This is a genomic window from Paenibacillus sp. FSL R5-0473, from assembly GCF_038004565.1.
GTDB classification, from domain to species: domain Bacteria; phylum Bacillota; class Bacilli; order Paenibacillales; family Paenibacillaceae; genus Paenibacillus; species Paenibacillus amylolyticus.
Window position 1 is genome coordinate 115,343 of sequence record NZ_JBBORL010000001.1, and the last position, 115,343, is coordinate 230,685.

Genomic DNA, 115,343 nt, shown 5'->3' on the forward strand with positions numbered 1-115,343 from the left:
AATCATGATGAAACTACTGCTTGTGATGTTTAGCGTAATTTCTCCCTTTTCCGTTCAACCGGCAGCGGTACCCGCTGCTCACGATATGCAATGGACGGCAATGGAAGAGAAGGCGTCAGAGGTAACTCTGGCTGTTGATCGATCCGAGACTTTCCAGCATTTTCGGACTCTGAATGGCATTTCTCTGGATGACACCATGGATGATTTGTTGGCCAATAAGGGCCAGCCGGGGCATAAGCAGGAAGATCCTTATCTGGGATGTCCTGAATATCACTTTCATGATGTGAAGGTTGGCTTGTGTGAAGATACGGATGTCATTCAATATGTGCATATCGATGCATCTGAGAATCACATCATGTTAAACGGAAAGAGAATTGAGATGAATATTGAAGCGATCCATCATGCTCTAGGGAAACCTTATTATGTGGCAGAGGACGGAGAAGTGTTTCTCCGTGGAGACCAGGCTCTGAAGGTATATATGAAGTCAGGATCTCATCAGATTGAAGGCATTGATCTTTTTGATGACACAGTTTCCTAGGATTGGTTATTACCAAATCGTTTCAAACCCATATAGTATGGTTATATACTAAGTAGCTCGATACAGAAGATTAAATCAGAGGAGAGTGGAAACGATGAATTCAACCAATGAGCAAGCTTATGCAAAAGTGGTAGAAAACGGAGTCCAGGCGGTAGAAGCGGTGAAAGAATTGCAGATTACCGGATACCTTGCTGATCAAATCTTTGTTCTCGCCCATGAGAAGGATCGTACAGATCGAATTGCCGATACAGCAGATGCCAAAGAAATTGGTATAAAGGAAGAAGGCGTATTTGATTCCTTGGCGAATCTGTTCCGCTCACGTGGTGATGAACTCCGGGCCAAAATTGTTTCGATGGGCTTTACCGAAGCCGAAGCGGACTTCTACGAGAGTGAGCTCGACAAAGGTAAAGTACTCGTTATTGCTAAAAAGAAAGATTAACCCGATAAGTTGAAGTTTGCTGAACATGGACAAGCTTCTGAATCATTTATGTAAAATGCTTAATCAAAAACATAGATAAGGAATGGGGAAAACCCCATTCCTTATCTATGTTTTTGCAAGTTTGGAAGCGGGATCAGGACGCTGCAAAAACAGGGTGAGTCGCGGGGATATTCCCCTACGATGGTGCCATTTACTGATAGAATTTTTTTGTTTTTACGATTATAGTTATACTAGGAATTATTATGTCTACTGCCGTTTTGTATGCAAAATTTGTATAATCAACGTTTGTTTTAACCTAATAAGAATCGACAAACCCGGACGCCACAGATAAGGAGATATCAATGAGAATACTTATTGTTGACGACAATCCGACGAATGTCATTATCATTCGAGAAATTCTGAAAAAAGAAAACTATCGTGACATTGTAACGGCGAGTTCCGCCATGGAAATGTTTGAAGTGTTAGGAATTGGGGAGGAAAGCAACGAACTTCGTCCAAGACCGTCGGATATTGACCTGATTTTGCTAGATATGATGATGCCTGAGATGGACGGTATCGAAGCCTGCAGTATTGTGCAGAAATTTGAGAATCTGAAGGATATACCGATTATTATGGTGACTGCCATCGGAGACTCCAAGAAACTTGCCGAAGCATTGGATGCTGGTGCATCTGATTATGTGACCAAGCCGATTAATAAAGTCGAACTGATGGCCAGAATTCGACTTGCACTTCGTTTGAAACAGGAGAAGGATTGGCATAAAGAGCGTGATCAACGTATTCAGGATGAACTCAAGTTGGCAGCGATGGTCCAAAATGCTGTATTAAGTCCGGCAATTAGGGACCCGTTGTTCCAAGTGCATGCCATCTATAAACCATCCTTTGAGCTTGCGGGTGATCTGTATTCTTGGTACCCCCTTGGGGAAGGCCGTTACGGAGTACTGCTGCTCGACATGATGGGACACGGGATATCTTCATCCCTGTTTACCATGTTTATCGCTTCTGTGTTGAAAGATACGGTTACCACTTATGTGGATCCAGAGAAGGTCATTCAAGAGTTGAACCGTCGTTTTAACCAGCTCCATTTGGAGAAACAATTGGTGCAGTATTATTTCACGGCCATTTATCTGGTCGTTGATACACGGATGAAGCGCATTGATTATGTTAATGCAGGGCATCCTCCTGCTTTATTTTTCCGAAACGACGGCAGTGTCACCACATTTGACAGCGTCTGCTGTCCTGTTGGTTTATTTGACAAGATGGATATTGAACCACAAACGATCCATTATGAGGGTGACGGGCATATTGCGCTTTATACGGATGGATTATTGGAAGCTGTTCAGGGCGGGCAGGAGGAGCAACATGAATTCCTGATCGAAAAACTGACCGGCTCACATCAGTGGAATGAAGCTGCTATGCAGGCCATGTTTTTTGACGACGAAATTCCCCAGGAGCGGGATGATGATAAATGTCTGGTCTGGATTACTTTGGATAAAGGAGCGGGGGATGAATGAAGATCAGGAATAAACTGCTGATTGGTTTTACCGCTCTGATGGCTATTTTGATCGTGCTCACGTTTGTGAGTTATGAACGGTTAAACAGCAGTAATAAACAGATTGATCAGATGTATCAGGATCGTTATCTCAAAGTAAGGTTCACTTCTGCTGCACGTGGAGAGGTCAATGATATAGCCAAAGTGCTGGCTAACTTGTTATTGAATCCGAACAATTCGATTAATGCTGCTGAGGGTGACCTGAAGGAGATGAAGGATCGGGGGGATGGTTACCTCGCAGAAGTGAGAAACCGGGCAGACAGTGCACCTGAACATCAACTGGTGGATCGTGTGAATACGGCGTGGACCGCTTATACATCTTATGCAACGAGACAGATCAACCTGATGTCCCAAAACCGGGTAGAAGATGCGAATAACTACCGCAATTCAACAGGACTCGCGGTGCAAAAAGAAACTGTGGATAGTTTGAATGCTCTTTCACGTTATCAGGACCAAGAGATTGATGCTGAGATCAAGAACGCTAACGAAGCGTATACGAGAGCAGTACAGATCACGATAAGTATCATGATTGCGGGGTTGTTGCTTGCATTGGGTGTCATTCTGTGGGTGCTGCCGAGTATTACACGGGGTCTGAACACTGTATCTATGATGATTACCAGCTTTGGTAAAGGGCGTTACCGCACAATTAGACGCATACAGGTCAAGTCCACGGACGAGATTGGTCAGATTGCCAGTGTGTTCAAGGATGTATCCAGTGATCTGGAAGAAAAACTGGAGATCGAGAGGGCTTATGTGCAGGCTCAGCAGGATCAAAACTGGATGAGTTCGAACATCGCAAGAGTCCCGGAACTGCTTCGGGGGATTGGATCCATTCGCCAAATTTCACAGATGTTTATCAGTGAGTTTACACCTGTGCTTGGCGCTCAGTTGGGTGTCGTCTATCTGATCGATGAGGAGAAACATCCCGACGAACTGAGACGTTACGGTGCATACGCATTTGAAGAGAACGAAGATGTTGGTAAGGAAATGTATCGCATCGGAGAAGGCCTGATTGGTCAAGCCGCGCTGGATATGACACCGATTATTCTGGAAAATACGCCTGATGATTACGTGCATATTGGTTCAGCTTCAGGCTCAACACGTGCTGCGGGTATCATGATCTATCCTGTCGTGTTTGAAGATGAACTGATTGGTGTAGTTGAAGTGGCTTCCTTTGAAGGTTTCAATGAACTGCACAAGCAGTTGTTCACACAACTGATTATGAACCTGGGCGTAATTTTGAATAACGTTCGACGTCGTTTGCGTGTGGAGGAGCTGCTGCGTGAATCCCAGGCACTGACTGAGGAACTGCAGGTTCAATCGGAAGAATTGCAGACACAGCAAGAAGAACTTCGTCGTTCCAATGAGAATCTGGAGGAGCAGACAGAAGCGCTTAAACGTTCCGAGGAATTGCTGCAGCGTCAGCAGGAAGAACTGGAACATTTTAATACGGAACTCATTGCCAAGACGCGGGCGCTTGAAGAGCAGGTGCGTGAAGTTGAAGAGAAAAATGACGAAATTGAGAAAACGAAGACACAGTTGGAACAGCAAGCTACACAGCTGTCGATGACAAGTAAGTACAAGTCCGAATTTTTAGCGAATATGTCACATGAACTCCGTACACCATTGAACAGTCTGCTCATTTTGTCCCAGTTATTGTCGGAGAACAAGGGTGGAAATCTGACTGACAAACAGCAGGAATATGCGCAAACGATCTACATGTCGGGCGCGGATCTGCTGAAGATGATTGATGAGATTCTGGATCTGTCCAAGGTGGACGCAGGTAAGATGGATATCAATTATGAGACAGTTCGAATGGAAGAGCTGACCAGCTTTGTTCAGCAGAACTTTGGACCGATGGCGAATAAAAAGGAACTGAACTTGAATATCGAGTTTGACAGCGATCTACCGGAATGGGTATACACCGACAGTCATCGCGTCAAACAGATTTTACGGAATTTGTTGTCGAACGCATTTAAGTTCACCAATCGAGGTTCGGTTAGTCTGATTGGGCGACGGATGAAACCGGAAGAGCTGCCGGGTTATATGAACACCAATCAGGAATATCTCGGATTCAGTGTAAAAGACACCGGCATTGGTATTCCATCGGACAAGACGGATCTGATCTTTGAAGCGTTCCAGCAAGTAGACGGGACCACAAGTCGGAAATACGGTGGAACTGGTCTGGGATTGTCCATTAGCAGGGAACTGGCACGTTTGCTTGGTGGTGCAATACAGGTGGAATCATCCGAGGGAGAAGGTAGCTGCTTTACCTTATACCTGCCGGATAATCATGAAGAGGAAGCCTTGGCGGAGGAAGGTGCTTCAAGAGAAACGGCTGTTTCCTCAGAGGATCTTTATGAAAAGTCCATCGAAGCACGGACCATGCTTTCAAGTCATCAGTCCATTCTCTCTCCTGATCCGGAGCGTAGCGTGGGTACAGATCTTTCTCCTTCCCATACTCCAGATGTCACGCAGATCGAAGATGATCGGGAGAATCTGATGGAAGGTGACAAAATCCTCCTCATCATTGAGGATGACGTGAACTTTGCACATATTTTGATGGATATGGCGAGAGGAAGAGGATTCAAAGCACTTGTTGCCCTTCAAGGTGATAAAGGACTTGAAATGGCACGTCAATATCTGCCGGATGCCATTATCCTGGATATTCAATTGCCGGTGATGGATGGTTGGACCATTCTGGGCGAGCTGAAGAGCAGTTCGGCAACACGCCACATTCCGGTTCATGTGATTTCAGTCATTGATGATATGAAGCAAGGTCTGATGATGGGTGCCATTGCGTATCTGAAAAAACCTTCGAGCAAGGATTCACTGGATAAAGCATTCTCGCATATCAAATCATATACTGAGAATCAATTGAAACGACTGTTGATCGTCGAAGATGACGAAATTCAGCGTAAAGCCATTATTGAATTGATTGGTCATGATGATGTTGCAATCACCGCTGTATCGACAGGTAGTGAGGCATTGAATGAATTACACAGCCAGCGTTATGACTGCATGGTACTCGATCTGATGTTAACCGATATGACCGGGTTTGAGTTGCTCGACCAGATTCGTGATGATGAATATCTGAACGATCTGCCGATTATAATTTATACAGGCAAAGAACTGGATTCCAAGGAAGAAATGAAGCTGCGCAAATATGCGGAATCCATCATTATCAAAGATGTGAAGTCACCGGAACGTCTGCTGGATGAGACCACTTTGTTCCTGCATCGGGTAGAAGCCAATTTGCCGGAAGACAAGCGTCGAATCTTACAGAAACTACACAACAAAGAAACGTTGTTTGAAGGCAAGAAAATATTGCTTGTAGATGACGATATTCGTAACGTATTTGCCCTTTCAAGTGTTCTTGAAGGCTATCGGATGGATGTGACGTTTGCTGAGAACGGCCGAGAGGCTTTGGAGATTTTGGACAAAAATCCGGAATTTGATCTGGTACTGATGGATATGATGATGCCAGAGATGGACGGTTATGAAGCGATGACACGAATCAGACAGATCCCGCAGTTTGAAAAGTTGCCGATTATTGCGCTTACGGCCAAAGCCATGAAAGAGGATCGCGGCAAATGTATTGAGGCCGGAGCATCTGATTATGTGAAAAAACCGATCCAGACAGATCAATTGTTATCCTTAATGCGCGTATGGCTGTATTCGTAAGTTCATTATTCGGATGTTCATTGTTTGGGTAATGAAAGACAATACGACGAATACGCAAGTAACAAATGAAGAAGTGGAGAGAACTTATGACACCGTGGGAACCTACCGAGACGGGGGCAGATTTGGTCCGTATGCCGCAAGATGAAGAACGCGAGCTGATCGAGATTGAGTTGCTGTTGGAAGGCATGCACCGTTTATATGGATATGATTTTAGAAACTATGCACTGCCATCCCTGAAACGAAGAATCTGGCATCATGCACATGCTGAAGGTGTTAAAAGCATCTCCGGCTTGCAGGAGCGTGTTCTTCATGACCGTTCCGCGTTTGAACGTTTTGTACAGAACTTATCCATCCCTGTAACGGAAATGTTTCGAGATCCTTCGCTTTTCCGAATGTTTCGGGAACAGATTATTCCGATCCTGAGAACCTACCCGTATATCCGAATATGGCATGCGGGATGTTCTACGGGAGAGGAAGTTTATTCCATGGCCATCATGTTGCATGAGGAAGGACTGTATGACAAGGCAAGAATCTACGCAACGGATATGAATGATCGCTCTTTGCAACAGGCCAAAGAAGGCGTATATGGTATTGAGAAAATGAAACTATTTACTACAAATTATTTGGAGGCAGGGGGTACCAGAGCCTTCTCCGAGTACTATACAGCGAAATACAATTCGGTGATATTTCATCCTTTTCTAAGGAAGAACATCATTTTCGCCGAGCACAACCTGGCAACAGATCGGTCATTTAACGAGTTTAATGTTATCTTTTGCCGCAATGTCATGATTTATTTTAATGATGAACTGCGGAACCATGTGCATGGGCTGTTTCATGAGAGCTTGAGCCACTTTGGTATTCTGGTTCTGGGGTCGAAAGAATCGATACATTTTACAGAGTTCAGTGATACCTATGAGCCGTTAGACCGGACCGAAAAAATATACCGGAAGATCAAATAGGGGGTTAGGGTTAGCCATGGGGCTCAATGAACCAATCCACATATTATTGGTAGATGACCGCCCTGAGAACTTGCTTGCTCTTGAAGCAGTTCTGGAATCGGAACAATATAAACTCGTTAAGGCAACTTCTGGAGAAGAGGCACTCCGCTGTCTGCTAAAAGACGAATTTGCGGTTATCGTTCTCGATGTGCAGATGCCTGGAATGGACGGAATTGAGACAGCAAAGTTAATTAAGGCACGGGACAAGTCCAAGGATGTGCCGATTATATTCATCTCTGCCAATAGCAGAGAAGCGGAGCACTTGTTTGCCGGGTATTCAGCCGGGGCCATTGATTACATGGTTAAGCCATTTATTCCTCAGATTTTGAAATCCAAAATCGAGGGTTTTGTGGAGATGTTTATCACCAATAAACGTTTGAAGACACAGACCATGCTTCTTCACCAGAAGACACAGGAACTGGAGAAAATGAACCAACAACTCATTCAGGCCAAAGAAGAAGCAGAAATTGCAGCGAATGCAAAGACCGAGTTCCTGGCAATGATGAGTCATGAGATTCGTACACCGATGAACGGAGTTATCGGTATGGTTGATCTGCTGATGGAGACGGAACTGAGGGAAGATCAGAAGGAATATGCAGACATCGTTCGTCGCAGTGCAGATGCACTCGTCACGGTTATCAACGACATTCTTGATTTTACCAAGATGGAATCCGGCAAAATGGAACTTGAAGAGCATCCTTTTGAACTTGTCTCCTGTATTCGGGAAGTGCTGGGATTGTTTGCTGCAGAAGCAGGCAAAAAGAATCTGGAACTGGATTATTTCCTGGAAGATTCTGTCCCTGAATTAATCTATGGGGATATGGCAAGGCTACGTCAGGTTCTCTTGAATCTTATTGCCAATGCAATCAAATTTACAGACCAGGGTGGCGTATATTTGATTGTGTCAGTGAATGAAGAAAAAGACGGACAAATGGCATTGGAGTTTGCTGTTAAAGACACCGGGATAGGTATCGCTTCAGACAAAGTGGATCGCCTGTTCCAGCCTTTTTCCCAGTTGGATACATCCATGACACGTAAATACGGTGGAACTGGCTTAGGACTGGCAATATGCAAGACTCTGGTTGAAATGATGGGTGGACAGATCTATCTGGATACAACAGAGCAACGGGGAGCGACGTTTGTATTTACAATTCAGGCGAAACGTTATGTAGAAACTGAACTGGTCCAGAGGAACGGGGAAGAGAAACCAACGGATGTGAAAAATGAGAATAAATATCCTACGGTATTAATTGTGGATGATCATCCGATCAACCAGAAGTTGATGGCGATTATGCTCGGTAAGCTGGGGTTGCTCTCAGACATTGCTGAAGATGGGCAGAGCGCACTCGATATGGTAAACAGTAGCCGTTATCCCTATGACTATGTGTTTATGGATCTGCAGATGCCTGTGATGGACGGTTTGGAATGTACACGGCGGATTCGAGAGAGTCTGACCCAGTCTAATCAGCCAATCATTATAGCCATGACTGCTAACGTGATGGAAGGTATTCAGCAACGTTGTATTGCTGCCGGCATGGATGATTATATTAGTAAACCGGTGAAAATGGGCAATGTAAAACAGAAAATAGCCCAGTTTCAGAAACAACGACAAATGTTAGACCCAGGCCCTTCAGCCATGAATCAGGCCAATTGAAACATTTTCCAAACTTCTTTCTGATTCACTCGTGCTGAAGTTGGGTTATTAGGTAAGGAAACCATTGATCAGGAGAGAGATGTCTAATGAATACAAATAAAAATGAAAAATTCAATGCAAGAACTGAAACTCAGGACGGCGTGTGCACGGTGTATCTGACTGGCGAACTGGATTTGTCGGTTGCTCCTGACTTCCGCTTGGTGATGGAGCCGCTCGTGGATAACAAGGAACAGGATCTTGTGATTAACATGAAAGAATTGAAGTATATCGATAGTACAGGGATTGGTATCCTGTTATCTGTTCTGAAGGCCAGACATGGAATGGAAGCTCGCTTTGAAGTACAGGAAGTTCCTGCGCAGATTCAGAAACTTTTTGACATGACGGGCATCGCCAAATTCTTTGTCACACAGAAGAATTCCCAATAGGAAAGGATCGAAAAAGGAATGAATGCAGAAGTTCAAAGAGTCACCCTTAATTTACCTGCGACAGCTGATTACGTTGATATTGTAAGACTCAATCTCTATGGAGTAGCATCCAAAATGGGATTTTCCTACGAAGACATTGAGGATATGAAAGTTGCTGTATCCGAGGCCTGTAACAACTCTGTATTGTATGCCTACTCACACGAAGGCGGCATGGTTGAAGTTGTATTCGAAGTGGATGGCGAAACATTGTCCATTATTGTCAAGGACGAAGGTGCCAGCTTCGAGAACATGAACCCTGCTGTGTCACGTGCCGGTCTACACGACAAAGAACTGACGGAAGCACAGATTGGCGGACTTGGGTTCTACCTGATGCAAGCCTTGATGGATGATGTCAGTGTGGAAAGTGAGACGGGCAAAGGTACGAAAGTAGTACTCGTAAAACGTCTTGCAAGAAGTGAGGAGAAAGTATGAATGAAAAAGTGACTCCCCCAGAGTCCATGTCTGAAGCTATAGGTTTGATCTGGGAATACCAGCAGACCCTAGATAATGAAATTGCAACAGTTCTCATCCGTAAATATGAACCAATGGTCAAGATGGCAGCAGGCAAAATCGCTCGAAATCGCCCCGATCTATACGAAGACTTGTATCAGACCGGGCAGATGGCTTTGATTCGTTTGCTTAAGCAATACGATATCAACCTAGGTATTCCGTTTGAACCTTATGCCATGAAGAGCATGATCGGTCATATGAAGAACTACTTGCGTGATAAATCCTGGTATATTCAGGTGCCCCGGAGAATTAAGGAAAAGGGAGCCCTTGTGCAACATGCCATCGATGAGTTAACCGTTAAGCTGGAGCGCTCACCCGGTGTGAACGAAATTGCTGAATACCTTGATCTGACTGCAGAAGAGACAATTGAAGTTCTGGCTGGTCGGGAATGTTACCACTATGTATCACTGGATTCTCCTTTATCTCAGGATGACAGTGCAGCAACATTGGGAGAACTGATCAGTGCAGATGTGAATGACTATGATTCGGTCGAAAAACGGATGGACTTGCAACAGGCATTGGGACAATTGAAGGAACAAGAACAGCAGGTACTTATTCTAGCATTCCAGGATGGCCAATCTCAGCGGGCAATTGCCCAGAAGCTTGGTGTTTCACAGATGAGTGTATCTCGGATTCAGAAGCGAGCTACAGAGAAATTGAAACAGATCATGTCTAATGCTTCAATGTTATGAAAAATGGAACCCTAATGTTGTTGAGTACGGCATAAAGAAGGACACGTCAATGCGCTGAAATGCATACGTGTCCTTTTTGGGATCAAAAAGATGGGTATGCAATGAAGAACATGAGTGCAGGAGTGGATAAAGTGATTGTGAACCAAATCAAGTTGGAAGCTCGCCGTGACAAGTTATCTTGCTCGGACCATTGGCAATGGTGGGATTGGGTTGCACCTGACACCGATAGCATGAACGATGCGTTGGGGGAGCTGACAGAGGCGTTTCCGGATATGCGGTATTGGCTTCATAAGATTCCGGAAGTGGAATCGAATTATTTGTCCGTCCGTTTTGTGAATGGTACAGAACCAGTCATATTTGGTTCATTATTGTATGCGGTCAAAAATGAGAGAGATGACAAACGTCAAGATAATCAGATGTTTTTCTATGTCGATCGCAATAACCTGGTTACCTTGAATATGGATGACAATACACGAGGTATTATGAAGACGGATGAACGTGCCCATATGTTACAGCAATGTAGTGAAGCCAGGGACGGGATGTTTGTACTTTTTCGAGCTATACTGCATTACTACCATGTGGGGATGGATCATTTTGAGATGAACCTGCGTGATCTGGAACGGAAGATGGAATCCCGCAATGCCCGAACTTTAATGGACCAGATTTTGGCCGCCCGATTTGAACTGTTATACTGGAGCAATCTGTTTATCCCCTATTCGGAACTGATGGCTGCTGCCCATGAGGCTTATCTCAGTGAAATCAACGAAAATCGATATTTCCAGCAGCTCCAACATCGAGTAGAGCGAATGGAACGTTTGTTTAGTCACTACGAGAAAGAGATCGATACGTTAATCTCCATTGATAATGCGATCTCCGGTGTACGTGGCAATGAGATCATGAAGACGCTGACCATTGTTACTGCTGTGTTCATACCTGCCACGGCAGCTGGCGCGATATGGGGGATGAACTTTGAGAACCTGCCCTTTATCGACAAATCATGGGGAGTTGTACTGGTCCTTGTTGTCATTATCTTAAGCATGATCAGCATGTATGTATGGCTGATGATGAAAGGCTGGACAGGAGATCTGCTCAAAGTGAAATCCTCACAGCCTTCAGCTGAAGAGACAGAGAAAAAAGGAGCAACGGAAAAACGTAAGGGATAGCCTACTGTTGGTTAGTCCTCTTAGTTTTTGTAATCTTCAATATAACCAAGCAAGTCAGCGATATATTGGCCCACAATCGGCATATTCACGAATTGGCTGAGAATGAATGCCAGCAAACCGAGAACAACAAAGGTACCCACAGTCAGACCGAGACCTCGTGCCATGCCCGCTGTAAAATTGGTAATAATCCGCTTTTTGGGACTGCTGTAATTCTCAATAATATCCTTGATCTGTGCTCTCTCCAGACTGTCCGCAATCTGGTCCAGACGGGTGTTCAATCGCTTTACCTCATGACGCAATTCAAAAGGATGCTCGCTTGTATCATACTGCTGTGCCGGTGTTCCTCCCGTAATTGGAGTATTACCGTTGATTGTAACTTTACTCATATTATTTGTCCTCCTCAACTCTCATTGGATAAAAAATAGCCAGCTGGAGTGCAGCTGGCTATTAGTCACTCGATCTGTATCGCCTTACAGGCTAGTCGAGTTAAGTTCTTTACGTGCATCTTCCTTCGCTTCAACGGAAGCGGCAGCCACTTCATCAGATGCACGGGATGCTTCGTTAGCCACATCAGCGGACGCTTTTCTCACAGAGTCCATTACATCATTGCGGCCTTGATTTACCGTTTTTGCAATGTCGGAAGTTTTGGAAGAGACCGTTTTAGCCAGTTCAGAGGCTTTGTCACCTACAACAGTTGCCACTTCTTTGGTGCGGTCAGTAACGATGCCCACTTTCTCGGAAAGGTCACCACGCAATTCACGTCCCGGTTTAGGCGCAAAGAGTAGTGCTGCTGCAGCTCCCAGCAAACCCCCGATGAAAATACCTTTTGCGAAAGTCGAACCCGTCTGTACAGGATATTGCTCTTCTGCTTTATTCATGTCTAATCACTCCTTCTTCAATTTAAGAAACAAATACGAAACAACGAACACCTTGTTGCCCGAATCAGGCAGCCTGTCTTAGCAGTCTGGACACAAGCCCCAGCAAGAAAACAAAGAGCGCTGTACCAATGATGGCAGGGATAATGGCAAAGTTACCGATAACTGGTCCCCAGTTACCAAGCAGAAGTGCTCCCAGCCAGGCTCCGGCAAATCCGGCAATCATTGCACCGATTATGCCTCCAGGCATGTTGTGACCGGCAAGTGCATCTCCGATCAAACCGATGATGACAGCCATCACAATGCTGATAATGATGCCCCACATAACAACCGCCTCCTTTAAACTTGATGTAGGATGTTGTCTGTTCGCGTTTGCTTACTTCGTATATAAACCCCGTGCAACCCTGTGAAACAATAAAGATGAGGAGGAATGAACTGGAAATTAGAGGAATTCATTCTTTAGCGGCTTTGTTTAATACCTTTAACCATGCAGAAGATCCATGCCAATCCAGCAGTAAATCCAGTAAATACATCCGTAGGATAATGAACGCCCAACATGATTCGGCTGAGGCCAATCAAGAAAATAAAACTAATACCACCTAGAACAGGAAGCCACACACCGGAAGAGTTATGTCGCTGTCTTTCAATGGCCCAGATTACAAAGAGCATGCCGTAGAAGCCCATGGAGATCATGGCATGTCCGCTGGGAAAGCTGTACCCGTGAACGACCAGTAAATGATCCAGTTCAGGTCTGCTTCGTCTGAAAAATTCCTTCAATAAGGTGTTCAGAATCCACATCATGGAAAAACTTCCCGTGAGCGCATATCCATATACAACAAACCTTGGACTGCGTTGAATGAAGAAAAGAAGAGCAAAACCTCCTGCAGCCACCGCAGAGATTTTGAATGAGCCCAGTGCGGTTATGAATGCAGTGTAAGGGAATAGATGAAGACGTGAATCTGAATTCAGATAAAATAATTGCTGAATTTGATCATCCAGACGAATAATAACATCAGCACCCAACCAGGCACCCAGACCTGCCAGGATAAATACGACCGATGCGCTAAGTGCCAGACCAGCCAAGCCCCAGTTGAAGAGTGGACGTAATAACGTACCGGAATTTGAACTGAATGAGGCTGGTGAATACGTTTTGCGCGGCATAATGAGTTTCTCCTTCAGTTATTGTAGTAGATGAACATAGATGATAAAGCTATACCCGAAACGCCTGTCGAAAAAACTGTAAAAACGTCGCTTTTGTACTATACTATTTAAGATATCCCATGCGGCGTCGTGACGCAAAGCAGAGATGAAATCGGGAGCACAAAGGAGAGAACTCGCATGGAGAGTGCCTTGTTAATTAAAGAATACCGTGCAGGCGTTATGGAATGCGCCCATTACGGACACATAAGTATTACGGATGAGTATGGACGAATCGTATACTCGGCTGGTGACCCTCATTTTAGAGCGTTCACTCGTTCATCTGCCAAACCTTTTCAAGCCATTCCAGGTATTCGGGCAGGAATTGCCAGTCACTATGACCTATCAGCACAGGAGATTGCCATCATGTCCTCTTCGCATCGTTCGGAACCGGAACACATTCGGGTGCTGGAGCAGTTATCCGGTAAAATTGGATTGGGAGAAGAATGCCTGATCTGTGCACCAAGTTATCCGCTTAATGAAGAAAGCCGTAATCAATGGTTACGTGCACAAGGAGAGAAACGGCGCATCTTGCACAACTGCTCCGGAAAACATCTGGGAATTCTGGGGTACAGTCAGATGAAGCAGGTTGATCTGGGCAGTTACGCTGAACCGGAACATCCGGTACAACGAGAAATTCTTGAAACCTTTGCCGACCTGGCAGGTATTGAGGAAAAAGAGATTAAGCTTGGGACGGATGGCTGCGGCTTTCCGGTATTTTCTTTGCCGTTGTCGGCATTGTCGAACGCTTATCTGAAGCTCGCTTGTCCGGATCTTATCGCTGATCCTTCCACAAGAACAGCTGTAGAGACCATAACATCAGCTATGAATGAACATCCGTTGATGGTAGGTGGCACGGAGCGTGTAGATTCAGTGCTGCTGGAAGACAATAACATTGTAGCGAAGGGTGGATTCAAGGGGGTATTCGGTTTTGGCCTGAAAAAAGAAAGACTGGGAATCACCTTCAAGGTGCTTGATGGTTCCGAGGAAGAGTGGGCTTTCATCACTCAATCCATCCTAAGACAGATTGGTTATTCCAATGAGAGAACCATTGCACGATTGGCTGAAGTGTTCCCTTCGGACATCCGAAATGATGCGGGTACCCTTGTAGGTCATGCAGATAGTGAGTTCATTCTTCACTCACTTGAAGATAGCGTATAACCTTAAGAAGGGGCGTGATTAGAGTTGCCGGACCCCGGGTAAAGATGACATACCAACTGGTATTCATCTATACAATTCATATACACGCATGGACTGCCGCGGTAATGTGGCAGCTCTAAACCCTTGGAGGTGGATGAACATGATTAAAGTGGTGACATCGGAAGAAAGGCACACGTCGGATCGAGGTTGGATACACAGTGAATTCAGCTTTTCCTTTGCGGATTATGATGATCCAAGCAATGCCCATTTTGGCTGTCTGTTGGCTCATAATGAAAACACGCTGATGCCGCAAGAAGGCTTTAAGAAACATCCACATCATGATCTTGAACTCGTCAGTTATGTCATATCAGGTACACTCAAACATACGGATAGTATGGGAACAGAACAATTGCTTGAACCGGGAACGGTCCAGGTGATGAGTGCGGGTACGGGAGTGGAACACTCCGAGACCAATCCGTCAGCGGATGAACCGGTACGTTTCCTCCAGATGTGGTTTTTGCCATCGGAGCGTATGCTGAAACCTTCCTATACGAATCGGAGAATAGAGCCGCAGGAGCATTTGAATCGTCTATGTCCGATTGTATCCGGGCAAGGGGGCGAGGGAAGCGAAGGCGCATTGCCTATTTCCCAGGATGTAACCTGTTATCTGTCCCATTTGGAGTCCGGGAAAAAGTTGATGTACCCGCAACACGAAGATCGACGGACACATCTTTTCCTGATCAGTGGACATGTGGAGATTCATTGTTCGGATGGTAACTTCAACCTCAAGCCGGGGGATGCCGCACGAATTCGCAAAAGCTGTGATCTGCAAATCACGAGTACAGACAGTGAACCTGCCGAATTTGTTTTGGTTGACCTGCCTTAAGGATAAACATGCGAAAAAGGACCTGTTCCCACGGTGATGTGGAAAACAGGTCCTTTTTTGGCTTAAGATTTACGAAGATTACCCAGTTCCGAAGCGACAGCTTCCACTTCAGAGATACTGAGATGTTCCTTGCTCAAAATCATTTCATACAGGTCAAACAGATCTTCATATTTCTCAAGTGGGAATGAAGAAGCTTGCATGGCGGCACCGCTTGCCATACGAAGTTTGGTTTTGATCGCTTCAATCATATATTCCATATTGGCTGCTGTTGCTTGTGATAAATCCATCGTTAAGTTCATCCCTTCCGTATCGGAAACTCTTGTTATTGTATCATGATTGGAAGCGCTCAGGCTAATGCTTTTGCGAGGAAACCAAGCATCGGTTACAATGATGGATACAACAACAGGATTTAACGGAAACCTGAGTGCACTGGAGGGAATACAGCTTGGCAGCGTATAAGCGAGAAATGGTTCGCCATCAAGGAAGGGAAGTCCGCAAAGGCGTGCCTGCAGAGAATCTGGTCTTATTTTTCAAAAACATCGTTCAACTTCATTCTCCAGCTGAAATCACGTTTGTCTGCATCGGTACTGATCGTTCCACCGGGGATGCTCTGGGTCCAATGACAGGAAGTTTACTGCAAGAGAGCGGAATGGAGAACGTGATTGGCACGCTGTCTTCCCCTTGTGATGCAGATACGCTGGAAAAGAAATTGGCACTTATTCCTGCACACCATGCCATCATAGCGATTGATGCATGTCTGGGTCCAAAAAATGCGGTAGGTACATACTATCTCTCGAATAACCCACTCATTCCGGCCCAATCGGTCGGAGGCAAGCTACCTCCTGTTGGACAATACAGTGTAGCAGCTGTGGTTAATGCGAATGGACCAAGGCCCTATTCCATTTTGCAGATGACCTCGCTTCACTTGGTTATGGGGATGTCCCGAACGATTGCAGATGCCGCAATTGAAGCATGGAAATGGAGACAAACGTTTCATTCATGATATGTAGGCTTAATAATATACAACCTGAATTATTTAATTCGCGCAGAGAGAGGGATTCATATGGAAAAAGTGATGTGTGATGGAACGACGATTTGTTATGCCCAACAAGGTAAGGGAGAAGCACTCATTTTGCTCCACGGATACTGTGGCAGTTCATCGTATTGGGATGAGGTCGTACCTGAACTGGCACGCAGCTATCGCTGTATCGTACCTGATCTGCGTGGACACGGAAAAACAGATGCACCTGTAGGAAGTTATACCATCGAACAGATGGGCAACGATGTATTACAGTTGATGGATGAGTTGAATGTGGAAAAAGCGGTCCTTCTGGGACACTCGATGGGGGGATACATTGCCCTCTCGATTGCACAACGTCACCCGGAGCGTTTGAATGCATTTGGTCTGATTCATTCGACAGCCTATCCGGACAGTGAAGAAGCCAAGGAAAAACGCCTTCGTGCTGTATCCACCATTCAGACCGAAGGTATCGTGAATTTTGTAGATGGACTGGTTCCCGGACTGTTTGCACCGGAACATGTGGAATCGTTATCTAAGTATGTAACACGTGTGAAGGAAATTGGATACCAGACTGCTCCTCAAGGTGCTGTTGGTGCTGCACTTGCTATGCGAGAACGCCCGGATCGCCGCGATGTGTTATCGGCTACACCTTTACCTGTATTGCTGGTTGCAGGAGAGAAGGATGCTGTTATCCCGCCAGAACGTACATTTACAAGTGACAAGCCACATATCGTGCAAGCCGTGATTGCGGGTGCAGGTCATATGAGCATGTATGAAGCTCCTGAAGAGTTAATTCAGGTCATTAAACAATTTATGGCTGGATTATCGAAGTAATTGATGAAGTGATTAATGTTGATATCTTTAGAATATAGTTTGGTTTCTGGATGATTCAACCTCTTGTGGAGGAGGAGTACCAGTTCCATTTCAACCGAGCCCCTGCCACGTCCCTTTGGGATAGGCAGGGGTTTAGTGTGTTCATGTCCAGAGCAAAGACACGTGTGTCTTGTTTTTGGCTTTTTGTCATGGCATGAATTAAAATAAATATAAAGGAACGATATGAGAACGATTGAATGTATAGGGTCGAATGATGAGGGGGCATACAGCATGTTCAGAAAAGATTATCTGCTCCGCATGATGGAGGAAATGACTGAAGCAATAGGCAAAGTGTTCACGCTCAAACAGCAGCGTAAGCACACCGAGGCATTGTCTGAACTGGATGAGTTGATGCGCAGGCAGTTTGGGTTGAACTTATCTCTACTGAACTCATTGCCAGCAGAGGATGTTATTGAAATGTTCCGTTTTCGCGGAATAATTGAGGTAGATAATCTGCAGCAAGCCGCGAGGCTGATTGAAGAAGAGGCTTACATCTATCAAGAGAAGGCCAGAGTGGAAGGCATCGATGATCAGGAGAGAATGGACGCAGAGGATGACGCCCTCATTCGATTGATGAGATCACTTCATTTTTACCTGTATGCATTGAATCATGGCGCTAATCCCAAGTTGTTGGACGCACCGGAACGGGTGGAGGGTGTGTTGGGGCTTACGAAAGAATATGAACTCCCTGCTCGAACCGAAAGACAGCTTGCCCTTTATCGTGAACAACAAGGGCGTTATGACCAGGCAGAGAACAGTTGGTACAGGCTGCTACAGCTTGGTGCTGAATTCCCGGTGAGCTACCGAGATGATGTACAGGCGTTCTATGAAAGGTTGAGCCCACTCACGGATGAACAACTGGAGCAGGGCGGTCTGCCACGGAACGAAGTTGAAGAGGGACTAGCTGAACTAAGTCGTCAAGAGATGAACTCATAAAATATGGATTGGATCAAGGCCTGTTACATGCCTTTACTTGGAGAGGGAACGGAATTGTGGTATGGTAACGGTTGACCAAACCAAATCGAAAGTGAGATGTACCCCGTGGATTCATTGCGAAAGCTTATACAAGACATCTTTGAACAGAATTCGCTGATTACAGCGACCTGGAGCCAGCTGCGCAGACGGGACAATGTCTCGTATACCAAAGTGCAAGTCAAGCCGGTGACACTGAAGAATCAGCTGCATTATCAATTTGCATTTCATTATAACAACAAAGTGCTGCACGAGAATTTGACTCCGGCTGAAGCGGCTGAGCGCATGACTTTGTTATGCGAAGAGACGTTTCGTCAAGGGCTGCTCTGTACGACCGAGGCAGACTATCAAATTTTGATCAGCAAAAAATATAAAGTATCCATTCTGACCAAATCTGCTTCCAAAACTGCGGTGGATCTGTCGCATAATCGCAAGAAGCAATATGTATTAGAAGAAGGCGTACCCGTATCGTTCCTCGTTGAACTTGGTATTATGAACGAAGAAGGTCGTGTGCTGGCCCGCAAGTATGACAAGTTCAGACAGATCAACCGTTTCCTCGAAATGGTGCAGGATGTCATACCACATCTGCCGGAAGGACGTCCACTGACCATCGTTGACTTTGGTTGTGGCAAGTCTTATCTGACATTTGCGTTATATCATTATCTGTCTGTACAACAACGGCGTTCACTCAAGATTATTGGGTTGGACTTGAAGGCAGATGTAATTGAACACTGTAATGATCTGGCTAATCGATTGCATTATGGCGATCTGAAGTTTCTGGTTGGAGACATCGCGGATTACGATGAATTAAATGAAGTGGATATGGTTGTCACACTGCATGCCTGTGATACAGCTACCGATGCTGCTTTGGAGAAGGCAGTTCGTTGGGGGGCTTCTGTTATTCTGTCTGTTCCTTGCTGTCAGCATGAACTGTTTGACCAAGTAGAGGCTTCCGTGATGAATCCGTTGTTGTCCCATGGCATCCTCAAGGAACGTTTTTCCGCACTGGCTACGGATGGGATTCGTGCCAAGTTGCTTGATCTGATGGGATACAAGACACAATTGCTTGAATTCATCGATATGGAGAATACGCCTAAAAACATATTGATTCGTGCTGTTCGCGGTCAGGCCGGCGAAGTGACGGAGATGTGGAATGAATACACAGCTTTCCGTGATTTCATTCATGCCGATCCATATTTGGAGCGGGCTTGTGCCGATTTGCTTCCTGGCGATGGCAAGCAGGCCAACGGGAAATCAAATTCGAGCAAAGAAACCGTTCAGGATTCCGCAAATTGCGACCTTTGCTGAGTGTGCCAATGACAATCCAGGGACATACTGCAACTAGGGTCCCTGAATGTAAAATGATATTCAATGCACATACTTCGTAGCAAGTAACATCATAACTGTCAGATGTATATCAGGCAGAAGGACCCGTTATCGGGATCTTCTGTCTTTTTGTTATGCATATGGAGCGGTGGTAGGAAAGAGGGGGTATAAGGATGAAGAATAGGACAATGCATAAGGGAGTTGTAAGGTATAGACGAGGGTATGCGGCGAATGAGGAAATGATGGAACAGGCGTTTGAAGGGTCTCACCATGCAAATGGTACAGAATCTGTAGATAACAAGGACTTATGTAATGGGGACAATAAGGGCAGTAAAGACAGTACATATAATAGGGAACATACATACAACAAAGATGGTACGTATAAAAAAGAGGATAAAAATAATCCAAATGGAGCTATTCAGACCGATGCGTCAGGGAGTTTTTCTCAAAGTTTGAGATGTAAACGTTATTCAGGATCTGGGTGGACTGTTGGGTTGGGCATACTCTCCATTGTCTTGTTGCTTGCAGGATGTCTGAGTCGGGGACTGTACTATTCGGCTGATCTGTATCCTGTCCTTTTGATCGCAGGAGGAAGCATATTGATTATGTTTTTGCTTTTCCTTGTAGGTATTCGTTCACAGAAGGCGAGTGAACGAATACCCATGTCATTGGGACAGGGTCGGGGGAGACTCGAACGAATCGTTGAGAAAATTTTTCGATTTCCAGGAATGTGGCGGGTATTATGGCCGCTGGGGATGATGACATGTTTTGGGCTACATGCATGGGTAGGCTCGGTGAGTAAACAGGGCAGCATGGATGAAATGCTGCGGTGGAGCCTACTTGCGATGTTTACGCTGCTCACTGCAATACTGGCTACGCGCACGGATGGTGCGCGTTGGTTAGCTTGCGGTTGGCAGATGGCAGGAGGCTTGCTTGTGCTAAGCGGCATCCTTGCCGTATGCGGGATATTGCCGCTGCCCTTCGGGGTGATGCGGACTGCTGACCCCGAGATCAGTTCCGCCGGAGCAAGGCTCGGCGGATTATTGCAGTACCCGAATGCGTACGGTGCCGTTGTTGGCATGTACGCATTGGAGCGGCTAACAGCCACCGCGCGAGTCATAGCCCGGCCTGTGCCGGCCGGGCGACTCATCGCGGCAGTGCTGCCGCTCATGCCTGCGCAAGCCGCGCTCCTGCTGAGCGAGTCGCGCGGCGCTTGGCTGGCGACCGGCTGCGCCGCGGTCGCCGCCTTTGCTTTGCAGCGGCGCGGTGCCCGCCTGCCGCTGCTGCTGGCCATGGCCGCGCCACTGGCGTGCGCGGCCTGGCTGTACCGCCAGCTGGCTGCTGCCCAGCTGGCGCCTGCACCCGTGCCCGGCCTGCTGGCACTGGCCGGGGCATGGGCAGCTGCGCTGCTCGGCACGCTGCTGCTGTGCCGTCTATGGCACAGCGGCGCCGCCAAGGCTCCACGCACCGCTGCCCTGACGGCCATTGTGCTGGCGGGAGCCGCCGCCGAACTGATGGCCGTGGCCTCCACCGCCGATCGCCTCGCGGCGGGTGTCGGCACTGGGGTGTCCCGCCTACAGATGTGGCGGGACGCCCTCCAGCTGTGGACCGAGGCCGCATGGCTCGGCCACGGTGGGGATACATGGCGCAACATATTCCGCGCCATTCAATCCTCGCCTTATGTTGGAGGCGAGGTTCACAACGGCCTGCTCGATCTCGCCCTGGACACGGGCATGATCGGCATCCTGCTTGTCACAGGGTGGTTTCTACTCACCCTGCGAAGCATCTTTCATTTTGCACCGCAGCTCATGCCTTCCGTGCTTATTTTTGGCCTGCATGGGGCGATGGACTTTGACTGGAGCTTTACATTATTTTGGATGCTCTTCATCTGGCTCGGTGCTTGGGCAGTCGCATTGAAGACGGAAACAGAGGAGGTCCAGCGATCCGGCGTAACTGTGAAATACACTCCTGTCAGATCCAAATCGGGATCTAAATTGAGATCTAAATCCAGATCTCTTTTCTTGCGATATTTATCAACCCAATCCCACCCATCAGCTGTCGCGATGCGTTCCTTCTTTCATATTTTTCAGCGAGTAACTGCTCGGCTAATAAGGGGATCCACAGTGATGATCATCCTTTTCTGGATTGGTGGAACAGTCTGGCTGACCTCTCGATATGCCGTAGCAGAAGTGCAGTACCGTCAGGCGATGTCTGAACCGGATGGCACTCCAGCACAGAAGGTGCATCTTGTGGCTGCCCTTCAGTCTAACCCGAATCGACCGGATATCGTGATATCCCTTGCACGATCTCTTCCGGGACGAGAAGCAGAATCACTCCTTTTAAACAGCTTGTCCCATTCCCCGATGCACCCTCAGATTTACATCGAACTGGGACGATTGGTAGCCCAATTCGGCGAAGGACAGCAGGCTGGAGAATATTTTGAACAAGCGATCGCATTGAATCGGTATGATGGCATTGGCCAATCCTCGGCTTTGTATTGGATGGAGCAGGTAGCGAGGCGGGAATGGAAGGCAGGATTCACGGATCGAGCCCAACAGACTGCCGCCGCTGGTGTTCAGATGTATGAACGGTATCAACTGCTGGCTGAGGAAGTGGAAGCAGGAAACGTTCGCAATGATCGTCGTTTTGTACTGGAAGAACATGCTCCAGGCTATGGAGAGAACCTGCGCAGGCTTGCTTCAGCTTTTTCTCATCCGTTTACTCCAGAGTTGACCAAGCGGAGCCCTTGAATCACTGCTGGATCTTGACGTTTACCCAAGCTATATGATGATGGATGTCAACGTCTAAAAATTCTGGGAGTCCAAGCCGGTTGCTCCTCGCGGATGGGTATGCGATTTTCTAAGGAACACAGGACGTCTTATTTGGCCTTTAGCTCCTCCTTTTAAATTGTAAGGAACATCAGACACGTTATTTCCGGAAATTCCCTAACAAAACCCTATAAAAGGCCAAAAATTCCGATATAACGTGTCTCAGATTCCTTAGATTTCTAAGAGTGCTTCAAATCCTTGAATAAGACGCCTCAGATTCGTTACCGCTCATGAGTATGAGTATGAGTATGAGTATGAGTATGAGTATGAGTATGAGTTATGAGTTATGAGCATGAGCATGAAAATATACTCTCAGCTTATGTTCATACTCCCCATGGTGGTCGGCTTCATGCTCTGCTCGATCCGCAAGCCAGAGGACGCCCTGCATTCCACCTGGAGCGAAGCTTTACATCATAAATGAGCAATTCCCATTTATGTTGTCTCATTCGCTTGCTCGTACGTGAAGAAGGCATTAACATCACACGTTAAGGACACAGTGCCCGTGCCCTTACCCATTCCTAACATGTTCCTAACATGTTCAGATTCGCTTCAACCATTGCTCCGTTTTTCAGTAGGTTTGAAGACACAGCTATCTGCCTCATTCCTCCATAATCTACAGACGATAACCGCCAAATGCGTGCTGAAACGCATCTTTTAATGGTTCAACGTCTACTTCCCACATCGCGGCGATCTCTGCACTGACATCCTTGTTCCACCACTCACATAATTTCTTGCGGTTGTCGCGATTCTCCCCAATCCAGAGCAGATTTGTGATCACTTTACCGTAATAATATTCTTCCGCCTGTTTCATCCGTTCGGGAGAGACATATACTTTTAGCCTTTTGGCTGTCCGGTACAATTCCTTGCTGCATGCCCGGCGAATTCCTCTGGCGGAAGGAAGGTTTTGACTAGATTGCGTATGTTTGACCGGCGGAGAACCGGGTATTGACTTGTGTGACATCTTCTCACGCTCCTCTCCCCATACCATATGCGGACTGCTGCGAACGGGACACTATCCCAACCTCGTGAAGTAGCAACGTCCACAGCCCTGTGATAAAATAGGGACGAACATCCATGGTGCGGAGGGGCACCGCCAATCAGGATGGAGAAAGAGGGTTGAGATGGACTTTATTCATAACCTTGTTGGCCAATTGTTCGATTGGATTCAAAGTCTTGGGTACTTTGGAATCATGCTTGGATTAATGTTGGAAGTTATCCCAAGCGAAATTGTGCTGGCGTATGGAGGTTTTCTCGTTTCACAAGGTAATATCAACTTCTTCGGTGCTATGATTTTTGGTACGGTGGGCGGTGTGATTGCCCAGTTATTTATTTACTGGATTGGCCGTTATGGCGGCAGACCTGTACTTGAACGCTACGGTAAATACATACTCATCCAGAAAAAACACATCGACCATTCCGAGGAGTGGTTCCGCAAGTATGGTACAGGTGTCATTTTCACGGCTCGTTTTGTTCCGGTGGTAAGACATGCAATCTCCATCCCGGCTGGCATCACGAAAATGCACACAGGCAAATTCATCTTGCTTACTACACTCGCTGTTATACCTTGGACTGCATTGTTTATATATTTAGGGATGATTCTTGGAGATCAATGGAAGCATATTGATGAGAAAGCGGCACCATATGTTATGCCTATTTTGCTTGTCGCTCTCGCCCTTATGATCGTTTATGTACTTATTAAATGGATGAATGTTCGTAAAAAGAAAGGAAGTGTCTAGTCATGGGTAAACCCAACTTGTCTCACAAATTCGGTAAAGGTCTTCCACCGAAAGATTTTATCGAGAGTATGACCAAGAACCAAAGTGAATTCCAGACCAACTATGATAGCTTTACTTGGTCGAACGAAGAGGATCGTGAGTTCTTTGAGAGCCTGAACCATCGCGATGATCTGCGTGTGTTAATTCTGGCTGCTGACTGGTGCGGGGATGTTGTCCGTAATATTCCGGTTGTGTTCCAGGCGCTTGAAATCTCAGGAATTCCAACAGAAGTTCTGATTATGGAGAACCATCCGGAAGTGATGGATGAATTCCTGACCATGGGTGGCCGCTCCGTGCCAGTCGTTATTTTTGCAGATACAGGTGGTCATGTGTTAGGTCAGTGGGGACCTCGTCCGCAGCATGTACAGGAAGTCATGATTGAATTCAAACGCCTTAATCCGGATCGTGAAGCAGCAGATTATCAAGAAAATTTGGCTGTAGCGCGTCAAGAGATTGGTAAACGTTATGGGGAAGGAACGGAATCACATGCGGCCATTATCCGTGAGCTGCGTGAACTGATTTCGGGTTACTAAGCCGATATGCTTAACATTCGTACGTTTACACTAGGCCCGCTTCAGACCAACGCGTATCTTCTACAAGGAGATGATCCGGGCAAAGCCGTCATTATCGATCCAGGCATGAATCCAGGGCCGCTGCTTAAGGCGATCCAAGACTTGGAGATCGAAGCCATTCTCCTCACTCATGCTCACTTTGATCATATGGGCGGGGTAGATGAGATCCGTAAATTGAAGGGATGTCCCGTTTATCTTCATGACTTGGAGAGTGACTGGCTCACCACCCCGAAATTAAATGGATCTTTGAATTGGCCACAGGCGACACCACCGCTTTCGACAGATCCTGCTGAATATGCCATGGACGAAGGGCAGAAGCTGAATCTGATTGGGCATACGTTTAAAGTGTTCCATACACCTGGACATTCCCCAGGCAGTGTAAGTTTGCTTTGTGATAACGACCTGTTTGCCGGTGATGTGCTGTTCCGCATGGGTGTGGGCAGAACGGACCTGACAGGAGGGCGTGAACGGGATCTGATTGATTCAATCCAGAACAAGCTTTACACCTTTGCTGATGAAGTGAAAGTATATCCAGGTCATGGTCCCAAAACGACCATTGGTTATGAGAAACAGAACAATCCTTACGTGTCCGCAAGATAATCCGACATGATATGTGAAGAAAGTCTGGACAAGTGACAACTTTTTCATTAGAATAGCAATTAGTTGTTACAAGCGTTAAGGCATCATCTAACTGAAGCATTACCAAGAAACACCCAACCTCGCGAAGCACGCAGACTGTGGTCTATACCCGGTTTGCGTTCTTTTTTTGTTTTCAACCCCTTTTTATCACAGAATTACCCTTTTTTACGCTACATAGAGATGCAAGATGTGCCTCATCACAAGCCAGTTTGATACCAATAGCAAGTTAGCAGCAAGTACAGATTGTTTAAAGCGATGAATTTAAGAAATAGTAGATCATGAGAGTGGGGAATATCAAAGTGGAGAAAACAAGAGTTATTCCGTTGAATCAGCGTGTCGAGTATCCGATCATTGAAGAAAACCGTCGCATATTGGAAAGTGGGAAAAGAGAAACAGGTACTGAGCGAGCTTTAATACATAACCCTAGCGTGACCAATGAAGTGGTGAAGTCTCAGCAGAATATATGGGCAAGCCGTGTTTTAAGAAACGGAGCCCGCAACCAACCGTGGTTCGACAAGCTGCAAGATTACCGGAATCAAGTCTGATTGCCCGGGAAATTGTCGGGTTTAATTTTTTTTTTGATTTCATTGAACGTTTTTGCAGAGCCTGTCGTATTAACTCCAGATTGAACGGGAAGCAGGTGATTTCATGATAAAGGTAGCTGAGCTTGAAGAGGTACGCAGAGCAGTATCGGGAGACGATAGTGCACTCGCAGCGTTGTTGCAACGTCACTACACGTTTGTGTATAAGTATCTTGTCAAAGTGACGATGGACGCTAACCTCGCAGAAGAGACGGTGCAGGATACGATGATTCGTTGTATGGAAAATATCCATCGATATGATGGCACGTCTGCCTTTTCATCATGGATGATCACCATTGCGACTCGCATCTATATCGATAAGACAAGACGTAAGAAGAGAGAACAGAACTGGCTTACTCTCATCCGGGATCAGGCTGTACGTCGATTAAGCTGGCAGCTTGAGACTCGAAATGAAGAATGGACAGATGTTATGGATGCGATGACAAGACTGACACCCGAACATCGTGTTGCAGTGCTACTGAAGCATTATTATGGATACGGATATGACGAGATCGGGGAAATGCTGGGTATTCCTGCGGGAACGGTGAAGTCACGCACAGCTTATGGTCTCCGTCAGTTAAGAAAGGAGCTGGAATAAGGATGAGCAGATCAGATGATGCACAAGAACAAGAAGTTGTAGAACGATTGCAGCAACACATGAAAGTGCTGGATGATGCATTTGAGCCGACAAGTATTCCTTCTTTGGGTGCACTTGAAGCCCAAGTCAGGGAACGGAGACAGATTAGACGTCGAGCCAATTGGATCGAGATGATATGTTTTTGGTTGGTTGGATTGCTTGCGATTACCTTTAGTGCATTATTTTTCGTATCTGCTCCAGCTCTATATCTGGGAATTCAGGCTCTTGGTACAGCTGTTGCGGTGATTTTGGTTGTAATCTGGGCCGGACGGCGCCGGAAGGAGGTTCATCATGAATAAAATGCATTATTCATTGGATGAGATTTCTCCACTGTGGCTTACATTGCTTGGCATTTTTCTTCTGGTTCAGGGCACATGGATTTTTCAGGACGCACGCAGACGTGGACGTTTCCCTTGGTTATGGGGATTATGGGGCATCACAGGATTTCCCACGCCGCTCATCATATATTGGTTTGTCGTGATTCGATCACAGCGCAAGCCAGGTGTACGGAATCAGAAATAACATCATTTTAAAAATGGAAAAAAGATTTTGCACAAATATGTTGTTTAATTCTAGTATTCCTAGACATCGTTATTCTTTTCTAGTAGACTATACAAATAAATATTAATGATAGACTACCAGGAGGTTAGACGATGCTGCGATTAGGAGAGAAGGTTGTCATCGTCGCGGATGCGTTTGAGCAGAATCTTCCTGTGGGGGAATATGGTTTCATCATCGCTTATGACCGGAATCCGGACAATGCGTTCGATTACGTGCTTCGAGTGCCGCAGGTGAACCGGAACTTTTTTGTTCCATCCGGCGACGTCGATCTGGAAGAGGTTCTGCTGAAGCAGGAAGCTGAGCGGGTCGAGCGAGAAGCGTTGATAGATTACGCCCTTGCGACACACAATGAGAAGCTGTTTCATCATCTGATGAACGGAGATTTTCAAGCTGTGGAAGAGGAAGAGGAAACCGCGAACGATGTTATGTCACAGGCGGATTTTATAAAGCAGGTTAATCTGCGTGCATGGATTTAGAAATTTTAAGAGTCGGCTGATGCCGGCTCTTTTTTATTTTATAAGTTTGATTTTAGCTTCCGGGAAGCCTGTCAGGTCATTTGCATTGAATTGTCGAACTATCTCACCTATAATGAAAAAAGTTATCTTGAGACTTTAGCCCGTTAAACGAGCGATTCGTTTCAGGTCGTTTCGGGAATCAGAACGAATGAAGGAGGCATCCGCTAATGAGTATTTCGAATAATGACGTTCAGCATGTGGCCAAGCTGGCCCGGCTCAACTTGACTGCTGAAGAAGAACAGACCCTGACAGGTCAGCTGAACGCGATTTTAAAATATGCAGAAAAGCTGAATGAGCTGGATACAGAAGACATCGAGCCCACCACTCACGTTCTGCACGTAAGCAATGTTATGCGTGAAGATGAGACCAAAGAAAGCCTGTCGATTGAACAGGTGATGCGCAATGCACCGGAAGAAGAAGACGGGCAGTTTAAAGTGCCTGCAGTAATGGAATAACGGATAACCGGAAGGAGGACAAAAACTGTGAGTTTATTTGAACAATCGTTGCCTGATTTACATAACAAGCTGCATGCCAAAGAGCTGTCGGTCAGCGATTTGGTGGATCAGGCGTATCAGAACATTGGCGCGCATGATGATAAAGTTAAGGCATATTTGGCACTGGATGAAGAACAAGCACGCGCTCGTGCACGTCAACTGGATGACCGTCTGGTTAGCGGCGAGGAGAAAGGTTTGCTTTTTGGTCTGCCTGTAGGTATTAAGGATAACATCGTTACGAACGGACTGCGCACGACGTGTGGTAGCCAATTCCTTCGTAATTTCGACCCGGTGTATGACGCGACAGTTGTCGAGAAATTGAAAGCTGCGGACACCGTAACTATTGGTAAACTCAATATGGACGAATTCGCCATGGGCGGCTCCAATGAGAATTCAAGTTTCTCCCCTGTACGTAATCCATGGGCACTTGATCGTGTTCCAGGAGGTTCCAGCGGTGGTTCGGCAGCAGCTGTAGCTGCGGGAGAAGCATACTTCACGCTTGGATCAGATACAGGTGGCTCCATCAGACAGCCTGCTTCGTATTGCGGTGTTGTTGGATTGAAGCCGACGTACGGACTTGTTTCCCGCTTTGGATTGGTTGCATTTGCATCATCCCTGGATCAGATTGGTCCTTTGACGAAAAATGTTGAAGATTCTGCTTATGTATTGCAGGCCATTGCTGGTTATGACGCCAAAGATTCGACATCTGCAAAAGTAGAGATCCCGGATTATTTGAGTGGACTGACAGGTGATGTTAAAGGGCTTCGCATTGCCGTTCCGAAAGAATACATCGGTGAAGGCGTAGATCCACAAGTGAAAGAGACAGTTTTGTCTGCATTGAAAGTTCTTGAAGGGCTCGGGGCAACATGGGAAGAAGTATCCCTTCCGCATACCGAATATGCGGTGGCTACGTATTACCTGCTGGCATCTTCAGAGGCTTCTTCAAACCTGGCTCGATTTGATGGCGTACGTTATGGCGTACGTGCTGACAATCCGGATAACTTGCTGGATCTGTATCATCAGTCCCGCAGTCAAGGCTTTGGTCCCGAAGTGAAACGACGTATCATGCTCGGAACGTATGCACTCAGCTCGGGGTACTATGATGCCTATTATCTGAAAGCACAGAAGGTACGTACATTGATCAAACAGGATTTCGACAATGTATTTGCCAAATATGATGTGATTATCGGACCAACTGCGCCAACTACGGCGTTCAAACTGGGTTCACAGGTGGATGATCCACTTACGATGTATCTGAACGATATTTTGACTATTCCGGTTAACCTTGCTGGTGTACCCGCTGTTAGCATTCCATGTGGATTCTCGGATGGATTGCCTGTTGGCCTGCAGATTATCGGTAAAGCCTTTGATGAAACAACCGTATTGCGTGTAGCGCATGCGTTTGAACAAAATACAGAATTCCACAAGCAGCGTCCGCAGCTGTAGACTGCCCGGAACGGAGGAATATAGAAATGTCCGCATCTAAATATGAAACGGTCGTTGGACTTGAAGTCCACGTGGAGTTGCATACCAACTCCAAAATTTTCTGTGGCTGCTCCACAGCTTTTGGAGCTCCGCCGAATACGCATACCTGCCCGGTCTGTCTCGGACATCCGGGTGTACTGCCTGTATTGAATCGTCAGGCGGTAGACTACGCCATGAAGGCAGCGATGGCCCTGAATTGTACGATTGCTGATGTCAGCAAGTTTGACCGTAAAAACTACTTTTACCCCGATTCACCAAAGGCCTACCAGATCTCGCAATTCGATCAACCGATTGGTGAGAACGGCTGGATTGATATTGAAGTAAATGGTGAAACGAAACGAATCGGCATCACGCGTCTTCACTTGGAGGAAGATGCAGGGAAGCTTACACATATTGATGGCGGATACGCTTCTTTGGTGGACTTTAACCGTGTCGGTACTCCACTCGTTGAGATTGTATCCGAACCTGAGATTTCTTCTCCGGAAGAGGCGCGTGCGTATCTTGAAAAAATGCGTGCGATCATGCAGTACTGTGATGTGTCGGACGTGAAGATGGAGGAAGGATCACTTCGTTGTGACGCCAACATCAGTTTGCGTCCACATGGACAGGAGAAGCTGGGAACGAGAGCCGAGCTGAAAAACATGAACTCCTTCCGTGGTGTTCAGCGTGGTCTGGAATATGAACAATATCGTCAGGCTGAGATTCTGGATGATGGCGGTGAAGTGGTTCAGGAGACGCGTCGCTGGGACGAAGCTCAAGGGAAAACACTGTCGATGCGTGGCAAGGAACAAGCGCATGACTACCGTTATTTCCCAGACCCTGATCTCGTGAAGCTGCATATCGACGAAGCCTGGAAAGAGCGGATCAGAGCTACCATACCTGAGCTTCCAGACGAGCGCAAGGCGCGTTACACGGCTGATTATGGATTGCCTAGTTATGATGCAGAGGTTATTACCTCCTCCAAAGCTGTGGCAGATCTTTTTGAAGATAGTCTGAAATACACTCAGGATGCGAAGTCCGTATCCAACTGGATCATGGGCGACTTACTGGGTTACCTGAATACGAGCAACCTTGAAGTGACTCAAGTTCCACTGACAGGTCAAGGTTTGGGTGAGATGATTGGCCTGCTTGAGAAGGGCACAATCAACAGCAAAATCGCCAAAACGGTATTCAAGGAAATGCTGGAGAGCGGCAAGCTTCCACAGCAGATCGTTGAAGAGAAGGGTCTTGTGCAGATTAGTGATGAAGGCGCCATTCTTGCCATCGTTGAGCAAGTTGTAGCGAATAATCCTCAATCTGTGGAAGACTATAAAGCTGGTAAACAAAAAGCCATTGGCTTCCTTGTTGGTCAGGTTATGAAAGAAAGTAAAGGCAAGGCGAATCCCGCTCTAGCCAACCAACTGCTTGCAGATGTACTGAACCGCTAATCCTTCCGGTGAGGCCGGACAGAAAGAGGCTCGTCCCTGTGACAGCCTCTTTTTGGTATTGATAGATACAAATGTATTTCGGACGGGGGAACGGATATGAACATTCAACCATTGTCACTGAGTGATCTGGAGACGTTGGGACAGTTATGGAGACTACAACATGTGGCCTATCGATTGGAAGCCGAAATCATCGGATTTCAGGAGATTCCTCCTTTGATGGATACGATGGAGACACTTCGGGATTGTGGAGAGAGTTTTTATGGTTGTATCCATGATGACGGAGAGCTTATCGGGGCTGTCGCTATAGCGGAGGAAGAGGAGAATACACTGACCATTACACGAATGATGGTGCACCCGGATCACTTTCGCAAGGGGATTGCGGCATCTTTGATGACATATGTGTTGGAACAGCATGCGGATCTTCCGCGTTATATCGTCTCCACAGGAACGCTGAATCAACCCGCAGTGAATCTGTACACCAAATTTGGTTTTACGCCTGTGGAAGTCACACAGATTGCACCTGGAGTGGAATTAACGACTTTTCACAAGAATAAACTTTAATAATATTAACAACTTGAGGAGGAATACCGACTTTGGGCGATCCCTGGTTCATTGATGAGTGGCACATTTTATTACGATTATTGCTGGCTATGCTGCTTGGAGGGCTCGTAGGCCTGGAGCGGGAACGGTCCAATCATGCTGCCGGTTTGCGTACCCATATCCTGGTATGTCTTGGTTCTGCACTGATTATGATGTTGTCTGTTTATGGCTTTAAAGATTTTGCTAATGAATTAAATGTAAGGATTGATCCAGCACGTCTGGCTACTGCTGTAATTACTGGTGTCGGATTCCTGGGAGCAGGGACAATTCTCTTCACGGGAAAATCCATTACCGGGCTGACTACAGCAGCTTCAATCTGGGTTGTTGCAGCCATTGGGCTCGCAGCAGGTGCGGGATTCTTTTTTGCCTCTATTGTATCCACCGTTCTGGTATTGCTTAATCTCTGGGTCTTTAACAAATTAGAGCTGAGGTATTTACGAGGGAACAAACTGCATGTTGTTACACTTCATACCTTGTCAGAACCCGGTTTTCTCGAACAACTGTCTTCATGTATGGAGCAGGAGAAGATCAAAATTCGTAAAATTACCGTGAATGAACAAGACTTGGCTTATGCAGAGATGGTGTCGGTAGAACGTAAAATTGAGATTGTATTACATGTTCAGGTACCGCATGATTTCCAAACGGTTGGCTTGGTATCCAAGTTAAGACAATGGGAACACGTTACCAAGGTGTCGATCGAATAAATGAATTACAACCCTCCCCAGGCCAGTAGTGCCGGAGGGTTTTTGGTCATATCCATATTTCTTCCAGTTACTCTCCTTGCTCTTTAGGGTACTATCTAACCAAATGCATGAAGAGCGGAAGGTCAGATCAGAAGAGAGGAGTATGTTATGAAACGGAGACGTCAATTGAACAAAAAGACCCGTTCAGTCCAGGCCAAACCGGTCAGGAATCGGACTCACAAGTTTATTGCTGGATTACTGAGTGCCATTATTCCTGGTCTGGGTCATATTTATCTGAGATTGTACATGAGAGGTTTGACCTTTATGCTGCTTGTTTTGCTTGATCTGTCAGCAGTGTTGTACTTCTCATCCATTGGTATACAGATCAATGTGCCATTGCTCATCTTGCTGGCTTTGTGTATTCCGGTTATTTACTTTTACAATGTATATGATGTGTTGCAATCTGCAGATTGGGTCATGATGCGCAGACGTAGAGCCGTAACCCAGGCAACTTCGGACAAGCCGATAACCAATGAACGTTCTACACGAGATGCAATGATGGTCTGGGAGAGAGGCATATCGTTTGGATTACTTCTCATTGTGGGAGGGTCTTTGATGGTACTGTTTTTCCGCAAACCACGTTGGTTTCAAGAGCTTCTCGCCATGTACGGCGGATATTCATTTGCGGTTCTCATGATCGTAGGCGGTTTGCTTCTGTTTGGTCGTGAGTTCTGGGTGATGTTGAACAAGAAAAAAATGTAGTGGAAACGACACAAGGAGGGAACGTGATGAACCGTAAAGTCCGGGTTGGCCGCTATACGGCTGCCGCCTTAATCATAGCGGTCGGTGTGCTGTTGATTTTGGATAAACGGTGGGGAACTGACTACGTATATGAGATGGTGGACTGGTGGCCATTTTTGCTCGTTGTTTTAGGTGTTGAATATATTGTGCTGTTCCTGTGGACACGCAGAAGAAACAAGGTGCAATCGGATAACCCGAGCAATCCTGACGAGCAAATCAAAGTACGTTTCAGACCCGATGCCAAAGGCATTCTAACCTCACTGATTTTGGCAGCTTCCGTATTTATCGTCACCGAGCAGGATCACTACATGCACTTATGGAATAGAGTGAGTCTAAATCTCGGAGCGGCATCCATGGACTATAGTCAAGCGGCAGGATATATGGAGGATAAGGGCACGATTCGTGTACCTGTTCGCATGGATACGTCAGATCTGGTGGTCGAAGGTGTTAACGGAGATATCTCGGTACAACGCGGAGATACGGATGAGATTGAAGTACGGACGGTGATCTGGGTAGATCAGACGACGGAAGTACAGGCAAAGGCCGTTGCAGCAGCCTCTTTTGTAGAGGCCGATGGTACAAAAGTGATTTATATCAAAGCTACAGGCAAGACGTATGGAGACAATGAAAAAACGCAGCCACGGATGAATCTTACCATTACGATCCCGGATGATCGTCGTTTTAATCTGGATATTCGAACTTCCAATGGAGCCATATTATTAAACCGTCCGGAAGCCATTAGTACCATACTGGCTGAAACGGGTAACGGACGTATCCGGATTACCAATGCTGTTGGAGATATCTCCGGGAAAACGTTGAACGGGGATGTCATTGTAGCCAACGCCATTGGTAATGTCGATCTGGACAGTAACCGTGGAGATATGAAGGCTCGCGGTATTTCCGGCGATGTAGATCTTGCTACACAAGTGGGAAGTATCAGTATTGCGGACTCCGTTGGTGAATTCATCGCAGAGACACGCAACGGCAATATTACGCTGGATGGAGCCAATCTGGGAATCAAAGCCCAATCACTTAATGGCAGTATTAACATCGTATCTACCAAAGTCGGAGGGGACTGGGATGTGTACAGTGCGGTGGGAGCCATTAACGTATTACTTCCTGATCGTGGAGACTACAGTCTTGCGGGTTCCAGCAGTTATGGAGATCTAAGTACGGATCTGCCGTTCAAAGTACAGAATAAAACCATAGAAGGCCAGCTCGGTGAGGGCGAGTACAGGGTGAAAATTGAAGGCAACAGTGATCTCACTATTCAGAGCAACCCGGCTGTGTCTACGCCTGAAACAGTTACACCTGATTCTGAAGATACGGCTGAGAATCTGGAACAGACTACCGAGGACGGACCAAATTCCCAGTAGGATTCTACAGAGGTTCCTTGACTGCCGCGTTGACAATAAACTTGTAATCGCCGTACAATAAATGTACACTGGCAAGATTACACGGCATGAAAGATGGATTGTCGTTCTTAATGGCCGGGAATCAACTCTGAGCGAGGAGACAGTAACTTACTCTTCACCAGAGAATGAAAGGTAAGGCGGTGGGTTTTATGGCAACACGTGTCCAACATGCGTTGGAGCATCTGAAAACGACCGGTGTCCGTATTACACCCCAGCGTCATGCCATATTGAACTATCTGATGGAATCCATGGGGCATCCGACAGCCGATGAAATTTACCGAGCCCTTGAACCCCAATTTCCCAGTATGAGCGTGGCAACGGTATATAATAATTTGAAGATGTTTCTGGAAGCTGGCATGGTCCGGGAATTGACATACGGAGATAATTCAAGTCGCTTCGATGCCAATGTGACGGATCATTATCATGTTATCTGTGATCAATGCGGCAAGATTGAAGACTTCAGCTATCCTTCACTCAAAAGTGTAGAGCTTCAGGCGGAGTCTAGTACAGGATTCGAAGTACACGGTCACCGATTGGAAGTATATGGTGTTTGCAAAAGTTGCAGGGATTAAGAGAGTTGAATTACAATATTAACGTGCAGAATTCAGTATGGATTCTACACGTTTTTTTTTAGCATTTATGCAAAATGCTCATTTTTATAACAACTTATGCGCACATCCTTATGATCAGCATAATTAACGGAGGTAGACGTTTGGGTAGAAAAAGCAGATATACACGTCAGAAGCGACGTTCATTTTGGCCTGGTTTTCTCGGGGCTTGTCTGATCGCCGGGGGGGCTTACTGGCTTATAACAAATGTATGGTTGAACCAGACCCATGAAGACCCCGACTGGGTAGGAAGAAGCCAGCCTATTTTTGTAGATGGCCAACTGATGGATGGAGACGCTCTGGGTACAGGAGATCAACTCAAGTTGCCTGTAGATGTGCTGCAAGAAGCGATTGATGCAGGCATACGTTATGAATCAGAATCGGGAGATATCATTATTGCGTCTCCTCAGCGAGTCCTTCATATGAAAGATGGAAGCACACAAGCAGAACTTAATCACAAAGATTATCCTATGACAGTTAAGCCTGAGGTTAAGGACGGAGAAGCCTATATTCCGCTCAAACCTTTGAAAGAAGTATATGGCATAACCGTACAGGAAGATTCAGTAACAGGTGCTGTGCTGCTGATGCGTGGTGGAGACATGATACAGTATGCAGAGATTGATACGTTATCATCCAAAGCCGACAAAACGGTGCCGTTATATAAACGTGGTGGAGAATCCTCACCAATCATTGCCGACATGGAAAAGGATGCACGGGTACGTGTATGGCAGACGGGTGATAAACAGAGTTTTGTTCAACTCGATAATGGATATGCCGGATATGTAGATAATGATTATATTGTCCTCACCGAGAAAAAGAAGGTGGACTTGCCCAAGTATACGCTGACTGCAGCAGAGAAGAAGTGGCAGAATAAACCGGTAAATCTGGTTTGGGAAGCCGTGTACAATCGTCAGCCTGATGTGGGCTCTATCGGTAAAATGCCAGGTGTGAATGTGGTCAGCCCCACATGGTTTCATATTACGGATGGACAGGGCACTGTGAAAAGCAAGGGAAACCAAGCTTATGTGAACTGGGCTCACCGTTCGGGTATGGAAGTATGGGGACTCATGGATAACAGCTTTGATCCGGACGTTACAAAAGAAGCTGTAGCTTCTTACGAGACACGCACTCAAATTATTGAGCAAATGTTAGAGTATGCACAGACGTATCAACTGGATGGTATCAACATCGATTTTGAGAACGTGTATACCGATGACGGGCCGAATATTACGCAGTTTGTGCGCGAGATCAAGGCGATGGCTCGTATACATGGATTGATGTTATCAATCGATGTAACACCAAAATCAAACAGTGAGATGTGGTCTGCCTTTCTGGATCGCCGTGCGTTAGGTTCTTTTGCAGACTATGTTATTGTGATGGCTTATGATGAACATTGGGCGGCCAGTCCCAAGGCAGGTTCGGTAGCATCTCTGCCTTGGACCGAGGCTTCCATGAGACGCATACTTGAGGAGGATGAAGTCCCTTCTAACAAGTTGATCATGGCGGTTCCGCTCTATACCCGGATATGGACGGAAGAGACGAATGATCAGGGTGAGGTTAAAGTGTCTTCCAAAGCGGTGGGCATGAATGCCATTGTGGAGCTGATTCAAGAGAAGAAACTCAAACCTGAACTGGATCAGGCAAGTGGACAGAACTATGTGGAATATAAGGAAGACGGAGCTACCAAGAAAATATGGATCGAAGATGCCGTGTCCCTTCAGGCGCGTGTGGATTTGATTGCTTCGCTGAAGCTGGGCGGAGTAGCAGCATGGAATCGAAGTTTTGCTAATGCTTCTGCATGGGAGGTATTGAAGCAGGCCGGGTACCAAAAATAATTTACTCGAACTCAGAGTGTCTGCTTGCTCCAATTTATTTTCACTAAGTTCAAATTTTCTCATTGGATACCATCATACGTTCAGTCTAGCGTTTTATTGGTCGTAGAACTTATAACTTAACTTCTTATTTTAGCTATCGATAACAGCAATAAGGGCTCACTTATAAGCCAAGTCCAAAAAAGGTCCGGTAAACATACCGGGCCTTTTTTTGTTCTTCAATGAAATTAAGGTAAAAGACATTTAACGGTTGGAGACCATTTTGTGCTAACCATCGGTGGGGGGAGCTTGTGTAGAAGGCGCTTTCAGTTGTTGACTGGTCATGTTGGCTTTACTAGGGTCCAGGGTGAGGATGGTATGACAGAACATACAACGATCCGTTTTGCCAAGCATCTTGGTTAACTTCCCGCATTCCGGACAGTCGACTTGTACTGCGCTGGTGGAGAGCATACCCGCCCAGAAATAAATGGCTAGACTGGCCATCATGGCAATCAGTCCGATGACGAGTCCTACAGCTGCGAATACCTTGCCTGCATGTCCCCAGAAAACAATCCCGGCTGTTCCCAGTATCATTAGGCCCATACCTAGCATGGTCAGTAGTAATCCCCAAGTGCGAAAAGCATTAATTTTTGCTGATTTAAAAATCATGAAAAATGCTCCTATCGTATGAGTAGTATTGGACCTGGAAAAGAAGGAAACTTCAGTCTGGATGTAGAATTACATTATAACTGACTTGGCGCTTATCTGCCATGAAATGTATGGAGGGAATCGTGGAATTAAAGAACCTTGCTTTTTTGTCCGAACAGTCGGAAGAGACAGGGGCAGTTGGGGCTATCGCTTATTCCCACCCGGGAGAGCGATTCCACGGCTCCCTAATTCAAGATTTCGAATTATTAGTACTTGTTGTTCATAATGATGATCAATTGAAGTCGGCAGTGGGACATTACAGATATGGTGATCTTCGTTATCAGATGATCTATGCGAGCCGTCATGAATTAAAGAGTAGTGTAGTAACCGGGAATCATAGTAATCTCACCCAGTGTCTAATTGAAGGTGAGATTATCTGGGAAGCGGACAGCGCCTTAAGTGATTTGCGAGAAGAACTGTCTACCTTTGGGGCAGAATTGCGTGAGCAGAAGCTGCTTCATGAATTCACCAGTTTCTTGAGAATGTATGTGGAGGCCAAACGTCATATTCAGGAAGGTCATGTTGTAGACGCCTACTACAATGTATTAGAGGCTCTGGGGAACTGGGCAAGAATTGTATTGATTGAACAGGGGATATACCCGGATCATGCCGTCTGGACACATGTGCAGAATCTGGATCGCGCTTTATGGAAACTATATCAAGAGCTTACCGTAAGCTCGGAAACGCTGGAGCAGCGAGTAGAGCTTGTCCTGCTTGCCTGTGAGTTTTCCGTAATGTCCAAAATGAGTGAATGCTCAGAACTGCTGCTGCGTGTGTTAAGAAGTCGCAAGGAGCCGTGGAGCATGAATGAACTTGTTCATCATCCGCAGTTAAGATTTGTTCGAGAAGATCTGCCTTTGGTTATACGTAAGCTGGTCTTTCGTTCTATAGTAAAAGAATCGGCAGGATGGCCATCGATCGGAGGAGAGGGCCGGGAAATTCGGTATTGGATTGAGGCATAACCTTTTCCAGAGGCCTGACATTATATTGATCACATAAGGGAGGGGAAACCTTCCTTTTTTGTTTGTTTAATAATTTATAAAAAGATGTTGACTCTCATTCACGATATATGATACATTATATTTCGTTCCTCAAACGAGATTATCGCCAACAAACGATAAATTTTTCAGAGGAAAAGTGAAGAACTAAAGCTTCAAAAAAAGAAATTAAAAAAAGTTCTTGACGAAAACAAACGAAATGTGTTACATTATTTAAGTCGCCGCCGAAACTTGGTTAAGACGAAAAAAGAAGTAAAACAAATCGTGTTTGATCTTTGAAAACTGAACAACGAGTGAGTAAACATTCTGCTTGCAGAATGAACGCGAAAGTTGGAGACAAGCCTTGGCTTGAATCGACTGGAGCACAAATGAGATTTTTAATCTCGTCAGATTCAAAATGAGCATATCGCTCTTTTCAATACTTTATTGGAGAGTTTGATCCTGGCTCAGGACGAACGCTGGCGGCATGCCTAATACATGCAAGTCGAGCGGACTTGAAGAGAAGCTTGCTTCTCTGATGGTTAGCGGCGGACGGGTGAGTAACACGTAGGCAACCTGCCCTCAAGTTTGGGACAACTACCGGAAACGGTAGCTAATACCGAATAATTGTTTTCTTCGCCTGAAGAGAACTGGAAAGACGGAGCAATCTGTCACTTGGGGATGGGCCTGCGGCGCATTAGCTAGTTGGTGAGGTAACGGCTCACCAAGGCGACGATGCGTAGCCGACCTGAGAGGGTGATCGGCCACACTGGGACTGAGACACGGCCCAGACTCCTACGGGAGGCAGCAGTAGGGAATCTTCCGCAATGGGCGAAAGCCTGACGGAGCAATGCCGCGTGAGTGATGAAGGTTTTCGGATCGTAAAGCTCTGTTGCCAGGGAAGAACGCTTGGGAGAGTAACTGCTCTCAAGGTGACGGTACCTGAGAAGAAAGCCCCGGCTAACTACGTGCCAGCAGCCGCGGTAATACGTAGGGGGCAAGCGTTGTCCGGAATTATTGGGCGTAAAGCGCGCGCAGGCGGTCATTTAAGTCTGGTGTTTAATCCCGGGGCTCAACCCCGGATCGCACTGGAAACTGGGTGACTTGAGTGCAGAAGAGGAGAGTGGAATTCCACGTGTAGCGGTGAAATGCGTAGATATGTGGAGGAACACCAGTGGCGAAGGCGACTCTCTGGGCTGTAACTGACGCTGAGGCGCGAAAGCGTGGGGAGCAAACAGGATTAGATACCCTGGTAGTCCACGCCGTAAACGATGAGTGCTAGGTGTTAGGGGTTTCGATACCCTTGGTGCCGAAGTTAACACATTAAGCACTCCGCCTGGGGAGTACGGTCGCAAGACTGAAACTCAAAGGAATTGACGGGGACCCGCACAAGCAGTGGAGTATGTGGTTTAATTCGAAGCAACGCGAAGAACCTTACCAGGTCTTGACATCTGAATGACCGGTGCAGAGATGTACCTTTTCTTCGGAACATTCAAGACAGGTGGTGCATGGTTGTCGTCAGCTCGTGTCGTGAGATGTTGGGTTAAGTCCCGCAACGAGCGCAACCCTTATATTTAGTTGCCAGCATTTCGGATGGGCACTCTAGATAGACTGCCGGTGACAAACCGGAGGAAGGTGGGGATGACGTCAAATCATCATGCCCCTTATGACCTGGGCTACACACGTACTACAATGGCCGGTACAACGGGCTGCGAAATCGCGAGATGGAGCCAATCCCAACAAAGCCGGTCTCAGTTCGGATTGCAGGCTGCAACTCGCCTGCATGAAGTCGGAATTGCTAGTAATCGCGGATCAGCATGCCGCGGTGAATACGTTCCCGGGTCTTGTACACACCGCCCGTCACACCACGAGAGTTTATAACACCCGAAGTCGGTGGGGTAACCGCAAGGAGCCAGCCGCCGAAGGTGGGATAGATGATTGGGGTGAAGTCGTAACAAGGTAGCCGTATCGGAAGGTGCGGCTGGATCACCTCCTTTCTATGGAGAATCGTTTCCTGCAACGGAAACATTCAAATACGCAGCTTAGCTGCAAAACACTCACTCGTTGTTCGGTTTTGAGAGCTCAAACTCTCAAACAGCTTGCTTTTGCATGGAGCTTGTTCTTTGAAAACTAGATATCGAAACGAAACAAACGCGAATTAGAACATTCCTTTTTAGCTGAACTTGTGTTAAACAAGTTTCAATAAAAACGGTAGTCAAATTGCTTTTGTGATGGTATCGGGTGAGAGCGACTTTTGGCTTTGCGCAAGCAAAACAAGGGAAGCGAGCGACCGAAACCGGAACAAAATGGTTAAGCTACTAAGAGCACACGGAGGATGCCTAGGCGCTAGGAGCCGATGAAGGACGTGGCGAACAACGAAACTGCCTCGGGGAGCTGTAAGCAAGCTTTGATCCGGGGGTGTCCGAATGGGGAAACCCAGCTGGGGTAATTTCCAGTTACTCATAACTGAATACATAGGTTATGCAGAGGCATACCAGGGGAACTGAAACATCTAAGTACCCTGAGGAAGAGAAAACAATAGTGATTCCGTCAGTAGCGGCGAGCGAACGCGGAGAAGCCCAAACCAGAGAGCTTGCTCTTTGGGGTTGTGGGACGTCTCACATGGAGTTACAAAGGAACCGGTTAAGCGAAGAGGTCTGGAAAGGCCCGCCAAAGAAGGTAAAAGCCCTGTAGTTGAAAGTTGGTTCCCTCCGAGACGGATCCCGAGTAGTGCGGGGCACGTGAAACCCCGTATGAATCCGGCAGGACCATCTGCCAAGGCTAAATACTTCCTAGCGACCGATAGTGAAGCAGTACCGTGAGGGAAAGGTGAAAAGCACCCCGGAAGGGGAGTGAAATAGAACCTGAAACCGTGTGCTTACAAAAAGTCAGAGCCCGTTTTAGGGGTGATGGCGTGCCTTTTGTAGAATGAACCGGCGAGTTACGTTCCCGTGCAAGGTTAAGGTGAAGAGCCGGAGCCGCAGCGAAAGCGAGTCTGAATAGGGCGAATGAGTACGTGGACGTAGACCCGAAACCGGGTGATCTACCCCTGTCCAGGGTGAAGGTGCGGTAACACGCACTGGAGGCCCGAACCCACGCATGTTGAAAAATGCGGGGATGAGGTGGGGGTAGCGGAGAAATTCCAATCGAACTCGGAGATAGCTGGTTCTCCCCGAAATAGCTTTAGGGCTAGCCTCGGAAAACAGAGTCGTGGAGGTAGAGCACTGATTGGGTGCGGGGCCCGCAAGGGTTACCAAGCTCAGTCAAACTCCGAATGCCATAGACTTACTTCCGGGAGTCAGACAGTGAGTGCTAAGATCCATTGTCAAAAGGGAAACAGCCCAGACCATCAGCTAAGGTCCCCAAGTGTGTGTTAAGTGGGAAAGGATGTGGAGTTGCACAGACAACCAGGATGTTGGCTTAGAAGCAGCCACCATTGAAAGAGTGCGTAATAGCTCACTGGTCGAGTGACTCTGCGCCGAAAATGTAACGGGGCTAAACACACCACCGAAGCTATGGCTTGATGCTTTGCATCAGGGGTAGGGGAGCGTTGTATAAGGGTTGAAGGTGTACCGTAAGGAGCGCTGGACATTATACAAGTGAGAATGCCGGTATGAGTAACGAAAAGATCAGTGAGAATCTGATCCGCCGAAAGCCTAAGGGTTCCTGAGGAAGGCTCGTCCGCTCAGGGTAAGTCGGGACCTAAGGCGAGGCCGAAAGGCGTAGTCGAAGGACAACAGGTCGAAATTCCTGTACCACCGTAAGCCGTTATGAGCAATGGGGGGACGCAGTAGGGTAGTGACGCGGACTGATGGATGTCCGTCTAAGCAGTAAGGCTGATGTGTAGGCAAATCCGCACATTGTAAGGCTGAGCTGTGATGGGGAGCGAAAATTATAGTAGCGAAGGTCATGATCTCACACTGCCAAGAAAAGCCTCTAGCCAGGTGATGGTGCCCGTACCGCAAACCGACACAGGTAGGCGAGAAGAGTATTCTAAGGCGCGCGGAAGAACTCTCGTTAAGGAACTCGGCAAAATGACCCCGTAACTTCGGGAGAAGGGGTGCCCCGGTAGTGTGAATAGCACGAGGGGGCCGCAGTGAAAAGGCCCAAGCGACTGTTTAGCAAAAACACAGGTCTGTGCGAAGCCGTAAGGCGAAGTATACGGGCTGACGCCTGCCCGGTGCTGGAAGGTTAAGGGGAGTGGTTAGGAGCAATCCGAAGCTGTGAACCGAAGCCCCAGTAAACGGCGGCCGTAACTATAACGGTCCTAAGGTAGCGAAATTCCTTGTCAGGTAAATTCTGACCCGCACGAATGGCGTAACGACTTGGGCGCTGTCTCAACGAGAGATCCGGTGAAATTTTAATACCTGTGAAGATGCAGGTTACCCGCGACAAGACGGAAAGACCCCATGGAGCTTTACTGCAGCTTGATATTGAATTTGGGTACGATCTGTACAGGATAGGTGGGAGCCTTTGAAGTGTGAGCGCCAGCTTGCATGGAGGCAACGTTGGGATACCACCCTGATCGTATCTAGGTTCTAACCTGGTACCGTAATCCGGTGCGGGGACAGTGTCAGGTGGGCAGTTTGACTGGGGCGGTCGCCTCCTAAAGAGTAACGGAGGCGCCCAAAGGTTCCCTCAGAATGGTTGGAAATCATTCGAAGAGTGCAAAGGCATAAGGGAGCTTGACTGCGAGACCTACAAGTCGAGCAGGGACGAAAGTCGGGCTTAGTGATCCGGTGGTACCGCATGGAAGGGCCATCGCTCAACGGATAAAAGCTACCCTGGGGATAACAGGCTTATCTCCCCCAAGAGTCCACATCGACGGGGAGGTTTGGCACCTCGATGTCGGCTCATCGCATCCTGGGGCTGAAGTAGGTCCCAAGGGTTGGGCTGTTCGCCCATTAAAGCGGTACGCGAGCTGGGTTCAGAACGTCGTGAGACAGTTCGGTCCCTATCTGTCGTGGGCGTAGGAAATTTGAGAGGAGCTGTCCTTAGTACGAGAGGACCGGGATGGACGTACCGCTGGTGTACCAGTTGTTCCGCCAGGAGCACCGCTGGGTAGCTATGTACGGACGGGATAAACGCTGAAAGCATCTAAGCGTGAAGCCCCCCTCAAGATGAGATTTCCCAGTATGTAAGACCCCTTGAAGACGACGAGGTAGATAGGCTGGGGGTGGAAGTGCAGCAATGCATGGAGCTGACCAGTACTAATCGGTCGAGGGCTTATCCAATAGCAAGTTGTAATTCGCGTGTTTCGTTTCGAATCTAGTTTTCAGAGAACGATCTCTGAAGCATATTCCCTGATAGCTCAGTTGGTAGAGCACTCGACTGTTAATCGAGTTGTCACAGGTTCGAGCCCTGTTCGGGGAGCCATATGGAGAGGTGTCCGAGCTGGCCGAAGGAGCACGATTGGAAATCGTGTAGGCGTCACAAGCGTCTCGAGGGTTCGAATCCCTCTCTCTCCGCCATAATATTAAGGCCCGTTGGTCAAGGGGTTAAGACACCTCCCTTTCACGGAGGTAACAGGGGTTCGAATCCCCTACGGGTCATAATAACTTCAAAAAAGAAGTTGATTTTTACAACAAGATTATGGTATGATCATAAATGTGTTGTTCGGAGGCTTAGCTCAGCTGGGAGAGCATCTGCCTTACAAGCAGAGGGTCGGGGGTTCGATCCCCTCAGCCTCCACCATATAAACTTTATAACGACGCGGGGTGGAGCAGCCCGGTAGCTCGTCGGGCTCATAACCCGAAGGCCGCAGGTTCAAATCCTGCCCCCGCAATTATACTTTCCTTTGAGAAAGTGATCTGGAACCGTGGTGTAGTTGGCCTAACATGCCTGCCTGTCACGCAGGAGATCGCGGGTTCGAATCCCGTCGGTTCCGCCATTTAATCTTTACATGAGGCAAACTGTTCACTACATCTGCTGTATGGCACTGATGCCCTATATAAAGTGTAAGGAATTAAGATTAGACTTTATTATGGCTCGGTAGCTCAGTCGGTAGAGCAGAGGACTGAAAATCCTCGTGTCGGCGGTTCGATTCCGTCCCGAGCCACCATTTTAAAATAATTTAATAAGCCGGTGTAGCTCAACTGGTAGAGCAACTGACTTGTAATCAGTAGGTTGGGGGTTCAAGTCCTCTCGCCGGCACCATGTAATCCTGGAGGATTAGCGAAGTGGCCAAACGCATCAGACTGTAAATCTGCTCCCGTACGGGTTCGGTGGTTCGAATCCATCATCCTCCACCAGTTTTTAGGGGCATAGTTTAAAGGTAGAACAACGGTCTCCAAAACCGTTGGTGTGGGTTCAATTCCTGCTGCCCCTGCCAATTAACTTTTTAGAAATTAACCTTTTATGGCGGTCGTGGCGAAGTGGTTAACGCACCGGTTTGTGGATCCGGCATTCGGGGGTTCAATTCCCCTCGATCGCCCCTTTGTTTTTTTATTTTTTATTGGGGATTAGCCAAGCGGTAAGGCAACGGACTTTGACTCCGTCATGCATAGGTTCAAATCCTATATCCCCAGCCATTATGCGGACGTGGCTCAGCGGTAGAGCATCGCCTTGCCAAGGCGAGGGTCGCGGGTTCGATTCCCGTCGTCCGCTCCAAAATATGGCGCCATAGCCAAGTGGTAAGGCACAGCTCTGCAAAAGCTTTATCCCCAGTTCGAATCTGGGTGGCGCCTCCAGCATATGCCGGCGTGGCGGAATGGCAGACGCGCTCGACTCAAAATCGAGTGGGAAACCGTGGAGGTTCGAGTCCTCTCGCCGGTATATTGAATAGCCCTACATGTTGCTTATGCAATGTGTAGGGCTATTTTTATTTTATATGAAACGATTTATGTGCAGTAAGAAAATCTAGAGTAAGAGAAGATGGACGTTAATAAAGATTGACGTATGATTATATTGAGTATATTGTAGATAAGTAAAGTCTTTAATATGAAGGAGTGAAGTAGAGTGACTAATGGAAAAAATGTATCGGATACCGATCTGTTATTTGATCTTTCTGTATGGGAAGAGGCATGGAAGAATCGTCCGAGAAGTTCAAAATATAAGAAGAAAAGCGCCCCCTTTAATATAGAAGAAGCTTTTGAGCGATGGGCCAGGGATTATCATGCACAGTCGTTCACTGAAGAAGGAAAGCAGCGTTCTGAACGCATTATGGGCTGGATTGAAAACCAGGGTGTGGAATTAGCAGGGTTATCCATTTTGGACATTGGAGCAGCCTCAGGCATATTTACCATTCCTTTTGCGGAAAAGGGGGCAAGTGTGACCGCAGTTGAGCCTTCTGAGTTGCTTGTCTCCCTTATGAAAGAGACGATACCTCCAGCTCTGGAATCCAAAATCGAAATCGTAAACGAACGATATGAAGAAATCTCCATTAAGGATAAAGGCTGGGAGAAGAAATATGACTTTGCATTTGCATCCATGTGTCCGGCGATGTCGGATTGGGAAACGATTGAGCAGGCGATCAATTGTGCCCGGAAGTATGTGTATATAAGTACTATGGCGGGACATAAGGAACACACACTAATGGATGAACTTAAGGATGTACTGGGTGTAACTTCTTCACACCAGGTCGGTGATATGGGGTATATCCAACAGTTGCTGTATTTGAAGGGCTATTCTTATACGATGATCATTACGAGAGAAGTTAACTCATTTGAAGTACCGGTGGAAGAGATTATCGAGAAGCTGCCAGAATGGCTTAATACGTATGAGTTACCATCGGATGAAGATTCTCTCAGACTGGCTGAAGAGTACATTCTGGATACGTACAAGGATAGTACGGTGACCTTCTCACGTGGAGGAAGATTTGGTAAGATTCTAATTCAACTTGAACAGCCCAATATGAAAACAGTTCGCACTAAGGATAAGCGATAAATCGCATAAGCGTGGCACGTGTACTGATAATCAGGAATTGAGACTGAGACAATGTAGTCTAACGTCTAAGATGACACTAGGAAGCATCACAACGCTGTGCCAAAAGATGAACGGTTGAAACATAGAAGTTAAAATTGCAGAAGTAAAGTTGTAAGTGAAGGGAGCAGGTTATGTGCTCCCTCTTTTTTGAAGCCACTAATTCATCGACCGCTTTGAACCAGACCCTCGTTTATTTAGAGATGTTCGACACTTCTGCTTTCTGCTTACGCTCCCGATACTGGCCGGGGGTGATTCCTTCCCATTTACGGAATGATCGGATAAAGTTTTGCGGATTGTTGTACCGAAGTCGTGCTGCGATATCTTTAACGGTTAGATCACTTTCGTCCAGCCATTTTTTAGCGATATTAAATCGGTACTTGGTCAGATATTCACTAAATGCACAGCCTGTCTCTTTGCGGAAAACACTACTTAAGTAGTTTGCATTGTAGTGAAGTTTCATAGCACATTCCTCAAGCGTCAGATCCTTATCATAATCTTGATGAATCATGGCAATCATTTTCTCAGATATATGCTGATACTGGGCATACTGTCTTGCTTTAAAAACCTGGATGACGGGCAAGATGACTTGATGGTTAAACCAATCCTCAACTTCAGCAGCGTACTGCAAACCATGAAGTTCATGAAACATCGAACCACGACCTTTGGAGATCTGTCCGAGTCGTATGCCGGATTCCTGAGTCATTTGCAAAATATGCGTGAGTAGCCTCGTAAGAGCCACCTCATACTCCTCCGGTGTAACCTCCATACCAAAGATCACTTCAAGCAGTTGTTTCAGAAGAGCAGAGGCCTGGACTTCGTCCGCATTTTGAATAGCTTGGATCAACGAATATTCCAATGATTCCGGGTAGGTCATGGACCAAGTGGGAGTGTGATGATCTATGTTCTCATATTGAAAAATAATGCCTGTTCCCAGCTTCATCCGATGCCTCAGTGCTTCCAAGGCTTCTGTGTAAGCTTGAGGGATGTGATGTAGAGAGCTGTGCGACTGGCTGAATCCTATACTGACTTGAAGAGCCAGAATCTTATCCATCTGTTGTTGTAACTGGTCTGTTAATACATATAGCTGCTGTGAAAAAATAAACTGATCCTGTTCCACGGTGCCAATCACCGTGACTACTGTATGTTCCAGCACAATGGGAAGCAATTGTTGGTTATGCACAACCGTTTCCTCCAATATATTTTGAATAGCGAATAATAAGAGATCACGATCACTAGCTCTATATTTTGTATGATTAACAAGATCGGCCTGTAGTGTAATAACAGCAATTTGTTGCCATTCCCGAACCTGATGCGTGTAGCCATATTCATTCAGGGCGTCATGAAGAGTATGAACAGGGATCTTACCCTGGAACAGATTCATCATAAAATGATTGCGAATCTGCAATAGATGCACATTAAGTGTGTTCTCTAATTGGGAGTGAGAGGCAGATAATTGTGAGACACCTGCTCTGATCTGTTCGAACTCATCAGAAAATGGTGGTGATTGCTGAGCTACCGTGTTTCCTTCTTTGGACAGATGGTTGTCACCAAGTTGGGTTAAAAGTTTACGAATCGGGACATGCATTCGCTTGGAGCCGAGCCAGGCGAGTAATAATGAAATTAGAAGTAAGAAGATACTGATATACAAGGTGTGCAATCCGATATCGATATATTCTTGTGTCAGAATATTGGTAGGTGAGATTAGAACATAAGTCCATCCTTTTAAGGTAGAAGGGCTATACGTCAGAGAATAATGTGTATCGGCGATCTTAACTTCCCGTTTTTCAAAGCCTGTTGAAAATGTGATGGGTGATAGTTTGGTTATGTTGGCTTCCGTATCCCGATCCTGTAATCCAATGGCAGACAACGGTTGTCCAATGTATACAGGATCGGGATGGACCAAGATACGTTGTTCCCGATTCAAAATGATCAGTCCTGAGGCAGCATTGCCTAAGGAGACTTCTCCTATTGTATTTTGCAAAGAGCATGCAGGGATTCCTGCAATCAGGGCAGCATCGGAAGACGTATTCAGATTCGGAATAGATCTCGCAAGGGCAATATGATAAATACAACCTGTACCGGGTGAACGCTCATCATTGCTGAACACCGATGAAGGGGAGAGCTGCCATCCAGAAGTTAACGTATCCGATATCAATTCCTTCATGGGAAGAGCCAGTGGAAAATCCGTATTACGATATAATCCGGCATGATCAATAAGCCAATTCTGAGATTGATTCACCAGAGTAATATCCAGCAAAGGTTCCCATGACCTCATATTCTGAAATTCGCTCTGTAGCTTGTCGGCAAGCAAAGGTCCTTTCCCTTCTAGTGAAGAAGAAGCAGACAGGGAACGAAGGGTTACTGGAGAGCGAACGGCCTGATCAAGCATATAACTAACTGTAGCGAGTTTGTGCTCAACGTTGGATTGCATTTGTTCCAGCAACTGTCTGTTGGCCAGCGTACGATGCAGCTCTGTTTGGTTTGATGAATAGATAAATGCGGCAATTCCCGTTAACAAAATGGGCAGGGTGCTTAACAGGATTCCGAAGATGATCATTTTATGGAGATAGCTGGTTGGTCGCACAGTTTCAGTTCCACCCCTGACATTAGAAATAGTAACACTTTCTATTTTAGTAAACGCTTACATATAGAACAATCTAAATTTTGTTTATTTGGATAAAAAAGTAATTTCATAAGAGAGTATAGAAGTAGAGATAAGGGATTGCTGATAGATGATTTTGCAGAAAAGGTTAGAGAAACGGCTTGGAATGACTATCCAATACGGAATCATGAGAAACGAAATTGCAGTGTGAACGTAAATAGAGACATGGACATCATTCTCTCTACCTGGTGATATCGGGTGAAGTAGAGCCTGTATACGGGTAATAGAAGGTATCTTGGAGTGCTATTCAGCTTAGGTGGAACGTTGGTCTTATATAGGGACAGTCAAAGGTCCAACTAGATCCCCGACCTGAGTCTAGGATGAAAAACCGTCCACGGTCTGTTTTGAAAAGTCGCGGAATCCCCTAGAATAAGGACATAAGGTTAAACAAGAAACACAGAAACAAAAAACAAGAAACAAACGAACAAATGACTCAACACATTAAAAGGAACGAATGGAAAGGGCGGTGAACAACAATTATGAGATTGAATAAGGGAAATGGATGGGCGATTGTATTGATTGCGCTGGGTGCACTACTACTCTTCGGAAAGTTAACTCCACTTCTTGGACACTTAATGGGTTATCTGATTCCGGTCCTGATGATTGCACTGGGATACTACGGAGTTAAACGAGGGAATGTGATGCTTGGCTGGATTGTTCTTATCATCGGTATCATCTCACTGATGGGTAAACTGGCATGGTTGATCGGACCGATCATCGCGATCGGGTTAATCATCTTTGGTATCTCAATGCTAAGCAATAACCGCAGTCGTCGTGGTCGGTACTAAGCTTTCACGATTATGAAAAGGAGGGACAGAACATAATGAGTGTATTTCGTCGAATGCGGGATATTACCGTAGCTAATCTGAACGAACATTTGGAGCAAAGTCAGGACCCAGTCAAACTGATTGATCAGTTCCTGGTCTCGACCCGCCAAGACATCGGTGAAGCCGAGAAACTTCGTCATCAATATGCAAGCCATACCAGACAAATGAAACAACAAGCCGATCAGGCAGCAGGTATGGTGAACAAACGGGAAGAACAGGCTTCCATGGCTCTGAAAGCAGGGGAAGAACATCTCGCTAAGCTGGCCTTGCAGGAGAAAATCCTCCACGAGGAAAAAATGGAACAGTACAATGAATTGTATGCACAAAGTTATGCGGCATTACAGGAGTTGGATGAACAGATCGACCAGCTGAAGGTTGAATATCAGAATGTATACAGCAAACGCCAATATTACTACGCTCGTATGCAGACGATTCAGTTACAGCAACGTATGAACCAGAGAGGCAATCACAACGGTCAGAATGTACCCCGTATGTTTAACCGACTGGATGATCAAGTCTCTGATCTCGAATATGAAGCACAAAGTCTCCGCGATATCCGGCGGATGAATCAAGATGGTTCAGGAGTGACTGGCAGCATGTCATCCTCTACGCTGGATAAGGAACTGGAACGCTTAAGACAGAAATTGAACAATGACAGAAAGGAGTAGTCACAATGAATAAATTATACCGCTCGGCGCGTAATCGAAGGCTAACAGGTTTGATCGGCGGCATTTCTGAAAATCTCGGATTGAGTACTACGCTGCTACGTATCATTTTCTTCATCAGTATTTTCGCTACGGGAGGTACATCATTGTTGATCTACTTCATCGCTGCGTTGGTGGTACCAAAGGAATCCAATCACGTTGATCCATATGCTTATGATTCCAACGTAAGAGGATACAAGTAAACGAAAGGAGCAAGCACATGAGCAAATTATACCGCTCAACGCGTGACCGGATGTTAACCGGCTTGTGCGGCGGAATTTCCGAAACCATCGGAATGGATTCCACCCTGTTGCGTATCATCTTTGTTATCAGTATCTTCGTAACTGGCGGCACGTCGTTGTTAATATACTTTATTGCAGCACTGGTGGTACCAAAAGAACCGTATCCGCCTTATGATCCATATGGCTATGGTCCGGGCCAAGGCCCTGGTCCTGGCAGAGGATACGACAACTATGATCATCAGCCACCAAGAGGTCCTTTTCAAAATAATCACAACCAACAAGGTCCTGGTAACTTCGGTCCCGGCCCTGGATTCAACGGCAGACCTCAATCTGGTCCCCGTTCTTATGACAACAACGCCTACGGAGCAGGAGCACCGCAAGAAAGTGAACTTGATTCCATGATGAAAGATATCGAGAAAAAAGCACTGAAAAAAGAAGTTGAAGAGCTTCGCCAAAAATTATCTCGTTACGAGAAGGGAGAAAAGTAAAATGGGAGTATTTAAACGGATTAAGGATATGACGAAAGCATCGGTAAATGATATGTTGGATAAAGTAGAGGACCCAATTGTAATGTTGAACCAGTACTTGCGTGATATGGAGGCTGAGATTCATGAGGCAGAGGTAACTGTTGCTAAACAAATGGCAAATGAGCGCCGCATGAAACAACGTTTGGATGAAGCGGAGCGTACTTCGGTACAACGTGAGTCCCAAGCAGAAGCTGCTCTGTCTAACGGTCAGGAAGAAGTGGCACGCAAATTGTTGGAAGAGAAAATCTACTTTGATCAAAAAATTACGGAGTACAGCGAACTGCATGCACAGTCCGAAGCACAAGCAAAAGATCTGTTGCAACAGTTGCATGATATGAAAGATGAGTTCTACAAAATGCGTAACAAACGTAATGAACTTGTATCCCGTGCACAAATGGCAAAAGCTAAAAAACAAATGTCTTCCATCAACAGCTTGCATTCGATCGAAAGTGGCGGCGCATCACTTGGATTCCACCGCATGGAAGAGAAAATCATGCAGCTGGAAGCTGAAGCTGACGTAGCTCGTGCACCTTATCGCAACACATCATCCACGTATACGAATCCTGTAGATGTGGAAAAACAATTCAAAGTGGATCAGCAATTAGAAGCCCTCAAAAACAAAATGGGCAATGGTTCCAAGAATGAAGCGAACGGAACTTCAAAAGAATAACTGTTCGCTTAGTGGACAATATGATATTCTATAAATCGTGTATAATGTACGGTTGGTAGAACAAAAGTTAAGCCATACAGGACTTCATTGCCTGATATGGCTTTTCCGTTGAATAAAGAGAGATTAACTTACAGAGGAGGTGCGGCGGGATGAATCAAAAGAGTAAATGGCTTGCAGTTGTCATTATGATTATTGGCACAATGATGTTATTGAATGACAATATTAACTTCCTGACCGCTGCCGCACTGATTCTGTTAACGGTTGGAATGCTTCAAGTCCGCAATGGGGATACCCGCAAAGGTCATCGTTATCTTGGCATTGGTGCGGCACTGTTATTGCTGGATAATTTAATGATTGTATTTTTGATTGTACTGGCTTCTTTAGCTTACTTTTATTCGAAAAACAAAAAGATTCATCTAGACGAAGGTGTTATGAAGAAACAGAATTTCATGGCTCGGTACTACTGGGATCAATCATCCTGGACGTTACGTAGTATGAGTCTGTGGCATGCCATAGGTGAGGTTAACGCGGATCTATCTCTTTCGATTCCGGAGGAGAAACAAACAATTGTGCTGCTGCAAGGAGTTATGGGTAATGTTCGCCTTACACTACCAGAAGATTATGGTGTGGAGATTGAAGCATCGGTTCTTTTCGGCCGGATTAATCTTCTTGGAGAACAAGATAGCGGCATGATGAACAAATTAGTATGGAGAACGCCTGGGTATGAATCCAGTGAACATAAAGCAAAATTTGTCATTTCTTATATTGTTGGCGACCTAAACATCAGTAATCCGTAGTAAAATAGATGAAGAGAAGGAGGAGACCCCGATGAAGACAAAACGACATACCGACATGGTAACCCGAAGTATGGGTGAAGGGATCCTCCTGGTTTTCATTGTGCTAGCTGTTATTTTGTATGTATTGTATACATATGGTTATCTTGCTCCGTTTACAGGCTGGCGGCATCTGATTCAATCGGGTCTGGCCTTATTGCTGCTTCTGATTGGAATCGGTGCGGTCTTTGGGTTCTATCAGAGTTACCGGGTTAAACGCCGGCTCGAACTGCTGCGGGAAACACTTCTACTGTGGGAGAAGGGCTCTCTATCACGCACTGTACCTGATCTGGGCGATGATGATGTGGGCCGTTTAAGTGAGCAACTCGGACGAATCGGCAAAAAGTGGGAAGATCAGATATCTACGCTCCAGCGATTGTCTACTCATAATGCACAGCTTGCTGAACAAGCCAGAATTACGGCTATTGTGGAAGAGCGGCAACGTTTGGCACGGGAACTGCATGATGCGGTATCGCAGCAATTGTTTGCGATATCCATGACAGCAACGGCCGTTGGACGGAAGATGGAGAAGGATTTTGAACGTGCTCAGCGGCAGGTGGCTTTGATTGAGGAGATGGCTTCGGTAGCCCAGTCCGAGATGCGTGCGTTACTGTTACATCTGCGTCCAGTCTATCTGGAGGGTAAACATCTCGAACAAGGTCTGCGTGATCTGGTGATGGAACTGAAAACAAAAGTACCCATGGACATTGTGCTCGAAATGGACGAAGACATTGATCTGATCAAAGGCATCGAGAATCATCTGTTCCGGATCGTTCAGGAGGCTATGTCCAATACGTTACGGCATGCAAAAGCGGAAAAAATGGAGATACGGATCCAGCGCCGTACTGATGCGATCCGGGTATTGATTCGTGATGATGGGCAAGGCTTTGATCTGGATGAGAATAAACAAGCTTCTTACGGTCTGGCTAACATGCGTGAACGTGTTACGGAGATTGGCGGGGCCATACATTTTGTAACAGCGCCTGGTAAGGGAACGCGGATTGAGATTACGATACCTTTGATGAACGATGAAAGCGAGGAAGAACATGTCAATGGAACCGGAAGTCGAAACGGAGACGGAAACGTCGATCAAAGTATTGCTCGTGGATGATCATGAGATGGTACGTATTGGTCTTGCAGCGGTACTGGATACCGAAGATGGAATTGAAGTTGTTGGTGAAGCAGGTAGTGGAGAGGAAGGCATTCGGCTCGCACAGGAATATAAGCCTGATGTTGTTCTGATGGACCTGGTTATGGAAGGAATGGATGGTATTGAGGCTACTCGTCAGGTACTTAAAATGTATCCAGAGTGCAAAGTCATTGTATTGACCAGTTACTTGGATGATGAAAAAATGTATCCTGTCATTGAAGCAGGCGCATTCAGTTATCTGTTGAAAACATCAAGAGCCAATGAAGTGGCAGATGCGATTCGCGCAGCAGCTCGCGGGCAATCCGTTCTGGAGTCACAGGTGGCTTCGAAAATGATGAATCGCTTCCGGCAGCCACAGGCAGCAGCTCCTTTGCATGATGAATTAACGGACCGAGAAATGGATGTGCTCCGGTTGCTCGCCAAAGGTAAATCGAATCAGGACATCGCTGATGATCTGATCATTGGTATCAAGACGGTCAAGTTCCATGTTACAAACTTACTGGCAAAATTGGGCGTAGACGACCGTACACAGGCCGCGATCTATGCTTATAAAAATGGACTTGCAGAGTAAAAACAAGAACTAAATGCAATAACATAATTAAGCCAAAGAACCGTGCATTAATGTGCGGAAGTTATAAATAAGAGATGATATATATAAATTGAACTAAAGATTTACACAAAACGGAGAGGACAGAAAGAACCAGAAGAAGCGAAGCAAAAGCTTTCTGAAGGAAAGCTACTTCGGAAGCATGCACTTCGCCTTTATCCCCGGATTTACCCTTTATAAAAAGAATCAAAAAAATTGGGGGATAACAGCGATCGGAAGGTTGTTCTGTCAGCGGAGTGGCGAGTGTAAATATTGTGTAGTTCAATTTATATAGAAAATTATAAATGAAAGCTCCGATCTGCCATGGATGTGGCGGGTGGGGCTTTTTTGCTGTGTGCAGAAGAAGTATAGCTAATGCGGGAAAGGGGTATGCTGTTGATAGATTCATAGAATGCAAGAATGAAGCGGGGGATTCAAATGTTAAATCGATGGATGACAGCAGGTATCTTGGCAATAGCTATCATAATTCTTATTGGTGTGACACAGGTATACGCAGAGAAGAACGAATCCAAAGCTGCCCAACTGGAACAGTTAATCTATACTGCTGACAGTGTGATTGATAATGTGGATCGTCTAGTTATTAAATGGCAAGGAGAAGGCAAGGGAGATGCACAAGCGCAGGCCGTGTTACTGGCAAGTAACTTGGGACTTGAACCACCTGTGCGGGTACGCCAGACGGGTCATGATGTTTACCGTAGTGAAGAGATAGTCGATACGGCTACTGGAGGTGTAGGCATGTTGGTCAATGTCGTCGATACAGGAGACAATGGTTACTATGCCATCGTACAACTCTCAGGGGATGCACACACGGATCGGAAGGCATTAATGACATTACATGAAGAGGTCGATCAACTGCTTGTAGACTCAGGGATGAAGGCAACCTGGAATATGTCTGTGCAAGGTACAGCAGTTACTGCTACGGAACATGATGCGAGTCAGCAACTGGAACTGATCGAAGAACAGCTGTCCACAAAGTTGGATATCGCCTCCGTCGAACGTTATACAGATGCAGGTACTGCAAGTGTCTCTTATAAGGCGGCTGAGCTGCCCCTATCGATCAAGAGTGGCTCGCACATGTTGAATATGCAACTCGCAGTTCACCAGGTTGGAGACGAGGTCGACAATCGAATTACAGTGGGGTTTCCGGTGATTACGATTGAATATTAAGGGATGAATTTTTCATGAATTAGGACCCAATATTGAGAATCTTTATCAGAAAAATGAGTTTGAAATAGTGCATCCATTCAGTTGATATGCTAAAATGGCATCACATCCAAGAAGGAACTTGCTGGTAATTGACAGTTGTATGTCGTGCATATATAACACCATTACATAGCTCGGGGAGAGCGTGAAGGTTATCTTCCCGGAAGAAAGAGGAGCCCATGGTTGAAAAACAATTGCAAGATGAAGTACAGACACCAGGCGCAGTATTTTTCATTTTTGGAGCAACGGGTGATTTGGCCCGCCGGAAGCTGTTTCCGGCTATCTACAGTCTTTACCGTGAAGGCAAGCTTGCCGAAGACTTTGCGGTTATTGGCGTAGCACGTCGTCCGAGGTCCCCAGAAGAATTCCGGGAAGACATCTATGAATCCATTAAAGAGTTCTGCCGTTATCCAGCGGGGGAACCTGATGAGTGGAACGCTTTTGTCGATCATTTTGAATACAAAGCACTGGATATCAATAATGTGGAAGGATTCAAAGAGCTACGTGCGCAGACGGAGCATCTGGAATCAAAGTTTAACACGCCGGGGAATAGGCTGTTCTATCTGGCACTGGCACCTGAGCTGTTTGGCAGTGTCTCGTACAGTTTGCGGGACGGCGGTATGTTGGAAAGTCAGGGGTGGAACCGTTTGGTGATCGAAAAACCATTTGGTTATGATCTGCAATCGGCCGAACATCTGAATGAGCAGATTCGTGAGGTATTCCGTGAAGAGGAAATCTATAGGATTGATCATTATCTGGGCAAGGAAATGGTGCAAAATATCGAAGTGATCCGCTTCGGAAATGCTTTTTTTGAACCGCTCTGGAACAACAAACATATTGCCAACGTTCAGATTACGCTTGGTGAGACCGTAGGCGTGGAAGAACGTGGCGGTTATTATGATCACTCCGGTGCACTGCGTGACATGGGGCAGAATCATATGCTCCAGATGCTGACAATGATTGCGATGGAACCGCCGAGTCGCCTATTCCCGGAAGACATTCGGGATGAGAAGGTGAAGGTATTACGCTCTCTACGGGCGTTCACCTCGGATGAGGAAGTGAGCAACAACGTTGTGCGGGGGCAGTATGCCGAAGGGGAGTACCGTGGCAAGCAGCTTCCGGGGTATCGCCAGGAAGACAAGGTTGATCCGGAGTCGAATACGGAAACTTATTTTGCAGCACGTGTATTCGTGGATAATTTCCGCTGGGCGGGTGTTCCATTTTACATTCGGACAGGCAAGCGACTTCCGGTGAAAACGACCGAGATCGTAGTTGAGTTCAAGTCGATGCCAAACAACGTATACCTTGGGAAAAAGTATAAATTGGAGCCGAATCTGCTGGTCATTCGGGTGAATCCGATGGAAGGCATATATATCAAAATCAATGCCAAGAAGCCAGGCTCGGATTCTGAGATTCAGCCACTCGCAATGGATTTCTGTCAGAGCTGCATGATTGGAATTAACTCGCCTGAAGCGTATGAACGTCTGCTGCACGATGCAGCAGAAGGGGATTCTACGTACTTCACCCGTTGGGATGAAGTGGCAACAGCCTGGTCTTTTGTGGATCGGATCGCAGCAGCCTGGGGGCAGAATCAAGGAGAGCTTCATACGTACCCTGCTGGAACTTGGGGACCAGAAGCGACAGATAAGCTGCTGGAGCAGGACGGATTCCACTGGTGGCCGGTGAATGGTCAGGACGAGGACAGCGTGATCTGGCAAGTGAATGGTTAGGGTAGGGTAAGGGCATTAACAACAGTATTAACAACATACACAACATGACTGAGCCTGGGGAAATCGCAAATTTTGCGGTGTACCCAGGCTTTTTAGTGGGGGAAAAGGTAGGTATCCATCCTAAGCAAATAAGTAATTTAAATTAAGTTGTTGACAAAAAGTAAGTATGTAACTTATACTCAACACATGAGTTAAAGAGTTACGCAAATGACAAACTTCATTCGGGCAAACGTTTCGGATAAGTTATCATTCATGAGATAAAATGTAAACCAGTTGAAGGGGTTTGCGTCACAGAGAATCATGAAGAAAAAATGTGCATAATATCTTTAATCTAAGAATACTATTTTGTATATATCGAATGGAGGAAAAAGAAAATGATGTTGGATGTAGGGTTGTTGTTGATTCGTTTGGTGATTGGATTGTCGTTCATGGCGCACGGGGCTCAAAAGCTGTTTGGTTGGTTCGGAGGTTACGGGATCAAGGGTACAGGTGGCTGGTTTGAGTCGATGGGCATGAAGCCCGGTGCATTGGTGGCGTTACTGGCTGGACTCGCGGAATTCGGGGGCGGATTGCTGCTGGCCCTGGGTCTGCTTACACCGGTAGGTGGCATTCTGATTGCATTGACGATGGTCATTGCGATTGTGAAAGTCCATGGTGCGAACGGATACTGGTCCACACAGAACGGATTCGAATATAATCTCGCGATTCTGGTGATTGGTGTAGCGCTGGCCCTGACGGGTGGCGGACAATACGCGCTGGATGCATTGATTTTCTAAAACCGATAAATAAAAATGAATGAGGAGTGCCTGGATGCCATGGAAATGGCTGAAGGGTGCTTTTTTTTTGCAAGTGAAAAGAGAAGAATCTGCGGTAGTAATCGGTTATTTTCGGTACAGATTATGGTACAATAGGAGAGTTGGGTTAAGAAGCAGTTCACGGTATACATGAAAGCACAGATTTGAGGAGGATGAACTCCATTGTAAATGTGTAAAATTAATCTAGTGTGTAAATACCTAGTACGTAAAAACTCGTGTACAATCAACCGGCCTCGCCGGATTGCATAAAGATTGAATGATGGACCGGCCATGCCGGATTAACGTGAATGAACGGACGAAAGGGATTAAACCTATGAGCAAAGCTGCAAATGAAATTCTTCAACAGGAAGTGGACAAACGCCGGACGTTTGCCATTATCTCTCACCCGGATGCGGGTAAAACTACATTGACCGAGAAACTGTTGCTGTTCGGGGGCGCGATTCGCCTTGCGGGAACGGTAAAAGCTCGGAAAGCCAGCAAACACGCAACAAGTGACTGGATGGAAATTGAGAAACAACGGGGGATCTCGGTTACCTCTTCCGTAATGCAATTTGATTATCTGGATCATCGCGTCAACATTTTGGATACACCGGGTCACCAGGATTTCAGTGAGGATACGTATCGTACACTGACGGCTGCCGATAGCGCGGTAATGTTGATTGACGTGGCAAAAGGTGTCGAGGCCCAAACGATCAAGTTGTTCCAGGTATGTGCGAAGCGCGGGATTCCAATCTTTACATTCATCAACAAACTTGACCGTGAGGGTAAAAGCCCATTTGACCTGATGGAAGAACTTGAAAATGTACTGGGTATTCGTTCGGTTCCGATGAACTGGCCTATTGGTACAGGTCGCGAGTTGTGTGGTGTCTATGACCGGATGAAAAATCAGGTGGAATTGTTCCAAGGGGACGATCACTCGACGATTAAAGTACAAAAGGTAGATGGCTACAAAGATCCGATTATCCGTGAGATGGCAGGAGAATACCTGCATGATCAATTGTGTCAGGATCTGGAGTTGCTGGATATTGCGGGCGACCAATTCGACATGGAGAAAGTTCAACGCGGTGAATTGACCCCTATTTTCTTCGGTAGTGCGATTAATAATTTCGGCGTACAGACTTTCCTGGAGAATTTCCTGGAACTGGCACCGAAGCCTGAACCACGTCGCAGTACGGCAGGAGAGATTCAGCCAACGAATGAAAAATTCAGCGGTTATGTGTTCAAGATTCAGGCAAACATGAACCCGGCACACCGGGATCGTATTGCGTTCCTGCGAATTGTATCAGGCAAGTTCCAACGTGGAATGAGTGTGAAGCATACTCGTGTGGGCAAAGAGATCAAGCTGTCACAGCCACAGCAATTTCTGGCACAAGACCGGGATATTGTCGAAGAGGCATATGCTGGCGATATTATCGGTTTGTTCGATCCGGGTATCTTCCGGATTGGCGATTCACTGAGCCAAGGCAGCGAGGTTATCTTTGAGGAGTTGCCAACGTTCTCGCCAGAGATTTTCGCCAAAGTTACTGTGAAAAATGCATTGAAACATAAACAGTACCAAAAGGGAATTGATCAGTTGACGGAGGAAGGAACCATTCAGGTGTTCCAGACGGCAAGTTTCGACGAGACTATCCTCGGCGTAATTGGTCAACTTCAGTTCGAGGTATTTGAATACCGGATGAAAGGCGAGTATGGGGTAGACGTACTATTACAACGCATGCCTTATCAGTTCGCTCGCTGGATCGTGGACGAGAATCTGGACCCAAGCAAATTCCGGATTAACTCTGCGCTTGTAAAAGATAAAAAAGGAAATTATGTAGTGCTCTTCGAAAATGAGTACGCAATGAGAACGGCTATGGATAAAAATCCTACAGCTCAATTCCTGGAGACTGCGCCTTAAGTGAAGACAAAAGTATTTCGTGGGAATTGTTAAAAAATTAGTTAAACGTGACAAGCTCATGTGATGAGATAGCTTGTTAAAAATAAGATCCCTCCGCCAATTGGCGGAGGGATCTATTGCTATACACCTTACCTGGAGGCGGGTATGATCCAGCCGAATAAGGGAAAGCTTTCTTTTGCAGACAGAACAAACGTAATGATGGTTACCTTACCCTCCAATGCTTCACTTAGCGAAGCGGTTGAACGGGAATGGTGTGCAGATGCTCCTGCGCGATTTGAATGAGTTCTTCCTGCTTGGCAGGTTCTGTGTTCTTCCAGATCATCTCGAAAATGGCGCCAAGTCCAGGTAATGCAGCTTCCGGTCCATCTACTGAACCTTCAATCATCTCCCGGAGCTGATCATCACTCTTGTCATGAACTTTATGAACAATCGCTTCACGCAGGCTTAATGTAATGGGCATCGCAATTCCCTCCTCGTATATTCGGCTGCTCTAATACTGTTCCCTGGGAAGCCCTAGCGCATTCAAGTTTATCAGGCTTTGTGGTATACTACGAAGGATTATTTACGTTAGCATGGGTATCCGTAATGATGCGTCATGCTGAAGAGCAGCGGGAGGTTAAGACCCTAATGGCCAAGAAACAGTATGCCGTAATTGGCATGGGACGGTTCGGATCAAGTGTTGCCAATGCACTGAGTGGCATGGGATTCGACGTGCTGGCAATTGATGCGGACGAGCAGCGGACTCAGGAAATGTCCAATGTGGTGACCCATGCGGTATCGGCAGATTCAACAGATGAAGAAGCGCTGCGTGCGCTGGGCATACGGAATTTCGACGTTGTCGTTGTGGCGATTGGTGAAGATATTCAGGCGAGCATTCTGACAACCCTGATATTGAAAGATATGGGTGTACCCGTTCTGATCGTAAAAGCTCAAAATGAGCTTCATGGTAAGGTATTGCAGAAGATTGGGGCGGATAAAGTCATCTATCCTGAGCGGGATATGGGACTACGCGTAGCCCATCATCTGACCTCGCCTAATATACTGGATTACATCGAGTTATCTGAGGATTACAGCATTCTGGAGATGAGAGCCTCCGAGCAAATGATCGGTAAAAACCTGATGGAATTAAACATCCGTGCACGTTTTGGTTGTAACGTGATGGCGATTCGCAGTGGGAATTCGATGAACATCTCGCCGTACGCGGAGGACCGGATCGAAGCTGGAGATGTGCTGATCATTGTGGGTCACAAGGATCATTTGACGAAAATGGAGCTTGCGTATCCGAAGTGATGGATGCAGATAGGAAGGATGGAAAGATGGATATTGTATCACCGCAAAATACACGTGTAAAAGAATGGGCGCAGTTGCTGGAGAAAAAGCATCGTACCCGTCAACATAAATATATCATTGAGGGCATTCATCTGGTACAGGAAGCATTACGTGCCGGAGCGGATCTGGAGTGTATTGTGTACGATGGAGAGCAAGGCGTACCGAATGAGCTTGCCGGGCTTGAGAATCCGCTACAGCGTGTGGAGTGGGTTAGTGTATCTCCAGCGGTTATCGCCAAATGTACGGATACGATGACGCCACAGCCTGTATTCGCAATTGTGCGTAAAGGCAGTGAGCCACTGGAAAGCCTGATCGCAGGAGCGCGTGGGCTTGTTGTTGTGCTGGACGGAGTGCAAGACCCGGGTAATGTGGGGACGATCATCCGTAGTGCGGACGCAGCTGGAGCTGCGGGGGTTGTACTTGGCGCGGGCTGTGCTGATGTGTATAACCCAAAGACGATTCGTTCGACGATGGGGTCATTGTTTCATTTGCCCATTGTGGAGGGCCAGTTGGAATCCTTGCTTCCCGAAGCGAAGGCTGCGGGCGTGAAGCTGGTTAGTACTTCTTTGCAGGCAGAGCATTCATGTTATAGCTATGATTTTACGCAGTCGGTATGGCTTGTGATTGGTAACGAAGGCAAGGGTATCTCGGATGCTACAGCACGCTTGGTGGATGATTCGATTACGATCCCGATGCAGGGACAGGCAGAGTCGCTTAACGCGGCAATGGCGGCAACGATTTTGTTATTTGAGGCGATGAGACAGCGGATGTTGTAGGTAGTGATATAACTCAAATTTTGTGGTTTATATCATCGAATGAGACAACATAAATACGCGGATAAATATATTCTCAAGTTCTGTTAATCGTCTAATTAAATTCTCTTGTTTTTATATGATTTAGTAAGATAAACCTCCTGCTGATAACAAACTTAATAACTAACACGAACAGTCCCCATGAATAGTAATAATTCTTCGGGGACTGTTTGTACTTTATGGACAGAAGGTGACAGTAATAATGAAGAGCATAGGGAAAAAATGAAATATGTTATAAAGTTGGACAAGCTTAATCAAACTGAGTTTTCTCAGATAATTGGTGTGTCTCAGGGAGCATTAAATGATTTAGAAAAAGATAAATATAAACCCTCTTTGGAAACGGTAGTTACCTTGAAGGAAAAATTTGATGTTGATCTGGATTCGTTTCTTTTTGATCAATGTGCGATAGTTTCAAACTCAGAAAGATTTAATGTGAGATTAAATGAGATAGAATCAAATTTAATTTCAGGCTTTCGAAGGCTTAACGTGGAAGATAAACAAGAAGTAGAAGGGATTTTAGAATTAAAGTTAAAACGATATAATGCTCCATAATAATCAAATGATTTATTACCTTTTTACTGTTGGATCATGTTCAGAGTAGAGTAATAAAAAGCTAGATATTACACTAAATTGCTGTTGTAGAGTATTCAGCGAAAAAAAGATAATACAACAAAAAAAGTCGCTGTAATAGCGACTTTTTTTGTTGTATAAGTATTAGTAATTGTAAGGGTTGAAAAAAGTGCAAGAACCAAAGGTTTAAATAAAACATTAAAAAGTAGCTATTCTATCCTAATAGTAAATAGCGGTGGAGCCCTTAATACACTTGTAGTGTAAATAATTCTACATTCATTTTGTTGAAAATGAATGTAGAATTGGAGACCATATGCTACCATCGCAGGAACGTCCTATCCCTTTATTTTATTATAGCTATAGAATCTCTTAGTTATGAAAATGGTTATGCAATAAAATTACTATTTAGCGTCTTTCAGTAATTATAAAAAAACTTAAATGTGAGAACTCTGGAAAAGTTCTATGAATTTTCTGGCGGCTGAGCTTAGAGGGAAATTATTTTTCACAGCTATGCTTAGATGCCTCTTTGGGATATTTTCCTTCACAGGTATGATAAATAATTCTTCGCGTTCTACATATTGATGAATGAAATCTTCAATGACACATGAAACACCCAATCCCTTTCTTGCAAACTCAATTAGCAATTCCATCGTACTCAATTCAGCTTTAGGAGTTACTTTTAACTTATATGAAGCAAAAACATTGTCAATGTAATTTCGAGTGTTTAGTCCCTTTTGAAGTAAATTGATGGGATGATTAGATACTAACCCCTGAAGTGATATTGCCTTCTGACTTAGTTCTCTAAACCTCTCTCCGACCACAAAACAATCTTGTATTTCTATTTTTCCGATCACAGATAATGAATCTTGTTTTACATCTAAATTAATAATGCCAATATCGACTTCACCTGATTCTAACTGTTTAACCGTGGTATACGTAGATTGGTCTTTAATATATATCTCAATGTTAGGATATGACAAAGAGTAGGATTCTATATATTTCATCAAAAAATTACTACAGGCGGTAGTACTGACAGCTAATCGAAGTTCGCCAGCATCCAAATTATTAAACTCCTCAAATTTTCGTTCGGCTGCTTGTAACAGTTCGTAGCTTTGTTCCACGTATTGAAAAAGAATTTTCCCTTCAGAAGTCAAAGTTACACCTTGAGCCTTTCGGTGAAATAATTGTCTTCCCATTTTACTTTCTAAAAGTTTTATCGACTGGCTTACGGCCGACTGGGAAGTAAATAATTCTTTTGCTGCATTAGACATACTCCCAGCTTTAACAGTGATATAAAAAACCTTATACAGTTCAAAGTTTATATTCATATAAGTATCCAGTATACCTCCCATACTAATTATTAATTTTACTTATTCTTATCTCTGGATTATACTCGGATTGTTAGAAAATAATCAATGGTTAAATCAATATCAATCACTCCAGTATAGTCCTGAGATTACACGGGTTATCCATTAATCAATAGATATTTGATTTCTTTCTTTAAGGAGTAAAAAGTGCTACTCGAGTTGTGAAAGTATGAATGAATGGATATTATTGAGAACGTTTAACTTGTCCCGATGCTGGAGTGATTCATTCTCTGAACGAAAGGAAAACACAATAATGGCAATATTTTTTATGATATTTGCATTACTGGCTGGCATGGCATTGCCCACCCAGTTCAGTGTGAATTCTCAGTTAAGAACTGTTGTTGGTTCACCCATTACAGCTTCAGCCATTTCATTCACAGTAGGAGCAGTTTCTCTAATAATTATTTCTTTTTTCACGAGAGGGCCATTGGTAAAGAAAGAATGGTTGGAAGCTCCCTTGTGGATGTGGACAGGGGGACTCTTAGGAGCCTTTTACGTCTTGGCAACAACAATCCTTATGCCCAGAATCGGAGTGGCGGCTACTGTGGGATACGTATTGGCAGGGCAGGTTATTATCTCTATTATTATTGATCATTTCGGATTAGTCGGAGCTACAATGCATGCCATAAATCTTCCCCGAATGGTGGGAGCTTTGTTGGTTATTGCTGGAGTTATAATTGTACAAAAATTTTGAATTAGTATTGTGAGGGAAGTGTATGAGAGATATAAGAGAAGATTTTTTATGGGGAGGAGCTATTGCTGCTAACCAAGTCGAAGGCGCATTTCAGAGAGATGGAAGAGGTCTAAGCACTGCTGACATTCAACCATTTGTACCTGGTGCTAAGCCCACCGAGTTGCATTTCAATGAGATGGATTCAGAAATGTATGAACGCTATAAAAACGGCTCTTATTATTACCCTAAACGTCAAGGGGTGCATTTTTATGATCGCTATCAAGAATATATCGATGTGTTAGCTGAAATGCATGTGAAAACATTACGATTATCCATTTCATGGAGTAGAATTTATCCGAATGGGGATGATGAATTCCCAAATGAACAAGGTTTAGCCTTCTATGATCAATTGTTCGATTATATGAAACAAAAGAATATTGAGCCAATCGTCACCATGTTCCATTATGAAATGCCGTTACACTTGGTTGAGCGATATGGAGGTTGGGTGAACCCCAAACTCATTGATTATTTTGTGAAGTATGGACAAACTTTGATAGAAAGATTTCAGAATAAAGTGAAGTACTGGATCATTATTAATCAGATTAACTTAGTACACAAAGAAGCTTTTGCTTCACTTGGCATACTGAAGGATAAAGTCGATCACTACGAACAGGCAAAATTCCAGGCTATTCACCATCAGTTTGTTGCTTCATCAAAAATAACTCAGTATGGGCACAAAATAAATTCAAACCTTCAGTTAGGTGTGATGTTAGCGGACACGTTAACCACAGCGTACTCATGTGAGCCTGAAGATGTGAAGTTAAGCTTTAAACGGAACCGGATGCAATATTTTTATAGCGATGTCCTCATTCGAGGAGAATATCCTGATTACGCATACGCTTATTTTGAAGAAAATGGTATTCGGTTGAATATTGATGAAACAGAGAAGGAGCTTCTCAGGAATAACACAGCGGACTTCCTTGCTGTATCCTACTATTGGTCCAATACGGTCAAGGCAAGTGAAAATACAATGGATCCGAATACAACCGTCAAGAATCCCCATCTAAAAGCGAATCGTTGGGGCTGGTCTATCAATGCAACCGGACTTTATCTCTGCATGTCTAACTATTGGGATAGATATCATGTTCCGATGATGATCGCAGAAAACGGTATTGGTTTCAAAGATATATTAACGGAAGATAATTTTGTTCACGATGACTATCGTATTGAGTATCATAAGGATCACATTTCCGCCATGATAGAAGCAATACATGATGGCGCAGACATATTTGCTTATTGTTCATGGGCACCCTTCGATATCATCAGTGCAGGTACTGCAGAAATGAGTAAACGTTATGGCTTCATTTATGTGGATTACGATGATGAGGGAAACGGTAGTGGACAATTCCATCACAAAGATAGTTTTTACTGGTATAAGCAGCTTATTGATTCAAACGGTAAAGATTATTCCCATCCAAGTGTGAATAGTTTAAATGACAATAAATCAAAATGATTAAGACATCCCGGATCATCTTTGTTTAATGGAATAAACAAAGATGATCCGGAAAGTTGAACTGGGGGGAAAACAATGAGTCATCAAAAGTTGGCAAAAGAAATCCTTGAGGGCGTAGGCGGTAAAGAAAATGTGAATGCTGTTTGGCATTGTGCCACAAGACTACGTTTTAAACTTAAGGATGTCAATGCTGCAGATACGAAAAAAATTGAAGAAACAGATGGAGTCATCACTGTTGTAAATAGTGCAGGGCAATATCAGGTTGTTGTTGGTAACTCTGTGGCTCAAGTCTTTGAAGAACTTACTTCGTTGCCAGGAATGGATACACATATTTCTTCTAACTCTGAAAGCGCTTCAGAGGAGGGGGGTAAAAAATTCAATCCAATAAGCCAATTGATGGATTTCGTTTCTGCTGTATTTACTCCGTTCCTTGGAGCATTAGCGGGTGCAGGGATTCTGAAAGGAATCTTAGCTTTGGTGATAACACTAAACTGGTTGTCTAGTGAAAGTGGCGCATATAAAGTATGGAATGCAGCAAGTGATGCAATTTTTTATTTCTTACCTATATTCTTGGCCTTTACAGCGGCCAAAAAGTTAAGAGTGAATCAATTCGTAGCTGTTTCCTTAGCTGGGGCACTGATTCACCCCTCCTTGGTAGAAGTAGTTACAAAATCACAAACACTTGATTTCTTTGGTATACCTCTTGTACCGATTACTTACACAGCTTCCGTATTTCCCATTTTGTTGTCTATCTGGGGCCTTTCCTACCTGGAACCATTCTTGAATAAAATTTTCCCGGAGTCAATTCGTAATATGTTGACTCCACTGGCTTCGTTAGTAATGATGTTACCATTAACCTTGGCCCTTATTGGCCCCGTAGGAACACAAATTAGCGATGTATTTGCGTGGATATTGCTTGCAGTTTATGGTTTTTCTCCACTGTTGGCTGGGTTAGTATTAGGTGCTTTCCACCAATCGATCGTAATCTTTGGAGTACATTGGGCACTTATTACGCTTATGATTAACAACGTCGCTAACCAAGGATACGACCAATGGTTACCTATTGTATGTGCAGCAGTACTTTCTCAAGCTGGAGCAGCACTCGGTGTGTTCTTGAAAACGAAAGATAAAAAGCTAAAAGGTTTATCGGGCTCTGCTGCCCTCACAGCTATTTTTGGGATCACAGAACCGGCAATCTACGGTGTAACTTTGAAATTAAAACGCCCATTCTACTGTGCCATGATAGCTGCCGGTATTGGTGGAGCAGTGATTGGTTCTTTCGAAGTTCATGCATCCACGTTCACATTCCCAAGTTTGTTAGCGATTCCAACCTATTTGGGAAATGGTTTTCTAGGAGAGATAATTGGATTAATTATTGCTTTCTTTGGCGCTGTTATCCTAACATACCTTTTCGGGGTATCTAATAAAAGTGAGATCATGCCCACTGTAAAAGCTCTTCCGAATGAGGTATTGGTGCCCGTGGAAGGTCAGGTAGTTTCTTTAACTAGTGTAAACGATGAAGTATTTGCTTCTGAAGCAATGGGAAAGGGAGCAGCAATAATACCATCAAGTGGAGTAGTGAGCGCACCTGTCAATGGTAAGATAAGTAGTGTGTACAAAACAGGGCATGCGATCGGTATTGTTTCGGATTCTGGAATTGAACTTTTGATTCATATTGGTATAAATACAGTGAAACTAAAAGGACAGCATTTTAAACCCGTGGTGAAGGAAAATGATCAGATTAAAATTGGGGACAAATTGGTAGAGTTTGATCTGAAACAAGTTGTAGATGCAGGCTACGATCCAACTGTAATGATTGTGGTTACAAACTCATTCAATTATGATCAGGTTCAAGTCAATTTGGATAATCCAAACTCAAATCAATTGCTACTAATAACTTCACCAGAAGCTAAAGAATGATTTAGTGTATTAATGAAATATGATATTATGGGAATCGTATAAAGCTAAGAAGAAATTGCACATTCATTCAAATTTAATTCTTTTTTGAGGGTTTGGCGTGCTCCATTATCTATTGACGGAGTTCTCGTCGAACAAGTAAATGATAATAAGAAAAGAAGGACTGCGTTTAGCACTCCTTCTTTTTATTATATTGATTTTCAAGTCATTCATTCATCTATCTAGTTTAACTGTTACAGTTATAATAAGTGGTGGATAGATTTGTTGGTTGAGATTACACAATAAAGTAGTAAACAAATGACAGGATTAATATTTTTTCACAGACAGAGCCTAAGCACACCGAGTTTTTTTTATAAACGCCTGAGTAGGCGTTTATTTTGATTCCGAAACTTTCGCTTTTAAAAATATTGGATGATATCAGACCGATTATATTGACTTGTTTTAAGCTAATAGCTACTATCTCAAATCCTAATCTCCAAGAAAGGTAAATTGTGAATTATAGCTTTTTTCACTTTTCAATAAGAGATTTCAAAAGGAGGTTTATATATGAAGGAATTATTCACGATAGGTGACTTATCAAAATTATTTCAAGTTAAAATTTCTACACTTAGATATTATGATGACATTGGTCTCTTGAAACCGGAATATGTGGATGAAAAAAATAATTATCGGTATTATTCAACTCAACATTTTGAAAGATTAAGTACTATAAAATATTTAAGAGCTCTCGGTTTACCGATAAACGACCTTTTAGAGTTTTTCGATTACCGTGATACGGATCGGCTAATTGAAATGTTAAAAAAGCAACAAATAGAAGTTGCTAATAAAATTAGAGAACTCGAGTTAGTAGATAAAAAAATTAAGCGACGATTGGATCAGATAGATGATGCAATAAACAAACCACTAGGCACGATTGCAGAAGTGAAGCTTCCCAAACTAAGAGTTGCCCATTTAATTCGTGAATATAGACCTGATGAAGATATTGAATATCCAATTGCTGAATTGAGAAAAAACTTTAACATTGAAGGAAGCATATTTTTAGGTAAAATTGGTATATCGGTTGCTTTACAAGACATTCAATCAAATAAATTTGACAGATATAACAGTATTTTTATGATTTTAGAGGAAGGCGACATAATCCCTAAGGCGGTGATCATTCCTTCTCGGGAATATTTAAGAGTGCGTTTTAGAGGAACTCATGCCAATGCTTTTTTATTTTATGAAAAGCTACTTCTTTATAGTCGGGAACATCATTATAATATTTTAGATGATTCTATCGAAGTGACATTAATTGATTACGGAATCACTAATAGTGTGGAAAAATACGTTACAGAAATATTATTACCCTTTAGTCGCTAACAAAATCACTTGACCCTCTAGTAACTAGAGGGTTTATTTTTTTTATAAGCTGATTATTAAAGGAGAGAAAAATAATGTTTGGAACCGTCTTTAATGTACTAATGATTATTTTAGGTAGTAGTATTGGGAGTGTTTTTAAAAAGGGGATAAAAAACGAATACCAAGAAATCTTGATGAACTCAATGGGATTAGCTGCGATAGCGCTTGGAATTAATTCGATCGTACAACATATGCCTTCTAGTAAATATCCGGTTTTGTTTATTGTTAGTCTGGCTTTAGGTGCATTAATTGGTCAGAGGTTTAACTTGGAATTGAAGTTTTCCAAAATTGTTAGCAGATTTTCGAAAGGGAATTTAGCGGAGGGATTATCTACTGCTATTTTATTATTTTGTATAGGTTCCTTATCGATACTCGGTCCGGTTGAAGCTGCTCTAAATGGTAATATGACATACTTATTTGCTAATGGAATGTTAGATTTTATCACTTCTATTGTTTTAGCTTCCACATTTGGGATAGGTATAGCATTTTCAGCTCTTGTATTATTTTGCTGGCAGGGCTCCATTTATTTAATTGCCACTTTAATAGAGAATTCTTTGAATACAGATCTTATGAATGAGATATCAATCATTGGGGGGATCCTGATATTGTGTTCTGGATTGAGCATTTTAGGAATTAAAAAGTTTAAGACGTTAAATCTGTTGCCGGCATTAGCTATTCCTCCACTTATGTTCTTAATTCTGTTTGTTTTTAATTTGTAGAATACTAAAATAAATAGATGAAAGTATACAAAAAATGAAATTGGAATCGTAATTACTTTGCCTAAAGGTGTTGTTTATGGGGTTCAAAACGCAAATTTAGAGAAGAAGTTAGAATGGTGTATACTAACGCTGGAGTGATCTAAAAAACTACAATTTCATTATATGTAAATGTGACAAGGGCTGAGGTGTACGATCGATTTGATTTTGTTGGATGTCAATTTGCCAGATGGATCGGGATATCAACTGTGTAGTGAAATCCGGGTAACGTCGCAAGTACCCATTATCCTTTTGACGGAGATGAGGAGGCGAACGTCGTCGCGGGACAAGAACATTGTTCCATTTAAAGTCGCTACTATAGCGGCTTTTTTGATTTAAGGAACCAAGTTCTTGTCCCAAGCTGAGGACAAGAACTTGGTTCGGTACGTACATTCGCATTTTCAGAGTAAACTGAAGTACATTTTGTTTTGGATGATAAAAAACACAATGGACTGATAATCAATTACGTCGGCACACCAGCAGTATACTGATTGAATTAATAAATTTATCTTAATTAAACATAAAGCCTTCTTTCCTTCGGAGAGAAGGTTTTTAGTCTAATTAGAATTTTGTTGACACACGTTTAGCCTAATGTTAGGATACATATACCCTAACATTAGGCTAAATAATTATAGGGTAAAGAGGAGATTGAATTTATGAGTGTTTTATCCATTGTTTTGCAAGTGATTTTAGGGTTAGGTTTTCTTATGTTTGGGTTGATGAAGTTTGGGTCCAAGCAGATGGTAGAAGGATTTAAGCACTATGGATATCCTGGAGCCTTTCGAGTGTTTACAGGGTTGATCGAAGTCATTGCAGCAGGTTTAGTTATTGCAGGTATTTGGAATGAAGGTTTAGCTGCATGGGGTGGTTTGCTCATCGTGGTAACGATGATCGGTGCGATCATGACCCACATTAAAATAAAGGATCAATTGAAACAAATGCTTATGCCGATCATTTTATTAATTCTAGGGTTGGTCGTATTTCTAATCAATTACGGATCTTTGTTTGTGTGAATGGTCCGTTAAACTAAGGAGTGAGTATAATGAGAATCCAAATTATTAAACCCAAAGATCAAGCGAGTGGTCAGTTCGATGGTGGTAAAATCAAAGAACAAAAACCAATCGGTTTTTCCGGAGAAGGCTCCATCATTACTCGAGTAGGCCCCCTATTTTACTGGGCTTGGGCTCATTCTCAGGAACCAGCAGAAATCGGATTCCATCCACATCAAGGCTTCGAAATCATCACTTATGTGATCCATGGTAAGGGATATCATCGGGATACACTGGGTACGGAAAGTGTTGTACAAGAAGGAGGAGCTCAGCTCATGCAAACAGGCTCTGGTGTGCAACATGCTGAGGCGTTAAAGGAACCAACTGAAGCCTTTCAAATTTGGTTTGAACCACATCTAAGCCAAGCCGTTAAACGTACACCTATTTATTCGCAATTCGATTCTAATCAGTTTTCGTTAGTGGATATAGATGATGTCAAAATTAAAACACTCTTAGGAAACAATTCTCCTATGCAAACCGTGACTGATGCTAAAATGTGGGATGTACTTATTCCTAAGGGAACAGTATATACTCATAGCCTTTCCTTGGGTCGTACATTGGCTAGTTTAGCCATTAGAGGAGATGGAACTCTTTTGTCAGACACAATTAAAGCAACTCATTTCTCACATAAGGATTTTATTATCGTTCAATCAGAGCAAGAGGAGAGAGTAGCCATACAAGCTATTGATCAAGACCTTAGAATCTTGCTTATTGAAGTTCCGACTGAAGTTGATTATCCTTTATACAGAAAACCAAGATAACAAATACTGTTTTTTGGGAAGGTATCTAATAGGAGGTCCTGTACATGTTTCAAGGAGATGAACAAAGTCAGATAGATTTACGGCTTTTCCGTGTGTGGGTAAAGGCCAGTAAAACTGTTTTTGATGATGTTGTAAAAGATATAGAACGATACGGCATTAGTAATGAGAACTTTATGGTGCTGGAACTCCTCTACAATAAAGGACCACACACGGTCCAAAGTATAAGTGAGAAATTTTCGATCCCTAGCGGGAGTATCACATATGTAGTTGATAAGCTTGAAAAGAAAGAATTAGTAAAGCGAGAACCCAGTCCGACAGACCGTCGATCTTCAATTGTAGTCATTACAGATCAAGGCCAAAATGTATTCAAAGAGATCTTTCCTCAACACGTTGAGGTCATATCCAAAAATCTGTCTTCTATTACCAATGAAGAAAAAATACAGTTAACCGATCTTCTCAAGAAACTTGGACTAGGTGCCAGTAAGATCAACGAATGAATTGAGATGAAACCAACTTTTGGTTTCTAGGCCTCCATGGAACTCATATGGAAGGACAGACTAAGATGGAACAATATCGTATTCAACAAGAAAAAGGTATGGAGATCGGTCTCTATTCCATTGGAGATCATTTAAGCAATCCTCTCACAGGCCATCGCATCTCTGCACAGCAACGGATTAACGAATTAATCGAAACTGCCAAACTGGCTGAAGAAGCAAGACTTGATGTATTCGCAGTAGGGGAGAGTCATCAGCCGTTATTTGCAACCCAGGCACATACTGTGATCCTTGGAGCAATTGCCCAAGCAACCAAAACCATTAAAATCGCCAGCTCGGCAACAGTCCTGAGTACATCTGACCCGGTTCGAGTATATGAAGACTTTGCAACGTTGGATCTGATTTCAAATGGACGTGCGGAAATTGTAGCAGGACGTGGCTCACGTCTAGGTGCATATGAATTATTAGGTTTTGATGTGAGTAACTATGAAGAACTATTTGAAGAGAAATTGGCATTACTGCTGAAGATTAACGAAGAAGAGCGTGTTACATGGCAAGGGGAGTTCCGGGCACCACTACATCATGCCGAAATCATCCCCCAACCATTACATGGGAAAATGCCGATATGGCGTGCAGTAGGAGGACCACCGGCAAGTGCGATTAAAGCAGGTTTAGCAGGGGTACCCATGATGCTAACGACACTTGGTGGACCGTCAACAGCATTTAAAACTGCTGTAGATTGTTACCGTGAAGCTGCACGAAGTGCAGGCTTTGATCCTGCAAGATTACCCATCTCCACAACGAGTCTCATGTACGTAGCTGAAGATAGCCAAACAGCCTTACGCGAATACTACCCACATATTAATAACGCTACGGTTCAATTAAGAGGTAGTGGTTACCCTGAGCAACAATTCTTGGCTGCTACCGATTATCGAGATGCACTCATGGTGGGCTCTCCTCAACAAATTATTGAAAAAATGTTGTATCAATACGAGATGTATGGGCAACAACGCTTCTTAGCCGAGATCGATGCAGGTGGCGTCAGTATGGATCAGATTAAAAAGAACATTGAACTACTAGCAACAATCATTATGCCTGCTGTTAAGAAACATACACAAATATAATGAATAAAGTGATGCTACTAATTTATTGTGTGATATTTGATCCGCTAAACGTTTATATCAATAACGAATTGAATATTAGCAGTGTTTGGCTGTTACTGGTAAAGAAGGCATGACCAAAATGAAATTGCATTTTCCTTATGTGAGTATGGGAAGGCATATCGTTTTGGTCTTTTTTATATCCAAATTCAGAAAGAGCTTTCGGTATTGGTTGGAAAAAGGGATAATATCGCTCGGCTTACGCACCGCGCAACCCGACTTCGGTTCGAATTGCACGACATCTCCCAAAGCAAAGACAGAAAAACTCAAAGCTCTTCCAGGCGTCATTACTGTTGTTAAACCTTTAGTTAAGGAGAATGATCGGATTATCATTGGTGACAAAATAGTTGAATTTGATTTGGAACAAATTAAGGCTGCTGGCTATGACCCTACTGTCATGGTGGTTGTCACAAATTCATATCAGTATGATCAAGTCCAAGTAAATCTAGATAACTCTAATTCCAAACAACTGCTACAAGTAAAACCAAAGGATCCTAACCAAACCACTTCCTAATGTAAACTGAACATACATGTTTAATAACATCACTAAACATTTTTTCCAAGGAGCTTACTAAGCTGTGGAAATTTTTTGAAATTATATTAGGCGTACTAACAACACCTCTTTGCTCACAATTGTAAGACTTTTTGTCTACCTTGATTGTGTGTAAAGAGGTGTTCTATTTTTTTATGGAATTATAGACTGCTTTGTCTCGTCTATAAAAGCCGACAATGAAGGTGTGATTAGGGTATCCTTTCGCTTTACAAACATGGTGGTTACTAAGGAGTATTTATCTGGTGAGTTATGGCAGTTTACCTTTCCTCGAGATTCATAATCCGCCATGATGGAATAGGGCAGTAAAGTGATCCCCAATCCTGCACTAACACATGCAAGGATAGTTTCAAGCGTTCCAAATCCCATTAATTACACGGGCAATAGCTGAAGGAATGTGTTTAGCTTTGCGCGTTAGGAGCATCCTTAAGGGAAAACTAGCATGGTATGATTCTGAATATCATGAATGGATTGTATTAAGGGATGTTTTGGTGAGGTTACAAGTACAAGTGTTTCTTCAATTACTTTGTCTTGTGTTAATTCAGGGTGCTCGATAGGACCCGAAACAAAAGCCACATGTAATTCATAGTCACGCAAAGCAGGCCAATGATGGATTTGATGAGAACATTCATGTCTATTAAAACTCCAGTCTTTTTGTCTTTCTCTTTGAAGCACCACAGCAGGGATTTTACATTCAAATCCCGAATAGGTGATATAGTTTCTATTTCTTAAGCTGATGGGCAGGTGTATAAATTGAAAATGAATAATGGAAAAGGAAAAACTCACCTTAGGGAATTTATGACTTGGGCCGGGGAAAAGGGCTGGGACATAATGAGTAAATCCGGTTCGCAGTCACATTTAAACAGCAGCGTTACTTCAAGATATAAAGGACTTCCAGATGAATATTTAGAATTTCTAAATGTAGTTGAAAAATGCGTTGCACCGGATGAGAAAACCTGGTTTATTTGTGAGGCTGAGTTCAACAATAGCACGGAGACCGCATTCCAATGGAATGAATTTGAAATGCTTAGTTTGGAGGCAGCAGAGGGTGATTCTATTTGGCAGTCAGAGATAACGGCCTGGTGGGATCATCACTTGCCGATCGTAATGTCTGTGGAAGATGGATATTCCTTCTATGCCATTGACTTAACAACGGACAGTGGAGCTATTGTCCGTGGATGTGAGCCTGAATTTGAAGAGGTTGAAAAGGTATCCGATTCGTTTGGAGAATTTCTGGGATGGATGATGTCGAATTCAGATTAGCATAGCCAGGAAAGGTTGATGGTTATACTTATGGCCATTGGCCTGACATTAGATTAACCAATGAAGGAAAAGTTAGTGCTGCTTAAATTGAAGGAGTGAAACGATATAGGAATTCTTAATTTATGATATAAAATGGTTTATATAGCGTTTCTCTTCTCATTTAAGTAAGTTCCAAACATGTTTTCTACATATAAAATAATTCTTTACTGCTCGTTCTAGAAATGATATGCTAACAGCAAGTTAGATCTAACTAGTTTTTTTTACACATTAAAGAATGATCGTTCTTGAAAAAAAGTACACTAATCTAAAGAATATAAGGGAGAGAATATGATGAAATACACAGTGATTACAGGAGCAAGTTCAGGAATTGGATATGAAACAGCATTGGCATTTGCAGCACGGGGCAAAAACTTGATTTTGGTAGCTAGAAGATTGGATAAGCTTGAAGAACTTAAATCAACTATTCAGGGTATCGACCCTAAAGTAAATGTTATCGTTCATACAAGCGACCTGTCTGTTAGCGCAGAGGCGTACACGCTATATAACGATTTGAAGGAATATGAAATTGAGACTTGGATCAATAATGCAGGGCTCGGAGAAGGCTCGTTCATTGCTGAACAGAATTTGGATAAAGTGGAGACGATGCTGCGTGTTAACATCGAATCTTTGACCATTCTATCTACACTGTATGTGCGAGATTATGCGAATGTGGAAGGCACTCAATTGATCAACGTCTCATCCGCACTCGGATATGCCATTGCTGTAGGCAGTGTTGCTTATTCTGCATCGAAATACTACGTTAGTGCCTTCACAGAAGGTCTTGCCAAAGAACTGGAACTGAAAGGTGCAAAACTAAAAGCGAAGATCCTGGCACCAGCGATCACGGAAACAGAATTTGTGCAAAAATCAATAGATGCTGAAGGATTTGATTACAAAGCGAATATGCCCAAATATCACACAGCTAAAGAAATGGCAGGCTTCATGATCGATCTGTATGATCACAATGAAGTGGTTGTAGGGATTGTAGATCAGAACTATGATTTTCAGCTGACAGGTGCAATCTACCCGGTGATTTCAGAATTGAATTAATACAGCAGAATCCAGAGGATACATTTACAAAATCTCAAATAAGAAGAGGAGTACATTCAATTGGAAAAGATATGGAGTAAAACAAAGATTGGCAACATGGAATTGCCTCATCGACTAGCGATGGCACCTATGACACGCAGTCGAGCACAAGAAGATGGTACACCTGGAGAGTTGGCGGCACTTTATTATGCTCAACGCGCAACGATGGGACTCCTGATTACGGAAGGAACACAACCTTCCGATGATGGACAGGGTTACTTATGGTCACCGGGCATCTACACCGATAAGCATATTGAAGGATGGAAAAAGGTAACGGATGCGGTGCATGAAGCTGGCGGATATGTATATATCCAATTAATGCATGCGGGTCGCATGTCACATCCGGATAATACCCCACATCATCGTCAACCGGTTGCTCCATCAGCAATCGCACCGGGTGTAGAAATGTTTACGGCTACAGGGATGCAGGATATCCCCGTTCCCCGGGAATTGAGTCAGGAGGATATTCAAACGACCATCTCCGATTTCCGAAAAGCAGCTGCCGCAGCGATCAAAGCGGGGGCAGATGGCGTCGAAATTCATGGAGCCAATGGCTATTTGATCAATCAATTTTTAGGAGAAAATTCAAATACACGCACAGATGAGTATGGCGGATCTATTGAAAATCGTGCTCGCTTTGCGATTGAAGTAACCAAAGCCATTGTGGAGGAAATAGGGGCAGAACGAACAGGCTTCCGCATCTCACCAGGGACACCGCTGGGTGGAATTCAAGATGGAGAACAAGGTCCTGAACTCTACCGCTATCTTGTAAAAGAATTGGCTAAATTGGATTTGGTTTACCTTCATGTTATGCATCTTGGAGATGAGAACCTGTTGCAAGACATTCGTTCGATCTGGCAAAATCCACTGTTGGTTAACCGGGCTGGAAGAACGTTGGATGATCTTAGTGTCGATTTAGATCGTGGTCTCGCTGATGTGGTACCTGTAGGTGTATGGTCCTTGGCTAATCCAGATTTGGTGGAACGACTTCAACAAGGTGCGCCACTCAATGAAGCAGATCCGACAACCTTCTTTGGATTGGGAAGTAAGGGCTACACGGATTATCCTACGTTGGAAGAATTAAAGTCGCAAGAGGGGCTACACTAGCACAAACCATGGAGCATGGCGTACAACTGAACATTGCGCGCCATGTTCCTACATAAGTTGAACTACTTATTTACACGATAACAGCGATTGGAGGGGTGTTCTGTCATCGTAGTGTCAGTGTAAATAATCTTTAGTTCAACTTATATAGTCTATAAGCAAAGGAAGAGGATAAATGATGAGAGCGGCTCAAATACAGAAATACTCTAAAAAAATCCAGGTGGAAATTAATGATATTGCGACACCTCAGATTCAGAGCCATGAGGTCCTTGTCAAAGTGAAAGCTGCGGGTGTAAATCCACTGGATATCTTGAATATGAATGGCAGTGTTCGGATGATTGCCGACTATACGTTACCTTTAACTTTAGGGAATGAATTATCGGGTGTCATTGAAGCTGTCGGTGATGATGTTTTGAATTTTAAAGTGGGGGATTCGGTTTATACGAGGTTGCCACTAAATAAAATTGGTGCTTTTGCTGAATATGCGGCTGTACATGAGGATGCTTTATCCATTATGCCTGAAAATCTGTCTTTTATCGAAGCTGCTGCTGTACCCCTGACTGCCTTGACCGCGTATCAAGCATTGCATGATGTGCTCCGAGCGGAACCGAATAAAAAGTTGTTTATTCCTGGCGGAACCGGGGGATTCGGTGCGATGGCTATCCCAATTGCCAAGTCCATGGGATTAACGGTTATTACAAGTGGCAGTGAGAGGGGCAGAGCACGTACTCTATCCATTGGAGCAGATCAATTCATTGATTATAAGACTGAGCAGTATGCTGACATTCTGTCCGATATCGATTATGTGATCGACACCTTGGGTGCGGATGAGATCAAAGCTGAACTGAGCATTTTGAAACCACATGGCAAATTAGTTTCTTTGAAGGCAGGACCCAATTATCGCTTTGCAGTGGACAGTCAATTCCCGTTGTGGAAAAGAGCATTGTTCGGTCTCGTAGGTGCACGCCTGGATTCTTTAGCGCGTAAGAATCAAAATGAATATCGTTTTTTATTCGTGCACTCCAGTGGAGTTCAATTGCAAGAGATTACAGCTCTTGTAGAGAAAGAAGACATTAAACCTTCGATCGATTCTACGTATACGTTTGATGACATTGAAAAGGCATTGATTAAAGTGTCCACGGGTCACTCTCAGGGCAAAGTCATTGTTACCTTTTAAAGGCTCGATAGGATCATGCTTATGCTATTCAATGTTCGTTTTCTGAACAGGAGGAAAGCCAATGGCGAGAAGCAAAGAGTTCGAAGAGTCTGTTGTACTGGATAAAGCGATGAGACTTTTTTGGGAACAAGGTTATGAGAAGACGTCTATGACGGATCTGGTTAATCATATGGGAATTCATCGTAAAAGCTTGTATGACACATTTGGTGACAAACATACCTTGTTTCTAAAGTCAGTAGATCTGTATGATCACAAAATCAGCTCCGCTCTTGCAGCAGGCGTAAAGCGTTCTAAAACGGCAACGGAAGCACTTCAGTTTATATTTCTTTCTTTAATTCATGGAGAGGAATCTCCAGCATCAGGCTGCTTCATTGTTAATTCGACGGTAGAATTGGCGGCACGTGATAAAGACATGAACCACCGATCAACGGAGATGTTTGCAAATACGGAGAAACTAATCAAGGACATTATGGTGTGGGGACAGCAAGAAGGTGAATTCACAACGGAGTACAACGCCGAGGTATTGGCGGAATATCTGCATAACGTAAGCATTGGTTTAAGGGGGATGGCCAAGACTTCGATGACCAAGGAAAAACTGCTTCGTATAGCGATACTATCCATAGATCTCATACTAAGGTAGTCCATTTTTTACTATTATAGAATGTTCATTCTAATTGATGTTCCAGATGAAACATATGTTATAGAAAAGAGAGGCAGGTAACGATATGAGAAAGACAGTTCTAATCACAGGGGTATCGGGTGGGATCGGTAAAGAGTTAGCTGATCGGTTTGCCAAAGGTGGACATCATATTGTGCTGGTAGCACGAAGCGAGGGTAAAATACAGGATCTAGCTCAGGAGTATCAGAAAAAGTATGGCATTCAGGCGACGGTTATTGCCAAAGATGTAGCGGCACCTGGGGTACCACAGGAGATTTATAATGAGTTGAAGGAAAAGGGCATTGTTGTTGACTATCTTGTCAATAATGCAGGCTTCGGTTTGTTCGGGACATTTATGGAGACGGATATGGAACAAGAAGTTAATATGATTGACGTGAATATCAAGGCTTTAACCGTCATGACAAAGCTATTCTTGCCGGATATGATCCAACGTGGACACGGCGGTGTGATGAATGTGGCTTCGTTGGTAGGTTTTTTCCCTGGACCGATGATGTCGGTATATTATGCGACGAAAGCGTATGTGCTATCGTTCACTGAAGCTTTGGAGAATGAAGTAAACGGTACTGGGGTTACGGTGACAGCACTGTGTCCAGGTCTGACATCTACCGGATTTGTGGATCGTTCGGGTATGGGTGTCTCGAAGATGTTGCAGGGTCCGATTATGGAAGCTGGACAGGTGGCCGAAGAAGGGTATCGAGGATTTTTACGTGGCAAGACGTTAATTATGCCTGGAGCTCGGAACCGATTCATCGCGTTTATGCCGCGGTTGTTGCCGCGTAAGATGATGACTCGCATAATTAGATCCTCACAGGACAAGACAGGACATTAAACATATAAAGAGGATAAATCAAGTCTTCCTCAAGTCGATCGATACACGTTGTCCTTCATCTTGTCTTTTACGACAAACATATACAAAAACAGGAGGGAAGCTGAAGGGCACAAATTGAATTTTCTCCATCTCAAATAGCTCAGATAATCGTTTCTTCATATGAAGTGAGTACTGGTATAACACTAAGGTGCCTCCAGGTCGGAGCGCTGTATGGATCTGTGACAGGATGTTTTGTCTCATTTCTCTGGAAAAATTAAAAAAGGGCAATCCGCAAACGATGCTATCCAACTGATGCACATGTTCTTGGTTGATCCTTTTTAAAAGATAGGATGCATTGGAATGGAACATGAATTCAGGATATGTTTTCTTCAGATTACTTCTCATTTTGGGGTCTCTTTCAAATAAAAACACGATTGCCGATTTCGGTAAATGTGCTCTCATGAAACGTGTGACTGCCCCTGTTCCTGGCCCCAGCTCAGCAATGGTTCTTACCTCATCCCATCGTACAGACTGGACAATTTTCTTAGCCAAATATTTGGAGCTGGGGAGGACACTGCCTACTCGTTTGGGGTTTCTCAGAAATCCTTGCAGTAAAAGAAGTGGTTCGGATGTTTTCATCGCGGTATCCTCCATTATCAATGCTATTGATGTTTCACTGGATGTTAGAAGGCAAGCTTAGTTGGAATATAAATACGTTACGCGTATGTTTTAGTGTTAAAGTCCCCTGATGTAAATCCGCAATGTTTCTCGCAATAGAAAGTCCCAGACCAGATCCTGATTGAATACCTTCGCTATTCCTCGAATAATCCACCTTATAAAAGCGATCAAACAATCTGTTTTTTTGTTCTATCGTTAGTGGTATGCCTTTATTCTCTACTTCAATGGTAACGTGATTATGCTGCACACTCATTCGAACATGAATCGTGCCCGGTTTAAAGGAATACTTTAGTGCATTCATGAGGAGATTGTCGATGGCCCGAGCGATCTTATTACTATCCAGGGAAACCATGATTGGAGCATTACCGAGTGTTTTTTCAATACGAATCCCATGCTCCTGAGCTAAAGGTTCGAATTCAAACAACAATTGGTTCAATAGCTGACAGAGGTCAACATTTTTCAAATCCAATTGGGTGTTCACTTCGTTAAGACGCGTATATTCAAATAAATCATCGAGTAACTTCTTCAAATGCGTTGCTTTGTTATAGGTATTTTGGATGAAACGATCATACTCTGCTTTGTCTTGAAATGATTCTGATTTGAGAAGCTCAATATAGCCAATTATGCTGGTAAGCGGTGTACGCAGATCATGTGAGATGCCAGTGATTAGGTCCATCTTGGATTGCTCCAATTCACGTTCTTTAGCAATCTGTTGCTTTAACTGTTCTGTCATATGATTGATGTTGGAAGCAACGCGTCCAAGTTCATCTTGTCGATTAACGGGCACCCTGTAATTCAGATTTCCTTCAGATATGATTTGAAGCCCTTGCTCTAATGTAATGAGATCTCTCACAATTTTTCGTGTGGAAAACAAAAAAATTAACGTGAAAATTACGATGAAGATTGGTGTTAGAACGTAAGGAAAAATGTAGAGGAGCGAAGGCCAATTAAATCTTTCACTAATTTTTGCGGCAGCTATGATCAACATATTATTTACACCCACAGAGCCAACAAACGAAATCAATAAACTGATCAACATTTGATATAGGATGTTAATCTGTATCTTTTTTTTAAAATGTGGTAATCGTTTAATCAATTTTATATCCCACTCCCCATACCGTTTTAATGTAATGAGGTTCCCGCGGATTTACTTCCAATTTCTCTCGCAGGTTACGAATATGAACCATCACCGTATTATCCGAATACCCATAAGGTTCTTTCCATACGGTTTCGTAAATTTTCTCGGAGCTAAATACTTGTCCAGGATGGCTGGCAAGCAACACCAGAATGGAAAACTCCAGTGGTGTAAGCGAAATGTCATTATCTTGGAGCTTCACAGAATGTTTACTTGTATCAATGACAAGGTCTTTAATCAGGATAAGTGAATTGAATTCGGCTTTGCCAATCAGTGTTTGACGTCGTAACTGAGCTTTAACGCGAGCCAGTAACTCTAATGGATTAAACGGTTTGACCATATAATCATCAGCCCCGGTAGTCAGGCCCGTGATTTTATCAATGTCTTCTTCCTTGGCGGATAGCATTATAATCGGAGTGGCTGATACTTCTCTTATTTTGAAGCAGGCTTTGATTCCATCCATAATGGGCATCATGACATCCAGTATTACGAGTTGGACCGATGTTGTTTTGATAATATTTAATGCTTCTTCACCATTGGCTGCTTCAATGACCTGATATCCTTCGTTACGTAAATAGACATGAATGACATCCCGGATATCGGGTTCATCATCAACAACGAGAACGGTATTCATAATTCAACACTCCTTAAAAATTAGGATAACATCAGTGTAAACGATAGTCTGGAATGTTTAAATTGTTTCCTTTTTGCGACAGACATAAACGAACGCAGGTGGGATATTCAAAGGCACGAATTCTATTTTTTCGATGATAAAGTGTTCGGATAATGTTTTTTTCATTTGAAGTGAATATTGAAAGGCGATGAATAATCCTCCAGGTTTGAGTGCCTTGTAGATCTGGTCTACCAGCGTATTTCTTAATTCAGGTTCAAAGTTGAAAAACGGCAATCCGCTAAAAATGTAATCCAGTTGCTGAACGCCCTCTTGATTCATGGATGCTACCAATCGAGCGGCGTCTGGATAACAGGAGAACTCCGGGTATGCCGTCTGAAGAGTATTCCTCATCGTTTCGTTCATCTCAAACAATAGGACTTTGGTGGAATCGTGTACTTGTTGATGAATATAGCGAGTGATCGGACCTGTACCCGATCCAAGCTCGGCGACAGCTTTTGCCTCTAGCCAAGAGGCTTGCTTCACCATTTTGCTGGCGAGAAACCGGGAACTGGGTATGATACTGCCGACATGTTTAGGGCTTTGCAGAAAACTTTTCAAAAATAAAACAGGTTCATTGGAATTCATAGGGGATCCTCCATAATGTGATGGTATGTTATTCAAACCAGTTAGAAATGTAATAAATGAAGCGTAGATAGTATGGGGCCACCGAAGTAAATTCCCGCTGTAAAATACGTTATGGTCCATAACAAAGCACTGGAATAGGAGATAAGAGCAAATTTTCTATACTGCACGCCACTGAGTCCCATCACCAAAGGGAGAACATACCGCACGATTGGAATGAACAAACCGATGCACATCGCCCAATTGCCACTCTTATTCAGAATCAGTTCAGCCTTGACGAAGTGTTTATGATGTTGAAATCTGTGTTTTATCTTGGTTCCAAATAACTTCCCTGCAAAATAAGCAAAGGTAATGGCCGTTAATAGTCCTGATAAAATACAGAAGTATGTGATCCATGAATTGATAACTCCTGTATGACTCAAAATGGCACCGCTGATAATCGTGATTTCATTTGGAATTGGAATGCCGAAAGGCCCTAATGAGAAGGCAAAATAAAAAATCAGATAACCATACTGATGAAGTAGCTCTAAGATCGTATTACTGATCATTGTTTTGCCTCCTCTCTTGTTGATATAGCAATCTTAAATAAAAAAACTAAGGAATTAATGAGCATAAATCTGAAGAAAATCTAAAGAATACATAAGCAAAGCCAAACAACTTATGTTTAAGAGAAAAAAGCCTTGCCAACTTAGTGGCAAGACTTGAACAGGTGGACATATTCATGAGCGGTGATCAAGTGATATGAATTTCAGAATATCAAATAAAGTTTGTCTCAAAAGGAACGTATAAGCGAGCCCGAGTTGATTACCTATATCTTTATCTGCAAGGAAGAGGATGAGCATAAAAGAAGAGCCGAGACGTCATAATGACGACTCAGCTCTTTTTTGATGTCCCTGGGGATCAGACTTCTTTGAATCAGCTTATTGTAGGAAGTAGAACCATCTGAATTTGGTACCAGCAACAAAAAACAAAACAATCCATCCCCATAGAAACAACAAACGTAAAGGTCGTGGAATCAGGAGATATTCTGAGTACAATTTGCTGAAAAGTTTCATTACAGTAGTGACCACCCCTGCTAAGTTTCTCCCTTATATCCGCTTTCGAAAGAAAAAGAGACGATAAGATAACCAAGATCCCAATAAGTCTATATACCTTGGCGTAGGCCTCGAAGTAGCTTCTGGCGATTACCAATCCGATGATCGAAATAAGATAATAGCAAAAGACCAAAGGGGATCTTATAACTCAGATGCAGAACCTCCAATTATATCAAAATTAGGTATATTATATCATGATAAACACCAGAGGGCCTTTTTGTGTCAGATTCAGCCATACCTACTCATTCAATAAATAAATCGAACGATATGATGCTGGCATGCCAATATATAGTGTAAGGAGGAGGGGAATGGATAATGAGTGAACAAGATGAGTACATAGAACTTGTAACGTTAATACGGGCGGGGCATGAAGAAGCATATGGAGAATTATATGAGAAAACAGTGACGAGGATATATCAAACTGTGCGATTTCTCATCAAGGACAAGTCTGATGCGGAGGATGTAGTACAGGAGATTTACATTCAGGCGTATCGATCATTGGCGCGATATGATGCGGAGCGTGCTTTTCGTCCCTGGTTGATGGGGGTGACGATGCGACAGGTTCAGAGTTATCGACGCAAAAGATTGATGCAGTTTAGGTTTGGCAAGCGGATCGAAAGATCTGACGTGGGACTAGAATATGATTTTTCCACTGATCTGGTCAACAAACTGGCCAATCGCCCTCTGCTGGAACAGGTGCACCGTTTGCCGTACAAGCTGCAGCAGGTGGTTACACTTCATTATTTGAATGAATATACGCAAGAGGAGATTGCTGGCATATTGGAGATTCCGCTTGGAACCGTAAAATCGCGCATACATGCGGCGCTGGCGAAGTTAAGACAGAAAGAGAAGATGAATCCAAGATTGCGGGGGAAGGTGGAGGATCTGCATGAAACTCGATGAACAGTTGCTAAGAGCCTACCAGGAAGAGACCAAAGATTGGTCCGTTCCTGCGAGAATTAAACATAAAATGATGGATGGTATTCGAAATGATTCACACATCAGAAGAAATCGAAAAAAATGGCTGGTCACTGGGCTATTAGCTGTTGTGCTCGTTATTCCCACCGGAGCCTACGCAGGATACACCTATCTCGCAGACGGAATATATGGTTCGCAGGAGAATATCAAAGCTATGGGGGGAACAGCTGATGATTATATGAGGTTGGAAGCAAAGTTGCAGACGGCCAAGGCCCATTTCAGCGAAGAAGAATTTGTTCAATATATGGACTTGCTGAAGCAATTAGGGCAAATGGCCGTGAAGTATGCCGATTCTCAGGGCAATATGCATCCAGAGCAGTGGAGTACAGTGGAGCAGGAACGATATAACCTTCTTGTAGCTGAGTTGGAACCGTTTTTTGAGAAGCTGGAAGCTGTGAGTGTAGGGTCCTCCAAAAAACTGATGGACGAGCAGCAATTTTGGACGGAACAGTTGGAACAGGCAGAGAAGACATTCACCAAGGAACAATATCGTGAGTTCAAGTCTGTCTATGAACAAATGAAAAAATACAAAGTTATGGTGATGGACAAGGATGGAAGTATCCATGAGGAACGCTTGTCAGCGGAGCAGAAGGATGATTTAAGGTATCTAGAGAGACTCCTAATTCCCTACTTGAAACGGTTGGAGCTCAATGTGCGTTGAGTTAGGCAATAAAGGATAATCATGAGTTTATGATTATTCTTTGCGATGTGCAGAAATGAAAAAAAAAGGAGGTTGATGACAAAGACACAATAAGTACTTTAAATGTTTTTAGTTAAGTGAAGATCTTTTTTATTGGATTAAAAATAAAGTATACAAATGAATGAAAATATTGTTAGTTTTAAATTTCTGTGATACCTTTTTAAGAGGCTTATGATACTAAAGTAGTAGGTCTATAGAATTAAAACCAATGGAGGCGAAATTGAAACGTGAAAAAGTGGGGAAGTCTATTTTTATCAGGAGTATTGTTATTTAGTGGAATGGCTACATCAGTACAGGCTGAAGTAACCAAAGACGGATGGATTGGGAATGAATCATCCTTAAAAACAGCTCAACAATCTTTCAAAGATGTGGAGGGCAACTGGGCTCAGGAAGTAATTGAAAAGTGGGCTGACCGTGGAATCGTCCAAGGAAATGAACGAAATACGTTTTTGCCCAAAGGAGAAGTTACGCGTGCTGAGTGGGTCGCGATGATTAACCGAATTTTCCAGTATGAAGAGGTAAGCAATACTACTTTTTCAGATGTAACATCATCGGGTTGGTATGCTCAAGATATTGCTAAAGGAGTACAAGCCGGATATATCCGAGGATATGCAGATCACTCATTTCGGCCGACTGGTTCAGTGACAAGGCAAGAAGCAGCAGCTACGATCTCACGGATACTGCAATTGCAGGGAAGTGGGGAGTCTAATTTTGCCGATGATAAGGATATCCAAAGTTGGAGTAAAGAAGCAGTAAGTGGAGCAGCTGACAAAAAGATTATCGTTGGTTACAGTAACGGCAATTTTATGCCGAACAAGGCAATTACTAGAGCTGAAGCAGTACAGATTTTGGATCGAGCTTTTAGTACATATGGCAGTTGGTATGGGCAAGAAGGAACCTATGGATCTACAGAAAAAAGGGAAGAGATATCTGGCAGTGTTGTGATCGGTACATCAGGCGTTACACTTCAGAATATGAATATTACAGGTGATTTGATCATTAGTAAAGCGGTCGGTGATGGCGATGTGTTCCTCAAAAACGTAACTGTGCAGGGGAAAACATATGTATATGGTGGCGGTGAAAATAGCGTACATCTGGAAGATTCGGTCCTGTTGACGGTTATTGTGAATAAACAGGATGGTACTGTGCGTTTGGTTGCAACAGGAAAAACAAAGGTTCAGGAAATCACTGTTCAAACGGCGGCCAACATCGAGTCTGACATGGGGGCAAAGATCGACAAACTGACATTGTCCGAGGCACTGCCGGAAAAATCAAGAGTATACCTTAAAGGTAATTTTGAAACGGTTAATGTGATTGCCAAAAGCATTAACATTCAAATTCCATCGGGTACGATTAATCAACTGAACGTTGACGATTCTGCGTCAGGAACTACGGTTCAGACTAATCAGGAAGCCAAAATTATATCAGCTATTCTTAATGCAGCTGTAAGAATGTTAGGGACAGGAACCATTGAGCAGGCTACAGTTAACGCTGTAGGCGTGACCATGGAGACAGCACCAAATAAGGTTAACTTGGGAGAGAGTGTACCTGCCGATACAACAGTACAAATTGGTGGGACAAGTAAACCCGTGACTTCAGTTACACCTCCAGTTACGCCTGCTCCATCAGCTAGTGGAGGATCATCCTCAGGTTCATCAGAAGGAAGTGGTGGTAGTACAACTCCTGTAAATCCGGGTACGGGCAATGGCGGAGGAACTACACCAACTACTCCTTTACCGGGAAATGAATATGGTAGTTATGAGGGTGGTTCATTCTTCTTGCTCGGTGTAGAGTCAAACACAATAACAGTAACGGAATCAGTATATTTATACAGTCCTCGAAGTGGTTATGCATATGTGACTACTCAAAATATTGATGGAAGTAATCTTATCCTCCTTGAAGAAGCAGTTAATGCTGGCGCAGCTATGAAGCTTCCTATTGTTGCAAACGAGAGAACTGAAATCCAAACCGAAACGCTAATCACAAAATATGGACAACTTAGAATTTTCGTTCTTGATTCACAAGATAAGAGTTCTCAAACTCAATATGTGACAGTATTGGATGGCCCAAATCAACGTTTAGTTCAAAACGGATCAAGTATGAGGGGAAGCTGGAGTGATAGCATAGAAACGTACTCAATTTTTTTTAATCGTATGATTATGGAATCCGAACTTGGCAGTCTAAGAGATCATATTCAGGTATCTACAAACTCTCAAACACCTGTATTCGTTTCTCTGGATCCAGAAGATGTGGTTTCAATAAGATACAATGAAATCAAAATACACCCTAAACAGATGAACTTAGGGAAAAGTACTTATTTTAGAATATTAGAAGGTGCAGTTTCAACAACAGACAGCGTGTACAGAAACGATGTATTCACGTCATCTAAATTTGTTTCATTCACTCGTCCAGTTTTTGTAGATTATCCGACTAAATCAACTATTCAAGTCCCAGTAGGAACTGTAATTAAATTCACAGTTAATTATGGTGGGGATACAGCATATTTAGTTTATAGGGATACTTATGGTTCATATGCAAATTTTGATAAGGAAGTCACTGATGGCCATGGTATGAAATTAGTTATTCCACAACGTTTTGAAGGAGAAATTTTCGAATTCGATACCAGTGATTTACAACCTGGACAATTTAAATTAAGCCTTACAAGTGGATATACAATATATGTAGATTTAAAATAGTATTTTTGTTTATAGCAGCGAGAGGAGCTCCAATTCCTCTCGCTCTTTTGTTACTTCCTCCCCTGCACCTTCAGCCGATATTGATGTGGTGTAGATCCTGTGGCAGTACGGAATACTTTGCAAAAGTAGGAGGGGCTGGTCATACCAACACGGTGACCGATTTCGGGAACGGTGAGCGAGGAACGGGTGAGCAGCACACAGGCATGACGAATGCGGGTGGCTTGAGCATAAGCAACGATTGTGGTTCCGGTCGCTTTTTTGAAAACATGAGACAGATGATAGGGGGACAGATGAAGTGTATCTGCGATATCCTCCAAACGAAAAGGCTCATGGTAATGCTGTTCAATCCATTGCATGATGGCTTCGGCATGAGGGTGAAGAACCGCACTGGACGAGAGTACATCTTCGGAGCGGCGTTGCTGCCCGTCTTGCCACAGGTAGCGAAGTTGTGCGAGCAGATCCAATAAAAAGAGGCGTGTATCCTCCTCTACTTCGTGAGGAAGCAGATCTGGATACGTATCTGCATATTGTTCCATTCGTTGAACGAGTGGAGATGTGGCAGCAAGTCGGATGGGCTGAATGGGGGATTGCTCTTCCAGCAGATCCTGTATGAAGTCGTAAGTAACGATAAATTGGGGCCAATGTGCCTTCAGTAGATCAAGTTCAACCATGAGTACATTTCGAATGAAAGGCTGCTGTCTGGATACTTGAATCTGGATGTGGTGCAATTGAAAAGGTCGAAAAATCATGAGCATACCGGGTTCAAGGGAGGAAACCTGGCCTTCGGTTATCAACTGCCCATATCCTTCGTGAATATAGGTTATCTCCAGCTGCGAATGAGCATGGAACACTTCGCGAGACGTAGTGTTGGATGTACGACGACAGACCAGATTAAATTGTTCTCCCAGAAAGATGGACTTCATGAATGCCTCCCTTATCATGCGCAAGATAGTTTTATTTTAGCACAAGATGAACGCATAAAAGCGCTTTATTATTGTGTATTGTGAAGGGAATGAGGGAGGTATGCAGCGATGTTAAAAGTGGCGATTATCGGAGCAGGTGCAATTAGTGGAGCACATATCTCAGCATATTTGGCGTTCCCTAAGCGATGTCAGATTGTTGCTGTCGTCGATATCTACGTGGAAAAAGCACAGAAGCGAATTAATGAATATGGTCTGGAAGGTGCACAAGCTGTCACAGATTACACAGATTTACTCGCCCAAAACATTGATCTGGTATCAGTTTGTACGCCGCCATATAAGCATGCTCCCATTGCTTGTGATTTCATGCAAGCAGGTGCACATGTGTTGGTCGAAAAACCGATGGCTTCTTCCCTGGAGGAAGCGGATCTGATGTTGAGAGCAGCGCAAGCAAGTGGCAAGTTGCTATCCGTAGTAGCACAGAATCGTTTTACGACACCAATGATGAAGTTAAAAGGTGTGCTGGACAGTAAACGGATGGGACCGATTGTACATGTGCAGGTTGATTCGTTCTGGTGGCGGGGCCACAATTATTATGATCTGTGGTGGCGCGGGACATGGGAAAAAGAAGGCGGAGGCTGTACCCTTAATCATGCGGTGCATCATATTGATGCCATGCTCTGGATGATGGGACCTCCAGTGGAACTACAGGCGATGATGGCAAATACGGCACATGATAATGCCGAAGTTGAGGATATATCCATGGCGATGCTTCGCTTCCAGGAAGGGGCGCTTGGCATGATTACCAGTTCCGTCGTACATCACGGAGAGGAGCAACAGTTAATTTTTCAGGGCAAAGAAGCCCGGGTATCTGCACCTTGGAAAGTGGTTGCTTCCACCGCGCGGAATAACGGATTTCCGGAACCAAATCGAGAGTTGGAACACCAGATTCAGAAGCTCGCTGACGAATTACCGGATGTTACTCATGTCGGTCACGCTGGGCAAGTTGAGAATGTGTTAAATGCTATTGAGACAGGATCTCCCCTTCTGGTGGATGGTCAAAGCGGTCGGAATACGCTTGAACTGATTGTGGGTATCTATAAGTCGGCAAGTACGGGAGAAAAGGTTGTTTTTCCACTAGGAGCGGAAGACGCGTTTTACACAAGAGAAGGAATTATGCAACATGCCGTACACTTTTATGAAAAAAAGACGACGGTGGACAACTTCGAGGATTCGAGTATTACACTCGGGAGCAAGTTGGATTCGTAGTGTTTTCCGTGAAAAGGATGCCCCTCACATAAGTGAGGATGGGCATCTTTTTTTGTACTAGGTCGATTACACCTACATCACCATAAAAAATCAATACACTTGGTTTTTCCATCCATGTAACTCGTATTCGCTTCAAGATCATAATCTCCATAGTCAGGGATTGGATCAATGAGAGCTACAATCAGTCTCGTAGTCGTGTGAGGGAGAATAGGCAGAATCAGTGCTGTTTAGCTTCAGCTTTTGAGCGTGTTGGTTCAACAGAAAGAGGGTGCAAATGTAGCGCTCTCACAGTAGCGGATTCACGTCATTTGAGACACTTGGAGAAGATGATGTGGTGGATTGGAAAGCATTTGGATTATGAGATCAGATTGGGCAAGATGGCGGCAGATGTTCACCTGTCCAAATCGTATGCTTCCTGCATTTTTCATCAAGAGACAGGTAGCAACATTACGGATTACGTCACAGCTCAAAGGTTGAAGCAGGACTACTTACGCCTTGATATATAATAACATTTTCGGTGGAGGAGATTGGCAGACGTGCCAGATTTCCGAACGGATGTATTTCATCCAGTTATTTCACAAATCTGCCGGGACGAGCCCGTTGTATTATCGGCAACAGTTTGAACGGAGCAGCAAGCATTATTTTAGTTTGCAAAATAATAGCGTTATTACGTCTCTATATACACAATTAGTATTTACCGTTTGAAGTAAATAAATCCCGGCTGTGGATTGCACTAGCCAGTTGCTAAATGAGATACTCCACCTCCGGGATTGCACATCGGTAACCTTCAAGCTAAATAAACATTAAGGACTCCTCAAGCTGTTACAACCACTTATCAGCCCAACGTTCCACGGAGCTTAGCGCTCTCCCCAGTTCCGTTCCTTTTCGTGACAACATATATTCAGTCCGAACTGGACGTTCCGTGACCACATGGCGAACCACTAGTCCTTCTTCCTCCAGTTCCTTCATTCGCTCATTTAACACACGTTTGCTCAAGTCAGGGATATAAGCGTGAATCTCACTGAAGCGTTTGGGTTCCTCCATCAACGCATGGATAATGAGGGCTACCCATTTTCGGCCAATGATCTGATAAGATTGTTCCACTTTTGTACATATTTGCTTGGCATTCTCATCATCGCTCATGATTGTACTCCTTTGATTTAGTATTGCTTGTAATATCATTAGTATACTTATTGTAACCTACTTGTCCACAGGCCATATGTGTAAAATGTCACATACCAATTGTTCTTAATGTTACCACATAAAGCGTTATCATCAAATAAAAACCCTATAAACACTGGAGTTCACAGGTTCGACACGATTGTTGACGAATTGTGACGACAGGTGTAATATGGGTAACGTTAATTCAAATGGTTACAATTTATAACCTAAACACAGGTTGTGGAGAGAAGGAATGTTCCATGGTTGAATTCAGGTGCGTTATATAAACGGAGGCAAGGCGGGGACCATACCCACTTATTCCGTCTTTTGTCATGCTTGGATTTGAACATTTTGCAACATCATATACTATACTGCACAGATCACAGGAGGCACTCCAATGGATGCAATGACATTTGTCCTGTTCGGGGCAACAGGCGATTTAGCCAAACGCAAGATTTACCCTGCATTATATAACTTGTACATGGATCAGAAAATGCAGAAATCCTTCTCCGTTATCGGATTGGGACGACGTGAATTGTCGGATACGGAGTTCCAGGCGAATGTTGAAAAGTCACTGCATGAATTCTCACGTCAGACGCCGGAAGAAGAATCACAAGTTCGTGATTTCATTGGAGCTTTCCGTTATTGTTCTTTAAATAATACGAAGCTTGAAGATTACACCAAACTGTTGGAACTGGTTCAACAGCGTGAACAAGAGCTTAACATTCCTGAAAACCGCATGTTCTACATGTCGGTGGCACCGGAATTCTTTGAGCCAATCGCACTGAACATTCAAGAAAGTGGCCTGGGTAACACCAAAGGCTGGAAGAAACTGATTATCGAAAAACCATTTGGACACGACCTGCAATCAGCTCGTGATTTGAACGAAAAACTGAGCAATACCTTTGCGGAAGAAGAAATCTATCGCATTGACCATTTCCTCGGTAAACCGATGGTTCAAAATATTGAGACGCTCACCTATGCAAATCCGGTGATTCAGGCGTTGTGGTCTAACCGTTATATTGCCAATGTACAGATTACGGCAAGTGAGACGGTGGGTGTTGAAGAACGTGCCGCGTATTACGACCAGAGTGGTGCCCTTCGTGACATGTTCCAAAACCATATGCTTCAGTTGCTGATGATGATTGGTTTGCATTTGCCAAAACGCTGCACACCGGAAGAAATTCAATTCAAAAAGCAAAAAATTGCTGAAGCACTTCGTCCGTTGACAAAAGAAAATATCGCTTCTGAAGTTGTTCGTGCGCAATATGCAGCAGGTGAGCTGCAAGGTTCCTCGGTTGTTGGATATTTGGACGAGCCTGGCATTCCAGCCGGATCTCAGAACGAGACGTATGTTGCCGCAAGACTGTGGATCGATGATCCGTTCTGGAGTGAGGTTCCATTTTATATCCGTACAGGTAAACGCCTGGCTGAGAAATCCACCCGAATCGTTGTTGAGTTCAAGGCACCACTGAAGACCGGTCATGAATCCGAAAATACAACGGAACCTAACCTGCTGACGATTGAAATTGGTCCGGGAGAAAGCATCTCGCTTCAATTAAATGCGAAGAATCCATTGAACCATGGTGAAGTGGAACCAATGCATATGACCTTCAACTCAGGTAAACGTAACATCCCTGAAGCTTACGAGAATCTGATCTTTGATGCGATGCGTGGAGATTCCACCTTCTTTGCTCACTGGAACGAAGTGGAGCTGGCATGGCAATGGGTGCAACCGATTCAGGAAGCATTCGAAGCAGGCAGCGTGCCATTGGATACGTACAGTGCAGGTTCACATGGACCAGAGTCAGCAGATCGTCTGACCGCAGCAGACGGTTACCGTTGGTGGTAAGTGAAACGAAAGAGTGAGCATAAGAGAACACGATAGTAAATACAACAGTACAATCTGTTCTGCTCACAAATAATCATTTGCACAAATCCAAACAAACCTTTTCAAGTCAACAGGATATAGAACGAAATGTTTTATTCCCCTAGAGCTTGTACTCAGGAGCAAGTTGGATCGAATGTGCAAAATGCTGATATATACAGTATCTATTGTGAATTATACCGTTCCAATTTTGCATAAGCCCTTCCGGTTATGTTTGCCGGAAGGCCGTGAAAATTTTTGAATATAGATTAGCGGACGCACTGAATTTTTTGCCTAAGTAGCGATGTAGTGTAGGGTACGAAATCGATTCTGTAGAAGCAAAGCGTTCGCCTTTGTATCCAAATTTCATCAATTTAAAGGTTGATGAAAAGAAATTTGGATACAACAGCGATCGAAAGAACGAGCCGTAACCGGAACGGTTGCTGCGAAACGGCAATGTAGTCTGGCGCTCTGCAACAAAATGAAATTTAAACATTGTTCATAACAGGAGGATTTTGAAATGAAACTTGGACTTGTCGGATTAGGAAAAATGGGATTGAACCTGGGTAGAAACCTGATTGATCACAAACACGAAGTGGTTGCTTTTGACCTGAACGCTGAAGCAGTAAATGAAATGAAAGAATACGGCGCTGAAGGCGTATCTTCTTACGCAGAGATGGTGGCTTCGCTCGAATCCCCACGTGTATTGTGGATCATGGTTCCCCACAACGTGGTAGACGCTGTGCTGGCTGAAGTTAGCCCATTGTTGTCCAAAGGCGACATCATTATTGAAGCGGGTAACTCCCACTACAAAGAATCCATCCGTCGCTACGAAGAGATGAAACCTAAAGGCATTCACTACATGGATGCAGGTACATCTGGCGGTATGGAAGGCGCACGTAATGGAGCATGTTATATGATCGGTGGAGACCCGGAAGCTTGGGCCATCGTTGAACCGGCATTCAAAGATACTTCCGTGGAGAATGGCTACCTGTATGCTGGTAAAGCGGGCAGCGGTCACTTCCTCAAAATGGTTCACAATGGTATCGAGTACGGTATGATGGCATCCATCGGTGAAGGTTTTGACGTATTGGAGAAAAGTGGATTTGATTTCGACTTCGAACAAGTGGCTCGCGTATGGAACAACGGTTCCGTTATCCGCTCTTGGTTGATGGAGCTGACAGAACGTGCCTTCTCCAAAGATGCAAACCTCGATGAGATTAAAGGCGTAATGCACTCTTCCGGTGAAGGACGTTGGACGGTAGAAACGGCATTTGACCTTCAAACCGCTACACCGGTTATCGCGTTGTCCTTGCTGATGCGTTACCGTTCCCTGGAGACAGACACATTCACAGGTAAAGTGGTAGCAGCATTGCGTAATGAATTTGGCGGTCACGCTGTGGAGAAAAATTAATTTTATATATAACTGTTAACATATGATGAGAATCGGGTAATGACTTATATCGTGTTTACGAATTCATCAAGTGGAGGTAACATATCATGAAATTTTTCTTGGATACAGGGAATGTGGAAGAAATCAAACGGATCGAACGTCTGGGTCTGGTGGATGGAGTCACGACTAACCCGTCTTTGATAGCCAAAGAAGGTCGCGTATTTAAAGAAGTCATTCAGGAGATCTGTGGCGTTGTTAAAGGTCCGGTCAGTGCTGAAGTCATCGGTCTCAAAGCCGAGGATATGTTGAAGGAAGCTTATGAAATTGCAGAATGGGCACCGAATGTAGTCATTAAATTGCCGATGACCGAAGATGGGCTGTACGCTTGTCATGAGTTAACTCAAAAAGGAATCAAAACCAATGTAACGCTGATTTTCTCCGCAGCACAGGGCCTGATGGCGGCGAAAGCCGGTGCAACCTACATCAGTCCATTCGTTGGTCGCTTGGATGATATTGCGGTGGATGGTATGAAATTGATTCGTGATCTGCGTCTTATTCTGGACATGTATGATCTACCTTCCGAGATTATCGCAGCAAGCATTCGCAATATCAAACATGTAGAGGATGCAGCCCTTTCCGGTGCGCATATCGCCACCATTCCGGGTTCGCTTTTGCCGACACTTTGGAAACACCCACTGACGGACAGCGGGATTGAACGTTTCCTGAAAGACTGGGAATCTGTTCCGAAATAAAAGGATAGACATGGCCTGAATCTTTGGGTGGTCTGAACATAAAACCTTTTGCCTTGCAGAGTAATCTGCGGGCGAAAGGCTTTTTTTATATCTGTTTATGTGTTTCCGATTCGAGGTTAGTTTAGCCAATGAGGAGTACTTGTCCCTTTCATGTTGTTGTTACTTTCTATCCAGTGTCCATGTACTGTCCTTCTTTTTCGGGACAACGGTGCATAAGGTTAACATATAGCCTATAGCTCATCCCGTAGGGGAGGGACACTTCGATGATGAGAAGAAAATGGCGAAGCCGGAGACGCCGTAAGCCGCCAAGCGGCAAACGCAAAATGTGGTTGATCATTTTATTGGTCACCGCGTTTTGTTTGATGCAGGGCTTTGCTTATGTGGATAAAAAGATGAAGCCCCCCATCATGCACTTGGCCAAGATCAGAGTGAAACAGATTGCGACTGAAGCGATCAACAAGGCGATTACAGCACAGGTTGCAGATGGCAAAACCAACGAAGGACTGATTGACTGGAAGACGGATACCGCCGGGAAAGTGTCCGGTTTCATGCTGAACTACAATGAGCATATGCGAATCACCGCAAGTACGATGAATATTGTGCAATCCACGCTGCAGAATGTACACATGTTAAAAGAAAAAATCCCGCTGGGGCAGGCGCTGGGCAGTCCGGTGTTGGCTTCATTTGGCCCGAGTATACCGGTTCGTATTGAGCCCCAAGGAGCTGTCAAAGTGGACCTGAACACCCGTCAACAGAATGCGGGTATTAACATGATTTTGGTGGAAGTGTACATTCACATCATTGCTGAGGTCGCGGTCGTGGTGCCCTTCGACATGGAACCCGAAACGGTTGATACGGAAATTCCGATTTCCTACCTTTTGGTTGTCGGGGATGTGCCAATGTATTATTACGATAATCAGGGCAAGCCAGTGGGCAGTAACGGTAGTAATGCCCCAGCTATTGCGCTGCCATCAGGTCATACGGGTGTATCAAGCGGTAATGGAGTAACTACGAATCCCCCTAGCCAGAATCAGCAACAGACGCCGTCAGACCATTTGCAAGGGAATGAACTTGAAATTGAGCCGGATGATCTGCCTGATGTGAATGGGGGATTGCAGCTCAATAAGGACGCGCACCCATGATACACACAAATTTGAATTGCAAAGCAAAGAAAGGGGCCTCTATTAAAGAGGTCCCTTTTTCGCTTTGCTGATCGTGCATATCCTCGTCTCACTTGCTTTTCTTGCTCTTTTGTTTGCGTTCATCCTGTTCCCAATGTTTCAGCTGTGGATAAGGATCAAACGACCATTCGTGCAGTCCGCTGTCGCGATAGATCCCATAGTGCAGATGTGGAGGGAATTTGCCCTGTGTCCCAGGTTTCCCGTAACCCGAACTGCCAACCCAACCTACGACCTGACCGGGGATCACAACTTCACCGATGCGTGCACTTTTGTCAAAACCCGAAAGGTGGGCGTAATAGTGATAATGATTGTTCAAATCACGGATTCCGATGCGCCAGCCACCAAACGGATTCCAGCCTTTGATCTCCACGACACCGTAACAGGTACTGCGCACAGGCAGGCCATGCGGAGCGAAAATATCTGTTCCCTCATGAATGCGATAACCGCCCCAGCTTCTTTTTGTCCCCCAGGTACTGCGATAGGAGTAGTTGGTTCCGAGCGGGACCGGAAAGGCATGTCCGAATAGATCCAGATTGTCAAAATGCTCATATAACTTCGCGAATTGCTGTATCCGTTGCACAGCACGGGAGTTGTGATAATATTCCCACAAGGCAATGTTGAAGTCCTCTTGTTTGTTCCCGTAACCTTGAATAACAGAAGCCATGCTGTACAGCACATCCTGATCATTGTTGGCATCCGCTATACCGTCTCCTGAACCATCACGTCCATATCCTTTGAAAAAAAGAATGGATTCCGGATGTTGATCCGTCTCATCGGGATTTAGCCATCCTCTCCAGGCCGGAGGGGTCATGAAGATACCCGTAAGCCGCTCCGGATGCTTGCGATCCTTCGGGTGTGCACGGGTAATCGTACGTTCATACTGATCAATGGCGGCAAGCCTGTACCAGGGAATCTGGGTCATCTGACCGATGGTTTCATATAAATGGCGACGTGCAGCGAAAATTTCTGCGGGTTTTAACTCGGCAACCTGTGGTTTGGGAGCGGCCTGGGCGGGTTCACCGTAAACTTCAACAGGCAAGAATGGGAGAAGCAGAGTACCTGCAAGTAATGTTTTGATCCAAAAGCGGTACGTGTGCCTGAAGGTCAAGCGTTGTTGCACTGGGAAGCAGCCCCTTTCCATTAGAATGATACAAGGTACCCGATGAACCAAGCTAAAGGTTAGCGTTCTTCAAAAGTTCTCATTTTATCCATGTAAGCTCTTGGGGGGAATCCAATTATACAAATTGTCCATATCGGGCATGAATGCACAAGATGTGACAAATGGGGGTTTTTCCAGCGCTTTCATGGTATAATATGTTCCGAGCAACAGCCTAACTTCAGTAGAAAGAAGGTTTATGCATTGGCTAAACGTGTTAAAGAACCGAAGCCGGATTGGATTCGGATCAAATTGACAACCGGCGATAACTATCAGGAAATGAAAACGATGATGCGTTCCAAAACGCTGCATACGGTATGTGAGGAAGCACGGTGTCCGAATATTTATGAATGCTGGGCCAATCGAACGGCCACTTTTATGATTTTGGGCGACATTTGCACAAGGGCATGCCGTTTTTGCGCGGTGAATACAGGCTTGCCAACGGAGCTTGATTTGCAGGAACCAGAACGTGTGGCGGAAGCAGCAGAGCAGATGAATCTGCAACACTGCGTAATTACAAGTGTAGCCCGTGATGACCTGAAGGATGGGGGAGCTACGATTTTTGCAGAGACCGTGAAGGCCGTAAGACGACGGTTGCCATTGTGTAGCGTTGAAGTACTCATTCCAGACTTTCTGGGTGATCGGGAATCTTTGCAGATTGTAATGGATGCCAAACCGGACATTTTGAATCACAATATTGAGACGGTTGAGCGGTTGTCAGACAAAGTGCGTGCCAAGGCAAAATATAAACGTTCACTGGAATTGCTTGCTCGTGCCAAAGAAATGCAACCTAACATCCCTACGAAATCAAGCATTATGCTTGGTGTAGGTGAGGAATATAATGAAATTTTATCAACAATGGATGATCTTCGTGCGGTGAACTGTGATATTATGACGATTGGTCAATATTTGCAGCCATCGGAGAAACATCTGTATGTTGAAAAGTATTATCCGCCAGAGGAGTTTGCTACATTGAAACAGGAAGGATTAAAACGTGGGTTCAGCCACGTCGAATCCGGCCCGATGGTACGCAGCTCCTACCATGCGCATGAACAGGTGAAATCGGCTACCAAACATGCTGAACAGGCGGCAACACACGCGTGATGGAGGATACCGGATTGGAAGAAGAAAAAATCACAGAACAGATTCAGGACCAACTTCAGGAGCAGATCCAGGAGTCGGTTCAGGAATCAGTTGTTGAATCAGTTGAGGAAAAGCCCAAAGAACCGGTCATTGTACAGATCGGCGGCAAAAATTATGAAATCGTCCAGAACCACAAAGAGGGCTGGAATCCAGAGGTTTTCCGTGATCGTTACAGTGAAGTGCTGGAGCGTTATGATTATATTATCGGAGACTGGGGTTATAGCCAGTTGAGGTTAAAAGGTTTTTACCGTGATAACCATCCAAAAGCAACGAAGGATTCCACGATTGCCAGTATGGTGGATTATATCAATGAATATTGTAACTTTGGCTGTGCGTACTTTGTGCTTCAGAAGAGCAAGGATCAACCTCAAGCCAAAGCAAAAAGCGGTTCCTGAGAAGGACCGCTTTTTTGGTGTGTTTATTTTAGTCAAGAAATGCCGTGCGAACCCGGTTCCAGAATGGATAAGGGCGGAAACGTGCGAAACTGACCTTGTGACTGGATACCTGACAACGGACGGAGATCAGATCCTCCACCATCACATTCACATGATCAATCGTCATCAATAACCGCTGATCCTTGCGGGAGAAAATATCACAATGATGATGCTTGGGCAAAATAACCGGTGAACCAAGTGTACGATAGACCCGGTTATTAATCGATGCAATCTCCGCAATCTGAATCGCCTCGATGGTTGGATGAACCATGGCACCGCCAAGGGCCTTGTTGTATGCCGTGCTGCCTGATGGCGTGGATACACAGATGCCATCCCCACGGAACATCTCAAATGTCACATCGTTAATATCGACCTGGGCTACGACGGTACCGTCTACACCTTTTAACGTAAATTCATTAAGGGCGATGTAAGAGGAATTCCCCGACTTTTTACGAATCTCAAGCTCCAAGAGTGGGTATTGTACAATACGTGGTTTGAGACGCTCCGGATCTCCCTTGCCACTCATCAGCCTGACTAACTCGCGTAATTCTTCCTTCTTCCAATCGGCGTAAAAGCCGAGATGGCCTGTATGAACCCCAACAAAAGCAATATCCGGAATGCGGTCGATGAAATTGTGAAATGCTTGTAGCATCGTACCATCGCCCCCGATGGAGATAACAATCTCCGGCGATTCTGCATCCAGCTTGAACCCTTCTTCCTTCGCCAGCGCGTGAAACTGCTGACTGAGATCAATCGATAACTGGTCTCCGCGGTCTTGAACATAGTATCTCAAGATGAAAGCTCCTTTGTGGTCATTATACTACCGATGATAATCAATTCCGCGGAAGAACACAACGTTTGGGCGCATATTCAGTTAAATATAGATGAATCGTTCACTTATTTTTTGGCATGTCGTCTAGGCTTGAGAATGGAACTTAATATTGCAAGGAATAACAACAACACGATGAGGCTTACAAAAACAATCATTCCGGATAAGAAAATCAGTCCCCAGTCCGGTGTATACGTTGATAACGATGGGATGAAACCGGGCTCCATGAGAACGGGTGAAGAGGAACGCCCCATCATGGGTGTCCATAACAGCAGGACCAGCACAGGTGCGATTAGCGCATGGATTGCTCTGGCAAATAGAAATGGACCGTATCTCATGGGTGTGTTGCTAAGAACACTCATAATCTGTGCATGGACGGATAATCCACCCCAAGAGAGAACAAAGGCTGCTGCTGCTACTTTATAGACGAGTGGGATGGATGCCCCGGCACTCCCAGCCTCTTTGTTCCCCAGCGTTACTTCAAACAGCCCACCGACCAAGCTAGGAGATAAGGATGGAGGCAGTCCGCTATGTCGTAACAATTGCTCGGTTATCCCGTATAATCCGCCAAGCCAACCGGTCTGGACAAGTAGCTCCATCATGACCGAGAAGAATACAACCAGCCCTCCTACGATAATAATAAGGCGAAGGGATGAGGAGACTGCCTGGCGCAGCAGTTCACCGAATGCACGTCCGTCAGCTTTTCTTGCTTCATGCATCGCATAGATGGCCCGGACCAGTCTGTTTCTAGGTATCCCCTCCGATGGAGATCCAGAAGAACTGTCTGGGTGTGAGCCTTTTGCTGTACCCCCGTGAAAACGCATGAGCATACCCACCAGAAAAGCTGCAGCGTAATGGCTCGCAACCAATACTGGAGCAATGGCGACATTATGGAAGAACCCAACCGATACCGCTCCAATCATGAAGATCGGATCGGATGATGTAGTGAAGGCAACGAGCCGTTCTCCTTCTTCCCGGGTAACCAGCTTTTGTTCCCATAACTGAGCGGTCAGTTTCGCCCCTGTAGGATAACCGGATGCACAGCTCACGGCAAATACAAAACCACCGCTTCCGGGAACACGAAACAATGGACGCATCAGTGGATTCAGCAAGGTACCTAGAAAATGAACAATGCCAAAGCCGAGCAGCAGCTCGGACAGCACCAAAAAAGGAAAAAGGGAGGGAAACAATACGTCCCACCAGATGGACAGTCCGCGTACACCTGCATGCCAGGTTTCCGCTGGATACAAGACCATTAACACACAAAGGGTCAGGAGAGCGAGTGTGACCAGGACATGGGTGAGTCGTTGTGAAGCAGCCATGAATTCTTCTCCTTTATTTTTGGAATGGTCGGTGTGCGGAAGTCTGTGGTGTTATTGCCATCAATATATGAAAAAAAGTGGACAAACAGTACAAAATTATACGTAGAAAGCGCTTGCAAAAGTGGCTGTGTTTTTGAGTGATGTGTGCTAAAATGAGAAAAACGCCTGAACGTCACCTAATTGTCTCCAAGGTGGAATTCAATTCGGATGGAGTGATGATCATGAGTCTTGTCACCGGAATCCTGGTCTGTGCTTTTGTATATGTGATACGTGCCTCGCTGGTACGCTCTGAGGAAGAGGACTGGCGGAGTTATTAATGAAATATCTAGTGCGCCAACCCAAGCGGTTGGCGCTTTTTTTGTGTTACATTTTGAATAAGGTCCTATACACAGATGGCAGGTTACATGTCCTGATGATTTCATGTTATATAGGACTTTTTGGTTTTTTTTGATAGAATGGAGATAAAGGCTTTTGTGGCCTGGATATTGTTACTGTTTTCACAATGTTCACGGAACGTGTAATATATGGCAAAATTCGACATCAGAAAGGGGAATCAGACGAATGAATCCCAGTTTGAGTATTTATGACAATCTTGGCGGTGAGAAAGGTGTTCGCGCATTGGTCGAGGCTTTCTATCCGATCGTTCAGCAGAATGAGCAGCTGGCTCCGCTTTTCCCGGAAGATATTCAGCCGGTCATCGACAAGCAGTATATGTTTTTGTCTCAGTTTTTTGGAGGACCAGGGCTGTTTTCCGAGGCGTTTGGACATCCGATGATGCGTGCCCGTCATATGCATTTTGAAGTGACGGTTGAACGGGCTGAGGCTTGGCTTGCATGTATGGATCAAGCCTTAACACAGATTGGTGTGGAGGAGCCCTTGCATTCGTTTATCCTGCAGCGTTTATCCGGGCCTGCACATCATTTTGTGAATACACCGTAGATCCGAATATGATTACAAGCGTACGGGAGAGGGATGGAATAGATTGGAATTAGAGCCGCTGTATAAGGTGAAAGTGACCTGCCATTATTGCGAAACCGAGTATGAAACCTCACGGGTAAGACCGAGTTTGAAAAGGCCCTACCGGACGGATTCGGATTTTTGTGCTTACTACAAGCTGGAGAATCCAGATTTTTATGTGGTTCGCATCTGTCCGCAGTGCGGGTTTGCCACGACGGAGAACGCAACGGAGCATCTAAATGATGCTCAGCGCAAGGCTTTTAAGGAACAGATCGGTAACCGCTGGGTTAAACGTGATTATAGCGGAGCACGAACACTGGAACAGGCGCTGGCAACGTACAAGCTTGCCTTGCTGTGCGCACAGGTTATCCGGGAGAAAGATCGTGTCGTCGCTGGTCTGTTGCATCATATAGCTTGGTTGTATCGTTATATGGAGGACCATGCACAGGAACATCGTTTTCTTGAATTTAGCCTGGAAGCCTATGTGAAGGTGTTCGAACGTGAAGGAACGGGTGGCAATGAAGCCAAACTGTTGTATTTGCTCGGGGAATTGAACCGCAGGGTAGGACGGTTTAATGAAGCAGTGCAATGGTTCAGCAAGGTCATTCATGACAAGCGGATCACAGATGCGGCCATGATTCGTGCTTCAAGGGAACAGTGGGCCGTGCTGCGTGAGCAGATGATTTCAAGTAAGTTGGAACTCCCTGAAGAGATGCTGGAAACAGACAAAGAGGCTGCAAAGCGCAGCCCCCTCTAGGTTGATCTTACATTAGTTACGGACAGGACGGCTGGATAACAAATAGTCACTGTCGTTGTCGATCACGGTCATGCTTGTATTACAGCAGGGAAAGACCAGTAATTTCTTTTTGCCTTCGCGAATGAGCACAAGCTCTTTGGGTTTGAGGGGGAGCAGCACGTTGCTTGCGTGACAGTAGGGACATTGCTGTACATAGATGTCTCCCATCACAATATCGTAAGGCCAGCTGTTCTCAAACGGAATCATTCTTGTTCGCCTTCTGGTGCGGAAGGTTTGGAGGTTTCTTGTTTGGCGAGTTCCGCAATCTTCTGCATCAGGATATGTTGGGGCATGTGCATCAGGTGCTCCAAAGGTACGCCCAGGGATTCTGCTAATTTGACGGCTGTATCAGCCGATACTTGTAAAGGTTTCATACGTTTACCTCCTGAAGGTTGCTATAAGTATTTCTCTAGTATAGAGATATGGCTCACAGAAAACCAGTTTTTAATTCAATCCTAACCATCCAATTTATAGAGAGAGGTGCCTTATTAAATGAAAACGCCATTACACCCCGTATGGGATCTGGAGTCCATTTTTAGGGGAGGTTCTTCCTCCGAGACATTTGCTGCGTATCTGATTGAACTGGAAGAGGATGTACGTAAACTGCAACATCTGTTGAACGAAACAGCTGCACCGACTTCATTAGAAGAGACGGCTGCATTTGATCCCATTTTGGAACTGCTGCAAAGCTGCTATGTCCGCATATCGGAAGGTTCTGCGTTTGTATCCTGCCTCTCATCACAAAACCAGAAGGACAAAAAGGCAACGCAGCTTCAGGGCGCCATTAGTTCTATTGCAGCGATGTTGAACGGCAGCAAATCGAAGTTTGATAATACACTCAGTCAGACATTGGATTCGGTTTGGGACGCGTGGATTGCTCGGGAAGATATTGAGCCGCTGGCATTTGTATTAAACGAGAGTCGTACGCTGGCTCGTGAGAAGCTGTCGCCTGAACTGGAAGGCCTTGCACTGGATCTGGGTGTGGATGGTTACCATGGTTGGGGCAAATTCTATAACACGATTGTCAGCAAGGTGAACATTCCATTTGAGCAAGATGGGGAAACGGTGATGCTCTCCGCAGGACAGGCTGCCAACAAGCTGAGTGATAGTGATCGGAATGTACGCGAGACGGTATTCGCAAACTGGGAGCAAGCTTGGACCGATGTCGAAGATTTCTGTGCTGACACGCTGAATCACCTCGCGGGATTCCGTCTGAAGTTATATGAGAAACGTGGCTGGGATGATATCCTCAAAGAACCTCTGGCCATCAACCGGATGTCACGTCAGACACTGGATACGATGTGGGATGTGATTAATGGTGCCAAACCTGCACTTGTTCAATATCTGGAGCGCAAGGCAGAATTGCTGGGGGTAGACAAGCTCAGCTGGAGCGACGTAGATGCACCTGTAGGTAAATCGAGTGGCAAAATCACTTACGATGAGGCAGCCATCAATATTGTTGAACAGTTTGCCAAGTTCAGTCCTAAACTTTCCTCGTTTGCAGAGATGGCTTTTGAGAAACGCTGGATCGAAGCAGAAGACCGTCCTGGCAAGCGTCCAGGCGGATTCTGTACGTCTTTGCCACTTAGCAAAGCAACCCGGATTTTCATGACCTTCTCCGGGACACCATCTAATGTGTCGACTCTTGCGCATGAACTTGGGCATGGATATCATCAACACATTATGGAAGAGTTGCCTGCATTGAATCAACGTTATGCGATGAATGTGGCTGAGACAGCGTCCACGTTTGCTGAACTGATTGTAGCAGATGCCCTGGTGCAGGCGGCAACAGATGAGCAAGAGAAGCTGGCTTTGCTGGAAGACAAGATACAGCGAAGTGTGGCTTTCTTTATGAACATCCATGCCCGTTTCCTGTTTGAGAATCGTTTCTATGAACAACGCAAAAAAGGCTTGGTCAACGCGGATGAATTATCCAAATTAATGGTGGAGGCGCAGCGGGAAGCGTTCTGCGGTGTACTTGCATCAGATCATCCTCATTTCTGGGCATCCAAACTGCATTTCTATCTGACGGGTGTGCCATTCTATAATTTCCCATACACGTTCGGTTATATGTTCAGTGCGGGAATCTATGCGAGAGCACAGCAGGAAGGTACAGCATTTGCAGATAAATACGATGATTTGTTGCGGGATACAGGGCGTATGACGGTCGAAGAACTTGCTCAGAAACATCTGGGTACGGACCTGACACAACCGGAATTCTGGCAAAATGCTGCGGACTTGGTTATTGCCGATATTGAGCAGTTTCTGCAGATGACAGCAACCGAAAAATAGGTTGAATATAATAGGTTGAATATATATATATAGGTTGCAATTCCGTGTTAACAGACACAGGATTGCAGCCTTTTTTTGTACAGAATCCTCATTTTCGATTCTCGAAGATTTTGTCGTAATTAATTGAAAAAGCTCAGTTTAAGGGAGCGTAATGGCAATTAATTGTGCAAATCATAGTTAGAAATACCCAACTTTGCCGTTCTTTGTTGAATGAGCACATATGATGTCATATAATGAGTCGTAAGTCCTTGCTGTATAGGACTATAAGCATATAAGGAGAGTGTTAATATGAAAATTGATGAGCTTTCATTAGCAAGACAGTTGGATCTGGTATTCAAAGAACTTGATCATGAGTTGTCAGGGTTAGATTCAGGGGTAGTTTTTGTGCAAATACGAAACAACGTAATTGGGAAATTCGGTATTCGACATAATCCGATAGCTGGACGAGATGGGCAGATGGATGTGGAGGAAGGGGGGCTAAACGAAACCCAGAGAACTTCTTTCCGGGCAATGGCACTGGAGACGTTGAAATTCAAACGTAATTGGACACATGGCGAAATATCGTACGACTTCACAGTAAGACAAGGTATGATTTTGGTAGATGCAACAATGGAGTCTAATTACAATATGGCGAGCCTGATGATTCGTTACCCTAGAACCAATACATACAAGGATTCAGATATGGAGTCGAGCTCATAATTCGTTGCACAAGAGAAAGCGGCACTTCCGAAGAAGGCCGCTTTTACTTTTGGATTCTGCTTAGGCTCAAGCAATAATTACGAGCTTACGAACGACCCGATAATTGCTGCTCAGCGATTTGCACCAGACGTTTAGTGATGTATCCACCCAGAGAACCTGTCTCACGGGAAGTATAGTTACCGTAGTAACCATCTTGTGGAATAGTTACACCCAGCTCTTGAGCAGCTTCAATTTTCAATTGTTGCAATGCTGCTGTTGCTTGGGGAACGACCAGGTTGTTGGAGCGGCTACCGCTACCTTGGTTTTGACTTCCGTACATATGTGTCACCTCCTTATGGGTTGGTGATGTTAGTATGGTTAGAGAATACGGAAATATACATGATATGGCGTAAGGGAAAATATGGATAACTATCAGTGCACAGGACACATAAAAAAGCCGACCCAATGCGGGTCGGCAAGTTGTATTTGGATATCAAAATATAGGGTGATATGCGTAAAAGCAAAATAGAGCATGATCAGCTCGCTTAGTCTGTAGGAGGTATAACCTCAATACGTGTAAATAACTCAACAGGCTGTTCCGGTTCCAAGCGAATCAACCCGGTTTGTTCATCTGATAAAGCCAAATTAGGTGCATCCGGGAGCCAAGTGTACGGTTCAATGCACAAGAACTGATCGGATTCACCTTTGGTAAAGAGAACCCAATGTTTGAAAAATGTTTCATCTGCTGAATATTTCAATGTATACCCATCTTGCCTGCGTAAGTAAGCCGTAGCCGGTTCACCTTCGTTAGCTTTCAACAGGGTATCCCAGTTACGTCCCTGCAAATTGATGCCTTCGTTCAGAGCAGACCATTCACCCAGGGATTCCAGTTCACCTGTCGGTAGTTGTTCTTCATTCTGTCCGTATATTCCGGAAACAGGAAGTTGCAGTGTCCAGTCGGCAGGTTTGCCGTCTAACAAAAACCATGTATGATATCCCATCCCAAAAGGAGCAGGCGTTGAGCTCAGATTGGTGACTCGCAGACGCTGGCTAAATACAGCGTTTTGCAGACTGAACGTCATCTCAAGTTTTAGGGGAATCGGGAATTGGGCCATCCAATGCTCTTCATTTTTGGTCAGTAATTCAGTCGTAATTGCACAGCCGTCTTCATCTTCCTCAATGTCACTGACACACCAGGATTGGGTACGGTGGAGACCGTGAATATGGTTGTCATTCGCCGTGTTCTGATCGAACTGGTAACGAACGCCTTCATATTCGAATTGTCCACGATGAATGCGCCCTGGTGGAATCAGGAGAGGAACGCCAAAATGGTACGGCTTCTGCAGATAAAAGGCAAGATCGTCTTCATCCGGACGGCGGACGACATCTCTGTCCTGCACTAAATCGCGAATAGAAATAATATTATTTCCAAGACGCGGCAGCAGGGTGATTTCCAATTCACGGCTATGTAGGATATACGTGTCGTAACCATTCCATTGGCCTTTGGTCACTTGTTTCATATCGATGCTCCTTTTCCCACTTGAAATCTGTCTGCAAGCAGTTGTGATGAAGCTACTGCTGCAGGCGTGTCGTTGTGTACATGCCAGCTATTTCCTGCGCTATTTCGTGTGAAGCAGGCAACAGGATAAGCAATTCCATCATAACAGATTTTGATGTCTCGGGTAAAAAAGTTCAACTCATTTTGACATTCACGCCTGTGCGCATTAAGATGGAACTCTAAAAGCATTTATTAGAATTAAATGACATGAAATCGATGACAGGGATAAGTAGGCCAAGAGAATCCTCTCCAGAAAGCCGGTGGTTGATGTGAACCGGTGTGAGCTCTTTACCGAATGGACCCTTGAGTGTAGGTTTGAACAGGTTAAGCCAGAGATGGGCTTGCCCCACTAGAGTCTGCCGTATAATCCACGTTACGGAACAATGAAGGCATTTCTTCAGCTTGACTTGATTTCAGGGTCAGGAGCAGTCGAAGAAAAGCGAATAAGGGTGGCACCACGGTCTCACGTCCCTTGCGGATGTGGGGCCTTTTTGCGTTCGCAGAGAATGGCAGGAGTTTTTTTATATACAATCAGGGAGGCGTTATGTGTAATGAAAACAGTACTTTCAGGTATTCAGCCAAGCGGTAAGCTCACATTGGGCAACTATATTGGTGCAATCAAAAATTTTGTAAAACTTCAGCATGACTATCAATGTCATTTCATGGTGGTTGATCTTCATGCGATCACCGTGGCTCAGGAGCCAGCAGCATTGCGTGAACAGTCGGAAGCGGTAGCTGCGCTGTTTATTGCAGCAGGCATTGATCCTTCGAAATCTAACGTATTTCTGCAATCCCATGTACCGCAGCACGCCGAATTGGGCTGGTTGATGACAACGCTGACCTCCATGGGTGAGCTTGAACGTATGACTCAGTTTAAGGATAAATCATCCGGTAAAGATTCGGTTGGTGCCGGACTGTTTGTGTATCCATCATTAATGGCGGCTGATATTTTGTTATACAATGCTGACCTTGTACCAGTAGGTGAGGACCAGAAGCAGCATCTGGAACTGACACGTGATCTGGCAGGACGTTTTAACCACCGTTATGGGGAGTACTTCACCATTCCAGATCCGTATATTCCGCAGGTGGGTGCACGGGTAATGTCACTTGATGATGCCTCTTCGAAAATGAGCAAAAGTAACCCTAACGCTGGCAGCTATATTGCCCTGCTGGATCCGCCGGATGTGATTCGCAAAAAAATCAGCCGTGCCACTACAGATTCGGGACGTGAAGTCGTATATGATCCGGCAAACAAACCGGAAGTCAGCAATCTGATGAGTATTTATGCTGAATGTGCAGGTATGACGCTTAAGGAAGTAGCTGAGCGTTATGAAGGCAAGATGTATGGTCCGTTCAAAAAGGAACTGGCTGAAGTGGTTGTATCTGTGATTGAACCGCTGCAACAACGATATAATGAGATTCGTGAGTCTGGCGAATTGGCGGATGTTCTGGATACGTCAGCCCGTCGTGCAGAAGAAGTTGCTGCTCAAACGTTGGATGCAGTGAAAGAACGTATGGGATTTGTTCCGAGACGTAAACAGTAGTCCTGAACAAAGATCTTCATTTCATGCAATGAATAGTTAACATAAATAAAGAGGAGCCCTATTGAAGGACTCCTCTTTATTCATGTGTTCATTATTGAACTATCAAATGACCTGCTCAAGAAGTGGGCTCTGAAGCAGCCGAGCGAACTTCCTGACGTTCTTTTTTGGCGCGAATCACAAATCCCCAGCCAATGTTGGCAATGGACAGGACAAACAGTAGTGCAGCAAACCAACCGGAGTAGGAGATCATAATTGCTGAAACCGTTAACAAGATAATCGAAGAGAATGCGAACCATAAAGACAAGCCTTTACTCATTGGGAAAAACCTCCATCTACAAATTTAGTAAAACTCCGTATAACCTGTAGCCTACGAGCCATAATAATCTTGCAAGCTTGCAATTACATTACAGACACAGATTGAAGGGAGATTATAAATATGGCTCAAGGATCTCGTTCTAACAACTTGGTGGTACCTCAGGCAAATTCAGCACTGCAACAATTGAAAATCGAGGCTGCACAGGAACTGGGTGTAACTATCCCACAAGACGGTTACTATGGTAACTACACTTCCCGTGAAACAGGATCTTTGGGTGGGTATATCACCAAACGTCTGGTACAAATCGCTGAGCAGTCTCTGGCTGGGTCTGGCAAATAATTCATTTTAACCAACAGCAACAAAACAGGATAAACGGAAAGCCCGGAGCGGAAACGCTCCGGGCTTTCTCGCGTATCAGTTCCTATGTCTGATTGTGCCTTGCCATGCTCACTTCGTCAAGGGCGTGCAGATAAAAGTTTTTTATCCATTTTCTCATCGCTTAACCAGCCTACATACGTATCAATCGTCTCAAAATTCCGATCCATCACAATCACAGCGACAAATGGATATTGTTTCCGGTGTCGATAACGTACATCTGCCCAGCGGACCTTGTAACCAGCAGGCAGTTCTTCAACCTCTGCCACCGCATAGGAGGTGAAATAGAGGAAGGCACTGACTTCCGGCGATTTGCGTGAAGCAGCAACGGCCGCGTGAGTAGAAGACGAGGCGTGCAGACTCCATACCAGATTAGAACCATCCATTTTACCGATCACATAACTGCCGTCCTCAACTCGTTTGACCACATGCCAGCGGTTCCAGGATATCGTTGGAATGACGATGTATCTTGCCTGCTCTGGGCTGTTGTCGAGACGTCTAACTTTTCTGACTGCTTGTGCACGAGCAATCGTTCGCCATATATAATATAAACCGGTCAAACTATACAACGTAACGAAGAGTGGTGCAGGGGCGATCAGATCAAAGGCCCATAACAGGATAGCTATGACATGTGTAGTGAATAGAAACGGATCAAAAATATGAATGATGTTCCAGGCGATCCAGCGTTCCGTAAAAGGCCGGGCGGCTTGGGTTCCATAGGTGTTGAACAGATCGGTGAATACGTGAAAGCCTACGGCCACAGCGGTCCAGGTGGCAACGTGTCCAATAGGGACACCAGGGAATATCAGTGCAATGACGCCGGTGATGAGCAATACCCATAACAGGAGAAATGGCAGAGAGTGTGACAAGCCCCGATGATTCCGAATGTAAAGCGAATTGCTTTTGAGACGTAACGCAGTATCAATGTCCGGGGCCTGGGAACCGGCGATCGTGCCAACCATTACCGCAGCTGCAAGCATGGGACTCGCCGCGACGACAGGATCGACATAAGCCAGACCGGCTAGACCAATCCCCATGACAAAATGTGTAGAGGTATCCATAAACGTCTCCTTTGTGTGGTATATCGTTCTAAGGCATATTACTTCTCTATCTAGGTGATACCCATATATAGTGTATAATATCCGTTTGTCAGGATGCAAAACATCCCTAATTTCAAAGTTATGACAATTTCCTGTGCCATACCCAATAAATGTACGTAGTTTGTCAAACTATTTTGGCATTTCCTATGATAAACTTTATATCGGATACAGTGAGAAAATCGCCAGAGAACGTACGATACTATTCGAATGATATACAATGCTAAAATAATTTATGGGCATTGTTCCTTTAAACCGTTACAATAATATAGAATCTCATAAAAAGTAGGTTTCTTTGAATACATATGTCACAGTAGATGGATAAAGCGAAACGGACGTGATTTTGGATTCACATATGTATGCGTATTCATAAGAAAAGATGCAGAAGGGACGAGGAAGATGCTGAAAAAGTACAAATGGACATGGATGCTGCTCGGGCTCGCACTGATTATGGCTGTGTATCTGATGTGGGGCACCGTATTTGCCAGTAAGGAAAAATTACCCGAGATTCGTGAAATCCAATCCTTTTCTATGGAAAATGTAGATGGCAGTACAGTATCGCTGGAGGATACGCAAGGGAAAGTCCGCTTGTTCTACTTTTATTTCACCAGTTGTCCGGATGTCTGCCCTATTACGACCTTTACGTTATCCCAGGTGCAGGATCTGTTGAAAGAGGACGACACCTTTGGTAAAGATGTCTCATTTGTATCTATTTCATTCGACCCCAAAGTCGATACAAGAGAGAAGATTAAGACGTTTGCAGACCGTTTCCACGCGGATTATTCCGGATGGTACTTCTTGCGAGGGGATATGGACAAAACAAAACAGTTCGCCAGGGAATCATTCCAGATCCTGATCGATGGGGAGAGTAAGGATGATTTTGCCCATATGAATATGATTGGTCTGGTGGATGAGAACAACCAGCTACGCAAGGTATATAATGCATTTAATACAGAGGACGTTGTGCCTGCTGTCATTGCCGAGGATATTCGCAATCTGATTAAGGAATAATCATCTGATCATCATACTGTAAAGGCTGCCTCTGGTTGGATATCAATCCAAAGGCAGCCTTTTGGTATTTCATTTTAATAGGAAGGATGTTCAGGGTATTGGATGTATGTCTCTAACCCGGCCTTCTCCAGCTGGGCAATGATATACTCATCAGGTGTTCCTTCCACACCCGCATATCCTCGTCGTGTATACATCTGTACTGCATCCGGGAAAGCATCCCGAAGTACACCTCTAATTTTTTTGCCGGAACTGTCATTATCCATAAATAAAAAGACTTCATCATAACCGACCTGCTTGCGCAGAGTCTCCAGTTTGAGGGAATTAAGTGTTCCAAACGTACATAGAATGTTGATTTCGGGTCCAACCAGACGTTTCAGTTTGCTTCGGTCATTCTTACCTTCCACAATGACATGAATAGGCATGATATTCACCTCTTGTTCGAGAGCTTATGTCGACATTCCCCGGGAAATGTTGCAGCGAAAATCGACTGATTATATAAAATGGACTCCTTTCTTTACACGACTGCTAACTGGATAGAACAACACATCAAGTTTGAGGTCTTATTTCATAAATGCATCATTAGGTCAGTAATAGCTTTAGTGGCCGTTCCGGTTACGGATCGTTCTTCCGATCGCTGTTGTCTCCATATATTTCTGATTTGCTTTTATAAAGTTAATATTTGGAGACAAAGGCGAACGCTACCGCTTCTTCAAAATCGATTCCGTCCCCTTCACTACTTTTGGCTAATTGTTCAACCTTAATGGTCTTCAATAAGATAAAACCTTCGGTGATTGTAAAAGATAGATTTCCCAGTTAGCTTTTATTAACGTGTAAAACGTTAGTCCATTTTATATAGTTTAGCTGTAAATGGGGGAATGATGCAAAGCTAATGAAAATACAGACCTAATTGCTGTCATAACAGTAGGGAAGAAGAGCTTGATACAGGCCTAATTCAATATACTTTTCGGATCGGACAGGGGAGCTTCGCGTCTGGATGTATAGTATGGAAGCAGCAGCATACCAATCATTAACAAAAGAAACGCGATGAAATAGGGTGATAACCCGACACGAAGTTGCCCGGCTGTGATGGGGCCGATGAAAGAGCCGATGGAGGTGGCAATGGATTGCAACGAGAAAATGCGGCCCAACTTGCTTCCTCCGCTCAGACGGATAAATAGGGTTGCCATAGCTGGAAAGATGATGCCTTTGGACATCCCAAGTACAAATAATACAGTAGACAACGGAACTTGCGGAATGGCTGCCATCACAAAAAAACACAAGGACATTAACAGCACGCCCGCAACCAGACGCAGCTTGGGGGAATACCGGTTGAGAAATAACATGCTGAGGGTGAAGAGTGC

General features: G+C 44.6%; 116 protein-coding genes, 15 tRNA genes, 2 rRNA genes, 1 pseudogene and 1 other annotated feature (1 of these 135 cut by a window edge). Of the genes and pseudogenes, 105 read left to right on the forward strand and 29 right to left on the reverse strand.

Going from position 1 to position 115,343, the window contains the following annotated elements:
* The first annotated feature begins 4 nt into the window (after positions 1-4).
* The 10 genes from MKY28_RS00495 (at position 5) to MKY28_RS00540 (ending at position 11,691) form a co-directional block, all read left to right on the forward strand.
* On the forward strand, positions 5-538 hold the full coding sequence (locus MKY28_RS00495) for a hypothetical protein (RefSeq protein ID WP_036606978.1): 534 nt from the start codon (positions 5-7) through the stop codon (positions 536-538).
* Positions 539-632: 94 nt separating this feature from the next.
* Positions 633-977 (forward strand): general stress protein, encoded by a 345-nt coding sequence (locus MKY28_RS00500; protein WP_017692267.1) that lies wholly within the window; start codon positions 633-635, stop codon positions 975-977.
* A gap of 341 nt (positions 978-1,318) precedes the next feature.
* On the forward strand, positions 1,319-2,488 hold the full coding sequence (locus tag MKY28_RS00505) for a PP2C family protein-serine/threonine phosphatase (RefSeq protein ID WP_047841574.1): 1,170 nt from the start codon (positions 1,319-1,321) through the stop codon (positions 2,486-2,488).
* Positions 2,485-6,210, forward strand: coding sequence for a response regulator (locus tag MKY28_RS00510; protein ID WP_340934339.1), 3,726 nt, complete (start codon positions 2,485-2,487; stop codon positions 6,208-6,210). Before MKY28_RS00505 ends, MKY28_RS00510 begins: the two co-directional genes overlap by 4 nt.
* 86 nt (positions 6,211-6,296) lie before the next feature.
* The gene (locus MKY28_RS00515) at positions 6,297-7,169 is read left to right on the forward strand and encodes a CheR family methyltransferase (RefSeq protein WP_036606984.1); all 873 of its coding nucleotides are present in this window, start codon (positions 6,297-6,299) and stop codon (positions 7,167-7,169) included.
* A 16-nt stretch (positions 7,170-7,185) separates the two neighbouring features.
* On the forward strand, positions 7,186-8,862 hold the full coding sequence (locus MKY28_RS00520) for a response regulator (protein WP_076253595.1): 1,677 nt from the start codon (positions 7,186-7,188) through the stop codon (positions 8,860-8,862).
* 86 nt (positions 8,863-8,948) lie between these two features.
* Positions 8,949-9,287, forward strand: a complete 339-nt coding sequence (locus MKY28_RS00525) for an STAS domain-containing protein (RefSeq protein WP_036606989.1) — start codon at positions 8,949-8,951, stop codon at positions 9,285-9,287.
* Between the two features lie 18 nt (positions 9,288-9,305).
* Positions 9,306-9,758, forward strand: coding sequence for an anti-sigma B factor RsbW (gene rsbW, locus MKY28_RS00530; protein WP_036606993.1), 453 nt, complete (start codon positions 9,306-9,308; stop codon positions 9,756-9,758).
* Positions 9,755-10,528: a sigma-70 family RNA polymerase sigma factor gene (locus MKY28_RS00535; RefSeq protein ID WP_036606995.1), complete on the forward strand. Its 774-nt coding sequence runs from the start codon at positions 9,755-9,757 to the stop codon at positions 10,526-10,528. Before rsbW ends, MKY28_RS00535 begins: the two co-directional genes overlap by 4 nt.
* Before the next feature lie 101 nt (positions 10,529-10,629).
* A complete protein-coding gene (locus tag MKY28_RS00540) occupies positions 10,630-11,691 on the forward strand; it encodes a magnesium transporter CorA family protein (protein ID WP_445670877.1) in 1,062 nt (353 codons plus the stop codon).
* A gap of 20 nt (positions 11,692-11,711) precedes the next feature.
* On the opposite strand, the gene MKY28_RS00545 is transcribed toward MKY28_RS00540, so the two are convergent.
* From MKY28_RS00545 to MKY28_RS00560, 4 genes are all read right to left on the reverse strand, one after another.
* Positions 11,712-12,077, reverse strand: coding sequence for a DUF5665 domain-containing protein (locus MKY28_RS00545; protein WP_017692276.1), 366 nt, complete (start codon positions 12,075-12,077; stop codon positions 11,712-11,714).
* A gap of 84 nt (positions 12,078-12,161) precedes the next feature.
* Positions 12,162-12,569, reverse strand: a complete 408-nt coding sequence (locus MKY28_RS00550) for a YtxH domain-containing protein (protein WP_036606997.1) — start codon at positions 12,567-12,569, stop codon at positions 12,162-12,164.
* Positions 12,570-12,633: 64 nt separating this feature from the next.
* Positions 12,634-12,891 carry a GlsB/YeaQ/YmgE family stress response membrane protein gene (locus MKY28_RS00555; RefSeq protein WP_017692278.1) on the reverse strand — a complete coding sequence of 86 codons (258 nt, stop codon included), beginning with the start codon at positions 12,889-12,891 and terminating at the stop codon, positions 12,634-12,636.
* Positions 12,892-13,025: 134 nt separating this feature from the next.
* Positions 13,026-13,727, reverse strand: a complete 702-nt coding sequence (locus MKY28_RS00560) for a phosphatase PAP2 family protein (RefSeq protein ID WP_340934347.1) — start codon at positions 13,725-13,727, stop codon at positions 13,026-13,028.
* A gap of 177 nt (positions 13,728-13,904) precedes the next feature.
* Here MKY28_RS00560 and MKY28_RS00565 point away from each other — a divergent pair, with 177 nt between their 5' ends.
* Together MKY28_RS00565 and MKY28_RS00570 are read left to right on the forward strand one after the other, a co-directional pair.
* Positions 13,905-14,924: an asparaginase gene (locus tag MKY28_RS00565; protein ID WP_340934351.1), complete on the forward strand. Its 1,020-nt coding sequence runs from the start codon at positions 13,905-13,907 to the stop codon at positions 14,922-14,924.
* 139 nt (positions 14,925-15,063) lie between these two features.
* A complete protein-coding gene (locus tag MKY28_RS00570; protein WP_036607001.1) occupies positions 15,064-15,789 on the forward strand; it encodes a pirin family protein in 726 nt (241 codons plus the stop codon).
* A 62-nt stretch (positions 15,790-15,851) separates the two neighbouring features.
* Here the strand turns inward: MKY28_RS00570 and MKY28_RS00575 are convergent, their stop codons facing one another.
* The gene (locus MKY28_RS00575) at positions 15,852-16,076 is read right to left on the reverse strand and encodes a DUF1128 domain-containing protein (RefSeq protein ID WP_036607002.1); all 225 of its coding nucleotides are present in this window, start codon (positions 16,074-16,076) and stop codon (positions 15,852-15,854) included.
* 158 nt (positions 16,077-16,234) lie between these two features.
* Between MKY28_RS00575 and yyaC the strand changes: the two genes are divergently transcribed.
* The 5 genes from yyaC to MKY28_RS00600 all read left to right on the forward strand — a co-directional run bounded on the left by yyaC (position 16,235) and on the right by MKY28_RS00600 (position 22,731).
* Positions 16,235-16,792 carry a spore protease YyaC gene (yyaC, locus tag MKY28_RS00580; RefSeq protein ID WP_340934356.1) on the forward strand — a complete coding sequence of 186 codons (558 nt, stop codon included), beginning with the start codon at positions 16,235-16,237 and terminating at the stop codon, positions 16,790-16,792.
* Positions 16,793-16,852: 60 nt separating this feature from the next.
* Positions 16,853-17,644 carry an alpha/beta fold hydrolase gene (locus MKY28_RS00585; RefSeq protein ID WP_340934359.1) on the forward strand — a complete coding sequence of 264 codons (792 nt, stop codon included), beginning with the start codon at positions 16,853-16,855 and terminating at the stop codon, positions 17,642-17,644.
* A 270-nt stretch (positions 17,645-17,914) separates the two neighbouring features.
* A complete protein-coding gene (locus tag MKY28_RS00590; RefSeq protein WP_340934361.1) occupies positions 17,915-18,619 on the forward strand; it encodes a DUF6483 family protein in 705 nt (234 codons plus the stop codon).
* A 96-nt stretch (positions 18,620-18,715) separates the two neighbouring features.
* Positions 18,716-19,963, forward strand: coding sequence for a class I SAM-dependent methyltransferase (locus tag MKY28_RS00595; protein ID WP_244988473.1), 1,248 nt, complete (start codon positions 18,716-18,718; stop codon positions 19,961-19,963).
* Positions 19,964-20,154: 191 nt separating this feature from the next.
* Entirely contained in the window at positions 20,155-22,731 is a 2,577-nt protein-coding gene (locus MKY28_RS00600; RefSeq protein ID WP_340934366.1) for an O-antigen ligase family protein, read from the forward strand.
* 691 nt (positions 22,732-23,422) lie between these two features.
* On the opposite strand, the gene MKY28_RS00605 is transcribed toward MKY28_RS00600, so the two are convergent.
* The gene (locus tag MKY28_RS00605; RefSeq protein WP_340934368.1) at positions 23,423-23,770 is read right to left on the reverse strand and encodes a dehydrogenase; all 348 of its coding nucleotides are present in this window, start codon (positions 23,768-23,770) and stop codon (positions 23,423-23,425) included.
* Positions 23,771-23,930: 160 nt separating this feature from the next.
* Here MKY28_RS00605 and MKY28_RS00610 point away from each other — a divergent pair, with 160 nt between their 5' ends.
* From MKY28_RS00610 to MKY28_RS00690, 17 genes are all read left to right on the forward strand, one after another.
* Positions 23,931-24,545: a DedA family protein gene (locus tag MKY28_RS00610; protein ID WP_036607012.1), complete on the forward strand. Its 615-nt coding sequence runs from the start codon at positions 23,931-23,933 to the stop codon at positions 24,543-24,545.
* Between the two features lie 2 nt (positions 24,546-24,547).
* Positions 24,548-25,117: a thioredoxin family protein gene (locus tag MKY28_RS00615; protein ID WP_340934371.1), complete on the forward strand. Its 570-nt coding sequence runs from the start codon at positions 24,548-24,550 to the stop codon at positions 25,115-25,117.
* 6 nt (positions 25,118-25,123) lie between these two features.
* Positions 25,124-25,756, forward strand: coding sequence for an MBL fold metallo-hydrolase (locus MKY28_RS00620; protein WP_036607016.1), 633 nt, complete (start codon positions 25,124-25,126; stop codon positions 25,754-25,756).
* A gap of 317 nt (positions 25,757-26,073) precedes the next feature.
* Complete coding sequence (locus tag MKY28_RS00625) at positions 26,074-26,340, forward strand: hypothetical protein (protein WP_164783448.1); 267 nt, start codon at positions 26,074-26,076, stop codon at positions 26,338-26,340.
* Between the two features lie 103 nt (positions 26,341-26,443).
* Positions 26,444-26,974 (forward strand): RNA polymerase sigma factor SigY, encoded by a 531-nt coding sequence (gene sigY / locus MKY28_RS00630; RefSeq protein WP_340934375.1) that lies wholly within the window; start codon positions 26,444-26,446, stop codon positions 26,972-26,974.
* Between the two features lie 2 nt (positions 26,975-26,976).
* Positions 26,977-27,312, forward strand: coding sequence for a YxlC family protein (locus tag MKY28_RS00635; RefSeq protein WP_076319630.1), 336 nt, complete (start codon positions 26,977-26,979; stop codon positions 27,310-27,312).
* Complete coding sequence (locus MKY28_RS00640) at positions 27,305-27,535, forward strand: hypothetical protein (protein WP_179088694.1); 231 nt, start codon at positions 27,305-27,307, stop codon at positions 27,533-27,535. The genes MKY28_RS00635 and MKY28_RS00640 overlap by 8 nt, the downstream gene beginning before the upstream one ends.
* 131 nt (positions 27,536-27,666) lie before the next feature.
* Positions 27,667-28,050, forward strand: a complete 384-nt coding sequence (locus MKY28_RS00645) for a hypothetical protein (protein ID WP_024631336.1) — start codon at positions 27,667-27,669, stop codon at positions 28,048-28,050.
* Between the two features lie 206 nt (positions 28,051-28,256).
* Positions 28,257-28,544 (forward strand): Asp-tRNA(Asn)/Glu-tRNA(Gln) amidotransferase subunit GatC, encoded by a 288-nt coding sequence (gatC, locus tag MKY28_RS00650; RefSeq protein ID WP_036607033.1) that lies wholly within the window; start codon positions 28,257-28,259, stop codon positions 28,542-28,544.
* 27 nt (positions 28,545-28,571) lie between these two features.
* Positions 28,572-30,029 carry an Asp-tRNA(Asn)/Glu-tRNA(Gln) amidotransferase subunit GatA gene (gene gatA / locus MKY28_RS00655; RefSeq protein ID WP_340934379.1) on the forward strand — a complete coding sequence of 486 codons (1,458 nt, stop codon included), beginning with the start codon at positions 28,572-28,574 and terminating at the stop codon, positions 30,027-30,029.
* A gap of 26 nt (positions 30,030-30,055) precedes the next feature.
* On the forward strand, positions 30,056-31,495 hold the full coding sequence (gene gatB, locus MKY28_RS00660; RefSeq protein ID WP_047841558.1) for an Asp-tRNA(Asn)/Glu-tRNA(Gln) amidotransferase subunit GatB: 1,440 nt from the start codon (positions 30,056-30,058) through the stop codon (positions 31,493-31,495).
* Between the two features lie 96 nt (positions 31,496-31,591).
* Positions 31,592-32,056: a GNAT family N-acetyltransferase gene (locus MKY28_RS00665; RefSeq protein ID WP_253503236.1), complete on the forward strand. Its 465-nt coding sequence runs from the start codon at positions 31,592-31,594 to the stop codon at positions 32,054-32,056.
* Between the two features lie 32 nt (positions 32,057-32,088).
* The gene (locus MKY28_RS00670) at positions 32,089-32,799 is read left to right on the forward strand and encodes an MgtC/SapB family protein (RefSeq protein WP_017692302.1); all 711 of its coding nucleotides are present in this window, start codon (positions 32,089-32,091) and stop codon (positions 32,797-32,799) included.
* 147 nt (positions 32,800-32,946) lie between these two features.
* On the forward strand, positions 32,947-33,540 hold the full coding sequence (locus tag MKY28_RS00675) for a hypothetical protein (protein WP_074096431.1): 594 nt from the start codon (positions 32,947-32,949) through the stop codon (positions 33,538-33,540).
* 26 nt (positions 33,541-33,566) lie between these two features.
* Complete coding sequence (locus tag MKY28_RS00680) at positions 33,567-34,955, forward strand: DUF4097 family beta strand repeat-containing protein (protein WP_036607044.1); 1,389 nt, start codon at positions 33,567-33,569, stop codon at positions 34,953-34,955.
* A 188-nt stretch (positions 34,956-35,143) separates the two neighbouring features.
* Positions 35,144-35,566: a peroxide-responsive transcriptional repressor PerR gene (gene perR, locus MKY28_RS00685; protein ID WP_026081471.1), complete on the forward strand. Its 423-nt coding sequence runs from the start codon at positions 35,144-35,146 to the stop codon at positions 35,564-35,566.
* A gap of 140 nt (positions 35,567-35,706) precedes the next feature.
* Positions 35,707-37,437: a glycosyl hydrolase family 18 protein gene (locus MKY28_RS00690; protein ID WP_340934386.1), complete on the forward strand. Its 1,731-nt coding sequence runs from the start codon at positions 35,707-35,709 to the stop codon at positions 37,435-37,437.
* Between the two features lie 264 nt (positions 37,438-37,701).
* Here the strand turns inward: MKY28_RS00690 and MKY28_RS00695 are convergent, their stop codons facing one another.
* Positions 37,702-38,082, reverse strand: coding sequence for a DUF2614 family zinc ribbon-containing protein (locus MKY28_RS00695; RefSeq protein WP_340934389.1), 381 nt, complete (start codon positions 38,080-38,082; stop codon positions 37,702-37,704).
* Positions 38,083-38,204: 122 nt separating this feature from the next.
* On the opposite strand from MKY28_RS00695, the gene MKY28_RS00700 reads away from it, so the two are divergent.
* The 19 genes from MKY28_RS00700 (at position 38,205) to MKY28_RS00790 (ending at position 46,982) form a co-directional block, all read left to right on the forward strand.
* Entirely contained in the window at positions 38,205-39,083 is an 879-nt protein-coding gene (locus MKY28_RS00700; protein WP_340934391.1) for a nucleotidyltransferase-like protein, read from the forward strand.
* A gap of 459 nt (positions 39,084-39,542) precedes the next feature.
* Positions 39,543-41,095: ribosomal RNA gene (locus MKY28_RS00705) — 16S ribosomal RNA — on the forward strand.
* A gap of 311 nt (positions 41,096-41,406) precedes the next feature.
* Positions 41,407-44,332, forward strand: a 23S ribosomal RNA gene (locus MKY28_RS00710).
* The 16S and 23S rRNA genes sit together here with 15 tRNA genes alongside, the layout of an rRNA operon.
* A 66-nt stretch (positions 44,333-44,398) precedes the next feature.
* Positions 44,399-44,474: transfer RNA gene (locus MKY28_RS00715), tRNA-Asn, on the forward strand.
* A gap of 3 nt (positions 44,475-44,477) precedes the next feature.
* Positions 44,478-44,569, forward strand: a tRNA-Ser gene (locus MKY28_RS00720).
* A gap of 9 nt (positions 44,570-44,578) precedes the next feature.
* Positions 44,579-44,650 (forward strand) — tRNA-Glu (locus MKY28_RS00725).
* A gap of 66 nt (positions 44,651-44,716) precedes the next feature.
* Positions 44,717-44,792 (forward strand) — tRNA-Val (locus MKY28_RS00730).
* A 17-nt stretch (positions 44,793-44,809) separates the two neighbouring features.
* A tRNA-Met gene (locus tag MKY28_RS00735) sits at positions 44,810-44,883 on the forward strand.
* Positions 44,884-44,910: 27 nt separating this feature from the next.
* Positions 44,911-44,988, forward strand: a tRNA-Asp gene (locus tag MKY28_RS00740).
* Positions 44,989-45,083: 95 nt separating this feature from the next.
* Positions 45,084-45,159: transfer RNA gene (locus MKY28_RS00745), tRNA-Phe, on the forward strand.
* A 19-nt stretch (positions 45,160-45,178) separates the two neighbouring features.
* Positions 45,179-45,254: transfer RNA gene (locus MKY28_RS00750), tRNA-Thr, on the forward strand.
* A 9-nt stretch (positions 45,255-45,263) separates the two neighbouring features.
* Positions 45,264-45,349, forward strand: a tRNA-Tyr gene (locus MKY28_RS00755).
* Between the two features lie 6 nt (positions 45,350-45,355).
* Positions 45,356-45,429 (forward strand) — tRNA-Trp (locus MKY28_RS00760).
* 29 nt (positions 45,430-45,458) lie between these two features.
* Positions 45,459-45,531, forward strand: a tRNA-His gene (locus MKY28_RS00765).
* A gap of 22 nt (positions 45,532-45,553) precedes the next feature.
* Positions 45,554-45,628 (forward strand) — tRNA-Gln (locus tag MKY28_RS00770).
* Between the two features lie 4 nt (positions 45,629-45,632).
* Positions 45,633-45,707 (forward strand) — tRNA-Gly (locus MKY28_RS00775).
* 6 nt (positions 45,708-45,713) lie between these two features.
* Positions 45,714-45,787, forward strand: a tRNA-Cys gene (locus MKY28_RS00780).
* Between the two features lie 6 nt (positions 45,788-45,793).
* A tRNA-Leu gene (locus tag MKY28_RS00785) sits at positions 45,794-45,872 on the forward strand.
* Positions 45,873-46,055: 183 nt separating this feature from the next.
* Positions 46,056-46,982, forward strand: coding sequence for a class I SAM-dependent methyltransferase (locus MKY28_RS00790; protein ID WP_340934392.1), 927 nt, complete (start codon positions 46,056-46,058; stop codon positions 46,980-46,982).
* Between the two features lie 229 nt (positions 46,983-47,211).
* Here the strand turns inward: MKY28_RS00790 and MKY28_RS00795 are convergent, their stop codons facing one another.
* Positions 47,212-49,605: a helix-turn-helix domain-containing protein gene (locus MKY28_RS00795; RefSeq protein ID WP_340934395.1), complete on the reverse strand. Its 2,394-nt coding sequence runs from the start codon at positions 49,603-49,605 to the stop codon at positions 47,212-47,214.
* Between the two features lie 557 nt (positions 49,606-50,162).
* On the opposite strand from MKY28_RS00795, the gene MKY28_RS00800 reads away from it, so the two are divergent.
* The 12 genes from MKY28_RS00800 to MKY28_RS00855 all read left to right on the forward strand — a co-directional run bounded on the left by MKY28_RS00800 (position 50,163) and on the right by MKY28_RS00855 (position 60,888).
* Positions 50,163-50,471: a LiaF transmembrane domain-containing protein gene (locus MKY28_RS00800; protein ID WP_017692311.1), complete on the forward strand. Its 309-nt coding sequence runs from the start codon at positions 50,163-50,165 to the stop codon at positions 50,469-50,471.
* Between the two features lie 35 nt (positions 50,472-50,506).
* Positions 50,507-51,178 carry a PspA/IM30 family protein gene (locus MKY28_RS00805; RefSeq protein WP_017692312.1) on the forward strand — a complete coding sequence of 224 codons (672 nt, stop codon included), beginning with the start codon at positions 50,507-50,509 and terminating at the stop codon, positions 51,176-51,178.
* Between the two features lie 5 nt (positions 51,179-51,183).
* The gene (locus MKY28_RS00810) at positions 51,184-51,417 is read left to right on the forward strand and encodes a PspC domain-containing protein (RefSeq protein WP_036673255.1); all 234 of its coding nucleotides are present in this window, start codon (positions 51,184-51,186) and stop codon (positions 51,415-51,417) included.
* A gap of 17 nt (positions 51,418-51,434) precedes the next feature.
* The gene (locus MKY28_RS00815) at positions 51,435-51,944 is read left to right on the forward strand and encodes a PspC domain-containing protein (RefSeq protein ID WP_017692314.1); all 510 of its coding nucleotides are present in this window, start codon (positions 51,435-51,437) and stop codon (positions 51,942-51,944) included.
* Position 51,945: 1 nt separating this feature from the next.
* The gene (locus MKY28_RS00820; protein WP_340934397.1) at positions 51,946-52,653 is read left to right on the forward strand and encodes a PspA/IM30 family protein; all 708 of its coding nucleotides are present in this window, start codon (positions 51,946-51,948) and stop codon (positions 52,651-52,653) included.
* Between the two features lie 149 nt (positions 52,654-52,802).
* Positions 52,803-53,450, forward strand: coding sequence for a cell wall-active antibiotics response protein LiaF (gene liaF / locus MKY28_RS00825; protein ID WP_036605686.1), 648 nt, complete (start codon positions 52,803-52,805; stop codon positions 53,448-53,450).
* Between the two features lie 31 nt (positions 53,451-53,481).
* Positions 53,482-54,597 carry a sensor histidine kinase gene (locus MKY28_RS00830; RefSeq protein ID WP_036605687.1) on the forward strand — a complete coding sequence of 372 codons (1,116 nt, stop codon included), beginning with the start codon at positions 53,482-53,484 and terminating at the stop codon, positions 54,595-54,597.
* Positions 54,539-55,207 carry a response regulator transcription factor gene (locus MKY28_RS00835; RefSeq protein ID WP_091020933.1) on the forward strand — a complete coding sequence of 223 codons (669 nt, stop codon included), beginning with the start codon at positions 54,539-54,541 and terminating at the stop codon, positions 55,205-55,207. The genes MKY28_RS00830 and MKY28_RS00835 overlap by 59 nt, the downstream gene beginning before the upstream one ends.
* A gap of 468 nt (positions 55,208-55,675) precedes the next feature.
* Entirely contained in the window at positions 55,676-56,410 is a 735-nt protein-coding gene (locus MKY28_RS00840) for a YwmB family TATA-box binding protein (RefSeq protein ID WP_340934399.1), read from the forward strand.
* A gap of 215 nt (positions 56,411-56,625) precedes the next feature.
* Positions 56,626-58,176, forward strand: coding sequence for a glucose-6-phosphate dehydrogenase (gene zwf, locus MKY28_RS00845; RefSeq protein WP_340934401.1), 1,551 nt, complete (start codon positions 56,626-56,628; stop codon positions 58,174-58,176).
* A 377-nt stretch (positions 58,177-58,553) separates the two neighbouring features.
* Positions 58,554-58,952, forward strand: a complete 399-nt coding sequence (locus MKY28_RS00850; protein WP_024634146.1) for a DoxX family protein — start codon at positions 58,554-58,556, stop codon at positions 58,950-58,952.
* 352 nt (positions 58,953-59,304) lie between these two features.
* Positions 59,305-60,888: a peptide chain release factor 3 gene (locus tag MKY28_RS00855; RefSeq protein WP_017692322.1), complete on the forward strand. Its 1,584-nt coding sequence runs from the start codon at positions 59,305-59,307 to the stop codon at positions 60,886-60,888.
* Between the two features lie 226 nt (positions 60,889-61,114).
* Here the strand turns inward: MKY28_RS00855 and sspI are convergent, their stop codons facing one another.
* Complete coding sequence (sspI, locus tag MKY28_RS00860; protein WP_036673259.1) at positions 61,115-61,348, reverse strand: small acid-soluble spore protein SspI; 234 nt, start codon at positions 61,346-61,348, stop codon at positions 61,115-61,117.
* Between the two features lie 128 nt (positions 61,349-61,476).
* Here sspI and MKY28_RS00865 point away from each other — a divergent pair, with 128 nt between their 5' ends.
* The 3 genes from MKY28_RS00865 to MKY28_RS00875 all read left to right on the forward strand — a co-directional run bounded on the left by MKY28_RS00865 (position 61,477) and on the right by MKY28_RS00875 (position 63,581).
* Entirely contained in the window at positions 61,477-62,178 is a 702-nt protein-coding gene (locus MKY28_RS00865) for a potassium channel family protein (protein WP_076254620.1), read from the forward strand.
* A 26-nt stretch (positions 62,179-62,204) separates the two neighbouring features.
* The gene (locus tag MKY28_RS00870) at positions 62,205-62,993 is read left to right on the forward strand and encodes a TrmH family RNA methyltransferase (protein WP_340934403.1); all 789 of its coding nucleotides are present in this window, start codon (positions 62,205-62,207) and stop codon (positions 62,991-62,993) included.
* 177 nt (positions 62,994-63,170) lie between these two features.
* Positions 63,171-63,581, forward strand: a complete 411-nt coding sequence (locus MKY28_RS00875; RefSeq protein ID WP_083677483.1) for a helix-turn-helix transcriptional regulator — start codon at positions 63,171-63,173, stop codon at positions 63,579-63,581.
* Between the two features lie 452 nt (positions 63,582-64,033).
* On the opposite strand, the gene MKY28_RS00880 is transcribed toward MKY28_RS00875, so the two are convergent.
* Positions 64,034-64,927: a LysR family transcriptional regulator gene (locus tag MKY28_RS00880; RefSeq protein ID WP_340018510.1), complete on the reverse strand. Its 894-nt coding sequence runs from the start codon at positions 64,925-64,927 to the stop codon at positions 64,034-64,036.
* 292 nt (positions 64,928-65,219) lie between these two features.
* Between MKY28_RS00880 and MKY28_RS00885 the strand changes: the two genes are divergently transcribed.
* From MKY28_RS00885 to MKY28_RS31690, 12 genes are all read left to right on the forward strand, one after another.
* On the forward strand, positions 65,220-65,660 hold the full coding sequence (locus MKY28_RS00885; RefSeq protein WP_076328939.1) for a DMT family transporter: 441 nt from the start codon (positions 65,220-65,222) through the stop codon (positions 65,658-65,660).
* Positions 65,661-65,682: 22 nt separating this feature from the next.
* A complete protein-coding gene (locus MKY28_RS00890; protein WP_076328940.1) occupies positions 65,683-67,152 on the forward strand; it encodes a glycoside hydrolase family 1 protein in 1,470 nt (489 codons plus the stop codon).
* A gap of 75 nt (positions 67,153-67,227) precedes the next feature.
* Positions 67,228-69,072: a beta-glucoside-specific PTS transporter subunit IIABC gene (locus MKY28_RS00895; RefSeq protein ID WP_340934407.1), complete on the forward strand. Its 1,845-nt coding sequence runs from the start codon at positions 67,228-67,230 to the stop codon at positions 69,070-69,072.
* 543 nt (positions 69,073-69,615) lie between these two features.
* Positions 69,616-70,428, forward strand: a complete 813-nt coding sequence (locus MKY28_RS00900) for a MerR family transcriptional regulator (RefSeq protein WP_340934408.1) — start codon at positions 69,616-69,618, stop codon at positions 70,426-70,428.
* Positions 70,429-70,502: 74 nt separating this feature from the next.
* The gene (locus MKY28_RS00905) at positions 70,503-71,186 is read left to right on the forward strand and encodes a DUF554 domain-containing protein (RefSeq protein WP_340934409.1); all 684 of its coding nucleotides are present in this window, start codon (positions 70,503-70,505) and stop codon (positions 71,184-71,186) included.
* A gap of 219 nt (positions 71,187-71,405) precedes the next feature.
* Complete coding sequence (locus tag MKY28_RS31680) at positions 71,406-71,561, forward strand: hypothetical protein (protein ID WP_445670916.1); 156 nt, start codon at positions 71,406-71,408, stop codon at positions 71,559-71,561.
* 317 nt (positions 71,562-71,878) lie between these two features.
* A complete protein-coding gene (locus tag MKY28_RS00915; protein ID WP_076328945.1) occupies positions 71,879-72,235 on the forward strand; it encodes a DoxX family protein in 357 nt (118 codons plus the stop codon).
* A 29-nt stretch (positions 72,236-72,264) separates the two neighbouring features.
* Positions 72,265-73,032: a pirin family protein gene (locus MKY28_RS00920; protein WP_340934411.1), complete on the forward strand. Its 768-nt coding sequence runs from the start codon at positions 72,265-72,267 to the stop codon at positions 73,030-73,032.
* Positions 73,033-73,076: 44 nt separating this feature from the next.
* Positions 73,077-73,529 carry a MarR family winged helix-turn-helix transcriptional regulator gene (locus MKY28_RS00925; RefSeq protein ID WP_076328947.1) on the forward strand — a complete coding sequence of 151 codons (453 nt, stop codon included), beginning with the start codon at positions 73,077-73,079 and terminating at the stop codon, positions 73,527-73,529.
* A gap of 65 nt (positions 73,530-73,594) precedes the next feature.
* Complete coding sequence (locus MKY28_RS00930; protein WP_340934413.1) at positions 73,595-74,650, forward strand: LLM class flavin-dependent oxidoreductase; 1,056 nt, start codon at positions 73,595-73,597, stop codon at positions 74,648-74,650.
* 204 nt (positions 74,651-74,854) lie between these two features.
* Positions 74,855-74,986 (forward strand): PTS transporter subunit EIIB, encoded by a 132-nt coding sequence (locus tag MKY28_RS31685; RefSeq protein WP_445670878.1) that lies wholly within the window; start codon positions 74,855-74,857, stop codon positions 74,984-74,986.
* Positions 74,973-75,200 carry a PTS glucose transporter subunit IIA gene (locus tag MKY28_RS31690; RefSeq protein WP_445670917.1) on the forward strand — a complete coding sequence of 76 codons (228 nt, stop codon included), beginning with the start codon at positions 74,973-74,975 and terminating at the stop codon, positions 75,198-75,200. Before MKY28_RS31685 ends, MKY28_RS31690 begins: the two co-directional genes overlap by 14 nt.
* Before the next feature lie 171 nt (positions 75,201-75,371).
* Here MKY28_RS31690 and MKY28_RS00940 read toward each other — a convergent pair.
* Positions 75,372-76,022: pseudogene (locus MKY28_RS00940) on the reverse strand (LysR substrate-binding domain-containing protein).
* Between MKY28_RS00940 and MKY28_RS00945 the strand changes: the two are divergent.
* The 6 genes from MKY28_RS00945 (at position 75,996) to MKY28_RS00970 (ending at position 81,416) form a co-directional block, all read left to right on the forward strand.
* Entirely contained in the window at positions 75,996-76,499 is a 504-nt protein-coding gene (locus MKY28_RS00945; protein WP_340934417.1) for an SMI1/KNR4 family protein, read from the forward strand. The pseudogene MKY28_RS00940 and the gene MKY28_RS00945 overlap by 27 nt on opposite strands.
* A gap of 330 nt (positions 76,500-76,829) precedes the next feature.
* Positions 76,830-77,588 (forward strand): SDR family NAD(P)-dependent oxidoreductase, encoded by a 759-nt coding sequence (locus tag MKY28_RS00950; protein WP_100529795.1) that lies wholly within the window; start codon positions 76,830-76,832, stop codon positions 77,586-77,588.
* Between the two features lie 60 nt (positions 77,589-77,648).
* Positions 77,649-78,734, forward strand: a complete 1,086-nt coding sequence (locus MKY28_RS00955) for an alkene reductase (RefSeq protein WP_340934420.1) — start codon at positions 77,649-77,651, stop codon at positions 78,732-78,734.
* 175 nt (positions 78,735-78,909) lie between these two features.
* Entirely contained in the window at positions 78,910-79,908 is a 999-nt protein-coding gene (locus MKY28_RS00960; RefSeq protein WP_340934421.1) for an NADP-dependent oxidoreductase, read from the forward strand.
* Between the two features lie 61 nt (positions 79,909-79,969).
* Entirely contained in the window at positions 79,970-80,548 is a 579-nt protein-coding gene (locus MKY28_RS00965; protein WP_340934422.1) for a TetR/AcrR family transcriptional regulator, read from the forward strand.
* Positions 80,549-80,633: 85 nt separating this feature from the next.
* Entirely contained in the window at positions 80,634-81,416 is a 783-nt protein-coding gene (locus tag MKY28_RS00970) for an SDR family NAD(P)-dependent oxidoreductase (RefSeq protein WP_340934423.1), read from the forward strand.
* Positions 81,417-81,434: 18 nt separating this feature from the next.
* On the opposite strand, the gene MKY28_RS00975 is transcribed toward MKY28_RS00970, so the two are convergent.
* The 5 genes from MKY28_RS00975 to MKY28_RS00995 are packed head-to-tail and all read right to left on the reverse strand — an operon-like array spanning position 81,435 to position 85,011.
* Positions 81,435-82,034 (reverse strand): class I SAM-dependent methyltransferase, encoded by a 600-nt coding sequence (locus MKY28_RS00975; RefSeq protein ID WP_340934426.1) that lies wholly within the window; start codon positions 82,032-82,034, stop codon positions 81,435-81,437.
* Between the two features lie 34 nt (positions 82,035-82,068).
* Positions 82,069-83,112: a sensor histidine kinase gene (locus MKY28_RS00980; RefSeq protein WP_340937793.1), complete on the reverse strand. Its 1,044-nt coding sequence runs from the start codon at positions 83,110-83,112 to the stop codon at positions 82,069-82,071.
* A 49-nt stretch (positions 83,113-83,161) separates the two neighbouring features.
* Positions 83,162-83,842 carry a response regulator transcription factor gene (locus MKY28_RS00985; RefSeq protein WP_340934428.1) on the reverse strand — a complete coding sequence of 227 codons (681 nt, stop codon included), beginning with the start codon at positions 83,840-83,842 and terminating at the stop codon, positions 83,162-83,164.
* A gap of 57 nt (positions 83,843-83,899) precedes the next feature.
* The gene (locus MKY28_RS00990; RefSeq protein WP_340934432.1) at positions 83,900-84,466 is read right to left on the reverse strand and encodes a class I SAM-dependent methyltransferase; all 567 of its coding nucleotides are present in this window, start codon (positions 84,464-84,466) and stop codon (positions 83,900-83,902) included.
* 41 nt (positions 84,467-84,507) lie between these two features.
* Positions 84,508-85,011 (reverse strand): DedA family protein, encoded by a 504-nt coding sequence (locus tag MKY28_RS00995; protein WP_340934435.1) that lies wholly within the window; start codon positions 85,009-85,011, stop codon positions 84,508-84,510.
* 861 nt (positions 85,012-85,872) lie between these two features.
* Between MKY28_RS00995 and MKY28_RS01000 the strand changes: the two genes are divergently transcribed.
* From MKY28_RS01000 to MKY28_RS01010, 3 genes are all read left to right on the forward strand, one after another.
* A complete protein-coding gene (locus MKY28_RS01000) occupies positions 85,873-86,460 on the forward strand; it encodes a sigma-70 family RNA polymerase sigma factor (protein ID WP_127548146.1) in 588 nt (195 codons plus the stop codon).
* The gene (locus MKY28_RS01005; protein ID WP_340934438.1) at positions 86,447-87,196 is read left to right on the forward strand and encodes a DUF3600 domain-containing protein; all 750 of its coding nucleotides are present in this window, start codon (positions 86,447-86,449) and stop codon (positions 87,194-87,196) included. The genes MKY28_RS01000 and MKY28_RS01005 overlap by 14 nt, the downstream gene beginning before the upstream one ends.
* A 266-nt stretch (positions 87,197-87,462) precedes the next feature.
* Positions 87,463-89,931, forward strand: coding sequence for an S-layer homology domain-containing protein (locus tag MKY28_RS01010; protein WP_340934440.1), 2,469 nt, complete (start codon positions 87,463-87,465; stop codon positions 89,929-89,931).
* A 50-nt stretch (positions 89,932-89,981) separates the two neighbouring features.
* Here MKY28_RS01010 and MKY28_RS01015 read toward each other — a convergent pair whose 3' ends face one another.
* Positions 89,982-90,854 carry an AraC family transcriptional regulator gene (locus MKY28_RS01015; protein WP_340934442.1) on the reverse strand — a complete coding sequence of 291 codons (873 nt, stop codon included), beginning with the start codon at positions 90,852-90,854 and terminating at the stop codon, positions 89,982-89,984.
* A gap of 108 nt (positions 90,855-90,962) precedes the next feature.
* Between MKY28_RS01015 and MKY28_RS01020 the strand changes: the two genes are divergently transcribed.
* Positions 90,963-92,120, forward strand: a complete 1,158-nt coding sequence (locus MKY28_RS01020) for a Gfo/Idh/MocA family protein (protein WP_340934445.1) — start codon at positions 90,963-90,965, stop codon at positions 92,118-92,120.
* Between the two features lie 308 nt (positions 92,121-92,428).
* Entirely contained in the window at positions 92,429-92,626 is a 198-nt protein-coding gene (locus MKY28_RS01025) for a hypothetical protein (protein ID WP_340934448.1), read from the forward strand.
* A gap of 316 nt (positions 92,627-92,942) precedes the next feature.
* Here MKY28_RS01025 and MKY28_RS01030 read toward each other — a convergent pair whose 3' ends face one another.
* Positions 92,943-93,263, reverse strand: a complete 321-nt coding sequence (locus MKY28_RS01030; RefSeq protein WP_340934452.1) for a winged helix-turn-helix transcriptional regulator — start codon at positions 93,261-93,263, stop codon at positions 92,943-92,945.
* A gap of 415 nt (positions 93,264-93,678) precedes the next feature.
* On the opposite strand from MKY28_RS01030, the gene zwf (MKY28_RS01035) reads away from it, so the two are divergent.
* From zwf (MKY28_RS01035) to yunB, 4 genes are all read left to right on the forward strand, one after another.
* Positions 93,679-95,133: a glucose-6-phosphate dehydrogenase gene (zwf, locus tag MKY28_RS01035; protein ID WP_340934454.1), complete on the forward strand. Its 1,455-nt coding sequence runs from the start codon at positions 93,679-93,681 to the stop codon at positions 95,131-95,133.
* A 535-nt stretch (positions 95,134-95,668) separates the two neighbouring features.
* Entirely contained in the window at positions 95,669-96,562 is an 894-nt protein-coding gene (gene gnd, locus MKY28_RS01040; RefSeq protein WP_017692367.1) for a phosphogluconate dehydrogenase (NAD(+)-dependent, decarboxylating), read from the forward strand.
* 86 nt (positions 96,563-96,648) lie between these two features.
* Positions 96,649-97,293 carry a fructose-6-phosphate aldolase gene (gene fsa / locus MKY28_RS01045; protein WP_036605718.1) on the forward strand — a complete coding sequence of 215 codons (645 nt, stop codon included), beginning with the start codon at positions 96,649-96,651 and terminating at the stop codon, positions 97,291-97,293.
* A gap of 263 nt (positions 97,294-97,556) precedes the next feature.
* Positions 97,557-98,435, forward strand: a complete 879-nt coding sequence (yunB, locus tag MKY28_RS01050; protein WP_307542237.1) for a sporulation protein YunB — start codon at positions 97,557-97,559, stop codon at positions 98,433-98,435.
* 88 nt (positions 98,436-98,523) lie between these two features.
* On the opposite strand, the gene MKY28_RS01055 is transcribed toward yunB, so the two are convergent.
* Positions 98,524-99,594 (reverse strand): M23 family metallopeptidase, encoded by a 1,071-nt coding sequence (locus MKY28_RS01055; protein ID WP_036673292.1) that lies wholly within the window; start codon positions 99,592-99,594, stop codon positions 98,524-98,526.
* Between the two features lie 240 nt (positions 99,595-99,834).
* Here MKY28_RS01055 and lipA point away from each other — a divergent pair, with 240 nt between their 5' ends.
* Positions 99,835-100,734, forward strand: a complete 900-nt coding sequence (lipA, locus tag MKY28_RS01060) for a lipoyl synthase (protein WP_340018474.1) — start codon at positions 99,835-99,837, stop codon at positions 100,732-100,734.
* 14 nt (positions 100,735-100,748) lie between these two features.
* A complete protein-coding gene (locus MKY28_RS01065; protein WP_340934459.1) occupies positions 100,749-101,168 on the forward strand; it encodes a YutD family protein in 420 nt (139 codons plus the stop codon).
* 28 nt (positions 101,169-101,196) lie between these two features.
* Here MKY28_RS01065 and MKY28_RS01070 read toward each other — a convergent pair whose 3' ends face one another.
* Positions 101,197-102,000, reverse strand: a complete 804-nt coding sequence (locus MKY28_RS01070; RefSeq protein WP_036673293.1) for an NAD kinase — start codon at positions 101,998-102,000, stop codon at positions 101,197-101,199.
* Between the two features lie 104 nt (positions 102,001-102,104).
* Complete coding sequence (gene ylbJ, locus MKY28_RS01075; RefSeq protein ID WP_076319834.1) at positions 102,105-103,358, reverse strand: sporulation integral membrane protein YlbJ; 1,254 nt, start codon at positions 103,356-103,358, stop codon at positions 102,105-102,107.
* Positions 103,359-103,510: 152 nt separating this feature from the next.
* Between ylbJ and MKY28_RS01080 the strand changes: the two genes are divergently transcribed.
* The 3 genes from MKY28_RS01080 (at position 103,511) to MKY28_RS01090 (ending at position 105,072) form a co-directional block, all read left to right on the forward strand.
* Positions 103,511-103,675 carry a hypothetical protein gene (locus tag MKY28_RS01080; protein WP_155984997.1) on the forward strand — a complete coding sequence of 55 codons (165 nt, stop codon included), beginning with the start codon at positions 103,511-103,513 and terminating at the stop codon, positions 103,673-103,675.
* Positions 103,676-103,919: 244 nt separating this feature from the next.
* Entirely contained in the window at positions 103,920-104,297 is a 378-nt protein-coding gene (locus tag MKY28_RS01085; protein ID WP_036605723.1) for a globin domain-containing protein, read from the forward strand.
* Between the two features lie 43 nt (positions 104,298-104,340).
* Positions 104,341-105,072: a DUF2225 domain-containing protein gene (locus MKY28_RS01090; protein WP_036605724.1), complete on the forward strand. Its 732-nt coding sequence runs from the start codon at positions 104,341-104,343 to the stop codon at positions 105,070-105,072.
* Between the two features lie 12 nt (positions 105,073-105,084).
* Here the strand turns inward: MKY28_RS01090 and MKY28_RS01095 are convergent, their stop codons facing one another.
* Entirely contained in the window at positions 105,085-105,318 is a 234-nt protein-coding gene (locus MKY28_RS01095; protein ID WP_017692378.1) for a hypothetical protein, read from the reverse strand.
* Positions 105,315-105,485, reverse strand: coding sequence for a YycC family protein (locus MKY28_RS01100; protein WP_074096390.1), 171 nt, complete (start codon positions 105,483-105,485; stop codon positions 105,315-105,317). The genes MKY28_RS01095 and MKY28_RS01100 overlap by 4 nt, the downstream gene beginning before the upstream one ends.
* A 118-nt stretch (positions 105,486-105,603) precedes the next feature.
* On the opposite strand from MKY28_RS01100, the gene MKY28_RS01105 reads away from it, so the two are divergent.
* Together MKY28_RS01105 and MKY28_RS01110 are read left to right on the forward strand one after the other, a co-directional pair.
* A complete protein-coding gene (locus tag MKY28_RS01105) occupies positions 105,604-107,403 on the forward strand; it encodes a M3 family oligoendopeptidase (protein WP_340934463.1) in 1,800 nt (599 codons plus the stop codon).
* A gap of 288 nt (positions 107,404-107,691) precedes the next feature.
* On the forward strand, positions 107,692-108,102 hold the full coding sequence (locus tag MKY28_RS01110) for an O-methyltransferase (RefSeq protein ID WP_340934464.1): 411 nt from the start codon (positions 107,692-107,694) through the stop codon (positions 108,100-108,102).
* A gap of 85 nt (positions 108,103-108,187) precedes the next feature.
* Here the strand turns inward: MKY28_RS01110 and MKY28_RS01115 are convergent, their stop codons facing one another.
* Together MKY28_RS01115 and MKY28_RS01120 are read right to left on the reverse strand one after the other, a co-directional pair.
* On the reverse strand, positions 108,188-108,421 hold the full coding sequence (locus MKY28_RS01115; RefSeq protein ID WP_047841310.1) for an alpha/beta-type small acid-soluble spore protein: 234 nt from the start codon (positions 108,419-108,421) through the stop codon (positions 108,188-108,190).
* A gap of 205 nt (positions 108,422-108,626) precedes the next feature.
* Complete coding sequence (locus MKY28_RS01120; RefSeq protein ID WP_340934466.1) at positions 108,627-109,601, reverse strand: aldose 1-epimerase; 975 nt, start codon at positions 109,599-109,601, stop codon at positions 108,627-108,629.
* Positions 109,602-109,846: 245 nt separating this feature from the next.
* Positions 109,847-110,115 (forward strand) — a binding site (T-box leader).
* 75 nt (positions 110,116-110,190) lie between these two features.
* On the opposite strand from MKY28_RS01120, the gene trpS reads away from it, so the two are divergent.
* On the forward strand, positions 110,191-111,183 hold the full coding sequence (gene trpS / locus MKY28_RS01125) for a tryptophan--tRNA ligase (protein WP_036605729.1): 993 nt from the start codon (positions 110,191-110,193) through the stop codon (positions 111,181-111,183).
* 115 nt (positions 111,184-111,298) lie between these two features.
* Here trpS and MKY28_RS01130 read toward each other — a convergent pair whose 3' ends face one another.
* The gene (locus MKY28_RS01130; protein ID WP_017692385.1) at positions 111,299-111,499 is read right to left on the reverse strand and encodes a hypothetical protein; all 201 of its coding nucleotides are present in this window, start codon (positions 111,497-111,499) and stop codon (positions 111,299-111,301) included.
* Positions 111,500-111,619: 120 nt separating this feature from the next.
* On the opposite strand from MKY28_RS01130, the gene MKY28_RS01135 reads away from it, so the two are divergent.
* Positions 111,620-111,838, forward strand: a complete 219-nt coding sequence (locus MKY28_RS01135) for an alpha/beta-type small acid-soluble spore protein (RefSeq protein WP_017692386.1) — start codon at positions 111,620-111,622, stop codon at positions 111,836-111,838.
* A gap of 116 nt (positions 111,839-111,954) precedes the next feature.
* Here the strand turns inward: MKY28_RS01135 and MKY28_RS01140 are convergent, their stop codons facing one another.
* Positions 111,955-112,935 (reverse strand): metal-dependent hydrolase, encoded by a 981-nt coding sequence (locus MKY28_RS01140; protein ID WP_036605731.1) that lies wholly within the window; start codon positions 112,933-112,935, stop codon positions 111,955-111,957.
* A gap of 435 nt (positions 112,936-113,370) precedes the next feature.
* Between MKY28_RS01140 and MKY28_RS01145 the strand changes: the two genes are divergently transcribed.
* Complete coding sequence (locus tag MKY28_RS01145; RefSeq protein WP_036605732.1) at positions 113,371-113,982, forward strand: SCO family protein; 612 nt, start codon at positions 113,371-113,373, stop codon at positions 113,980-113,982.
* 74 nt (positions 113,983-114,056) lie between these two features.
* Here the strand turns inward: MKY28_RS01145 and MKY28_RS01150 are convergent, their stop codons facing one another.
* Together MKY28_RS01150 and MKY28_RS01155 are read right to left on the reverse strand one after the other, a co-directional pair.
* Positions 114,057-114,404 carry a toprim domain-containing protein gene (locus MKY28_RS01150; protein WP_036605733.1) on the reverse strand — a complete coding sequence of 116 codons (348 nt, stop codon included), beginning with the start codon at positions 114,402-114,404 and terminating at the stop codon, positions 114,057-114,059.
* Positions 114,405-114,929: 525 nt separating this feature from the next.
* A protein-coding gene (locus tag MKY28_RS01155) for an MFS transporter (RefSeq protein WP_047841308.1) crosses the window boundary here: on the reverse strand, positions 114,930-115,343 show its final stretch. 762 nt of this gene lie beyond the right edge of the window; the window shows 414 of its 1,176 coding nt (coding positions 763-1,176); its start codon lies off the right edge, out of view; the stop codon is at positions 114,930-114,932.

Excerpts from the sequence above, each read along its gene's own strand:
- MKY28_RS00495 (WP_036606978.1), top strand. The coding sequence starts at position 5 with ATGATGAAACTACTGCTTGTGATGTTTAGCGTAATTTCTCCCTTTTCC.
- MKY28_RS00500 (WP_017692267.1), top strand. The coding sequence starts at position 633 with ATGAATTCAACCAATGAGCAAGCTTATGCAAAAGTGGTAGAAAACGGA.
- MKY28_RS00505 (WP_047841574.1), top strand. The coding sequence starts at position 1,319 with ATGAGAATACTTATTGTTGACGACAATCCGACGAATGTCATTATCATT.
- MKY28_RS00510 (WP_340934339.1), top strand. The coding sequence starts at position 2,485 with ATGAAGATCAGGAATAAACTGCTGATTGGTTTTACCGCTCTGATGGCT.
- MKY28_RS00515 (WP_036606984.1), top strand. The coding sequence starts at position 6,297 with ATGACACCGTGGGAACCTACCGAGACGGGGGCAGATTTGGTCCGTATG.
- MKY28_RS00520 (WP_076253595.1), top strand. The coding sequence starts at position 7,186 with ATGGGGCTCAATGAACCAATCCACATATTATTGGTAGATGACCGCCCT.
- MKY28_RS00525 (WP_036606989.1), top strand. The coding sequence starts at position 8,949 with ATGAATACAAATAAAAATGAAAAATTCAATGCAAGAACTGAAACTCAG.
- rsbW (WP_036606993.1), top strand. The coding sequence starts at position 9,306 with ATGAATGCAGAAGTTCAAAGAGTCACCCTTAATTTACCTGCGACAGCT.
- MKY28_RS00535 (WP_036606995.1), top strand. The coding sequence starts at position 9,755 with ATGAATGAAAAAGTGACTCCCCCAGAGTCCATGTCTGAAGCTATAGGT.
- MKY28_RS00540 (WP_445670877.1), top strand. The coding sequence starts at position 10,630 with ATGAAGAACATGAGTGCAGGAGTGGATAAAGTGATTGTGAACCAAATC.
- MKY28_RS00545 (WP_017692276.1), bottom strand. The coding sequence starts at position 12,077 with ATGAGTAAAGTTACAATCAACGGTAATACTCCAATTACGGGAGGAACA.
- MKY28_RS00550 (WP_036606997.1), bottom strand. The coding sequence starts at position 12,569 with ATGAATAAAGCAGAAGAGCAATATCCTGTACAGACGGGTTCGACTTTC.
- MKY28_RS00555 (WP_017692278.1), bottom strand. The coding sequence starts at position 12,891 with ATGTGGGGCATCATTATCAGCATTGTGATGGCTGTCATCATCGGTTTG.
- MKY28_RS00560 (WP_340934347.1), bottom strand. The coding sequence starts at position 13,727 with ATGCCGCGCAAAACGTATTCACCAGCCTCATTCAGTTCAAATTCCGGT.
- MKY28_RS00565 (WP_340934351.1), top strand. The coding sequence starts at position 13,905 with ATGGAGAGTGCCTTGTTAATTAAAGAATACCGTGCAGGCGTTATGGAA.
- MKY28_RS00570 (WP_036607001.1), top strand. The coding sequence starts at position 15,064 with ATGATTAAAGTGGTGACATCGGAAGAAAGGCACACGTCGGATCGAGGT.
- MKY28_RS00575 (WP_036607002.1), bottom strand. The coding sequence starts at position 16,076 with ATGGATTTATCACAAGCAACAGCAGCCAATATGGAATATATGATTGAA.
- MKY28_RS00585 (WP_340934359.1), top strand. The coding sequence starts at position 16,853 with ATGGAAAAAGTGATGTGTGATGGAACGACGATTTGTTATGCCCAACAA.
- MKY28_RS00590 (WP_340934361.1), top strand. The coding sequence starts at position 17,915 with ATGTTCAGAAAAGATTATCTGCTCCGCATGATGGAGGAAATGACTGAA.
- MKY28_RS00595 (WP_244988473.1), top strand. The coding sequence starts at position 18,716 with ATGTACCCCGTGGATTCATTGCGAAAGCTTATACAAGACATCTTTGAA.
- MKY28_RS00600 (WP_340934366.1), top strand. The coding sequence starts at position 20,155 with ATGAAGAATAGGACAATGCATAAGGGAGTTGTAAGGTATAGACGAGGG.
- MKY28_RS00605 (WP_340934368.1), bottom strand. The coding sequence starts at position 23,770 with ATGTCACACAAGTCAATACCCGGTTCTCCGCCGGTCAAACATACGCAA.
- MKY28_RS00610 (WP_036607012.1), top strand. The coding sequence starts at position 23,931 with ATGGACTTTATTCATAACCTTGTTGGCCAATTGTTCGATTGGATTCAA.
- MKY28_RS00615 (WP_340934371.1), top strand. The coding sequence starts at position 24,548 with ATGGGTAAACCCAACTTGTCTCACAAATTCGGTAAAGGTCTTCCACCG.
- MKY28_RS00620 (WP_036607016.1), top strand. The coding sequence starts at position 25,124 with ATGCTTAACATTCGTACGTTTACACTAGGCCCGCTTCAGACCAACGCG.
- MKY28_RS00625 (WP_164783448.1), top strand. The coding sequence starts at position 26,074 with ATGAGAGTGGGGAATATCAAAGTGGAGAAAACAAGAGTTATTCCGTTG.
- sigY (WP_340934375.1), top strand. The coding sequence starts at position 26,444 with ATGATAAAGGTAGCTGAGCTTGAAGAGGTACGCAGAGCAGTATCGGGA.
- MKY28_RS00635 (WP_076319630.1), top strand. The coding sequence starts at position 26,977 with ATGAGCAGATCAGATGATGCACAAGAACAAGAAGTTGTAGAACGATTG.
- MKY28_RS00640 (WP_179088694.1), top strand. The coding sequence starts at position 27,305 with ATGAATAAAATGCATTATTCATTGGATGAGATTTCTCCACTGTGGCTT.
- MKY28_RS00645 (WP_024631336.1), top strand. The coding sequence starts at position 27,667 with ATGCTGCGATTAGGAGAGAAGGTTGTCATCGTCGCGGATGCGTTTGAG.
- gatC (WP_036607033.1), top strand. The coding sequence starts at position 28,257 with ATGAGTATTTCGAATAATGACGTTCAGCATGTGGCCAAGCTGGCCCGG.
- gatB (WP_047841558.1), top strand. The coding sequence starts at position 30,056 with ATGTCCGCATCTAAATATGAAACGGTCGTTGGACTTGAAGTCCACGTG.
- MKY28_RS00665 (WP_253503236.1), top strand. The coding sequence starts at position 31,592 with ATGAACATTCAACCATTGTCACTGAGTGATCTGGAGACGTTGGGACAG.
- MKY28_RS00675 (WP_074096431.1), top strand. The coding sequence starts at position 32,947 with ATGAAACGGAGACGTCAATTGAACAAAAAGACCCGTTCAGTCCAGGCC.
- MKY28_RS00680 (WP_036607044.1), top strand. The coding sequence starts at position 33,567 with ATGAACCGTAAAGTCCGGGTTGGCCGCTATACGGCTGCCGCCTTAATC.
- perR (WP_026081471.1), top strand. The coding sequence starts at position 35,144 with ATGGCAACACGTGTCCAACATGCGTTGGAGCATCTGAAAACGACCGGT.
- MKY28_RS00695 (WP_340934389.1), bottom strand. The coding sequence starts at position 38,082 with ATGATTTTTAAATCAGCAAAAATTAATGCTTTTCGCACTTGGGGATTA.
- MKY28_RS00800 (WP_017692311.1), top strand. The coding sequence starts at position 50,163 with ATGAGATTGAATAAGGGAAATGGATGGGCGATTGTATTGATTGCGCTG.
- MKY28_RS00805 (WP_017692312.1), top strand. The coding sequence starts at position 50,507 with ATGAGTGTATTTCGTCGAATGCGGGATATTACCGTAGCTAATCTGAAC.
- MKY28_RS00810 (WP_036673255.1), top strand. The coding sequence starts at position 51,184 with ATGAATAAATTATACCGCTCGGCGCGTAATCGAAGGCTAACAGGTTTG.
- MKY28_RS00815 (WP_017692314.1), top strand. The coding sequence starts at position 51,435 with ATGAGCAAATTATACCGCTCAACGCGTGACCGGATGTTAACCGGCTTG.
- MKY28_RS00820 (WP_340934397.1), top strand. The coding sequence starts at position 51,946 with ATGGGAGTATTTAAACGGATTAAGGATATGACGAAAGCATCGGTAAAT.
- liaF (WP_036605686.1), top strand. The coding sequence starts at position 52,803 with ATGAATCAAAAGAGTAAATGGCTTGCAGTTGTCATTATGATTATTGGC.
- MKY28_RS00830 (WP_036605687.1), top strand. The coding sequence starts at position 53,482 with ATGAAGACAAAACGACATACCGACATGGTAACCCGAAGTATGGGTGAA.
- MKY28_RS00835 (WP_091020933.1), top strand. The coding sequence starts at position 54,539 with ATGGAACCGGAAGTCGAAACGGAGACGGAAACGTCGATCAAAGTATTG.
- MKY28_RS00840 (WP_340934399.1), top strand. The coding sequence starts at position 55,676 with ATGACAGCAGGTATCTTGGCAATAGCTATCATAATTCTTATTGGTGTG.
- zwf (WP_340934401.1), top strand. The coding sequence starts at position 56,626 with ATGGTTGAAAAACAATTGCAAGATGAAGTACAGACACCAGGCGCAGTA.
- MKY28_RS00850 (WP_024634146.1), top strand. The coding sequence starts at position 58,554 with ATGTTGGATGTAGGGTTGTTGTTGATTCGTTTGGTGATTGGATTGTCG.
- MKY28_RS00855 (WP_017692322.1), top strand. The coding sequence starts at position 59,305 with ATGAGCAAAGCTGCAAATGAAATTCTTCAACAGGAAGTGGACAAACGC.
- sspI (WP_036673259.1), bottom strand. The coding sequence starts at position 61,348 with ATGCCCATTACATTAAGCCTGCGTGAAGCGATTGTTCATAAAGTTCAT.
- MKY28_RS00865 (WP_076254620.1), top strand. The coding sequence starts at position 61,477 with ATGCGTCATGCTGAAGAGCAGCGGGAGGTTAAGACCCTAATGGCCAAG.
- MKY28_RS00870 (WP_340934403.1), top strand. The coding sequence starts at position 62,205 with ATGGATATTGTATCACCGCAAAATACACGTGTAAAAGAATGGGCGCAG.
- MKY28_RS00875 (WP_083677483.1), top strand. The coding sequence starts at position 63,171 with ATGAATAGTAATAATTCTTCGGGGACTGTTTGTACTTTATGGACAGAA.
- MKY28_RS00880 (WP_340018510.1), bottom strand. The coding sequence starts at position 64,927 with ATGAATATAAACTTTGAACTGTATAAGGTTTTTTATATCACTGTTAAA.
- MKY28_RS00885 (WP_076328939.1), top strand. The coding sequence starts at position 65,220 with ATGGCAATATTTTTTATGATATTTGCATTACTGGCTGGCATGGCATTG.
- MKY28_RS00890 (WP_076328940.1), top strand. The coding sequence starts at position 65,683 with ATGAGAGATATAAGAGAAGATTTTTTATGGGGAGGAGCTATTGCTGCT.
- MKY28_RS00895 (WP_340934407.1), top strand. The coding sequence starts at position 67,228 with ATGAGTCATCAAAAGTTGGCAAAAGAAATCCTTGAGGGCGTAGGCGGT.
- MKY28_RS00900 (WP_340934408.1), top strand. The coding sequence starts at position 69,616 with ATGAAGGAATTATTCACGATAGGTGACTTATCAAAATTATTTCAAGTT.
- MKY28_RS00905 (WP_340934409.1), top strand. The coding sequence starts at position 70,503 with ATGTTTGGAACCGTCTTTAATGTACTAATGATTATTTTAGGTAGTAGT.
- MKY28_RS00915 (WP_076328945.1), top strand. The coding sequence starts at position 71,879 with ATGAGTGTTTTATCCATTGTTTTGCAAGTGATTTTAGGGTTAGGTTTT.
- MKY28_RS00920 (WP_340934411.1), top strand. The coding sequence starts at position 72,265 with ATGAGAATCCAAATTATTAAACCCAAAGATCAAGCGAGTGGTCAGTTC.
- MKY28_RS00925 (WP_076328947.1), top strand. The coding sequence starts at position 73,077 with ATGTTTCAAGGAGATGAACAAAGTCAGATAGATTTACGGCTTTTCCGT.
- MKY28_RS00930 (WP_340934413.1), top strand. The coding sequence starts at position 73,595 with ATGGAACAATATCGTATTCAACAAGAAAAAGGTATGGAGATCGGTCTC.
- MKY28_RS00945 (WP_340934417.1), top strand. The coding sequence starts at position 75,996 with ATGAATAATGGAAAAGGAAAAACTCACCTTAGGGAATTTATGACTTGG.
- MKY28_RS00950 (WP_100529795.1), top strand. The coding sequence starts at position 76,830 with ATGAAATACACAGTGATTACAGGAGCAAGTTCAGGAATTGGATATGAA.
- MKY28_RS00960 (WP_340934421.1), top strand. The coding sequence starts at position 78,910 with ATGAGAGCGGCTCAAATACAGAAATACTCTAAAAAAATCCAGGTGGAA.
- MKY28_RS00965 (WP_340934422.1), top strand. The coding sequence starts at position 79,970 with ATGGCGAGAAGCAAAGAGTTCGAAGAGTCTGTTGTACTGGATAAAGCG.
- MKY28_RS00970 (WP_340934423.1), top strand. The coding sequence starts at position 80,634 with ATGAGAAAGACAGTTCTAATCACAGGGGTATCGGGTGGGATCGGTAAA.
- MKY28_RS00975 (WP_340934426.1), bottom strand. The coding sequence starts at position 82,034 with ATGAAAACATCCGAACCACTTCTTTTACTGCAAGGATTTCTGAGAAAC.
- MKY28_RS00980 (WP_340937793.1), bottom strand. The coding sequence starts at position 83,112 with ATGTTGATCAGTTTATTGATTTCGTTTGTTGGCTCTGTGGGTGTAAAT.
- MKY28_RS00985 (WP_340934428.1), bottom strand. The coding sequence starts at position 83,842 with ATGAATACCGTTCTCGTTGTTGATGATGAACCCGATATCCGGGATGTC.
- MKY28_RS00990 (WP_340934432.1), bottom strand. The coding sequence starts at position 84,466 with ATGAATTCCAATGAACCTGTTTTATTTTTGAAAAGTTTTCTGCAAAGC.
- MKY28_RS00995 (WP_340934435.1), bottom strand. The coding sequence starts at position 85,011 with ATGATCAGTAATACGATCTTAGAGCTACTTCATCAGTATGGTTATCTG.
- MKY28_RS01000 (WP_127548146.1), top strand. The coding sequence starts at position 85,873 with ATGAGTGAACAAGATGAGTACATAGAACTTGTAACGTTAATACGGGCG.
- MKY28_RS01005 (WP_340934438.1), top strand. The coding sequence starts at position 86,447 with ATGAAACTCGATGAACAGTTGCTAAGAGCCTACCAGGAAGAGACCAAA.
- MKY28_RS01015 (WP_340934442.1), bottom strand. The coding sequence starts at position 90,854 with ATGAAGTCCATCTTTCTGGGAGAACAATTTAATCTGGTCTGTCGTCGT.
- MKY28_RS01020 (WP_340934445.1), top strand. The coding sequence starts at position 90,963 with ATGTTAAAAGTGGCGATTATCGGAGCAGGTGCAATTAGTGGAGCACAT.
- MKY28_RS01030 (WP_340934452.1), bottom strand. The coding sequence starts at position 93,263 with ATGAGCGATGATGAGAATGCCAAGCAAATATGTACAAAAGTGGAACAA.
- zwf (WP_340934454.1), top strand. The coding sequence starts at position 93,679 with ATGGATGCAATGACATTTGTCCTGTTCGGGGCAACAGGCGATTTAGCC.
- gnd (WP_017692367.1), top strand. The coding sequence starts at position 95,669 with ATGAAACTTGGACTTGTCGGATTAGGAAAAATGGGATTGAACCTGGGT.
- fsa (WP_036605718.1), top strand. The coding sequence starts at position 96,649 with ATGAAATTTTTCTTGGATACAGGGAATGTGGAAGAAATCAAACGGATC.
- yunB (WP_307542237.1), top strand. The coding sequence starts at position 97,557 with ATGATGAGAAGAAAATGGCGAAGCCGGAGACGCCGTAAGCCGCCAAGC.
- ylbJ (WP_076319834.1), bottom strand. The coding sequence starts at position 103,358 with ATGGCTGCTTCACAACGACTCACCCATGTCCTGGTCACACTCGCTCTC.
- MKY28_RS01080 (WP_155984997.1), top strand. The coding sequence starts at position 103,511 with ATGAGAAAAACGCCTGAACGTCACCTAATTGTCTCCAAGGTGGAATTC.
- MKY28_RS01085 (WP_036605723.1), top strand. The coding sequence starts at position 103,920 with ATGAATCCCAGTTTGAGTATTTATGACAATCTTGGCGGTGAGAAAGGT.
- MKY28_RS01095 (WP_017692378.1), bottom strand. The coding sequence starts at position 105,318 with ATGATTCCGTTTGAGAACAGCTGGCCTTACGATATTGTGATGGGAGAC.
- MKY28_RS01100 (WP_074096390.1), bottom strand. The coding sequence starts at position 105,485 with ATGAAACCTTTACAAGTATCGGCTGATACAGCCGTCAAATTAGCAGAA.
- MKY28_RS01105 (WP_340934463.1), top strand. The coding sequence starts at position 105,604 with ATGAAAACGCCATTACACCCCGTATGGGATCTGGAGTCCATTTTTAGG.
- MKY28_RS01110 (WP_340934464.1), top strand. The coding sequence starts at position 107,692 with ATGAAAATTGATGAGCTTTCATTAGCAAGACAGTTGGATCTGGTATTC.
- MKY28_RS01115 (WP_047841310.1), bottom strand. The coding sequence starts at position 108,421 with ATGTACGGAAGTCAAAACCAAGGTAGCGGTAGCCGCTCCAACAACCTG.
- MKY28_RS01120 (WP_340934466.1), bottom strand. The coding sequence starts at position 109,601 with ATGAAACAAGTGACCAAAGGCCAATGGAATGGTTACGACACGTATATC.
- trpS (WP_036605729.1), top strand. The coding sequence starts at position 110,191 with ATGAAAACAGTACTTTCAGGTATTCAGCCAAGCGGTAAGCTCACATTG.
- MKY28_RS01130 (WP_017692385.1), bottom strand. The coding sequence starts at position 111,499 with ATGAGTAAAGGCTTGTCTTTATGGTTCGCATTCTCTTCGATTATCTTG.
- MKY28_RS01135 (WP_017692386.1), top strand. The coding sequence starts at position 111,620 with ATGGCTCAAGGATCTCGTTCTAACAACTTGGTGGTACCTCAGGCAAAT.
- MKY28_RS01140 (WP_036605731.1), bottom strand. The coding sequence starts at position 112,935 with ATGGATACCTCTACACATTTTGTCATGGGGATTGGTCTAGCCGGTCTG.
- MKY28_RS01145 (WP_036605732.1), top strand. The coding sequence starts at position 113,371 with ATGCTGAAAAAGTACAAATGGACATGGATGCTGCTCGGGCTCGCACTG.
- MKY28_RS01150 (WP_036605733.1), bottom strand. The coding sequence starts at position 114,404 with ATGCCTATTCATGTCATTGTGGAAGGTAAGAATGACCGAAGCAAACTG.